The organism is Aeromonas sp. 604443, from assembly GCF_049170315.1.
GTDB classification, from domain to species: domain Bacteria; phylum Pseudomonadota; class Gammaproteobacteria; order Enterobacterales; family Aeromonadaceae; genus Aeromonas; species Aeromonas veronii_A.
Map to the genome: position 1 here is coordinate 56969 of NZ_JAAKMI010000012.1, position 87235 is coordinate 144203.

Below are 87235 nucleotides of genomic sequence, written 5' to 3' on the forward strand. Positions count from 1 at the left end.
TAAGCGTCCGGCAGGGAGACGTACTTGCCGACCATACCGATGGTCACTTCACCAGTCGGGTTGGCCTCTTCGTAAATAACCTGTTCCCACTCGGAGAGATCGGCCTCTTTGCACTCCAGACCGAAACGCTCGGTGAAGTAGGAGTCCAGATTCTGGGACTTGAGCAGTGCCGGGATCTTGTAGATGGAGTCGACGTCTTTCATGGAGATGACGGCGCGCTCGGGCACGTTGCAGAACAGGGCAATCTTGGCGCGCTCGTTGGCCGGAATGGCACGGTCGGAGCGGCAGATCAGCACATCCGGCTGGATACCGATGGAGAGCAGCTCTTTGACGGAGTGCTGGGTCGGCTTGGTCTTCACTTCACCGGCAGCGGCCAGGTAAGGAACCAGCGTCAGGTGCATGAACATGGCGTTGTTGCGGCCCACTTCGGCAGCCAGCTGACGAATGGCTTCGAGGAACGGCAGGGACTCGATGTCACCTACGGTACCGCCCACTTCGACGATGGCAACCTGATGGCCTTCGGCACCGGCAATCACCCGCTCTTTGATGGCGTTGGTGATGTGCGGGATAACCTGAATGGTGGCGCCCAGATAGTCACCACGACGCTCTTTACGCAGGACGTCGGCGTAGATACGGCCGGTGGTAAAGTTGTTGCGACGGGTCATCTTGGTGCGGATGAAACGCTCGTAGTGGCCCAAATCCAGATCGGTTTCGGCCCCGTCCTCGGTTACGAACACTTCACCATGCTGGGTCGGGCTCATGGTGCCCGGATCCACGTTGATGTACGGGTCCAGTTTCATGATGGTCACATCCAGACCACGGGCTTCCAGAATGGCTGCCAGAGAAGCTGCGGCAATGCCTTTGCCGAGGGATGAAACAACGCCACCAGTAACAAAAATATATTTGGTCGTCATGCTGAACCTGAAAGAAGTTTAGGGAATTTTAAGGGGTGCTTCGGGGATGAAGCAGGACGGGGAAACAGTATACCAAAAACCCCTCTCCCAAACAATGAGCAAAAATCTATCAGGCTCACCGCCCCCCCATCTTGCGCCAAATCAACTTTGCTCGGTTTCCTTCGCCTTATCCCAAGCGGCATCGAGCTTTTCGAGGGTGCAATCGGTCATTTTCAAGCCTTCTGCGGCGATTATCTGCTCAACCTGACGAAAACGACGTTCGAACTTGGCGTTGGCGCCTCGCAGTACCTGCTCCGGATCCTTGCCCAGATGACGCACCAGATTGACGGTGGCAAACAGCAGGTCACCGAGCTCATCGCTCACCCTCGCCTCGTCCACATCGGCCATCAATGCCTCTTCCATCACCTCGTCGATCTCTTCGTGGATCTTGTCCACCACAGGCCCCAACGTCTTCCAGTCAAAACCGACGGTGGCGCAGCGTTTCTGAATTTTGGCGGCGCGAGTCAGGGCAGGCAGCGCCTGCGGGATATCGTCCAGCACGCTCTCTTTGTCGAGGGCCGCCCGCTCTTTGGCTTTTTCTGCTTCCCAGTTCGCTTTTACCGCCTGCTCGTTGGAGAGATCTGCATCGGAAAAAACGTGGGGGTGACGGCGAATGAGCTTTTCACTCACCGTGTCGACGATATCGGCGAAGTCGAACAAGCCCCGCTCTTTACCCAGCTGGGCGTAAAACACCACCTGAAACAGCAGGTCACCCAGCTCCCCTTTCAGCCCCTGCCAATCCTCGGTCTCGATGGCATCGGCCACCTCGTAGGCCTCTTCCAGGGTGTGCGGCACTATGCTCTGGAAGTCCTGTTTCAGATCCCAGGGGCAGCCGTTTTGCGGGTCACGCAGAAGAGCCATGATGTCGAGCAGTTGGGGCAGATCGTAACGTTGAGACATGAGATATTCGCTTTCAATTCGTTCAAAAAGGGTCGTAAATGCAGACCGGCCACTGGGGCCGGTCGGTTCGCTATCAAAGCCGCTTGGCGCTGATCACGTCGTTAAGCTGACTGAGCTTGGCCAGCGCCCGGTTGAAGGCATTGATGTTGTAAATCTCCAGCTCCATGTCGATCTCGGCGGTCTGCTCGCGCACGTTAGAGCGGGAGCGCACCCCCATCACATTGATCTTCTCGTTGGCCAGCACGGTAGTGATATCGCGCAGCAGGCCGGAGCGATCGTTGGAGATGATCCGGATGGTGAGGCCATAGCCGCCGGAGTAGTTCTCCCCCCACACCGCATCGATCAGCCGCTCAGGGTTGCGACGTGACAGCTCCTTGAGCTGCTCGCAATCTTCCCGGTGAATGGATACGCCGCGCCCCATGGTAATAAAGCCCTGAATGGAGTCCCCCGGAATGGGCTGGCAGCAGCGGGCAATATGGGTCATCAGGTTGCCGACCCCTTCCACCACTATGTGATCCTTGGGCTTGTGGCGCATCGGCGCATTGGCCTTCTGCTCCAGCTTCTCCAGCAGGCGGCGATCTTCCTCTTCCGCCGTCGGCTTGTTGTAACAGGTGTCGAGATAGTTGAGCACCTGGTTGATGCGGATATCGCCGCTGCCGATACCGGCCAGCAGATCGTCGGTGCTCTCCAGATTGAAGCGGCGCAGCATGTTGCCCTTGTCGATCTTGGACATGCTGAGGTTGTGGCGATCCAGCTCCTTCTCAAACAGCTCGCGACCGGCCACGATATTCTTGTCCCGATCCAGTTTTCTGAACCAGGTCGCCACCTTGGCCCGCGCCCGGCTGGAGCGCAGGAAGCCGGCGTTGGGGTTCATCCAGTCGCGGCTCGGGTTGGGCTCTTTCTGGGTGATCACCTCCACCTGATCGCCGGTCTGCAGCGCGTAGGTGAACGGCACGATGCGGCCATCAATCTTGGCGCCGATGCAGCGGTGGCCGATCATGCTGTGGACGTGATAGGCAAAATCGAGCGGGGTGGCGCCTGCCGGCAGGTCGATGACATCCCCTTTCGGGGTGAAGACGTAGACCCGGTCCTCGAACACCTGACTGCGCAGATCTTCCAGCAGGGAGCCGCTCTCGGAGAGATCTTCCTGCCAGGCGAGCAGCTTGCGCAGCCACTCGATCTTGTCTTCGAAGGTGTTGGCCTTGCCGCCAGCTTGCGCCCCTTCCTTGTAGCGCCAGTGCGCCGCGACGCCGAGCTCGGCGTCCTGATGCATCTGGTCGGTACGGATCTGGATCTCGACCGTCTTGCCCTCCGGCCCCACCACTACGGTGTGGATCGACTGATAGCCGTTGGGTTTGGGGTTGGCGACATAGTCGTCAAACTCGCGGGGAATATGGTGGAACTGGGTGTGCACGATACCGAGCGCCGCATAGCAATCCTGCAGCCGCTTGGTCACTACCCGCACCGCGCGCACGTCGAACAACTCGTTGAATTCGAGGTGCTTCTTCTGCATCTTGCGCCAGATGCTGTAGATATGTTTCGGCCGACCGTACACCTCGGCGTCAACTCCCGCCTCTTTCAACCCATTACGCAGGGATTGCACAAACTCGCGGATATAGCGCTCGCGGTCGAGCCGCTTCTCGTCGAGCTGCTTGGCGATCTGCTTGTAGGTATCCGGGTGCAGGTAACGGAAGGCGAGATCTTCCAGCTCCCACTTGAGCTGGCCGATACCCAGACGGTTGGCCAGCGGCGCATAGATGTTGGTGATCTCCTGGGCCATCAGCACCCGGGTCTCTTCATCTGCCGTCTTCGCTTCCCGCAGGCAGGCGATCCGCTCCGCCAGCTTGATCACCACGGCGCGCACATCCTCGACCATGGCGAGCAACATGCGACGCACGTTGTCGACCTGCTCCGGTGAGGTTTCGCTGCGATGGAGGGTCTGCAGGGAGCGGATGGCCTCCATCTCCAGCACCCCTTCCACCAACTTGGCGATCTTGGAGCCGAAGTCCTCGTCCATCCGCTCCTGGCTGATGAGACCGGCTTCGACGAAGGGGTAGATGATGGCCGCTTTGAGAGTGCCGATATCCATGCTGAGCATCTGCAGGATGCCCACCATTTCGATGCCGCGTACCAGCAGCTTGCTGGTCAGCGCCTCGTCACCGAGCGTCAGACAATACTGATAGACGGTTCGCAGCTGATCCTTTTCACTGTCACTCAAGGAGAGAGAGCTGACCCACTCTTCCAGGGTGAAGTTGTCTTTCAAATGAATATCGCGAACCGCAACCATGGTATCAATCCTTTAAATTATCGGGCCGAAAGCTGTCACTTTCTCCCCTCATGAGATTGCCTCAAATGGGGATCTACAGCGCACTTTTCAAGGCATATTGTCCAGAAAGACAATAGAGCGCGCCAACAGGCCCTGCCGAACGATGAGGGTCTAGATTACCCCAATCACATCAGCTCAAACAGACGCAGACATGCCAGATTACACATCCGCATCGCCGTACCGATGAGCAGGATTACTTCATATACACACCTGCTCAAACAGCCGCAGACACGCCAGATTGCATATCTGCATCGCCGTACCGATGAGCAGGATTACTTCATATACACACCAGCTCAAAGAGTAACGAACATGCCGGATGACCTATCCGGCATCGCCCAGCTGATGAGTCATTTACTCCCGTTCAAACAGCGCCATGGACTCCAGATGACCGGTGTGAGGGAACATGTCGAGCATGCCGAGGCGCACCAGACGGTAACCCCCTTTCACCAGCACCTGACTGTCCCGCGCCAGGGTGACCGGGTTACAGGAGACGTAGACCACCCGCTTGGGTGAAAGTTTCACGACGTGTCCCATCACTTCCAGCGCGCCGGGACGAGCCGGATCCAGCAGCACCAGATCAAACCCTTCCCGCGCCCAGGACATGCCGACGATGTCATCGCTCAGGTCGGCCTTGTAGAAACGGGCATTGGTGATGCCGTTGCGACGAGCGTTCTCTTCGGCCCGCTGCACCATGGCCAGTTCACCTTCCACACCCACCACTTCGCGAGCCTGACGGGCCAGCGGCAGGGTGAAGTTGCCGATACCGCAGAAGAGATCGAGCACCTTGTCATCCTTGCTCGCCCCGAGCCATGTCAGCGCCTGCTCAACCATGCTCTGGTTTATGGGGCCGTTGACCTGAATGAAGTCACCGGGAGCAAATGCAAGAGACAGGCCATCCAGCGAGTAGGATGGGGAAAATTGTTGCTGCAGCGCTTCGATGCGATCATCCGCCGCCTGCAGATAGAGGTCGCTCCCCTGCGCTTTGGCAAACTCCACCAGCAGGGCGCGGTCCGCCTCATTGGGACGGCCAGTATGGCGCAGCAGCATCATGATCCCCTGCTCGGCCTGGATTAGCTCCGCATGGCCCAGCTCGCGCTGGCTCTTGAGGCGATTGAGGCATTCACGCAGCGGGGCAATCAGCGCAGAGAGCGGCTCGGCCAGTACAGGGCAACTGTCGATCTCCACCAGATCGTTGCTGTTGCGGCGGCGGAAACCAACCCGGGTGCAGCGACCGTTCTTGTCAAATTTGATGGCCAGACGACAAACCCGGCGGTAGGCGCGATCTTCACCGGTCAGTACCGGCTCCAGCGCCGGTGCCTTGATGTTGCCCAACCGCTCGAACAGGCTGACCAGTCCGGCCGCCTTGGCGGCTTGCTGATCGGCAACCGACATGTGCTGGGCACTGCAACCGCCGCACTCGCGATAGTGGCTGCAGAAGGGGGCGATACGGTTGGCTGCCGGGGTCACCACCTGCTGCAAGGCGGCGTGACCATACTGCTTTTTCTCTTCGGTGATGCGTGCCTTGACGGTCTCGCCAGGCAGTGCCCCTTCGACAAAGATCGCCTTGCCCTGATGGCGACCGATACCGACGCAATGGTGATCGAGGGTGTCTATCGTAAATTCAATGCGTTGGAGCTGGGTGGACTTCTTTTGGGGCTTGAAAAACTGGGCCATAAAACTTGGTGCCTATAGGTGGCTATGTCATGATTGTGGAATCTGCTGCCGGGTATTGTCCCACAAGAATAATAGTATGACCAAATACGGCCACAGAGCCCGTGTATTGCCATCAACCCTATCGCCAACCCTGTTCACTGGTGGCCTGTTCGTATGACCAAATATGGCCTGAGAGCACGCGTTCTCGCCTTCACCATCCTGCCGACCCTGATCATCGGTGGCCTGATGGCCGGTTACTTCACCTTCCACCGCTACCAGCAGCTGGAAAACAACCTCATTGATCAGGGGATCAACATCATCGAACCACTGGCAATCGCCAGTGAATACGGGATGACCCAGCACAGCCGAGAATCCCTCAAGCGGCTGATTGGTCTGACCCATCGCAAGAACTCTCCCTTTATCAAGTCCATCGCTGTTTTCACCCAGGACAACCAGCTGTTCGTTACCTCGAACTATCACCGGGATTTCACCCGACTCAGACTGCCCGATGGCGAGCCCATTCCGGATCTGACCAGCGTGACGTTTCAGGGGGACGACATCATTTTGCGCACCCCGATCCAGGCTGAAACCAGTCTGGATGGCTTCCCGCTGCCCAGCGATGTAGAGCCGCCGATGATCGGCTACATCTCGATGCAGATGGCGACCGATAGGGCCATGTTGCTGCAATACCGCGACACCTTCTTTGCGGTGATCATGGTGCTCATCGGGGTGGCCTTCAGCACCCTGTTTGGCTTCCGTCTGGTCAAGAGCGTGACCCAGCCCATCACCAACATGGTGCAGGCGGTGCACAAGATCAGGGAGGGGCGCCTCGATACCCGGGTCAGCGGCCAGCTCACCGGCGAGCTGGATATGCTGAAAAACGGCATCAACGCCATGGCCAAGGCGCTCTCCGAATATCACGAAGAGATGCAGCAGAATATCGATCAGGCCACCTCTGACCTGCGCGAAACCCTGGAGCAGATCGAGATCCAGAACGTCGAGCTCGACATGGCCAAGAAGCGGGCGCAGGAGGCGGCGCGGGTAAAGTCGGAGTTTCTGGCCAACATGTCCCACGAATTGCGTACCCCGCTCAACGGGGTCATCGGTTTTACCCGCCAGCTGCTGAAAACCAGCCTGACCCCGAGCCAGACCGACTACATGCAGACCATCGAGAAGTCGGCGCGCAACCTGCTTGGCATCATCAACGACATCCTCGACTTCTCTAAGCTGGAAGCGGGCAAGCTGCAGCTGGAGCATATCCCGTTCAGCCTGCGCGACACCCTCAACGAGACCATGCACCTGCTCGGCCCCAGCGCCCACGACAAGCAGCTGGAGCTCTCCCTGCGGGTGGATGCCGATGTGCCGGACTACCTCACCGGCGACCCCATGCGTCTGCAACAAGTGCTGACCAACCTCACCGGCAACGCCATCAAGTTCACCGAACAGGGCAACGTGGATGTCCATATCGAGCAGACCGGCAGTGGCAACCACAAGGTGAGGCTCAACGTCCAGATCCGTGATACCGGCATCGGCATCTCCCAAGAGCAGCAACATCAGCTTTTCCAGGCCTTCAATCAGGCCGACTCCTCCATCTCTCGCCGTTATGGCGGCACGGGCCTGGGCCTCGTCATCACCCAGAAGCTGGTGCAGCAGATGGGCGGCCAGATCCGCTTCGAATCGGAACTCGGCAAAGGCTCCATCTTCTCGTTCAGTCTGGATGTGGAGGTCTCCCCCCTGCCCCAGACCGATCAACTGCCGCTGGATCGGATCCGTGGCAAACGGCTCTGGCTGCTGGAACCGGATCCCTTCGCGCAAGCCTCTCTGCTCGCCCTGCTGGCGGAGTGGCGCCTCGACGTGCACCCACTGACCAGCGATGATCCCTGGCCCGAGATGAGCGAGCAGGAGATGGTGATCATCGGCAGCAGCACCCTGCATACGCCGCAGCAGGTGATCGGCCGTCTCGACAGACTGAACGGCCAGCAGCAGAACACCATAGTGCTGCTCAGCAGCCACGAGCCGGCGCTCTATGAAGCGATGCTGGCCCATGGCGCCCAGCACTGTCTCTCCAAACCGGTCAACCACCGCAAGCTGCTGCACGCCCTGCTCTCGCCGGAATCGAGCCGCCAGAAGCTGCCCGCCCAGCCTGCACCGCGCCAGTTGCAGCCAATCAAGGTGCTGGCGGTGGATGACAACGCCGCCAACCTCAAACTGATCGCCGCCATGCTCAAGGAGATGGTGAGTCAGGTGGTGGTGTGCAAAAACGGCAAGGAGGCGGTCAAGCAGGCACAAAGCCAACCGTTCGACATCATCTTCATGGATATCCAGATGCCGATCATGGATGGCATCAGTGCCACCCAGGCGATCCGCAACCAGTCCCTCAACACCACCACCCCGATCGTGGCGGTGACCGCACACGCCATCCCCGGCGAACGGGAGCGGCTGATCCGGCAGGGGATGGACGACTACCTGGCCAAGCCCATCGACGAGAGCATGCTGGCCCAGCTCATCACCGACTTTGCCCATCGCCGCCACCAGAATAATGGTGCCCAACAGATCGACTGGGCACTGGCGGTGCGGCAAGCGGCAGGGAAAGAGCATCTCGCCAAAGAGATGCTGACCATGCTGCTGGCCAGTTTCGACGAGGTCGAGCCAGTGCTGGATAGCGCGCTGGCTGGCGAAATTGAAGATAGCGAAGTGTTGGCCCAGCTCCATCGCCTCAACGGTGGCTGTGCCTATTCCGGTGTGCCGGGGCTGCAACGGCTGCTCTCCCAGCTGGAGCAACAGCTGCGTGACGGCGTGCCGGTCAGCGAGCTGGAACCCGAGCTGCTGGAGCTGCAAGATGCGCTGGAACTGGTGCGCCAGGAGGCGCCCCGCTATCTCGGCAAGGCTTGATGAGCTTGACCTGAACTGTATCGGCCCCCGCTTTTTCTGACGCGAGGGCTGCCAGATGGTAAAGTTGCGCCGTTTACACAGGAGTCAGCATGACCAACAACGATATTCTGCGCCGTCTGCGCTACGCCCTCACCATCAGCAACGACCAGATGGTCGAGATGTTTGCCAAGGGCAACCTGACGGTCACTCACGCCCAACTGCACAGCTGGTTGATGAAAGAGGCGGCGGAAGGTGAAGAGCAAGAGGCAGGCTATGTTGCCTGTCCCGACTCGGCCCTGAGCCAGTTCCTCGACGGTTTCATCATCGCGCGCCGCGGCGGGCGGGAAGATGCACCGGCCCAGGTGATCCCGAACCGGATCAACAACAATATGATCCTGCGCAAGCTGCGCATCGGTCTCAACTTCAAGGAAGAGGATATGCTCGGCACCCTCAAGCTCGCCGACTTCAACCTCTCCAAGTCCGAGCTCAGTGCCCTGTTCCGCTCCAAGGATCACAAGCACTATCAGGATTGCGGGGATCAGATCCTGCGCAACTTCCTGATCGGTCTCACGGCCAAATACCGCGGCTAACCAGCCGCGCGACTGACCAGGCAGAGCCTTCGACATGTGCCAGCGACTCACTCCTCCCACGCTCAGCAGCCTGGCTGTGGCAGGGGGATGGCGCTGGTGCTCTCTTCTTCCCCTCTTTTTTCTGCCACTGGTTCTGCTGCTGGGTGGTTGTACTCCGTCCGAATACCAGCTCTCTACCCGCTATCAGAGCGCCAACCAGAATGAGCGGATCGCCTTTCTGATCCTCCATTACACCGATGAAGATGATGCCAACTCCCTGCGCCTGCTGACCGAGCCGGAGCACAAGGTGAGCGCCCACTACCTGATCCCCCGCGACAGCCACGAGACCCCGCTACCGGTCTATCAGCTGGTGCCGGACAGCGCGCGCGCCTGGCATGCGGGACGCAGCCGCTGGCACCAATATGCCGGGCTCAATGCCAGCTCCCTTGGCATCGAGATCGTCAACCTCGGCTATCCAGCGGAAGATGAGCCGCTGGCCCCCGATGCCCGCCGCTGGCAACCCTATACCCCGCAGCAGATAGCTGCCGTCGGCGCACTCAGCCGGGAGCTGGTCGCCCGCTACCAGATTCCACCGACCCAGGTGCTGGGCCACAGCGATGTCGCCCCCGAGCGCAAGCAGGATCCCGGCCCCCACTTCCCCTGGCGCCAGCTCTATCTGACGTACGGAGTCGGCGCCTGGCCAGATGAAGGTCGGGTGGCCGAGTTACTGGCCAGCCCCTTGCCCGATTGGGATGCGGCCATGTGGCAGCAGCAGCTGGCCCGCTATGGCTATGGCCTGCCCCGGAGCGGCCAGTGGGATGAGCAGAGCCACGCCGTCATGGGCGCCTTTCAGCTCCACTTTCGCGCCAGCAAGGTCGATAGCAAACCGGACCGCGAGTGCCAGGCCATCCTGATGGCGCTGCTCGAAAAATACTTCCCCTAATCCTCATCTATTGTCACCGTTGCTGCGTACTGTTTGATAGCCGTTAGCTATCAAACAGTTAGGCACAAGCAATTGTCCCTGCATTTTGCAAGGCGTTATTCTGACTGCGTTCCGAAAGAGAATTTCAAACCGATTTCCAAATCTGGAGGTGAATGATGAAAAGCCCGATTGGTCTTGATACTGCTCAATCACAAGCCCTGGCAGCCGAGTTGAACAAATTGCTGGCCAGCTACCAGATCCTCTACATGAACGTGCGCGGCTTCCACTGGAATATCCGTGGCAACCAGTTCTTCGAACTGCACCTGAAATTTGAAGAGATTTACAACGACCTGCTGTTGAAAGTCGATGCACTGGCCGAGCGGATCCTGACCCTGGATGGCGTGCCAATGCACAGCTTCAGCGACTATCTGAAAGTCTCTGCCATCCCGGAGCAAAAAGGGCTGCACGATGGCCGCGCCTGTGTCGAATCCCTGCTGGAGAGCTTCCGCGAACTGCTGGTCGCCCAGCGCCGTATTCTGGGTCAGGCCGCCGAAGCTGGTGATGAGGGCACTGCCTCCATCCTCTCCGACTATGTGCAGCAGCAGGAAAAACTGGTCTGGATGCTGCGCGCTTATCTGGCCTGATAGTGAACCAAGCCGACTACAGCGTACGTATGCTGGGTTGAGTAAGTTCCGGGCCGAAAGCTCCTGACCAGACCACGGCCCAATCCGTCTGATTGTTATGTTCTGTTGCAAACCTGAGTTGTCTCTCCTTTTATCCACCCGCTTGCCGCCCTGTTTGGGCGGCTTTTTTTGTTTTTGATCTGCATCAAAGGAATCTTAATTGGCAAATTGAATACCTATTAAGTTTTTCGCGAGAGGAATAGAATCGCCACAAAACAGACAACTGAAATGTCCAATTAGGAGAGGCATGATGTTTTGTGTGCAATGTGAACAGACAATTCGTACCCCGGCTGGCAACGGCTGTGCCTACGCACAAGGTATGTGCGGCAAGACGGCGGAAACCTCGGATCTGCAGGATGTACTGATCTACACCCTGCAGGGGCTCAGCGCCTGGGCGCTGGCCGCCCGCGAGCAGGGCATCATCGACCGCGAGATCGATGCCTTCGTGCCCAAGGCCTTCTTCGCCACCCTCACCAACGTCAACTTCGACTCGAATCGCATCGTGGCCTATGTCAATCAGGCGCTCGCCTATCGCCAGCAGCTGGCCGATCGTATGACCGCCATGGCGGTGCAGGTCAAAGACTTGCCACAGTCCGCTTACTTCGAACCCGGTGCCGAGCTGCTGGAGCAACTTGCCCATGCCGCACCAGCCGCCCCCAATCGGGGCAAGAACGAGGTAAACGAAGACATCATGGGGCTGCGTCTGCTCTGCCTCTACGGCCTCAAGGGCGCCGCCGCCTACATGGAGCACGCCCGGGTGCTGGATCAGCAGAGTGACGAGGTGGCCGCCGAATTCCACCGCATCATGAGCTGGCTAAGCACAGACCCGAGCGAAATGGGTCGGCTGTTCAGCTGTGCCATGGAGATCGGTCAGCTCAACTTCAAAATCATGGAGATGCTGGATCTCGGTGAAACCAGCGCCTTCGGCCATCCGGAGCCGACCCGGGTCAGGGTCACCCCGATCCCCGGCAAGTGCATTCTGGTCTCCGGCCACGACATGATGGATCTCAAGCTCATTCTGGAGCAGACCAAAGGGACCGGCATTCATGTCTACACCCACGGCGAGATGCTGCCCGCACTGGCCTATCCCTTCTTCAAGCAGTACCCCCATCTGGTGGGCAACTACGGCTCCGCCTGGCAGAACCAGCAGAAAGAGTTTGCCAACTTCCCGGGCGCGGTGGTAATGACCTCCAACTGCATCATCGACCCGAACGTGGGCAACTACTCGGACCGCATCTTCACCCGCTCCATCGTCGGCTGGCCGGGCGTAACCCATCTTGAGGGGGATGATTTCTCCGCCGTGATCGCCAAGGCCCAAGCGCTTGAAGGCTTCAAACACACCGAACTCGAACACTTCATCACCATCGGCTTTGCCCGCAACGCCCTGATGCAGGCAGCACCCGCGGTGATCGAGAAGGTCAAGGCCGGGGAGATCAGCCACTTCTTCCTGGTGGGTGGCTGTGACGGCGACAAGGCCGAGCGCGCCTACTTCACCGAGTTTGCCAAGGCGGCACCGCGCGACAGCCTGCTGCTCACCCTGGGTTGCGGCAAATACAAGTTCAACAAGCTCGACTTTGGCGACATCGGCGGCATTCCGCGTCTGCTGGACGTGGGTCAGTGCAACGATGCCTACTCCGCCATTCAGTTGGCGCTGGCACTCTCCGAGGCGTTCGAGTGCGGGGTCAACGATCTGCCGCTGACGCTGGTGCTCTCCTGGTTCGAGCAAAAAGCCATCGTCATTCTGCTCACCCTGCTCTCCCTCGGGGTGAAGGACATCCGCACCGGGCCAACCGCCCCCGCCTTCCTCACCCCGGCGCTGCTCAAGGTACTGGAGGAGCAATTTGGCCTGAAAGGGACCACCACCGCCGAGGCTGACCTGGCCGAGATCCTGGCGGCCTGATCGGTACCTCATGTTGTAAGCGTTTGGCGAGCCGCCCGGCTCGCCTTTTTTCTGGATCCGGCTTTTTCACCAGACGTTTTTCAAACCGTTTCAAACCTTATCAAACCCAAGGAGCCTTGTGATGACCTCTCTCACGCTCACCTGCATTGGCCGCCAACAGAACACCCACGACGTCGTGAGCTGGCAGCTGGCGCCCCTTTCCGGCAGCCTCCCTCCCGTACTGGCTGGCCAGTGCATCACCCTGCATACCGAGATTGACGGCCAGCCGGAGTGCCGCGCCTATACCCTCTCCTCCAGCCCGCAGGATGCATGCTGGCAGGTCACCATCAAGGATGTGGGACGGGTCTCCCACCATCTGCATCAGACCTTGCAGGTGGGAGACAAGATCCGGGTGGATGGTCCCTTTGGCGACTTCAACCTGACCGCCCTGCCTTGTGAACGGCCACTGCTCTTGAGCGCCGGTTCCGGCATCACCCCCATGTGGTCCATGTTGCGGGACGAGCTGGCCAAACGGCCGGATGCCGATATCCGCTTTATTCATAGCGCCCGCTCGCCAGCAGATGTGATCTTCGCAGATAACTTGGCTGCACTGGCTGAGGCCCATGCCGGTGTACGGCATACCCTGATTCTGGAAGATGCCCCAGCAGATCACCCCTGGATTGGCCGACTCACCCCCGCCATGCTGGCCGAACTGGCTCCAGATCTGCGCGAACGCCATGTCTATCTCTGCGGCCCGGCCCCCTATATGGCGGCGGTCAGCGCCATGCTGGCAGAGCTGGGATTGCCGCCGGAGCAACTGCATCAGGAGTCCTTCGGTCTTCCTCCAGCAGAGCCCATCAAGACCACCAGCGACCACTTCTGGCTAACCCTGAAAAAGAGCGGCAAGAAAGTGAAAATCCTGCCGGGTCAGACCCTGCTGGCGGCGCTGGAAGCGGCGGGCGAAACCATAATGGCGGCTTGTCGCGCCGGGGTATGTGGCAGCTGTCGTTGCACCACCACAGGTGACATCGAGCGCCAGAGCGTGATGACCTTAAGTGCTCAGGATCTGGAGAGCGGCGTTGCTCTAGCCTGCTCCTGCACCGCGAAAGGGGATATCAGTCTCGATTATTGAGGCGTGGTGCAGGCTTTTGTGAGGTGCGGTGAAGGCGTCATCGGTATCCCAACCTTTTCCCAAGTAGACAGGGGCGCTAGACTCGGCCCCAGTTTCACCAGAACACGGGATAAAAAATGACAATACTGGTCACAGGGGGCGCTGGCTATATCGGCTCCCACACCCTGGTTGAGCTGCTCGGCGCGGGGCAGCAGGTCGTGGTACTCGACAACCTCTCCAACTCCTCACCGGAGTCACTCAAGCGGGTCGAGCAGATCACCGGTAAACCGGTCACCTTCGTCGAAGGGGATGTGCTGGACAGAGCCTGCCTGCAGCAGCTGTTCGCCAACCACCAGATCGAATCGGTCATCCACTTCGCCGGCCTCAAGGCGGTCGGGGAGTCGAGCCAGATCCCGCTCACCTACTACCAGAACAACATCAGCGGCACTCTGGTGCTGTGCGAAGAGATGGCCAGGGCCGGCGTGTTCCGGCTGGTATTCAGCTCCTCGGCCACCGTCTATGGCGATCCCGCCTCGGTACCGCTGCGGGAAGATTTCCCCACCAGCGCCACCAACCCCTATGGTCGCTCCAAGCTGATGGTGGAGGAGATCCTGCGCGATCTCGCCAAATCCGATCCCCGCTGGGCTATCGTACTGCTGCGTTACTTCAACCCGGTCGGCGCCCACGAGAGCGGCCTGATTGGTGAAGATCCCAACGGTATCCCCAACAACCTGCTGCCCTATATCAGCCAGGTGGGTGTCGGCAAGCTCAAGGAGCTGGGGGTATTTGGCAACGACTACCCGACCCCGGATGGCACCGGCGTGCGCGACTACATCCATGTGGTGGATCTCGCCATCGGTCACCTCAAAGCGCTGGCACGCATCAAGAGCGACACCGGCGTCTTCACCTACAACCTGGGTACAGGTCAAGGCTACTCGGTACTGGAGATGGTCAAGGCGTTTGAAGCGGCCAGCGGCCGACCCATTCCCTACCAGATCAAACCCCGTCGCCCGGGCGACATCGCCGAGTGCTGGGCAGAGCCGACGCTGGCCCGTGCCGAGCTGGGCTGGCAGGCAGAGCGCGGTCTGGAGCAGATGATGGTCGATACCTGGCGCTGGCAAAGCAACAACCCGAACGGCTATCAAGGCTGATCTCTCGCGGGTTGATAACAAAACGCCCCGACATTTTCATGTCGGGGCGTTTTATTTTGCGACGTTCAATCAGTGGGTCTGACTGCGCAACAGCGGCACACGGGCCAATCGGGGGGCGAGGCGCTCTATCAGCCGATCCGCCAGCGGGGTCAGCAGCAACCAGGGCAGACAGAGGGTCGCCAGCCCCAACGCGCCGACATAGACATCGGTAAACCAGTGGGCGCCAGCCAGAATGCGCGGAGTGGAAAAGATCGGCACCATCAGCAATGCGGTGACTCCCGCCCAGCGCGGCAGATAACGCAAGGCGTAGCCGGCGAAGATCATCAGAAACAGGGCGTGATCCCCGGGGAAGCTGTCACCGGAAGAGTCCTTGGTCGGAATAGCGCTGATCTGGGTCACCCGCAGCGCATCGGCCACCATCAGGGTCGGGCTGGGTCGCTCCACCGGCAATCGGTGGCCAAGCTGGTTGATCACCAGTGCACTCAGCAGCATCACTATCCCCATCGCCACCAGTTGGCGACGACCCGCCAGATCCCGTGCAAAGAAACATCGGGCCAGGATCAGCCCCATACAGGCCAACACCGCCAAATCGAACAGCCGGTTATTGGTGATGGCCACCAGATCGGCCCACAGAACCGACTGGCCGAGCCAGCCGTTAACGGTATGAAAAATCGCGAGGTCCCACTGATCCCAGGGACCATGAGCGGGCAGCGCAGCCCAACTGATGGCCACCAGACCACCGACCAGATAGCAAAGCAGGAACTTGCCCATGGGGACTCTCCGTTTGAAAAGGGCGATATCGTAAAACTGTAGGGTGCGTCACAAAACCGAAGAATTGTAAGAAAGTGCGACACAAAATCAAGCCTCAAATAAAACCCAACAACCCACTCCAGCCTCGCACACCGCGACAGCGACAATATTTCTGCCTCCAGTGCGTCATCTGTGGGCCTCTCACCATGAGTGCGGCTTGTGCCACCACCGCAACACCCCCTAGAATGCCCACTTCCCTTTACTGCGAAAGGAAGCGGTATGCATATTCACATTCTCGGGATCTGCGGCACCTTTATGGGTGGTCTGGCGGTGTTGGCAAAACAGCTTGGTTATCGGGTGACCGGTTCGGATGCCAATGTCTATCCCCCCATGAGTACCCAGCTCGAGCAACAGGGCATCGAACTGACCGAAGGCTATGACCCCTCCCAACTCGATCCGGCGCCGGATCTGGTGGTGATTGGCAACGCCATGAGCCGTGGCAACCCCTGTGTTGAATATGTGCTGGATCGCAATCTGCCCTACATCTCCGGCCCCCAGTGGCTGCTGGAGCATGTGCTGCAAGATCGCTGGGTACTGGCCGTTGCCGGCACCCACGGCAAGACCACCACCGCCAGCATGCTGGCCTGGGTGCTGGAGTATGCCAAGCTGGAGCCCGGTTTCCTCATCGGCGGCGTGCCGGGCAACTTCCCGGTCTCGGCCCGTCTCGGCTCCGCCCCCTTCTTCGTCATCGAAGCGGACGAGTATGACTGCGCCTTCTTCGACAAGCGCTCCAAGTTCGTCCACTACCACCCGCGTACCCTGGTGATGAACAACCTGGAGTTCGACCACGCGGACATCTTCCCGGATCTCGCCGCCATCCAGCGCCAGTTCCACCACCTGATGCGTACCGTGCCGAGCAACGGCCGGGTGCTGTTCCCGCAAACGGATGACAACCTCACCACCGTACGCAAAATGGGCTGCTGGAGCGAAGTGGAGCTGGTGGGTCAGGACGACGCCAAGTGGAAAGCGGTCAAGCTGGCCGATGACGGCTCCGCTTTCGAGGTGTGGCTGGATGGCGAAAAGCAGGGCGAGGTGCACTGGGAGTGCATCGGCGAACACAACGTCAACAATGGCCTGATGGCCATCGCGGCCGCCCGTCATGCTGGCGTGATGGTAGAACATGGTATTGCGGCGCTCTGCCAGTTCAAATCCCCCAAACGGCGGATGGAGCTCAAGGGCGAGGTAGCTGGCATCAGCGTTTATGACGACTTCGCCCACCACCCCACCGCCATCGAAACCACCCTTGGCGGTCTGCGCGCCAAGGTAGGCAAAGCCCGTATCCTGGCAGTGCTGGAGCCGCGCTCCAACACCATGAAGCTGGGGGTACACAAGGAGGAGCTGGCCGGCTGCTTCGATGGTGCTGACGAGGTATTCTTCTTCCAGCCTCCCAACATCGGCTGGGATCTCGGCGAAGTGACTGCCCATATGACCCGACCGGCCAAGGTGTTCAACGATCTGGAGACCCTGATCAACCGGCTGGTGGCCGAGAGCCGCGATGGCGACCATATTCTGATCATGAGCAACGGCGGCTTCGGTGGCATTCATGACAAGCTGATCGCCCGCCTCAAGGATTACCACGGCGAACTATGAACAAAGCGATCACCCTGGCGCTGACCGGCGCCTCCGGCGCCCCCTACGCCCTGCGCCTGCTCCAGTGTCTGGTGCAGGCAGACTATCGGGTCTATCTGCTCGCCTCCTCGGCGGCACGAGTGGTACTCAAGACCGAGCAGCAACAGGATTGGCCCGGCTCGCCGAAAGAGCTCTCTGCCTATCTTTGTCGCCAATATGGCGCCAAGGAGGGGCAGATTGTCGCCTGCGGCAAGGAGGAGTGGTTCTCGCCGGTGGCCTCCGGCTCGGCAGCCCCCAAACAGATGGTGGTCTGCCCCTGCTCCATGGGCACCGTCTCGGCCATTGCCAACGGCACCTCCGACAACCTGCTGGAGCGGGCAGCGGATGTGGTGATCAAGGAGCGCGGCCAGCTGATCCTGGTGCCCCGCGAAACCCCCTTCTCGGCGATCCATCTGGAGAACATGCTGAAACTGGCACGGCTCGGGGTGACCATCATGCCTGCCGCGCCCGGTTTCTATCATGAGCCGAAAAGCATCGCCGATCTGGTGGACTTTATGGTCGCCCGCATCCTCGATCATCTCGGTGTCGAGCATGAGCTGACCCACCGCTGGGGCTATGGCCACCATTGAGGTGACCGCCACATTCGGCCATAAAAAAACGGCGCCACTCAATGAGTGACGCCGTTTTTTCGTTAAGCCGTGTTAGCGAGCCTGAATTGGCGCCGTCACGTACTTGAACAGGAAATCAGTCACCTCTTGGCGCGCCGGGCGCTGAGGTTGATTGATCATCTGCATCATCACATAGCCAAAACCGGTCAGAGAGCGGGCCAGATCCTGTGCTGACAGCACGCTGGTGATCTCCCCTGCATCCATGGAGGTTTGCAGCTCGCTGGCGATCAGCTCAAGGCAGTGATCGAGCAGCCGGGTATAGCGGGGCCATACCTCTTCCCGAACCGATGAGCTCCACTCCAGCCAGATACCGGCATAATCCGGTTGATCGTAGGCGGCATCGACAGAGAGGCGTACATGACGCTGGATCTTGTCGAAAATGGAGCCCTGGTCACCGTATGCCTGCGACAGCATCTGGTTCACAAAGCGTTCGATCTCGGCCAGCACCTCATCTACCAACTCCTCGCGGGTGTTGAAATAGTTGAAGACGGTAGCCACAGAGACCTTGGCCTGTTCGGCTATCTCGGCGTGACCTGCACGGCCAATGCCGCGACGGGAGAACACCTCGATGGCACATTCCATCAATTGGGAGCGACGAGCTTCCGGCGACAGCCGGGTACGACGTCTTATTTCTGCGCGTGGTTCCATAGTTTTTATCATCTAATAGTTATTGATTATGGTGTTTATAGTATTTTAACTAATCATGCCTGAGTGCCTGCTAACTCTATCAATTAAAATAAGCCGATAAAAGCACCACGTATCTCTAGCACCCTTCAACATGAGTGGTAGAATCATCGGTTTTGATATTCATGAACGGCCAAATCCCCTTTGGCCTTATGGGAGTAAGTGATGAAACACACCGTCGAGGTGATGATCTCCGAGGCTGAAGTAGCCGCCCGGATCGCCAAATTGGGTGAAGAGATCACCGCCCGCTATAAGGGTTCTGACGAAGTCGTGATGATTGCGCTGCTGCGCGGTTCCTGCATCTTCCTGGCCGATCTCTGCCGCCAGTGCCAGCTGCCCATCACCCTGGACTTCATGACCGCCTCCAGCTACGGCTCCGGCATGCACAGCACCCGTGACGTCCGCATCCTCAAAGACCTGGACGATGATATCAAGGGCAAGGATGTGGTGATCGTGGAAGACATCATCGACACCGGTTACACCCTCAACAAGGTGCGCGAGATCCTCTCCCTGCGCGAGCCGAAATCCCTGGCCATCTGCACCCTGCTGGACAAACCCTCCCGCCGCGAAGTGCAGGTGCCGGTCGACTGGATTGGCTTCGCCATTCCGGACGAATTCGTGGTCGGCTGTGGCATCGACTACGCCCAGAAGTACCGCAACCTGCCGTTTATCGGCAAAGTGGTACCCCAGGAGTAAGCCAGGTTCAGGAATATCACGGGTGAAGCGGCCTTGCGCCCTTTACTCTGTGCAGGCGGCCTTGGCCGCCTTTTCTGTATCGAGCCGGATTCAACCATCACAGAGGTTGCAATGAACGCACTGGAAATCAGCGGCCTGAAAAAGACCTATCAGGGGGGCGTTGAAGCCCTTAAAGGCATCGATCTTACCGTCAGGCAGGGGGATTTCTTCGCCCTGCTCGGCCCGAACGGTGCGGGCAAGTCCACCACCATCGGCGTCATCAGCTCGCTGGTGAACAAGAGCGCCGGCAAGGTGAAGGTGTTTGGCTACGACATCGACAGCGATCTCGAACAGGCCAAGGCCCAACTCGGACTGGTGCCGCAGGAGTTCAACTTCAGCCAGTTCGAGAAGGTGATCCAGATTGTCACCCATCAGGCCGGTTTCTACGGCGTGCCCAAGGCGGAAGCCAAGATCCGCGCCGAGAAGTACCTGCGCCAGCTCGATCTGTGGGAGAAGCGCGACATGCCTGCCCGCACCCTCTCCGGCGGCATGAAGCGTCGCCTGATGATCGCCCGCGCCCTGATGCACGAGCCCAAGCTGCTGATCCTCGATGAGCCGACCGCTGGGGTCGATATCGAGATCCGCCGCTCCATGTGGACCTTCCTCAAGGATCTCAACGAGCAGGGCGTCACCATTATTCTCACCACCCACTATCTGGAAGAGGCCGAGATGCTCTGCCGCAACATTGGCATCATCGACAAGGGTCGTCTGATCGAGAACACCAGCATGAAAAACCTGCTGGGCAAGCTGGGTCGTGAGACCTTCCTGCTCGACCTTGCGCCAGGTTCTGCCGTACCTGAGGTGCCAGAGTTCAACGGCCGCATGCAGGATGAACGTACCCTTGAAGTGGATCTCGACAAGAGCCAGTCACTCAACAGCCTGTTCGAACAGCTGTCGAACCAGCAGGTGCAGGTCGTGAGCATGCGCAACAAGGCCAACCGACTGGAAGAGCTGTTCGTCAATCTGGTCGAAGAGGGGAGAAAAGCATGAATCTGGCCATCTATTACATCGCCTTCAAGAGCATTCTGGCCAAGGAGGTGAGCCGCTTTACCCGGATCTGGATCCAGACCCTGGTGCCACCGGCCATCACCATGAGCCTCTACTTCGTCATCTTCGGCAACCTGATCGGTTCGCGCATCGGTGACATGGGCGGTTTCACCTACATGGAGTTCATCGTGCCCGGCCTCATCATGATGTCGGTGATCACAAACTCCTACTCCAACGTCGCCTCCTCCTTCTTCAGCGCCAAGTTCCAGCGCAATATCGAGGAGATGCTGGTCGCACCGGTGCCCAACTACGTCATCATCGCCGGTTACGTGGGCGGGGGCGTGGCACGCGGCCTCTGCGTCGGCCTTATCGTCACCCTGGTGTCGCTGTTCTTCGTGCCGCTGCAGATCCACCACCTGTTCAGCGTCTGCTTCACCGTGCTGCTGACCGCCATCCTCTTCTCGCTGGGTGGCCTTATCAACGCGGTGTTTGCCAAGACCTTCGACGACATCAGCATCATCCCCACCTTCGTGCTGACGCCGCTCACCTATCTGGGCGGAGTGTTCTACTCCATCAGCCTGCTGCCCCCCTTCTGGCAGGGTGTCTCCCAGGTGAACCCCATCATCTACATGGTGAACGCGTTCCGTTACGGCTTCCTCGGTATCTCCGACGTGCCGCTCGGCACCGCCTACCTCATCATCATCGGCTTTATCGTGGCCCTCTACGGTATCGCCTGGTGGCTCATCTCCCGCGGCACCGGCCTGCGCCACTAATGACCAGAACGGGCACCTCGCGGTGCCCGTTTTTTATTCCCCCTGTAGCCCCTTCAACCTGCCAGCCCCCTTCTCAATAACCTGCCTGTCATTAAGGATTTACCTGACACCTTGTGATCCACCGCAATTTTCGAATCCCCCCCAAAGGTATAATTCTCGCGGTTGGATGTGCCGTCACGGATGGCTCGTCCGTCTCTTCATTTCTCTCATCAGGGCAAGATCGCCTATGTCACTTATCACCGAGTTGCCAGCCATATTCGATAGCTTTTCAGATGCCCGTCGTCAGGGCTTTCTGGCTGTAATGGCACTCAAGGAGCGACAGATCCCCCTGGTCGGCACCTACTGTACCTTTATGCCGCAGGAGGTGGCGATAGCCGCCGGCGCCGTGGTGGTATCGCTCTGCTCCACCAGCGACGAGACCATCGAGGAGGCCGAGAAAGATCTGCCCCGCAACCTCTGCCCGCTGATCAAGAGCAGCTACGGTTTTGGCAAGACCGACAAGTGCCCCTACTTCTACTTCTCCGATCTGGTGGTGGGGGAAACCACCTGCGACGGCAAGAAGAAGATGTACGAGTACATGGCAGAGTTCAAACCGGTGCATGTGATGCAGTTGCCCAACCGCGCCGATGACGAGGCCTCCCGCACCCTGTGGCGCAGCGAAATCGTCCGCTTCAAAGAGTTGCTGGAGCAGCAGTTCGGCAAGCCCATCAGCGAGCAGGCATTGCGAGACGCCATCGTGCTGAAAAACCGCGAGCGCCGCGCGCTGGCCGATTTCTACCGGCTGGGCCAGCTCAATCCGCCGGCACTCAGCGGTACCGACCTGCTCAAGGTGGTCTATGGTGCCACCTTCCGCTTCGACAAGGAGCAGCTCATCAGCGAGCTGCAGGAGATGACCCGCCGCATCAAGGTAGAGTATGCCGAGGGCAAGCGGCTCGATGCCCGCCCGCGCATCCTCATCACCGGCTGCCCCATCGGCGGCGCGGCCGACAAGGTGGTCCGCCTCATCGAGGAGCACGGCGGCTGGGTGGTGGGTTACGAGAACTGCACCGGCGCCAAGGCAACCGAGCAGTGCGTCAGCGAAGAGGGCGACCCGTTCGATGCGCTGACCGACAAGTATCTGGCCATCGGCTGCTCCTGCATCTCCCCCAACCACCAGCGCATGAATCTGCTGAGCCAGATGGTGGAGGAGTATCAGGCGGACGGAGTGATCGATGTGATCCTGCAGGCTTGCCACACCTATGCGGTGGAGTCGCTCGCCATCAAGCGCCATGTGCGCGAACGCCACGGTATCCCCTACATGGCAGTCGAGACCGACTACTCCAGCGCCGACAAGGGACAACTGGCCACCCGGCTGGCCGCCTTTATCGAGATGCTGTGAGGAGACGCCGTGTCACTCTCCATCGGGATTGACTCGGGCTCCACCGCGACCAAGGGGATCCTGTTCGACAGCCGGGATGGTGGGCGTATCGTCCGCCGTTTTCTGGTGCCGACCCCCTTTCGTCCGCTGGCTGCCATCGAGCAAGGCTGGGAGGAGCTCTCGGCCGATTTGCCAGAGCGCCCCCACCTGACCCTGACCGGCTATGGCCGCGATCTGGCGTCGTTCGCCGATCGCCGGGTTACCGAGATCTCCTGCCATGGGCTGGGGGCTCGCCTGCTCTGCCCGTCGGTACACACCGTCATCGACATCGGCGGGCAGGACAGCAAGGTGATCCAGCTCGATAGCGACGGCAACCTCACCGATTTTCTGATGAACGACAAGTGCGCCGCCGGCACCGGTCGCTTTCTCGAGGTGATCACCCGCACTCTGGGAGCTCGGGTCGAGCAGCTTGACGAACTGCTGCAAGGGGCCGAGCCCCACGACATCAGCAGCATGTGTACCGTGTTTGCCGAATCGGAGGCGATCAGCCTGCGCTCGGCGGGCATTCCCGCCGAGTCGATCCTGGCCGGTATCGTCCGCTCCATGGCCCGGCGCAGTGCCAACTTTATCGGCCGCCTCGGCGCCCGACCGAGCGTACTCTTTACCGGCGGTGTCAGCCACTGCGCCACCTTCCGCCACTATCTGGCCGAAGGGTTGGGCTGCGAAGTGGCCACCCACCCGGATGCCCAGTTTGCCGGTGCGCTGGGTGCCGCCCTGTTCGGCGCGCGCGCCAGCACGGGAGGCAAATCATGAATCAGGAGTTTCTCTACCTGTTCCACTCTACCCTCGGCACGGTCAGACTGCGCAAGCGGCTGGAGCAGCACGACCAGTCGTTTCGGGTCTGCGACGTGCCGCGCCTGCTCAGCGCCGGCTGTGGCCTCGCCATTCGCCTCCACTGCCCGCCAGATGAGTGGCAACAGTGGTGTCAGAACGGTGAAACCGCTGCCGTCTTTCGCTGCGAAGCGGACGGCGACTATCAGGAGCTGGCCCGCTATCCGGCCGATAGCCCGGACATGGCGAAGCAAACGCCTGTGGCTGGCAGTCGGAGTCATGGATGATAAAGAGCTCTCCCATGGCCGTTTATCTGCGCATGCTGGCCAATCTGGCGTTGGGGGGATTCTTCCTCGCCTCCGCCGGGTTCAAGCTGGTCTCCCCCGCCCTGTTTTTCGAACAGATCGCGGCCTTCGGGCTGATCTGGCCGTCACTGATCCCGCCAGTGGCCTGGGGGCTGATTGCCCTTGAGCTCTGCGCAGGGCTGGCGGTCATCGCCAACCGGCGCTGGGGACTCTGGCTGGTGATCGGGCTGCTCGCCCTGTTTATTCCGGTGTTGGGCTATGGCGTTGCCATCGGGCTCGACATCTCTTGCGGCTGTCTGGGCAGGGCTGATCTCAGCTCGTTGCCGGAGGCCATTGTGCGGGATCTGCTGCTACTGACGCTTGCGGGCGCCCTGCTGCGAACTTCCCGCCCCGTTTTTCCCGTTCCCGTTTTTCCTGTACTAAAGGAGTAGTGACATGATGACATTGCGATCCCGCACTCTGCTGGCCTCGCTGATCGCCGCCAGCTTTGCCCTCGCGGGCTGTGGCGACAACCAGTTCGAGCAGGAGGTGAAGCTTGAGCAATCGGCTGTGCAGCTGGCACAGGAGGCGCAGCAGGGGGGCTATCAGCTGCTGACCGTGGCCGAGCTGAAAACCCGGATGGACAAGGGCGAGGAGCTGGTGATCATCGACACCATGCCCTATGAGGACTCCTACAAGAAAGAGCACATCCCGGGCGCCAAGAACTTTGCCTTCGTGAAAGAGGCGAAAGCGGGCGACAACTGGAGCGAGATTGTCGAGGGAAGCGGTACACCGGAGCAGTTCCAGGCGCTGCTGGGTGAAGACAAAGCTCGCCCCGTGGTGATCTACTGCGGCTTCGTCAAGTGCGGCCGCAGCCACAACGCTGCCGCCTGGGCAGTCAATCAGGGCTATCAACAGGTCTATCGGGTGCCGGGCGGCATCTTCGCCTGGAAAGGCGCCGGTTACCCCGTCTCTGCCGAGTAACCGCGTTTGCTCACAAGGCAACACAGCCGATATGAAAGAAGCCCGCAACTGCGGGCTTCTTTCATATTGGGCAACACTCGGGGTTAGCTGGCGGCCTGCTCTTGCGGCTGCTCCGCTTGGGCCAGCTGTTGCTTGCCCAGCAACCGCTTGGTGATCATGGCCGCCATGATGGAGCCGTTGACGTTGAGAGCAGTACGGCCCATGTCCACCAGCGGCTCGATGGCGATCATCACCCCCACCAGCGCGATGGGGAAGTTGAGGGTGGAGAGCACGATCAGCGCGGCGAAGGTGCCGCCACCGCCGACACCAGCCACCCCGATGGAGCCCAGCGCAATCACCGGCAGCAGAGTCAGCAGGAACAGGGGATCAAACGGGTTGATACCGAGCATGGGGGCAATCATCGCCACCATCATGGCCGGATAGATGCCAGCACAACCGTTCTGCCCCAAATTGGCACCGAACGAGGCGGCAAAGTTGGCGATGCTGGCGGGCACCCCAAGACGCTGCTGGGTCTCGATGCTGAGGGGAATGGAGGCGGCGCTGCTGCGGGAGACAAAAGCGAAGGTAAGCACGCCCCACACTTCCCGCAGGTAGTGTAGCGGGTTCTGGCCGATCAGCAGCAGGATCACCATGTGCACCGCAAACATCGCCAGAATGGCGACGTAGCAGACCAGAATAAAGCCGAGCAGGCTGAGGATCTCGCTCAGCGGATAGTGGGCCACCACCCGGGCGATCAGCGCCATCACGCCATAGGGGGTGAGCGCAATCACCACCCGCACCATCTTCATCACCCACAGTTGCAGAGTGTCGATGGCGAGGGCGGCGCGAGCGCCAGCCTCTGGATGCTCCGCCTTCAACTGCAGCAGGGCAACCCCGGCCAGCACGGTGAAGATCACCACCCCGATCACCGAGAGACCGCGGCTGCCCGCCATATCGGCGGCAAAGTTGGTGGGCACCAGCGAGAGCAGCAAGGCCGGCAGGGTCTGGGCACTGTCGATGGTGCTCATGCTCTGTTGCAGCGCAGCCGTGTCGCTGCCGTGGCTCAGCAGCCCCTCGGCAGTGAGACCACTCAGATGGGTCACCGTCATCCCCACCACACCGGCGATCATCACCAGGGTCAGCATGGAGCCGATCAACACGGCGCTGATCTTGCCGAGGGACTGGGCCTGCTCCAGCTTGTTGATGGCAGAAAGGATCGAGGTGAACACCAGCGGCATCATCACCACCTTGAGCAGGCTGACATAGCCGCCGCCGATGATATTGACCCACTCCAGGGTCTGCTGGACGCCGGCATCATCGGCACCCCACCCCAGTTGCAGCGCCAGCCCGAACAGGGCGCCAAACAGCAGACCCGCAAGCACCTTGCGCGAGAGCGGCAACCCGGAGGGTAACCGGGTGAGAGCAAAACAGAGCAGACAGAAAACAAGCGATGCAATCAGGACAAACATCATGAATACCTGTAGCGGCCATCAGGCCGAGAGTGGATTGAAACAAAGGAGGATGCGGGCAGGGCCGCAGAACAAAACGCCGGAATGCAGGAGAGTGCAGGCGTGAAAAAGCAGCGGACGCCCGGGAAGGCGTCCGCTGGCAATCGGGAGAATTACTTCTTTACGGTGACGACGCGGTTGTCGATAAGACGGGCCTTGCCAAGATAAGCAGCCATCAGGATCACCAGCTGCGCGCTCTCGTCAGTGGCAGATTCGAGGGTGGCGGCATCGACGATGTCGATGGCATCGGTACGAAAACCGGCGTTGTCGAGGCGCTGGCTGGCCTGCGCCACCAAGGAGGGCAGGTGGTGGTCACCCGCTTCAATCTGCTCGGCGATCCAGTTCATGGTGCGCGCCAGCTCGGGAGCAATGGCACGCTCGGCGGCCGTCAGATAGCCGTTGCGCGAAGAGAGCGCCAGCCCGTCTTCAGCCCGCACGGTCGGCACGCCGACGATCTCGATGGGCATCGCCATGTCGGCCACCATCTTGCGAATGAGCGCCAACTGCTGGTAATCCTTCTGGCCAAAGCAGGCCACATCCGGCTGTACCAGATTGAACAGCTTGGTGACGACAGTGCTGACCCCGCGGAAGTGACCCGGGCGCAGCGCCCCCTCCAGCAGATTGGAGAGACCCGGCACCTCGACGAAGGTCTGGCTGGCCAACCCCTGCGGATACATGATCTCCGGGGTCGGGGTGAACACCATATCGACACCGGCCGCTTCCAGCGCAGCGCAATCCTGCTCCAGAGTGCGCGGATAGTTGGCGAGATCCTCGGCCTTGTCGAACTGCATCGGGTTGACGAAGATGCTGACCACCACCTTCTCGGCGTGGCTGTGTGCCTCCTTCACCAGTGTCAGGTGGCCCTGATGCAGATTGCCCATGGTGGGCACGAATGCGATGGCACGCCCTTCACGGCGCCATTGGCTTATCTGCTCACGCAGAACGACGGGATTGTTTACGACCAACATCAGCAGTTCACCTTCCGATAAATCAAAAAGAGAGACGGGTTGCATCCACAAATAGCGCTCGGGCGGGATGGGGCACGAACATGACTATCAGCAGTTCACCTTTAGATGAATCAATAAGATACGGATTAACTGTGCGAGGCTGAGAAGCAGAGACGGGGGCCGCAGCCCCCATCATGCAACCGCCAGGATCAGTTGAAGCAGTGCTCCGGGCCGGGGAAGCTCCCCTCGCTCACCTGCTGAACATAGAGGCGGATGGCGGCACGCACATCGCCGGTCTCGGCCAGGAAGTTCTTGGTGAACTTGGGCACATAGCCGGAGGTGACGCCAAAGGCATCATGCATCACCAAAATCTGACCGTCGGTCGCGGGGCCGGCACCAATGCCGATCACCGGGATGCGAAGCGCCTTGGTGATGCGCTCGGCCAGCGCAGTGGGCACACACTCGAGCACCAGCAGCTGGATACCGGCCGCTTGCAGTTCGAGGGCCTGACGGTAGATCTCCTGCGCCTGAAACTCATCGCGCCCCTGCACCTTGAAGCCGCCAAAGACATGAACGGATTGCGGAGTGAGACCGAGGTGACCACACACCGGCACCCCGTTGCGGGTGAGGTGGCGGATGGAGTCACACAGCCAGTCGCCCCCTTCCATCTTGACCATGCGGGCACCGGCCGCCATCAGGCGGGCGGCGTTCTGGTAAGTCTGCTCGGGGGTGGCGTAGCTCATGAACGGCATGTCGGCGACCACCAGTGCCTTGCTGGCACCGCGCGCCACACAGCGGGTGTGATAAACCATCTCATCCATGTTGACCGCCAGGGTATCCTGACCCCCTTGCAGCACCATGCCCAGTGAATCGCCGATGAGCAGCACGTGGGCCCCCTCGTCGTCGAACAGCTTGGCAAAGGTGGCATCATAGGCGGTGATGGCGGTGAACTTTTGACCGTCCTGCTTCATCTTCAGCAGGCTGGCGGTGGTGATCTTGCTCATAGAGGCTCCTGTACGTCTGCACGCGGGGCAATGATGGCCAAATCATTGTGCGGGCAGCGGGCAACCAGTCGGGCGAGCGGGGTGCCGCAGGGCAGCACCAGAGCAGGCGCAATTTCGGCAAGGGGCAGCAGCACGAACTCCCGCTCCTTCATGCCGTAGTGGGGTACGATCAGGCGCTCATGGTTGATCACCTGATCCCCATAGAGCAGCAGATCGAGATCCAGAGTTCTCGGCCCCCAACGCTCATCTTTGCGCACACGTCCCTGTTCCAGCTCGATTTTTTGTAATTGATCCAGCAGCGCAAGGGGCGCGAGCCGGGTATTGAGCCGGGCCACGGCATTGACGTAGTCCGGTTGGTCAGCAGGCCCCATGGGGCGGCTGCTGTAAAACGACGAGGCCTCCACCAGCACAGATTCCGGCAACCTTGCCAAGGCGGCAACGGCGCGACGAGCCTGACCCAGCGGATCAGACAGGTTGGAACCAATGGCGATGAAGACCTCGGTCATCACGTCTGTTGTCACTCGGCTACTTTCGGTTTGCGGCGACGGGGGCGACGACGGTTACGGCTGTTGCTGCTGCGCTTCTCGCCATCGTGGCTGCGAGCCTCGCCGCGCTCACCGCTGGCCGGGCGACGGGTCGCTTCACGCTGCAGTTGCGGGCGCACATCCGGATTGGAGGCAACATAGCGCTCCCACCAGCTGGCCAGCTCGCCGAGACCACGCTCGACCCGGTTGCGCAGCAACAGGAAGTCGAACGCCGCGCGGAACTTGGGATGCTCCATGGCGCGCTCGGGGTGCTTGCCCTGACGACGGGTCAACCGCTGTTGCAGTGCCCAGATATCGCGGACATCTGTGGTGAAACGGCGGGGAACGGCGATGATCCGCACCTGATTGTCCAGCACCTCGTTGATCGCCAGCATGAAGGCGTCATACCAGGGCAGGCCGCTCTCGTTCTCCAGCACCCGACCACGGGCCTCGACGCAGCCCCACAGCAGGGTGGCGTAGAGGAAGGCGGGAGTGACGCGTTTATCTTCACGAACGCGAGTGTCGGTATCGATCAGTGCCTGCTCGATAAACTGCTCACAGGGCGAGTTGCCGTGCGGGGTAAACAGCGCCGCCACTTGCGGGAAGAGCTGTTGGAACAGGCCATACTCGCGCAGCAGTTTGTAGGTCGCCAGAGCGTCGCCAGCCAGGAACAGCTTGAGGGTCTCCTCAAACAGGCGGGCAGCCGGTATGTCTTGCAGCAGTGGCGCCAGCTCCTTGATAGGGGCGGCGGTACGCGGACTGATGGTCATATCCAGCTTGGCGGCGAAGCGCACGGCGCGCAGCATCCGCACCGGATCTTCACGATAACGGGTCTCGGGATCGCCGATCAGCTCAAGCTTGCGCTCGGCCAGATCTTCCAGACCCCCTTCGAAATCGTGCAGAGTGAAATCTTTGGCGCTGTAGTAGAGGGCGTTGACGGTAAAGTCGCGGCGCTCGGCATCCTCTTCGATGGTGCCGTAGACGTTGTCGCGCAGCAGCATGCCTTCATCAGACTGGGCCGACACATGTTTGCTGGTATTGACCTGATGGTGGTGACCCCGGAAGGTGGCCACTTCGATCACGTCACGACCAAACACAATGTGGGCCAGGCGGAAACGACGGCCAATCAGGCGGCAGTTGCTGAACAGCGCCTTGATCTGCTCCGGCGTCGCATCGGTTGCGATGTCGAAATCCTTGGGCGTCTTCCCGAGCAGCAGATCCCGGACTCCGCCGCCGACCAGGTAGGCTTCGTAGCCGCCCTTGTTCAGGCGATAGAGCACCTTGAGTGCATTCTCGCTGATCTCTTTGCGCGAAATCGGGTGCTGGTCACGACTCAGGGTTCGACGTTGTCCGGCAACACGGGCCGGAATGGGGGACTCCGCCGACTGCTCGCCGTCTTCCTTGCCGAGCACCTTGCGGCAAAAGTTTGCGATCTGGGAAAAAATGGTACACCTCTTCATGACTTCTAAATTGACGGGAGGCCAAAAAATAGCGGCCTATCATAGCTCACGCCTGCACAAATGAAAAACCATGTGGCTACTTCAGCTCATTTGAATCAAACCGAGCCAAAAAATAGCGGTCTACTTGCGCATAGCTCACGCCTAACCAAATGAAAAACCGTGCTGACAATTGATCCCGCATGAAACCGTCTGTCAGCGAAAATAGCGGTCAATCTGCACATAGCTCGCGTACTGTTACACGAAAACCGGCTCTCTTTACTCAATGTCCAGCGGGATCTTCTGGCTGGCTGGCACCCGATCGAGCCGCCAGTTGGCGATGCCCCACCCGATGATCTCGTCGATCCTGCTTGCCATCAGCTCGGGGGGAGGACACTGGCCGAGGAAGTGCAGCGCCTGCCACAAGGCTGGTCGCACCTCATCAAGCGCGAGGGCCGGCGCATGGTTCTGCTTGGAGAGCTTGTTGCCATCTGCCAACACCGCCAGCGGCAAATGCACCCAGTCGGGCACCGGCGCCCCCAGGGTCTGGTAGAGGGCAATCTGGCGCACCGTGGGCTCCAGCAGATCGGCGCCGCGCACTATCTCGGTGATGCCGCTGTCCATATCATCCACCACCACTGCCAGGTTGTAGGCGTAGAGCCCGTCGCGGCGGCGGATAATGAAATCCTCCTCGGCGAGCGCCGCCGGGACCGCGATATGGCCCTGCAAACGATCGTCGAAGTGGTAGACCGGATGGTGCTGGCGCAGCCGGGCGGCGCAACCTTCGGCCGCCAGCCCCAGCGTGCGGCAGTGGCCGCTGTAGAGACCGCCCGCGGCCATAATTTCGCGCCGGGTGCAACGGCACCAGTAGAGGTCCCCCGCCCGATAGAGCTGGTCGATGATCTCGTCATAACGGCCGTGGCGCGCACTCTGGAACATCACCTCCCCATCCCACTCGAGACCATATGCCTCAAGGGTTTTGAGAATAAGGTCGGCCGCCCCCGCCATCTCCCGAGGCGGATCGATATCCTCGATGCGCACCAGCCAGCGCCCCTGCTGCGCTCTGGCCTGCAAAAAGCTGCCGAGGGCGGCGATCAGCGAACCGAAATGAAGCGGGCCTGAGGGTGAGGGAGCAAAGCGGCCGACATAGGGGCGCACAAGGGGTGAGGACGGGGGATTCACTGGCATGACTGTTCGGGTAAGCGATTCATTGAGGCTGCATTCTGGAGCGCGACCGCCAAAAGCTCAATAAAAAAGGGAGCCCGCAAGCTCCCTTTTTCATATACCAGAGGGTCGGGATCAACCGGCCATCTGTTTTTCCTTGATCTCGGCCAGCGTCTTGCAATCGACACAGAGGTCGGCAGTCGGACGGGCTTCCAGACGACGGATACCGATCTCGATACCGCAGTGTTCGCAGTAACCGAAATCATCGTCTTCAAGCAGCTGCAAGGTCTTCTCGATCTTCTTGATCAGCTTGCGTTCACGGTCGCGGGTACGCAGTTCAAGAGCGAACTCTTCTTCTTGCGCGGCACGATCCACGGGATCCGGGAAGTTGGCAGCCTCGTCTTTCATATGGTCGACGGTACGATCAACTTCCTGCATCAGTTGGTTGCGCCAGGCACCCAGGATCTTGCGAAAATGCGCCTTTTGTTGGTCATTCATGTACTCCTCACCCGGCTTTTCCTGGTAAGGCGCGACACCCGCAATGGCCAGGGGGCCCAGAGATTTCCTGTTTTCGCCTGTTGGCATGCCCTGTCTCCTAATTCAGCACGCTACCCGTGCCATCCATAAATTGAGGGCGACATCTATAGCAGAAGGGTAACGGGTAAGCAAACGAGCCGTACCAATAATGTTACCCACTCCAATATTTATGCCCTCCCCTCGGGTAACAGGTGACCAGATTCAAACGGGATAAACCCTTGAGCCACCATGCCTTGCACCCCAACATGGGGCCGATAGCATAAAATTTCAACCCCCGCCGCAATTGCCTGCTCAATTAGCAGACTATAGTGCGGATCTATATGGGTTGCAGGGCGCATCCGGCTTATTCCTGAGTGCAACACCATAAAGAGCAGCACAGCCCTGTGGCCCGCCGCTTTCATCGCCATCAACTCGCGCAAATGCTTGGCACCACGGGCGGTGACCGCATCCGGGAAGTAGCCCATGCCAGCCTCCTCCCGCTCGTCGAGCAGGGTGACCGATTTTACCTCGATGTAACAATTGCCCTTTTCGTCATCTTCCAGCAACAGATCGATGCGACTGTTCTCTTCGCCATACTTCACCTCGGTGCGCAACCGGCTGTACCCCGCCAGCGGAGCGATAGCCTCCTGCTCGATCAACTCCCGGGCGATCTGATTGGCGCGCGCCGTGTTGACGCAGATAAAGTGGCCCGCCGGGCTCTCGGCGATCTCCCAGCTGTTGGGCAGCTTGCGCTTGGGGTTATCGGAGGTGGAGTACCAGACCCGGGTGCCCGGATCGGCACAACCGGTCATGGCACCGGTATTGGCGCAGTGGATAGTGATGACCTCGCCGTTATCGAGTTGCACATCGGTCAGAAAGCGCTTGTAGCGGGCCACCAGCTGGCCCGATTGCAGGGGGGGATCAAAGATCACGGGTTAGCCCTCCGCGCGTCTTCTTTTACCCGGGCGCGCAGCGGCCAGCAGGCAAGCGGCTCGTAGCGCACCCCGTCCGGAGTCGAGATGGATTGATAGAGGCAGAACTCATCGGCCTGCAGCAGAAAATTTGGGGCAGGCAGGATGGCCGGAGCCTCACCCGCCTTGCGCGACAGGGTGACATGGGGGCGATAACCCTGCTCGCCATTGCCAAGGCGCAGCTTCTCGCCGTGGCGGCGCAGCGCCTTAGCCAGCACGGTCAGCTCGTTGGGCCACTCCTTCGGGCCAATCCAGGCAGCCTTTGCCCGGCTGAACCAGCCGATCTCATCCAGCCTGATGGAGAGCGGCGGACAGTGCTGACGCTCTACGGCGGCGATCAGGCGGCGGGTGGTCAACTCGTCCGCCTCACCCAGAAAAGCCAGGGTCAGGTGGAGGTTGGCTTGTGGCACCGGCTGACCGGGCCAGGGCAGCTTATCGCGCCAGGCGATGAGCTCGGGGGCGAGCTCCTTGACGGGCAGGGCAAAAAAAAGTTTGGCCATGTGGTGATAATGCCTTTTTCACGCTCATTGGATGGGCCCATTCTATGGCAGCCATCCGGCCATGTCTCGCCACCCTCCCGCCCGAGTGACCATCTCCGCACATCCACTCACGGTGGTGCGGGTGGCTGTGGCAGAATAGGCGCCGTTTTACCGGTTGCCACAAAAGGTGCTAATCGCTTTGTCCCAGCTCCCCATCGTTTCGGTATTACCCGAACTCTTTGCCGCCCTCGACAGCCACACCAGCGTGATCCTGCAGGCGCCTCCCGGCGCAGGCAAATCGACCCTGCTGCCGCTGGAGCTGGTGCGTCAGAACCGGCTGCCCGGCCGCATCATCATGCTGGAACCAAGGCGCCTGGCTGCGCGCAATATCGCCACTTTTCTGGCGCGCCAGCTGGGGGAGAAGGTGGGCGAGCGCATCGGCCTGCGAGTGCGTGGCGAGAGCCGCACCAGCTCAGCGACCCGGCTCGAGATCGTCACCGAAGGGGTGCTGACCCGGATGTTGCAGCAAGACCCTGAGCTTACTGGCGTTTCGCTGGTCATCTTCGATGAGTTCCATGAACGCAGCCTGCACGCCGATACCGCATTGGCCTTCGCCATCGAGAGCCAGCAGGGATTACGCGATGACCTCAAGCTACTGGTGATGTCCGCAACCCTGGATGGCATGGCACTCGAGACCTTGTTGCCGGATGCCCCTGTGGTTCGCTCGGAAGGGCGCGGTTTCCCCATCGACTACCACTACCGCCCCGCCAATCGCCAGCAGTGGCTGGAGCCGCAAGTCGGCGCCGTGGTGCTCGAAGCGCTGGCCGAGCAAGATGGCAGCCTGCTGGTCTTTCTGCCGGGACAGGGTGAGATCGAGCGACTGGCGCAATGGTTGGCAGACAAACTGCCGGACGACGTGACCCTCGCCCCACTCTACGGCCGCCTCGACATGGCGGCGCAGCAGGCAGCCATCGAACCAGCGCCTGCGGGCCGCCGTAAGCTGGTGCTCACCACCAATGTGGCGGAGACCTCCCTCACCATTGAGGGGATTTCGGTGGTGATCGACAGCGGGTTGGAACGACGGGCCTCCTTTGATCTGAAAAGCGGTGTCACCCGACTGGAAACCCGCCAGATAGCCAAATCCTCCGCCACCCAGCGGGCAGGCCGCGCCGGTCGCCTCGGCCCCGGTATCTGCTACCGGCTCTGGAGCAGCGAGGTGCAGGAGCGGCTCGCCGAGCAGAGCCCGCCAGACATCCTCACTCAGGAGCTGACCGGCCTGCTGCTGGACGCCGCCCAGTGGGGGGCAAAGGTGGAAGATCTGCCGCTTCTCGATATGCCTCCCGCCGCTGCGGTGGCCAGCGCCCAGCGGCTGCTGGTGGCTCTTGGCGCCATGAAGCCGGAGGGTGAGCAACAACTCACTCCCGCTGGTCGTGCCATGGCGGCCTTCGGTACCCACCCTCGTCTCGCCCGCATGCTGCTGCGCGCCCGCGAGCTGGAAGCTGAAGGTCTGACAGGGATTGTCGCCGATGCCGCTTATCTGGTGGCGTTGCAGGAAGAAGATCTGCGAGGATCGGAGCGCCTCTCTGTGCTGTTTCACCGCCGTCAAAGTGCCCTGCGCCAGAGCGCGGCCCGCTGGTTTGAACGGCTTGGTGTGCGCCCTGCCAGTGCGCAGGGTCAGTGGCTGGGGCTACTCTGCGCCCTCGCCTGGCCGGATCGCATCGGCAAGCTGCGCAGCGGCAGTCGCTATCAACTCAGTGGTGGGGTGAGCTGCGATCTGGTAGAAGGTCATCCCTGTCAGGGACAAGGGGCCCTTATCGCCATCGAGATGGGGCAAAACGATCGCGGCAGCCGCATCTTTATCGCCGAACCGGTCGATCTGGACGAGCTGGTACGCCTGCTGCCGGAACTGGTAAGCGAGCGCCAGTGGTTCGACTGGGATGAACGGGAAGAGCGGGTGCGCGCCGAACGCCAGCAGGTGCTCGGCGAGCTGGTGCTAAGCCAGCGACCACTGACCGAACTCTCTGACGAGCAGAAAGGGCGCTGCCTGCTGCAAGGCATTCGCCGCAAGGGGCTGCATGTGCTGCCGTGGGACGAGAGCAGCGAAGGGCTGCTGGCCCGTCTGCGCTGCGCCCGCGACTGGCTGCCCGATGAGGGGTGGCCCGCGATGGATGAGGAAAATTTGCTGGCCACGCTGGAACAGTGGCTGCTGCCAGCGGTGAGCGGCATGACCCGGTTGGAGCAGTTGAAAAAGCTCAACCTCGGCGACATCCTGCGCCAATCCCTGCCCTGGCCGTTGCCCAAACGGCTGGACGAGGCGCTGCCGAGTTACTTTGCAGCGCCCACCGGCAGCCGGGTGCGGATCCGCTATCAGCCAGGGCAAGCACCGGTGATCCCGGTGCGCATTCAGGAGATGTTCGGGCAAGGCTCAACCCCCTGCGTGGCCGATGGCCGGGTACCGCTGGTAGTTGAGCTGCTCTCCCCCGCCCAGCGACCGCTGCAGATCACTGCCGATCTGGCCGCTTTCTGGGCAGGATCCTACGAACAGGTGAAGAAAGAGATGAAGGGACGCTATCCCCGCCACTACTGGCCGGATAATCCGCTGGAGGCGATGCCGACCAAAGTCACCAAAAAGAAGATGGGCATCTAGGTTCGACGGGTTAATCCCGCTCGGACGTTCGCGAATGCGACATAACAAGTAGAAAGGAAAGCAAAGAGGATTTATGGCAACCCAACGACGCAAGCGTGCCCCCAAGAAGGCAGCGCCCAAACGCACCATCTGGCGCAAGCTGTTCTGGCTTGGCTTCAAGCTCTCCCTGGTGGTGGCGGCCTTTATGGTGGTGTTTGGCATCTACCTCGATACCAAGGTGCGCGAGCGCTTCGATGGCGAGAAGTGGCAGCTGCCGGTGATGGTCTACAGCCGTCCACTGGAGCTCTACCCCAGCCAGCGCCTGTCGCGGGACCAGATGCTGCGCGAGCTCAACATGCTGAGCTACAAGCAGGTGCGCCAGCCTCACACGCCGGGTGAATACACCATCAACGGCAACCGCATCGAGCTTATTCGCCGCCCGTTCGAGTTCTATGACGGCGCCGACGGAGCCCGCGGCCTGCGCCTCACCTTCAACGGCCCGCGCCTTGAGGGGATCCAGTCGCTGGAGAACCAGCGCCAGCTCGGTTACGCCCAGATGGACCCGGTGCTGCTCGATCGCCTCAATACCGAAGATCGGGAAGATCGCCTGCTGGTGCGTATCGCCGAAGTGCCCGACAGCCTGCTGGTGACCCTGCTCACCACCGAAGATCGCGACTTCTACCAGCATGGCGGCGTCTCGCCGGTGGCCATCATGCGGGCCATGTTCGCCAACCTGATCGCGGGTCGTACCGTGCAGGGGGGCAGTACCCTGACCCAGCAGCTGGCCAAAAACTTCTTCCTGACCCGTGAACGCAGCCTGTGGCGAAAACTGCAGGAAGCCTATATGGCGGTGCTGATCGACTATCGCTACAGCAAGGACGAGATCCTGGAGTCCTACCTCAACGAGGTCTATCTTGGGCAGAACTTCTCGCAAGGGGTCTATGGTTTCGGCCTCGCCTCCTACTTCTACTTCGGCATTCCGGTCAACGAGCTGGATATCGATCAGGTCGCCCTGCTGGTCGGTCTGGTGAAAGGCCCCTCCTATTACGACCCATGGCGCTTCCCGGAGCGGGCCAAGACCCGCCGTGATCTGGTGCTGAAGCTGCTGATGGATCACGGCAGCCTGACCCAGGCAGAGTATGAACTGGCCAGCCGCCAACCCCTCGGCATCATCACCCGTGGCCAGATGAGTTATGGCCGCACCCCGGCCTTTATGGGACTGCTCAAGCGGGAAATCCAGAGCCGCTTCGGCGCCGATCTGCTCAAGCAGTCCGGCCTCAAGATCTTCACCAGCCTCGACCCCATCGCCCAGCACGCGGCCGAGCGAGCGGTCGAATCGGGCCTCGCCGATATCGAAAAACTGCGCGGCAAGAAGAAGCTGGAGGCGGCCATGGTGGTCTCCGACTGGCACAAGGGCGAAGTGGTCGCGCTGGTGGGTGGCCGCGATCCCCGCTACGCCGGGTTCAACCGGGCACTGGATGCCCGCCGCCAGATCGGCTCGCTGGTGAAACCGGCGGTCTACCTCACCGGTCTCTCAAACGGTCTGACCCTGGCGACCCCGCTCAAAGATCAGCCGATCCGCATTCGCGGTCAGGATGGTCAGGTCTGGACGCCACAGAACTACGATCGCAAGTTCCGCCAGAGCGTGCCGCTGATGGATGCGCTGGCCAGCTCCCTCAACGTACCGACCGTCAATCTGGGTCTGCAAGTCGGGCTGGAGAAGGTAGTCGACACCCTGCACAAGCTGGGAGTCCAGCAGGAGATCCAGCCCTATCCGTCGCTGGTGCTGGGGGCAGTGGCCCTCTCGCCGCTGGAGGTGAACCAGATGTATCTGCCCATCGCCAATCAGGGACTGACCCAGCCGCTGTCGGCCATTCGCGCCGTAGTCAACGGGGATGGCAGCCTGCTCTATCAGCATGATCAGACCGCCAAGCGGGTCACCGACCAGCAAGCAAGCTGGCTGACCCTGTTCGCCATGACCAAGACGGTGAGTCAGGGCACGGCCCGCGCCCTCAGTGCCAAGTTCCCCGGCGCCACCATGGCAGCCAAGACCGGCACCACCAACGAGCTGCGCGACTCCTGGTTTACCGGGATGGACAACAACGAGCTGGTCAGTATCTGGGTCGGGCGCGACGACAACACCCCGGCGGGCTTGACCGGCGCAAGCGGGGCACTGCAGCTCTTTAGCGGCTACATGAGCCAGCGAGGCGTCAACAGCCTGAGCCTGCAGATCCCGGAGGGGATCACCTGGGCCAACTTCTCCCGTGCCAGCGGCAACCGCGTCACCAGCGACTGCCCGGGCAGCCTGCAGGTACCGGCCAAGACCTCGACTATGGGCTCCCCGACCAGCTGTGCCGGCAGTACGACGCCACGCAGTGCCCTGGATGAGTGGTTCGGTGGATTCTTCAACTGACATCGCGAGAGGGGCTGCACGGGCGGCCCCTCTCCCCAGCCTGCTTACAAGGAGTCATCATGAGCCAGCCGTTGTTTGAGGCTATTCACCACATTGCCATTATCGCCAGCGATTACCAGCGATCGCGCCACTTCTATCACGAGGTGCTGGGGCTGCCCATCATCGCCGAGACCCTGCGCGAGGCGCGCCAGTCGTGGAAACTGGATCTGGCCCTGCCGGACGGCGGCCAGCTGGAGCTGTTCAGCTTCCCCTCGCCTCCCGAGCGCCCCTCCCGCCCCGAGGCGTGCGGCCTGCGCCATCTCGCCTTTCGGGTCAGCGATCTTGACCGGGTCATCGCCCATCTGCATGCCCATCGAGTCGATGTTGAGCCAGTGCGGGTGGACGAGCTGACCGGCAAGCGCTTTACCTTCTTCGCCGACCCCGACGGCCTGCCGCTGGAGCTCTACGAAGCGCCGCGCTGAGCCTGAGTCGGTCAAACTGTCGGCCAAACAAAAAGCCGCTCGGTTGCAACCGGGCGGCTTTTGTTATTGCTTCAGGTTATCAGGCGGTAGTCAGCATAACGACAGCCAGCGCCATCACCATCATGCCAGCCCAGCCGATGGGCTTGAGCCGCTCACCGAAGAAGAGCAAACCGCCCAGCGCCGTACCGACGATGCCGATAGCCCCCCAGGTGGCGTAGGCAACAGCCAGGTCAATCTGGCCACCACTTACCGCTTCCGAGAGCAGGGTAAAGGCGCCGAGTACCAGCATGATCCCCAGGAAGCCCCACCCCTTGTAACGAAAACCCTTGGAGCGGTTGATGGCCATGTTGGCGCCGATATCGATCAGTGCGGCACCCAATACAATCACAAACGGACTCATGCTGTGGCCTCCGCTTCTACTGACTTGTCTGCAGGCTCATCATGGGTCTCCCCCATGGTCACCATAACAATCCCCACTATCGCGAGAGCCAGGCCAATCAGCTCCTGAACGGTCACATCGTAACCGAGGAACATGACCGACACTATGGTGATCAGGGTGATCCCGAGCCCTTCCCAGAGCGCAAACGCAATACCAATGGAGATTGTTTTGGCGGCTTTCGCCAGCAACCAGTACGAGAAACCGATCAACAGCCACATCGGGATGTAATTCATCCAGCCAGCCCCCTGCTCGGGGATCATGGTCATGCTGGAGGTGCCGGCGACCTCGGTCACGATGGCGCCGGTCAAAAACAGCCGGGCCAGAAACATACGACTTAATAACATATAGGATGCCTTTGTTGCTTCGACGGGAGAGATGGTAAACGGGGAGAAGCAACTCGCGACAATCGCTCAGCGTCGATTATTCCGACGCCACAGGTTTGCCTTGCCTTGGTTCGGCACGCTAAGGTGATGGTGAAAAACTCCGCCATGGTCTGTAAAACATGAAGCTATATCAGATAGAACTCTTTGTAGAGTCAGCCAATAGCGGCTCTATAGCCAACACCGCCCGTCGTCTCGGCAAAAGCCGCAGCGCTGTCAGCACCTCCATCGCAGCACTGGAAGTTGAGCTTGGCGTCGAACTTTTCGAACGAGGAGCCAATCAGAGTCGCCTGACCGAGATCGGCGAGCTGGTACTTGATGATTGCACTCGCCTGCTACAGGCGGCCAACAGCTTGCAGCAGAAGTGCAAACATTACGCCTCGGGTGCCGAAGTGGCGCTGCGGGTTGCCCGCGATGACGCCATCCCCGAGCAAGTGTGGCGCGAGATGCTGGCCAGCCTGCACAACCAGTTTCCCGGCACCAGTATCTCGCTGGTGCTTGCCTCTCCGCCTGAACTGCCAGCGCTGGTTGAAGAGGGGTTCGTCGATGCCGCATTTGGCCTTATTACCGAGGATCAGGAGCGCAGCGGCCTCAACATCGATCTGCTCAACCCGATCCGCACCCTGATGGTGGTGGCGCCCAGCCATCCGCTGGCCGGACTGAAGCGGGTCAAACAGCAGGATCTGACCGATCACACCCAGGTAACTCTCTCGTATGTAGATGAATTTTCTGTAAAAAGCCTGCTACCTGTGGGAGGCCAGCATATAGGTCTCTCCAGCTTCGAGTTGATGCGTAACGCGGTCCTCGATGGGCTGGGCTGGGCGGTGCTCCCCTCGCCACTTATCCAGAGCCAGCTGCGACAAGGCACCCTGCTGACCCTGAAGCACAAGTTCAGCCTGCAGTGGCGAGACTATGGCGTCTATCTGGCAGAAAATGCCTATCACGGCAAAGTATTGGCCTGGTTGAAAAAATCGATCCAGAGTTATCTTGAGCCTTTCGAGTAAAGATGAAAGAGGCGGTGCCAGCTCACGATATCTGCTTATCCTGATGATCCTGACAGAGGTGATCGTGCATACTCTTCACATACTCATTGAGCGCCGGAGGCGTAACCGATATGAGCAGTGCCCAAGACAAGGACGATATCTGGCTGGATGACGACATCATCGAACTCGATGATGAAGAGGTCGTGGTCCCCAAGGCACTCAATCCCTGGCAAGTGCTGATCGTGGATGATGAGCCGGATATTCATCACGCCACCCGGCTTGCCCTCTCCAATATTCAGTACAAATCTCGCCCGCTGGAGCTGCTCAACGCCTACAGCGGTGCTGAAGCCGCCACCATGCTGGAGGCCAATCCCAGGATTGCCCTGATCCTGCTCGATGTGGTGATGGAGACCGAAGATGCCGGTTTGCGGCTGGTGCACCGGATCCGCAACGAGATGCGCAACTCGCTGGTGCGGATCGTGCTGCGTACCGGCCAGCCCGGTCAGGCACCGGAACAAAGGGTGATCCTCGATTACGATATTAACGACTACAAAACCAAGACCGAGTTGACGGTACAAAAACTCTTCACCACCGTCATCGCCTCCCTTCGCTCCTACGAAACCCTCAGCGCCATCGACAAGAGCCGACAGGGACTCGGCAAAATTCTGGAGGGCGCGGGCGATCTCTACCATCTCCATTCACTCAAGGAGTTTGCTTCCGGCGTGCTCAAACAGATCAGCGCCATTCTCGATGTGGGCACCGAAGGGGCCATCTGTGCCGAACGCCGCCCAGGAGAACATGGGCTTGAGATCCTGGCGGCAACCGGAGACTACGAGGCGCTGCTGGAGGAGAAGAGCCTTGATGAATTTTCTGCCCTGAAAGAGTCGGTCATGAAGGCGTTAAACGAGCGCTGCAACCGCTTTGAACACCCTCAGGATTCCCTCTATATCGCCGCCCAGAATGGCCGCGAGTTCGTGTTGAGCTTCACCCCGACCCAGCCTCTGGATCCTCTCGAGTGCGACCTGCTGGATGTCTTCTGTCAGCGCATCTCGGCGGCCTACGACAATCTCTATCTCTACAATCAGCTGCTGCGCGCCCAGGAGGCCACCGTGGTGGCGCTGGCGGCGCTGGCAGAGTTTCGCGACTCCGATACCGGCGAGCATGTCTTGCGGGTGCAGAAACTCTCGGATGCCATCGTGGCCGAATTGAAGCAGATGGCAGCCTATCCCGAGCAGCTGACCCCGGAGTTTGTCGAGATGATCGGCATGGCCTCCATCCTGCACGATGTGGGCAAGGTGGGCACCCCGGATCATATCCTGCACAAGCCCGGACGTTTCGACCCGGAAGAACGGGCCATCATGGAGCAGCACGCCGGTATCGGCGCCAATATCCTGCACAAGGCGGGCGAAATGGTGGAGGGAACCAGCTACCTCTCGCTGGGGGCAGAGATCGCCCGGGGCCACCATGAGCACTTCGATGGTAAAGGCTACCCGCAGCAGCTGGCAGGCCAGCAGATCCCCCTGTCGGCGAGGATTGTGGCGGTGGTCGATGTATTCGATGCCCTGCTCAGCAAGCGCCCCTACAAAGAACCCTGGACGCTGGCGCAAACCATGGAGTATATCCAGTCCCGCTCCGGCACCCAGTTTGACCCTCATGTAGTGACAGCCCTGTCGCGACTGGTCAACGAATCGAGACTCCCCTACTCGCTCTGACCCTCGTTGCTCGCAACTCCACATGCCCTGCCGGTGACCAAGGTCAGCGGCAGGGCATCAAAACAGCCGTTTTGTTGCATCCCGCACACATCAACGCGCCGCAAACAGGAAACATCCCCCTTCTTTGTTAGCGATAGCCGCTGAAATATGGTCATTTAACATCACATCGCTATAATATCGGCCTGCAAACCTGATACTAACAACGAAGGAATTATCATGAGCCTGAACCTGGTACCGGCTGGCAAGAGCCTGCCCGACGATATCTATGTCATCATCGAAATCCCGCAGAATGCCGACCCGATCAAATACGAAGTCGACAAGGACAGCGGTGCTATTTTCGTTGATCGCTTCATGTCTACCCCGATGTTCTATCCGTGCAACTACGGCTACGTGAACGCGACCCTCTCTCTGGATGGTGACCCCGTCGACGTACTGGTTCCGACCCCCTACCCGCTGCTGGCCGGCTCCGTCATTCGCTGCCGCCCGGTTGGCGTGCTGAAGATGACCGACGAATCTGGCGAAGATGCCAAGATCGTTGCCGTGCCGCACTCCAAGCTGACCAAGCAGTACGACCACATCCAGGATGTGAACGATCTGCCGGAACTGCTGAAAGCCCAGATCCAGCACTTCTTCGAGCGCTACAAAGAGCTGGAAGCGGGCAAATGGGTCAAGGTGGAAGGTTGGGGCGACAAGGCCGCTGCCGAAGCCGAGATCAAAACCTCTGCCGAGCGTTACGCTGCCAAGTAAGCATCACTCGGTTTGTAAAAAAGGCGCCTTATGGCGCCTTTTTTGTCGGTGTTTGCGGCAGCTGACCGGCCGCATCTTCGGCAGGATTGCCCTGAATGTATATTTCACGGCCATCTTTCTGGTAGGGACGATAGTAATCACCGCCACAGCGATAGCCGCCGCCCGGCTGGCTCATCAGCTCGCAGTTGACCGGCAACACCTCCAGCCACTTGATGGCCTGCTGGTAGCGCAGCCACTCCTGCCATTCGTGTTCGCGCGCCAGCTGGTCACGCAGGGCAAAGGTATCCGCAACGGACATCCCCTTGTTGACGATCACCTGACCCGCCATGGCTGGCAGGCTGAGCAGCCCAAACAGCACTATGATCCAAGGCTTCATAACCCCTCCAGAGTGACTTAATTTCACAATTAAATTAAAAGTCACATCAATCTGTTATCCAGATCACAAAACGAAACATCACCAAAGTGGTGCCGGCTCACCTAGTTGTTAATTATCGTCCACGGCAGGAAGCACCACCATGAAGCTGACCCCCGCGCTGTTGCTCAGCCTCACTCTCTACACCACCCTTGGCGCCACAAGCAACGCCAGCGAGATCAACATGAGCTGGCAGTGGCAATCCACCGATGGCCAGCGCAAGCACTTCCAGCTGACCACCGACGATCAGGTGATGGCCGCCAGTCGCCACGAGATGAGCCTGCTGAAGGCCTCTCTCACCAATCCGCTGGAGACCCTTTACGCCTATATCAGCCCACGGCTCTACAACAGCATCAACCTGATCAATCAGAGCAGCCCCGAGACAGCTACCAAGTTTCGCAATCTGGAGCAGGCCTTCACCCTGCGGGACGACAGCATGGAGTCGCTGCTATTCTGGCAAGCCTACCAACAGTATCAGGAGGATGCCTTCTACCAGATGAGGGTGATACCCTGCGTCCATCCTGCCAATCGCAAACTGCCTTGCGTACGCCCCGATTACTCCCAGCTCTTCTACCACTTCAAAGGGCACCTCAAGCCACTGGCGCAGCAGTTTGCCGCCAAGGATCTCGCCACCAGCGTCAGCCTGATGCAAGAGTGGCTAAACGCCATCCCCACCCAGCCGGAGCAGCTGGATCACTTCGCGCCGCCGCTGCAGGCACTGCAAGATAACAAGGCCGACAGCGATGAGAAGGCTCTGCTGATGGCCAGCCTGCTGGCAGAGCTGGCCCCGCAATATGTGCTCAGCATCATCTATCCGGATATCAGCATCGGCAGCGTCTCCCCTGCCTGGCTGGCCATTACGGCAGACAGTGGCGTACCCGGTGATGTGGTGGTGATCAACAATCAGCGCCATGTGCTGCTGACCGGCTCGTCCCTGCTGGCCCAGCAGATGACCATGGCCAAGATCCCCCTCATCAGCGAGTCGCTCTACTGACGCAGACAGCTCAGACCAGCTGCCAATTCATTGATTTTTATCGATGTCATGCCATCCTAGCCGCCCTTGCCAGCCAACCACCTGACTGGCGGGGCGCCGACGCTTCTGAATTGCGATCTTATTTAACACTTCTTAAACAGATCCGATCAGTTTAGGATGAAGCTCGCCCATTCCCTCAATCCGAAACTCGTTATAACATAACAAATGGAGTGTCATCAGGATGAAACATCTCGTACTTACTTTGGCGCTGCTGCCATCCCTGGTCTTTGCTCACAACTTCAAGGATGGCAACCCGGTGCCGCTGGTCAATGTCAGTGACAAGGGCGAGCTGGTACTGAATGGCAAGGATATCGGCTACCAGCCGTGGCAGAGCACCTCGCTCACCGGCAAGGTGTTCCTGATCCAGCATATTGCCGGCCGCTCCAGTGCCAAGGAGCTGAACGCCCCGATGATCGAGGCGATCAAGGCCGCCAAGTTGCCGCAAGACAAGTACCAGACCGTTACCGTCATCAACAGCAATGACGCCATCTGGGGCACCTCCGGCTTCGTGAAGAGCAGTGCCGAGGACAGCAAGAAAGAGTTCCCCTGGTCCGCCATGGTGCTGGATGCCAAGGGCATGGCGCGCAACGCCTGGGATCTGACGCCGGAAAGCTCGGCGATCATTCTGCTGGATAAAGAGGGCAAGGTGCTGTTTGCCAAAGATGGCCAGCTCGATGCCAACAACATTGCTACCGTGATGGGGCTCATCAAGTCCCATCTCTAAGTCAGAGAGAAAGGGCGCTGATGGCGCCCTTTCCATAAGGGTCTATGGGTCGTATCAAGCTGAAAATCTGGATCTTGCTGCTGGGCTGGTTATGGCTGCAGCCTGCCCTTGCCCGGCACCAGTTTGAATCCGCCCTGCCCGGCCACGACGACCATCACTGTCTGGTTTGCGCCCTCCATCTGGATGGCAAGCAGGTCATCACCGCCACCCCCTATTGTTTCCCCGGTTCAAGCTCTGTTCTGCCCGTCGTTGCAACCATGCAACGCTCGGCGGATACCGCCACGTTTCACAGCTATGCCATCCGTGCGCCGCCCGCCTCTGTTTTTATCTATCCCTTTGTTTAATTTCGCTATTTGTTTTGAAAAAAGGATTAAAGATGAAAGCAGTTACTCTGTTGCTGGCCGCTGCGGCCTTTGGCGCACACGCAAATCACGACGAACACGAGAGCCACAGCCATGGCGCCCACGAGCATGGGCACGGCCACCTCAATCTGGTGGTCGATGGCGACCAGCTGATGATCGAGCTGCAGGCCCCTGCTGCCGATCTGGTGGGCTTCGAGCACGCCGCCAAGAGCGATGAAGAGAAGGCGCAGTATGCCAAAGCGGTCGCCCGCCTCCAGCAGCCTGACGCCCTGTTTCGCTTCGACCCGGCAGCTGGCTGCAAACTGACCCTGCAAGAGCTGCAAGCTGCCAAAGAAGAGCATGATCACGACCATGACCATGACCATGACCATGACCATGACCATGACCATGACAAGGCTGCCAGCGACAAACATGAAGACCACCATGATCATGACGAAGCGGGTCACGCCGATATGGGCGCCATGTACACCTACACCTGCGCTACACCAGCCAAACTGACCGGTCTTGAGGCGACCCTGTTCAGCGTCTATCCGAGCCTTGAAAAGCTGAGCGTGCAGGGGATCCTGCCCACCGGCCAGACCGCAGCCGAACTGACCCCGTCCGCCAACAAGCTGAGCTGGTAACGCCATGAAAAAAGCCGTGGTTGAGATCCGCGATCTGGCCTTTGCCTGGCCAGGTGGCGACGCTGTACTCGATCTGCCCGCCCTCACCATCCGCGAGGGTGAGCGGGTCTTTATCAAGGGCCCGTCGGGCTCTGGCAAGTCGACCCTGCTCGGGTTGCTGGCCGGGATCCAGACCGCCAACCACGGCACCCTGGAGGTGCTGGGCCAACCATTGGCCCGGCTCTCTGGCCGTGCCCGTGACCACTTCCGGGCGGCCAATCTGGGTTATATCTTCCAGCAGTTCAATCTGCTGCCCTTTCTCTCGGTGCAGGACAACGTGACCGCAGCCCTCACCTTTTCGCCCGCCAAACGGTCTCGCCTGCAAGGGAGTCCGGAGCAGGAGGCGCGCCGCCTGCTGGCGGAGCTGCAACTGCCGGATGACGCACTGCATCGCCCCGTCCATGCCCTCAGCATCGGCCAGCAGCAGCGGGTTGCTGCCGCACGGGCGCTGATCGGCTCGCCGCCACTGGTGATCGCCGACGAGCCCACCTCGGCCCTCGACACCGACAACCGGGCGGCCTTTATCAAGCTGTTGTTCGAGGAGTGCGACAAGCAGGGCTCGACCCTGATCTTCGTCAGTCACGACCCTTATCTCGAACCCCTGTTCCCGCGGGTCGAAAACCTGCAACAGCTCAACCGGAAGGCATCATGCTAAAGCTAGCCCTACAAAGTCTCTGGGCCCGCCGACTCACCGCCGGGCTCACCCTGCTGGCCGTCGCCATCAGCGTCACCCTGCTACTCGGGGTGGAGCGGGTGCGCACCCAGGCCCGTGAAAGCTTCTCCAACACCGTCTCGGGCACCGATCTCATCGTTGGCGCCCGCTCCGGTCAGGTGAACCTGCTGCTCTACTCGGTGTTTCGCATTGGCAACCCCACCAACAACGTGGGGTGGGACTCCTATCAGGCCATCAAACAGAAACCGGGCGTCGCCTGGACCATCCCGCTTTCCCTTGGTGACTCCCACAAGGGATTTCGGGTGCTCGGCACCAATGGCGACTACTTCACCCACCTGAAGTACGGTCAGCAACAGTCGCTGCAACTGCGGGAAGGTCGGCCGTTCGACACGCCGTTTGAAGCGGTGCTCGGCGCTCAGGTGGCCGAGAAGCTCGGCTATCACCTCGACCAATCCATCGTCATCGCCCACGGCGCTGGCAACACCTCGTTCAGCCAGCACGACAATCTGCCGTTCAAGGTGGTGGGTATTCTGGCGCCGACCGGTACGCCCATCGATCGCACCATCCATGTACCGCTGGCGGGGATCGAGGCGATCCATCTCGGTTGGGACACCGGCCGCCACAGCAAGAACGTGACACCGGAGCAGGCGCTGGCGCAGGATCTCACCCCGAAAACCATCACCGCCTTTATGGTGGGGCTGAGCAACCGCATTCTGGCGTTCCAGCTGCAGCGCAGCGTCAACACCTATCCCAAAGAGCCGCTGATGGCGATCCTGCCGGGGGCCGCCCTGCAGGAGCTGTGGAGCCTGATGAGCGTGGCGGAAACCGCGCTGTCGGTCATCGCCGGTTTCGTGGTGGTAGCGGGCCTTATCGGCATGCTGACTACCCTGCTGGCGGGGCTTAACGAGCGACGCCGGGAGCTCGCCATATTGCGATCCCTCGGCGCGGGCCCTGCCCACCTGTTCCTGCTGCTGGCGCTGGAGGCGATGGCGCTGACCACGGTCGGCATCGCCCTCGGGGTCGCCGTGCTCTATCTGGGGCAGGGGCTTGCCTCGCCCTGGCTGCTCAGCCACTATGGCCTGCAACTGAGTCTGGGGCTTCCGAGCGCCTACGAGTGGCAGTTGCTGGGGATAGTCTGGCTGGCAGGCATGGTGATTGGCCTGCTCCCTGCTGCACGCGCTTACCGCTACAGCTTGAGCGATGGCATGAGCATTCGCGTCTAGCGAGACGCCCAAAATCGAAACAGAAGGACAGATGATGAAGTGGAAAATTGTGGCGCTGCTCGCCAGCCTGCTGGTGCTGCCCGCCCTGGCCGCCGATTACAAGACCATCGACTGGGATGTGCTCATCCCGGAAGGGGAAAAACTGCTGCCACCGCCCCAGGTCAATCACGAAGATCCCATGTCGGTGCCGCAACCGGTGGGCGGGGTAAACAAGAAGCTGGACAACCAGGATGTGCGCATTCCGGGCTTCGTGGTGCCGCTGGAAGGGGATGCCAAGAAGATCACCGCCTTCCTGCTGGTGCCCTACTTCGGCGCCTGCATCCATGTGCCGCCGCCCCCCACCAATCAGGTGATCTATGTGAGCTACCCCAAGGGTGCGCCGGTGGATGATCTGTGGGATGCCATCTGGGTCAAGGGCAAGATGCGCACGGTCAGCTCCAGCCACGAGATGGCCACCGCCTCCTATTCGATGGAAGCGGTCGAGGTGAGCGTTTACGAGGAGTAATCCTCCCGTTGCAAAAAAAGCGGCCTCCACGGAGGCCGCTTTGTTATCTTGGCATCCCGGTTGGAGTAACATTCAGCTCCAGAACCTGTGCGAATGGAGTCAGCATGGCAGACCTCCCCCCCCCGAAGAAAGAGAGTTCGATCCTGAGCAGCCAGGAGCAGACCCTGCGCCTGGCCCGCAGCCGCGGCATCGACGGCATGCTCACCCGCAATACCGACAGCACCTTCGAGCAGCGCGCCACCTTTCGCCATCTGGCGGATCAGGCCGCCCGCCAGCGCAATCTGGAAGCCATCATGGTGATGGCCTCCCGCCACTGCGAAGAGACCGCGGCCGGTGGCGAGATGGACAGTGATTGGCTGACCCGCTTCCTGCAACTGGCGGAAGATATCAGCATGGTGCCGATGCAGCAGCTGTGGGGGCGGATCTTCGCGCTGGAAGTCGCCACCCCGGGCCGCTTCTCCATTCGGGCGCTCGCCACCCTCAAAGAGATGACCCAGCGCGAGGCCCAGCTGTTCCAACGTATCTGCTCACTGACTTGCCACTACACCGGCAGCGACGAGCAGCGACTGCTGCTGGGGCTGCACAAGGGGGCCAGCCTGCTGAGTCGTGCCAAGGCAACGCGCCTTGGCCTTGGCAAATACCGACTGCCCTACAACGCCCTGCTGCAACTGTTTGAGCTCGGGCTGCTGCATCGCGCGGAGCTGGAGTCCGGCCCGCTGCCCGCCGATGGGGTCGAGCTGGAGTTCGGCAACCAGCGCTGGCGGCTGCAGTGCAAGCAGAACAACATCACCCTGCTCTACTACCGCCTCACCCCGGTGGGCAACGAGCTCGCCCAGCTGCTGCAAGAGTCGCCGCTGGAGGAGTACCTGCAGGATCTGAAAACCGTGCTGGTGCAGGGTATCCAGATTGAAGTGATGCAGCTCGTCAGCGCCCCCTCCGCACCCGCTCCCGACCCTCTCCCCTGATCTCTGGCGGGGCAGCGGATGCCCCGTCGGTTCATGCTTCCTTCGCATCCAGCTGCTGGCTCCAAGCTTATGGGCTTGCCCAGAATAGGTTGCAAATTGCAGATGCCGCAGAGGCACACCCCGTCAGATCCATTGCATATTGCAAACAACCACGCGTTTTTCCTCTCCAAACCTCGCTAATAACACATCAATCATTAGTTTTTGCCAGCTGGCCCGCCCTTTGCACATGTCTTGACGCAGATCAAAATTTAACCACCACAGCTCGGGAGCAAGGCCATGAGAATCAATCAACCGGTTACCCAAAGAGAACGTCTCTATCCAGACCACCAGAGCCTGATCTCCACCACGGATCTGGAGAGCCGCATCACCTACGCCAACGATGAGTTCTGCGATATTGCAGGCTTCTCGCTCGACGAGCTGAAGGGGGAACACCACAATCTGGTGCGCCATCCTGACATGCCGAAACAGGCCTTTGCCGATCTGTGGGGTCACATCAGGGATGGCAAGAGCTGGATGGGGCCGGTGAAAAATCGCTGCAAGAATGGCGATCACTACTGGGTCAGCGCCTTTGTCACCCCCATCAAGGATGCCAGCGGCCGGGTGGTGGAGTATCAGTCTGTGCGCACCGCCCCGAGCGAGGAGATCAAACAGCGGGCCGAGAAGGTCTATGCCGACCTTCGCAACAACAAGCTGCCGCTGGCGCTCAAGTTGCCCACCTTCTCCCATACCCTGGCCATCAACCTCTGTCTGCTGCTGAGCCTGCTCGCCATGTTTGCCCTGGGCTACAACCACGACATGAACTGGCAACTGGCGCTGGCCGCCCTGCCGCTGGCGATAGCGGCCATCACCCTGAATGCCCTCTCCCGCCGCCTCGGCAAGCTCAACAAGATGGCCCGCAGCCGCTTTGACAACCCGCTGATGCAGCTGCTCTACACCAACAAGGTGGACAATATCGCCGCCATCGAACTCTCGATGGTGATGAATCAGGCCGAGTTCAACGCCGTGCTGGCCCGCACCCAACAGACTTGCAGCAAGATCCTGCAGGCCGCCGAGGGAGATCTGCGCAACGCCGAATCCATCACCGACAACCTGCAACAGCAGCAGGCCGAAACCAATCAGGTAGCGACCGCCGTGACCGAGATGTCGGAATCCATTCGCGAGGTGTCACAAAGTTCGACTGACTCCTCCAGCCTGCTGGATGAAACGGCCGTGCTGTTCAAGAGCGGCAACAGTAGCGTGGCCGAAACCGTGGCTGCCGTGGCGGGCATGAACAGCGAACTGATCACCTCCAAGAGCGTGATCAGTGCGCTGGTCGGCCACTGCCGCGATATCGACGGCATCCTCGATGTGATCAACAACATCGCCAACCAGACCAACCTGCTGGCCCTCAACGCCGCCATTGAAGCGGCCCGGGCTGGCGAAGCGGGTCGCGGCTTCTCGGTAGTGGCCGACGAGATCCGCACCCTCGCCATCAAGACCCAATCCTCGACCAGCGAGATCCAGAAGATGATCACCGAGCTGCAAAACAGCTCTGGCGAGGCTGAGCAGGCGATGGAGAAGGGCTGCCAACTTGCCGACAGTTGCCAGCAGAAGGCCACCGCGACCGGCACCATACTCCAGCAAATCAACAACATGTTGCAGCAGGTCGCCTCCGGCAGCAGCCAGATTGCCCAGGCGGTGCAGGAGCAGTCCCACGTCACCGCCGAGATCAACCGCAACGTGCTCAGCATCAAGACCCTGGCCGATGACTCCAGCGTCGGCAGCCAGCACGCGGTGCACGGCATCACCCAGCTGGTCAACCAGTTGAGCGATCTCGACCGGCTGGTACGCCAGTTCCAGAAGGGGGCTCCGGCAAGCCAAAGCCGCTACGAAGTGGCCACCACCCGCGCCGTGCCGGTACGCCAAGCCAGATAACCACTACCCAAACAATCACCGCAGAAAAACCCTATGGGCCTTTGGGCCCATAGGGTTTTTTAATGCCCACCAGCAAGATGGCGACATCCTCGCTTCACTGTCCGATTTCCCTCTGCGCTGATGGGCTGTTGCTGTTGCACGGCTATATCGCAGCCCGTTACTGATTAATTTGTTGATCTTGCTCAGGAAACGGCCCGCTTGCGCTTTTCACCCCAGCCCCGTTCGGTAACATAGCCGCTTGGCAACCTCGCGCAGGAGTCAGCCATGAGCCAAATCAGTGCCAAAACGCAGGTAACAAGCAGCAGACTGGAGGCTGACATTCAGGGGCGGTAGCGTGGTTTTTGCTGGTTGGTGCAGAGCGTAGCGAAGCCCAACAGATGAACATGATCACCTCAACCAGAGCGGAATAAACATGGGTTGGGTCGATCGGTAAAACAAATTTGCAGATACGTTTCGCAGTAAACGTTGGGCTTCACTTCGTTTAGCACCAACCTACGATTTTTAGCCCAACATACGAGATCAATACAGAGGTGAAATTTGAGTTTCGAGGATTTTGTAGATGTACTTAGCTCAGTGGCATCGCTTGTAGCGATTGTATCAGTCCTTATCGCTTGGTATCGAAGTAGACTTCAGCCATTGAAAATAAAAAGAGTATTGGTGCATAAAAAGAAAGACTCTACGACATTTTTCCTCTACTTTATTAACCGCCAAGCGTATCCAGTCAAAGTTAAGAACCTTAAATGCTTCACGAAAGTGACGTTTCAAGTATCACAGAAGAATAACTATTGCCCCGAAATAGTACAGATGTTGGATTACAATGATTTTTTATTCCAAACTCAAGATGAACATGAAATAGATGCTTATGCAGACAGCTCGATAAAGATAGATTATGATAAGCCAATTAGCGTCGATTCAGATAAGTTTGTGATTTCAACTCAAACATCTCACGGTTATCACTTATTGAAAGTACGTAACATTGACATTGTTCATATAGGTACTGGCTCGGTTAGCTATCGAGTACCTTTTGAAGAAACGTTCGACAGCAAGATTAAAGCAAGGATATACCATGTATTTGCTATAGCACGATTTTATATCCGCAATATTTTCACAAAAGAGCGCTAAAAAATGTTCAAGAGTTATTTTAGTGTTCAACTTATAAAATTCTAGTTATTACCTAACACAGGCCTCAAACCGATGTCCTGTTTGCGATACTTTAGCCAGTATGTTCGAGTAGTGCAGTGTATTCGGACTATCGCGAATAAACCCGCCACCACATAAGCAAAGATCGGAAGCCCCCCTTTCGGCGTTAATATCGGCTTCGGTGAGGTGGGTCAAGGGTCAAGGGTCAACATAAAGGTGGGTGTCCCAGAATTTACTGTCCCAGATTTCACTTCAACATTTTTCGTTGTCACTCCCTTAACCAAACGTTATATGTCAGAGCAAACTGAAGGAATAAAATGGCACGCCTAGCACCAAAAACTGATGTGTTGAGAGCACTCTTCGCTAGATCTGGAAATCAATGTGCCTTTCCAGGTTGCACTCAGCCATTGATCAATGACAAGAATAAATTCATTGCACAAGTTTGTCATATTGAAGCTGCCTCGGAGGGTGGGGAACGATTTAATCCAGATGGAAATGACGAGCATAGAAGAAGCTACGAAAACCTACTGATTTTATGCTATCCACATCATATTGAAACTGATGATATTGAAGAGTATCCAGTAGACAGGCTCTTACAGATAAAAAGAGAGCATGAGCAGTTATTTCTTAAGTCTGACTTCAACATTGATGAGTCGGAACTTACAAAGCTCTCTTATGAAATGGGAAAATATTGGTCTGACATAGAACGCCTTAATAAATTTGATCACATATTTTCAGATAGCGGATTAGCGATGGATGTAAATGGCAGGAATAGTTTCTTTGATGTGATCGCTAGTGCTTATGATGCTGTTAATGGTATTGAGCTCCTTCTAGAGTCATTTCATAAGAGTGATGAAGAACTAAAATCAGACTTTGCAGCACTCTTAATTAAAAAGGGTATACCTCCTGAGTTGTTCAGTGATATTCCATATTATGAAAATCCTTTTGAAAACAGGAATTGGGAATCACATAATCTCGGAACACCAAACTGGCTTCAGCGGCTCAGAATTGATCTTGTTCATATTGAGGTTAAATTTTTAGAAGAGTATTTAAAAACTCATAGCGATGATCTCCATGCTAAAGCCAGATTCGAAAAGGCGAAAAAGGCGCTAAAAGAATATGCTGAGACTGCAATGCATGTTGACTAAAGGTATAACAAGGGGCCAATGCCCCCTTGTTTATCAAAAATGCGTCCAAACAATAGACCTTAATCGATCAACCCCCGCAGCCTTAAAGCAGTAATCAATTCCTCCACCAGCTCTTCCACCGCTTTACCGGCATTAAGCAGATGGATTTCTGGATTTTCCGGTGCCTCGTAGGCGGAGTCGATACCGGTAAAATTCGTAATTTCCCCTGCCCGCGCCTTTTTATAGAGCCCCTTGGGATCGCGCTCTTCACAGATGGCGAGCGGCGCATCGACAAAGACTTCGACAAACTCCCCTTCGCCCAAGAGGCTGCGCACCAGCGCCCGCTCGGCACGGAACGGCGAGATAAAGGCGGTGAGCACGATAAGGCCCGCATCCACCATCAGTTTTGCCACCTCGCCGACCCGGCGGATATTCTCCTGCCGCGCAGCATCATCGAAACCGAGATCGCCACAGAGACCGTGGCGCACATTGTCGCCATCGAGCAGATAGGTGTGTTTGCCTTGTGCCGCCAGCGCCTGCTCCAGCGCCCCCGCCAGGGTCGATTTACCCGCCCCGGAGAGCCCGGTAAACCAGATCACCAACGGCTTTTGCCCCTTCAATTCGGCCCGGCTCTGTTTGTCCACGGTATGCTTGTGCCACACGATATTGCTCATCCAACACTCCTTGCTTGGCGCTCACGCCTCAAAACTTAAACTGTCCGGCACCACGGGGAGCCGCCTCGGGCTATCAGCCGACAACGTGCTGATGCCATGGCATTACTCATCCAACACGCCTTGATTGGCGCTTACGCCTCAAAACTTAAACTGTCCGGCCCCACGGGGAGCCGCCTCGGACTATCAGCCGACAACGTACTGGTGCCATGGCATTGCTCACCCAACACCCTTGAAAGGCGCTCACGTCTTAAAACGGAAACAGCAGGGGCACCATCACAATCACCCCGAGGCTATAGGCCAGCGAGACCGGCAGGGCCAGCTTGAGGTAGTCCGGCATCTTGTAGTTGCCCGCGGCATAGACCATCAGGTTGGTCTGGTAGCCGTAGGGGAGGATAAAACTGGAGCTGGCCCCGAACAGCACCGCCAGAATAAACGGCATGGTCGAGACATCCATGCTGAGCGCCAGCTGGTAACCCATGGGGAAAGCCAGCGCGGCCGCCGCGTTGTTGCTCATCAGCTCGGTCAGCACCAGCGTAAACACATAGATACCGATAAAGGCGATGATGGGGCTGGCACCATTGAACTCCCCCATCAGCCAGTCGGCGATAAGCTTGGCCAGCCCGCTCTTTTCCAGCTGATCGGCGATGGCGAGCGCCCCGCCCACCACCAACCAGATATCCAGCGGAAAGCGGCGGCGGATCTCGTCCAGGGTCAGAATGCGGGTGAGCAGCAGCGCCACCAGCATCAGCAGCAAGCCCTTGAACAGCGGCACCAGATCGAATACCGAGAGCGCCAACACCCCGAGAAAGCCCAGCACCACGGCAGCGCTGCGCTTGCCATCGAGGCGGGTGGAGGCCTCCAGCCCGCTCACCACCACAAACTCCCGCCCCAACGATTTGTTGCGGGCAAACTGGGGGCCGGGGGCCAGCAGCAAGGTGTCACCGGCATGCAGCTCAATCTGGCCGAGGCCACCGGTGAGCTGGGTTTCGCCGCGGCGCACCGCCAGCACCACCGCATCGAAGTGGGTGCGAAATTCGGCATCCTTGATGGTCTGACCCACCAGCCGCGAGCTGTGGCTGACGATCACCTCCACCAGATGCTGGCCGTTGAGGCGGTGCTGGCCGTAGAGATCCAGCCCCTTCATCTCCTGCAACACGCCGACGCTCTCCACATCGCCGCAAAAGAGCAGCACATCCCCTTCGTGCAGCTCGTGTTCCGGCTGCACCGGGCAGATCACCTGCTCGCCGCGAATGATTTCCGCCAGATAGAGGCTTTTCAGGCTGCGCAGGCCGTTCTCCTTGACGCTGCGCCCCGCCAGCGGCGAACCGGCGCCCACCTTGGCTTCGAGAAAGTAGCCGGATTCGCGGCTCATCTCGGTATCCTGCTCCGGCAGGTGACGGGCAAACAGCAGCACGGCCACCAGACCGGTCAGCAGGGTACCCGCCCCCACCATAAAGAAGTCGAACATGCCGAGCGGCGGTACCCCCATCTTGATGAGGAAGCTGTTGACGATCAGGTTGGTGGAGGTGCCGATCAGGGTCAGCACCCCGCCAAAAGTGGCCGCGAAGCACATGGGCAGCAGCAGCCGCGATGGCGCATGGTTGGGGTTGCGTTTGACCGCTCCCAGCATGGAGGCCACCACGGCGGTGTTGTTGACGAAGGCAGACAGGAAGGCGGTGGAGAACCACACCTTCACCAGCACCTTGTTGAATGAACCCGTGCCCACCAGATTGGCGAACCAGCTCATGATGCGGGTCTTCTCCACCGCCAACGACACCAGCAGCAACAGCACCAGCGTCAGCAGGGCACTGTTGGTGTAACCCGCCACCACGGCATTGATATCCGCCAGCCCGCTCAGGTAGGTAATGAGCACGGCGCCCGAGAAGAGCAGCGCCGGGCGGAGTTTGCCCTGGATCAGCAGGGCCACGAGAGCAGCCAGCAGACCCAGCACCAGGAATTGTTGCCAGGTCATGGGCTTACTCCTTGCTTGTGTCGTTACCGATGGCAAGGGCTTGCCAGTGCGGGAAGTGCTTGCGCACCAGGGCGTTTAGCTCGATTTCGAACTCGCTGTAGTGCCCTTTTACCGCTTTGGCCGCCAAGCCTTCCACTATCATGCCGGCGCCGACGGTGACGTTGGTCAGCCGGTCGATCAGGATAAAGCTGCCGGTATCGCGGATCTCCTGATACGGGTCGAACGCCACCGGGTCGGTGAGGCTCAGCTCGCACAGGCCAATCTCGTTGAGCTTGAGCTCGCTCGCAGGCAACTCGTCGAGCTTGTTGATCTCGATGCGGTGGCGGATAGCCTCCACCTGACCGCGACTCTTCTTGGTGGCCAGCTTGACGTCGTAGACCCGGCCCGGTTGCAGGGACTCCTCCCCCATCCAGACGATATGGGCCAGCACATTCTGGGTCACTTGCGGCCGCTTGGCGGCATCCACCAGCAGGTCGCCGCGGCTGATATCGATCTCGTCGGCGAAGGTGACCGTGATGGCCTGACCCGGCAGGGCGTACTCCAGATCGCCGTCGAAGGTGACGATGCGGGTCACTGTGCTCTCCTTGCCCGATGGCAGCACCGCCAGCTTGTCGCCCACCCGCAGAATGCCGGAGGCCAACGTGCCTGCGAAGCCGCGAAAATCGAGGTTGGGGCGGTTCACATACTGCACCGGCAGGCGCACCGGATGACGCTCCAGCTCGCGCTCAACCTCGGCAGACTCCAGCAGGGAGAGCAGGGTTTCGCCTTCGTACCAAGCCAGCTTGTCGCTCGGGTTGACCACGTTGTCACCGTCCAGCGCCGAGACCGGCACGATATGGATGGTGTCGACACTGAGCTTCTTGGCGAACTCGCGGTAGTCGGCACTGATGCGCTCGAACACCTCCTGACTGAACTCCACCAGATCCATCTTGTTGACCGCCACCACGAACTGCTTGATGCCGAGCAGGCTCGCGATAAAGCTGTGGCGGCGGGTCTGATCCAGCACGCCTTTGCGGGCATCGATCAGAATGATGGCCAGATCGCAGGTGGAAGCGCCGGTGGCCATGTTGCGGGTGTACTGCTCATGGCCCGGGGTATCCGAGATGATGAATTTGCGCTTGGCGGTGGAGAAATAGCGGTAGGCCACGTCAATGGTGATGCCCTGCTCGCGCTCCGCTTGCAGGCCGTCAACCAGCAGTGCCAGGTCCAGCTTCTCGCCGGTGGTGCCGAGCTTCTGGCTGTCGGACTCCAGCGCTTTGAGCTGATCTTCATAAATCTGCTGGGAGTCGTGCAGCAGGCGACCGATAAGGGTGCTCTTGCCGTCATCCACGCTGCCGCAGGTGAGAAAACGCAGCAGGCTCTTGTGCTGCTGGGCGTGCAGATAGGCTTCGATGCCCTGTTCGGTGATGGCGGTCTGAATATGGCTGTTCATGCTGACGACTCCTTAGAAATATCCCTGACGCTTCTTCTGCTCCATGGAGCCGGCCTGATCGTGGTCAATCAGCCGCCCTTGCCGCTCGCTCGAGGTGGTGAGCAGCATCTCTTCAATAATTTCCGGCAAGGTGGTGGCATCGGATTCGATGGCACCGGTCAACGGGTAGCAGCCGAGGGTACGGAAACGCACCAGCTCCTGCTTCACTTCGTCTTCCGGGCCGATGGGCATACGATCGTCATCCACCATGATCTTGATGCCGTTGCGCTCCACCACCGGACGGTAAGCGGCGAAGTAGAGCGGCACTATGTCGATCTTTTCCAGATAGATGTATTGCCAGATATCCAGCTCGGTCCAGTTGGAGAGCGGGAACACCCGGATGCTCTCCCCCTTGTTGACCTGGCTGTTGTAGACCCGCCACAGCTCCGGACGCTGGTTCTTAGGATCCCAGCGGTGAGACTTGTCACGGAAGGAGTAGACACGCTCCTTGGCGCGGGACTTCTCCTCGTCGCGACGGGCGCCACCGAAAGCAGCGTCGAAGCCGTATTTGTTGAGCGCCTGCTTGAGCCCCTCGGTCTTCATGATGTCGGTGTGCTTGCCGCTGCCGTGCACGAAGGGGTTGATGCCCATGGCGAGCCCTTCCGGGTTCTTGTGGACGATCAGATCCAGCCCGTACTTCTTGGCGGTCTCGTCGCGGAATTTGATCATCTCCTTGAACTTCCAGTCGGTGTCGACGTGGAGCAAGGGGAACGGGATCTTGCCCGGATAGAAGGCCTTGCGGGCCAGATGCAGCATGACGGAGGAGTCCTTGCCGATGGAGTACATCATCACCGGGTTTTCAAATTCGGCAGCCACCTCGCGGATGATATGGATGCTCTCGGCTTCCAGCTGCTGCAAGTGCGTCAATCTTTCACGGTCCATGTTGGTCCTCGGGTCATTGCTTATGCGCCTGCTCAAGGCGCTGGGTGGTTCAGTGCGCGGCCGCACCGGCAGCCGCATCAAATATCTCTTTCCGGGTCAGGCCAGCTGCACCAGCTTGAGGTCACAGCCATCGAGATCCGGGTCAGCGCGCAGCTGCTCGCCGCCCTGCTCTCCAAACCAGGCGAGCCGATCGCGCAGGGCGACCACTTCGCCGATGACGATAAGCGACGGGCTCACCGCCTGTTTGGCCAGCTCGGCCAAGTCGGCCAGCGTGCCGGTCAGCACCCGCTGACGGGATGTGGTGCCGCGCTCGATGATGGCGATGGGGGTGGCTTGGCTTCGGCCGTGATCCACCAGCTGCTGCTGGATATGCTCGGAGCGCATCAGCCCCATGTAGATGACCAGGGTCTGACTGGTGGCGGCGAGCTGCTGCCAGTCGGGCTCCTTGCCCTCTTTTTGGCAGTGGCCAGTGATAAAGACGGCGCTCTGGGCATAATCACGGTGAGTCAGCGGAATACCGGCATAGGCGGTAGCACCGGCAGCAGCCGTGATGCCGGGCACCACCGTGAAGGGGATGCCTTCATCGGCCAGCACTTCCAGCTCCTCGCCGCCCCGGCCAAACATAAAGGGATCGCCCCCTTTCAGCCGCACCACCCGGTTGCCCGCCTTGGCGTATTCCACCAGCAGGCGATTGGTCTCCTCCTGCGGCACGCTGTGGGCACCCGCCTTCTTGCCGACCGACACCAGAGTGGCGTCGCGGCGCACCAGATCGAGGATCTCGGCGGAGACCAGCTGGTCGTAAAGCACCACTTCAGCCTGTTGAATCTGTTGCAGCGCCTTGAGGGTCAAGAGGCCCGGATCGCCGGGGCCCGCGCCGACCAGCACCACCTCGCCCACTTCGCTTTTCGCCTGGTCGAGGCCATCACTCAGCCACTGCTCGGCACCTTGCCAATCCTCTTTTTCAATCAGGCTGGCGAGGGTGTTGGAGGCAAAGGCCCGCTCCCAGAAGCGGCGGCGATCGGAAATAGAGGAGAGCACCCGCTTGGCCTTGTCACGGACCCGACCGGAGAGCTCGGTCAGCCCGCCGAGATGGCGCGGTAGCAGGCTCTCCAGCCGCTCGCGCAAGAGGCGCACTAGCACCGGCGCCTTGCCGCCGCTGGAGACCGCCACCATCAGCGGCGAGCGATCGATGATCGAGGGGAAGATAAAGCTGGAGCGTTTGGGGTCATCCACCACATTGACGAACAGACCCAGCTGATTGGCACTTTGATAAACCAGTGCGTTGACTTCGAGGTTGTCGGTCGCCGCCACCACCAAAATCTGACCAGCCAGATGGGCCGGGGTGAAGCGCTCCGCCAGATGGGTGAAACGACCGGTGAATTCCGCAAATTCCGGTTCAAGCTCCGGGGAGACCAGGGTCAGCCGGGCACCGGCTGCCAGCAGCAGGCGCGCCTTGCGCAGGGCAACCTCGCCCCCGCCCACCAGCAGTACCGGGCGGCCTTCCAACTTGGCAAACATAGGTAAATAATCCATTTCGGCCCATCCCTCGGAACACGACTAATATGGGGCGACTATAGGCAGGGCAGCTTATCCCTCAAAATAATAAAAAATGCTTTTTAATGCGTTTTGGTAATTAGCAAACCCAATTCATGACAAAGGCGTACAAAGTCACTTGTGGTACCTGACGCCAGACCATAGGCTAGGGACTGTGTTTCATAAGGAGCTAAATGATGAATGAATCATTGATTGTGCTAGGGATTTTCGTGTTCCTGGTGCTCGCCACCCTGAGCGCGGGCATCAAGATCGTGCCCCAGGGCTACAACTGGACGGTGGAGCGCTTCGGCCGCTACACCCGCACTCTGACCCCGGGCCTCAACCTGTTGATCCCCTACGTGGATCGGGTCGGCCACAAGATCATCATGATGGAGCAGGTGCTGGACATCCCGGCACAAGAGGTGATCTCCCGCGACAACGCCAACGTCACCATCGACGCCATCAGCTTCGTGCAGGTGGTGGATGCCCGCAAAGCGGGTTATGAGGTCAACGATCTCACCAGCGCCATCCGCAATCTCACCATGACCAATATGCGGACCGTGCTCGGCGCCATGGAGCTGGACGAGATGCTCTCCCAGCGCGACACCATCAACGAGAAGCTGCTGCGCACCATGGATGCCGCCACCGCCCCCTGGGGCATCAAGGTGACCCGCATCGAGATTAAAGATGTGCGCCCGCCGCTGGCACTGGTCGAGGCGATGAACGCCCAGATGAAGGCTGAGCGTCAGAAACGGGCTGAGGTGCTGGAGGCCGAAGGGGTGCGCCAGTCCAAGATCCTGAAAGCGGAAGGGGAGAAACAGTCCCAGATCCTCAAGGCCGAGGGTGAGCGTCAGGCCGCCTTCCTCGCCGCCGAAGCGCGGGAGCGGGCTGCCGAAGCGGAAGCCAAGGCAACCCACATGGTTTCCCAGGCGATTGCGGAAGGAGACCTGCAGGCCATCAACTACTTCGTGGCCCAGAAATATACCGAGGCACTTGCCCGCATCGGCGAAGGCCCCAACAGCAAGATCATCATGATGCCGCTGGAAGCGGGCAGCCTGATTGGATCTGTGGCTGGCATGGCCGAGCTGTTCAGCAAAGATGGCAAGGGCAGCAAGTCATGACAGCCCTGTTAGAGGGGCTGACCCACTGGCACTGGCTGGGGCTCGGCTTCATTCTGCTGGCCATCGAGGTGCTCGGCTCGGTGGGCTTTTTGCTCTGGACCGGCATCGCCGCGCTGGAAGTGGGGCTACTGCTGCTGATCTGGCCCTTTGGCTGGCAGGCGCAGCTGCTGCTGTTTGCGGTACAATCCCTGCTCACCACCTGGGCCTGGTGGCGCTGGCAGCACCAGCGCGACAACTCGGGTCAGGATGCCGCCAGCACCATCAACGAGCGGATGCAGAGTTATATGGGCCGCGAGCTGACCCTTCTGGATGATGTGACCCAAGGCACCAGCCGGGTGCATCTGGACGACACGGTCTGGACGGTGCGCTGTGACGAGTCGCTGCCTGCGGGCAGCAAGGTCAGGGTGGTCGGGGCCGACTCCCACATCCTGCTGGTTGAACCCCGCAACTGACGCAACTCTGCCATCGAGTCATAAAAAAGCCCGCGATCGCTCGCGGGCTTTTGTCTCTCTGGCTGCCACTCAGGTACGCAGCCGATCGAGCTGACTGGCGAGCGCCGTGGCCGCTTGCTCCAGCGCTTCGCTCAGTTGATGGCTGGAGGTGGCCTCTTGCCCGATCACGTTGGCGGTATCACCAATCCGCATCAAATTCTTGTTGATATCGTCACTGACGGCGCTCTGCTGCTCGGCGGCGGTAGCCACCTGACTGATGTGGTCATGGATCTGCTGGATCTGGGCCACCACCCGATTGAGTGCCTCGAACGCCTGCTCGGTTCCCTGCACCGTGGTAGTGGAGCGCTCGATGCCGGTATTCATCAGACGTTGACTGCTGCTCACCTCTGTTTGCAGGCTACCAATCAGCTGGCCAATCTCGTCGGTCGATTCACGGGTCTTGTTGGCCAGCGCCCGTACCTCATCCGCCACCACCGCAAAGCCACGGCCCATATCACCCGCTCGTGCCGCTTCGATGGCGGCGTTGAGGGCCAGCAGATTGGTCTGCTCGGCAATGGCGCGGATCACATCGAGGATCCTGCTGATATTGGTGCTGCGCTGGGCCACCAGCGCCACCGCCTTGTCCGCCTCATGCATATCGCCGACCAGAGTATGGATCTCGTTGCGGGCGTTGCTGAGGGTCTGCTGTGCGGTATTGATGTGGTGGGTCGCCGCTTCCGACTCCTGCGCCGCCTGCTCGGCATAACCCGCCACGCTGACTGCCGTGGTGCTCATCTGATGCATGGCGCTCACCACGCTCTCCAGCTCCAGATTCTGCTCGTCCAGACTGTTGCGCATGGTGTCGGCGGTATGTTTCATCTCCCGCGCCTGCTGGTAGACCTGCTGGCCAATCCCCTTGCTCATTTGCACCATGCCCCGCAGCTTGCCGAGGAAGGCATTGAGCTGAGAACCCAGATCGATCAGCTCCTGATGGGTGTCGATCTCCATCTGCTGGGTCAGGTCCCCCTCGTTGCTGGAGAGATGGCCCACATGGCGGCTGATAAGAGAAAGTGGCGCTGTGATGGTCTGGATAAACCAGACCAGCAGCCCCAGCACCAACAGGGTAATCCCGCCCATGGCGATGATCTGCTGCCGCTGGGCATCCACCAGCAGGGTGCCCAGTTCATTGCTGATGGCGTGCGCCTTGCTCAGCGCCAGCGCCTTGGGCACCTTGATCAGCAACCACCACTGGGTATTGGCTGCCTCAACCCGGATGGGCTGATGAAGAATAAAGTCACTGTCGCTGCTGACCGGCTGACCGTCAGGCAGGATCAGGCCCACCTCCTTGAGTGGACGGCCCAGCTTGTCGGCATAGCGGTTGCTGCCCACAATCAGCCCCATCTTGCTGACCAGAGTCACATCCGCCTTGTTGTCATAGAGGCTCTTGCCAAGGTTTTCAGCCAGTTGCTGGAAGATGGGCAGGTTCATATCCACCCCGGCCAGCCCGACAAACTTACCGTCACGCAGCACGGGCACCGTGAGACTGGTCATCAGCATCTTGTTTCCCGGACTGATTTCGTAAAGGTAAGGCTCCATCAGGCAGGGCTGACGGGTATCGCGACCACAGAGATACCACTCGCTGTTGCGAATGCCGAACTCGTTGAGGGAGGTATCAAACTTGGCCTCGCTGGCGGCGGCGTCCACCGCTTGCTGGGCGACGGCCCCTCCCTGATCCTTGGTGAAATAGACCTCCAGACTCCCCTTGCCCGCCACCGAGTGGCTGGCTCCGGCCACCCAGTTGGCATCCTCGCCATCGTAGCCGTTCGGTTCAAACTGGGCATAGATGGAGCTGATCCCGCTCGCCTGCTGCAGGCTGCTGCCGAGCAACGACTCCACTTGAGGCCGCGACAAGCGCTGTTCCGGTTTGGCCATGGCTGCTTCAATCTGGGCGGTCACGGTCAGGGGGATTTGGTAGGAGTTCTGCATCAGCGAAGCAATCTGGATGGCATAGCGCTCTGCCTGATACTGCAGACTGCGGGAGACCTCCTCTTCCAGTGCATCGCTGGTCTGGGTCATCACCATATTGCGAAGGGAACTGAAAGAAGCCGATTGCAACAGGGTCATGGCCAGCCCGGTCAACAGAAACAGCCCCATGGTCAGAGACAACAACTTGAACTTGAGGGAACGTTGCTTCATACGACAACTCCTTATGGCAATATGACAACGAATAAGTTGAGTATATTCGTCCACTTGCAGCACACCGGATTTGTGATGGGTTTGTCACCGGCTTCTGGTTATAATTTTGGCCTTCCCGAGCGTTGATGGAACAGTCGCAATGAGCAATGCACTGAGCAGTGTCCCGCCGGTAGTCGCGATGGACTACCCCTTTCCGGCCAAACCTCTTCCCCTGAGTGCCGAGCAGAGAACGACCTTGACCACAGAAATCAAGGCGCTACTCAAGGAGCGCAAAGCGGTACTGGTCGCCCACTACTACACGGATCCCGAGATCCAGGCGCTAGCCGAAGCCACCGGCGGTTTCGTCGGTGACTCGCTGGAGATGGCCCGCTTTGGCCGCGATCACGAGGCGCAGACCCTGATCGTCGCCGGGGTGCGCTTCATGGGGGAGACCTCCAAGATCCTGAGCCCCCACAAACGGGTGCTGATGCCGACTCTGGAGGCCGAATGCTCCCTCGATCTGGGCTGCCCCATCGAGCAGTTTTCCGCCTTCTGCGATGCCAACCCGGATCATACCGTGGTGGTCTACGCCAATACCTCGGCTGCGGTCAAAGCACGGGCTGACTGGGTCGTTACCTCCAGCATCGCGCTGGAGATCGTCGAACACCTCGACAGTCTGGGTCACAAGATCATCTGGGGCCCGGATCGCCATCTGGGTGCCTATATTGAGAAGAAGACCGGGGCGCAGATGCTGCGCTGGCAGGGCCACTGCATCGTCCACGATGAGTTCAAGGCCCGCGCCCTACGCGAGCTGAAAGAGCAGAATCCTGACGCCGCCGTGCTGGTTCATCCGGAATCCCCCGCCTCGGTGATTGAGCTGGCCGATGCGGTGGGCTCCACAAGCCAGCTGATCAAGGCGGCCAAAGAGCTGCCCCAGCAGAAGCTGATCGTGGCGACCGATCGGGGCATCTTCTACAAGATGCAGCAAGCTTGTCCGGAGAAAGAGATGGTGGAAGCACCGACCGGTGGCGATGGCGCTACCTGCCGCAGTTGCGCCCACTGCCCCTGGATGGCGATGAACGGTCTGGTGGCGATCAAGGAGGCCCTCACCGACGGTGCCGAGCGCCACGAGATCCATGTCGACGAAGATCTGCGGGTCAAAGCCTTGATCCCCCTCGACCGGATGCTCAATTTCGCCGCCGAACTCAAGCTCAAGACTCAGGGCAACGCCTGATTGCCGCCGTCACGAGATGCAAAGAGGGCTCCCGCGGGAGCCCTCTTTATTTATCTGAACCTAATCCAACTCAGATGATTACGGTGGAGAGGCTGTGCTCTTCATCCGGCGCAACGGTCACACCCGCCTCACCGGCGATGGCCGCTTCGACGCAGAGCATGGTGCGATAGCCATCGTCGCTCATGTCGGCCATGGCGGTAGCCCCTTCCAGCCAGGGGGTCCAGACCACTGTGCTGTCATGGTTACCACTTACCACCCGAATCTCGCGCTCACCATCCTGCACCTTCACCAGCGCCTCTGGCTGCCAGTAGACCCGATCCAGCGGCCTGCTCAGGGTCAATGCACCCTGCTGCTTGGCATCCTGCCCGGTCAGCTTGTCGGCATAGGCCTCGCCCAGGCCGGTGACACTCACAGCCTCCGGTGCGCTGATCTGCAAATAGGTGTGCAGCGCACCGCTATAAGTCAGCGGCTGGCTACCGGTGTTGCGAGTGGTCAGCACCAGCGAAAGCTCTTTGCCCACCAGCACGTCCAGTTCCAGCTCGAAGGAGTGATCCCACAGGGCACGAGTCGCATCGCTGTCGCGCAGGGAGAGATGAACAAGCGTGCCGTCAGCATGATCGGAGACCCCGTCCAGCATCCAGAGGGTGGTACGGGCAAAACCGTGGGAGGGCTTGCCGCTACCAACGCGGGCGGGCGCCGGGCCAAACCAGGGCCAGCAGATCGGGATACCACCGCGAACAGGCTTGCTGCCATCCAGCACCGCCTTGTCACTCAGCCAGATGGAGGCCGGCTCGCCATGACGCTGATAGCTCAGCACATGGGCGCCAAACAGGCTGATTTCTGCCTTGGCATAGTCGTTGTTGATGGTGAGAACCGGCAGACCGGCCGCATTGTTGGCAAGCTTGCAATTGGCTGTCAGGGGACGAATGGATTGCATGTGGACTCCTGTCATCAGGGGAAACCGAAAAACAAAAAGGCGGCCAATGGCCGCCTTTTTCAAGCTACGCGATTGCGCATCCCAAATTACTTGGAGATGTGAGCGATCAGATCCAGAACTTTGCTGGAGTAGCCCATTTCGTTGTCGTACCAGGATACAACTTTAACGAATTTGTCGTTCAGCTGGATACCAGCCTTGGCGTCGAATACGGAGGTCTGACGCTCACCCAGGAAGTCGGTAGATACAACTTCGTCTTCGGTGTAGCCCAGAACGCCTTTCATAGCGCCTTCGGAAGCAGCTTTCATCGCTTCGCAGATTTCTGCGTAGGTGGCAGCTTTCTTCAGGTTAACGGTCAGGTCAACAACAGACACGTCCGGAGTCGGGACACGGAAAGCCATACCGGTCAGCAGGCCTTTCAGTTCCGGGATAACTACGCCAACAGCTTTGGCTGCACCGGTAGAGGACGGGATGATGTTCTGAGCCGCACCGCGGCCACCGCGCCAGTCTTTGGCAGACGGACCATCAACGGTCTTCTGGGTAGCAGTGGTAGCGTGAACGGTGGTCATCAGGCCAGACTCGATACCGAAGGTATCGTTCAGAACCTTGGCGATCGGTGCCAAGCAGTTGGTGGTGCAGGAAGCGTTGGAAACGATGTCCTGGCCAGCGTAGGTAGAGTCGTTAACACCCATTACGAACATCGGGGTAGCGTCTTTGGACGGGCCAGTCAGAACAACTTTCTTGGCACCAGCAGCGATGTGCTTACGAGCAGTCTCGTCGGTCAGGAACAGACCGGTAGCTTCAGCAACAACGTCAACACCGATTTCGCCCCACTTCAGGTTGGCCGGGTCACGCTCAGCGGTAACACGTACGGTTTTGCCGTTTACAACCAGGTTGCCGTCTTTAACTTCAACGGTACCGTTGAAACGACCGTGAGTTGAATCGTACTTCAGCATGTAAGCCATGTAGTCAACATCGATCAGGTCGTTGATACCAACAACTTCGATGTCTGCACGCTCGCAAGCCAGACGGAATACGAAACGACCGATACGGCCAAAACCGTTAATACCTACTTTGATAGTCATATTTAGTTACCTAACTGTTCAGTAGTCAAAGAAAATTCCGCTTGTAAATTTACTAGAACTCTCCGGTGAGTCAACCAACATTCTGTCTGAAATTGCGCTATATCATGAAAAACTGTGAAATTAATTTTCTGTTTATGTAACTGATTACCACGTTTTGACGAAAAAAGTGCCAGATCGTGGCATCGCGCAGATATCAACAATAGTGCCTACTCGGTCACACAACCATTCACTGAGATATGTAAAAATGTGCGCGGTTTAGCATGGCCCATAGAGCCACTGTTCAAGTACCACCCCATAAAAATCAAACAAAATAGTATAGATAGAATCCACAGCGGGAATTCTCAAACTATGACCACCCTGATTGAACAGCTGGCTGCCGCAAAAGGTATCGCCAGCGAGTATGTCGATGCCTGGGGCCACCCGGCCCAGGTATCAGAAGAGAGCAAGGCCGCCATGCTGGGCGCCATGGGCTACAGCGTCGATGACGAGGCCGCACTGGTGCAGCAGCTGGAAGAGGAGCATCGCCAGCACTGGCTGCGGGCGCTGGATCCTGTGATGGTGGTTCGCACCGGCGACGCCGTTACCCTTGAGGTTCGCCTCCCCATCGAATTCGTCAACGATGCCCTCACCTGGCAGCTCCAGCAGGAGCAGGGTGCTGTGTTGTCCGGTCAATTCACCCCCATCGAGGGTGAGCTGGTCGGCGTGGCCGAATTTGAAGAGATGGAGTGCCAGGCCTATCGTGTCACGCTAGATATGGCCCCGGAGTTGGGTTATCACCAGCTGGTGCTGCTGGAAGAGGGTAATGACGAGCCGCTGGCCACCATGCGCCTCATCGTTGCCCCCAAGGCTTGCTACAAGCAGGCGCCGATTGCCAATGGCCGCAAGGTATGGGGCCCCAGCGTGCAGCTCTACTGCCTGCGCAGCCGCCACAACTGGGGTATCGGTGATTTCAGCGATCTGGGCCAGCTGGTTGAGAAAGCGGCCGCCTGGGGGGCCCACTTCGTCGGCCTCAACCCTATCCACGCCCTCTATCCGGCCAATCCGGAGAGCGCCAGTCCCTACAGCCCCTCTTCCCGTCGCTGGCTCAACGTGGCCTATATCAATGTGGAAGCGGTGCCCGAATTCCAGCAGAGCGCTCGCCTGAAGGCGGAAGTGGCGAGCCCTGCCTTCCAGCAACATCTGGCCGATCTGCGCGCCAAAGAGAACGTCGATTACACCGGCGTGATCCAGACCAAACTCGGCATGCTGCGTCAGGTGTTCGATGAAGCCACCCTGAGCGCCGAGCGTCAGGCCGCCTTTGATGCCTTCGTGGCCGCCGGTGGCGGCAGCCTGCAACAGCAGGCAGCATTTGATGCCCTGCAGGCCCACTTCTATGCCAAAGGCGAAAATGCCTGGGGCTGGCCGGTATGGCCGCAGGAACTGCGCGATTACCACAATCCTGCCGTTGCCGCCTGGATGGCCGAGCACCCGCAAGATGTCAACTTCTACCTCTATCTGCAGTTCCTGGCTGACGAACAGCTGGCGCAAGCCGATGCCCGCGCCAAGGCTGCCGGCATGGTGATGGGGATCTACCGGGATCTGGCGGTGGGCGTCTCCGAAGGCTCCACCGAGATCTGGGCCAACCAGGATCTCTACTGCCCGAAAGCCTCTGTCGGTGCGCCGCCCGATATCCTCGGCCCGCTCGGTCAGAACTGGGGCCTGCCCCCGATGAACCCGAACAAGCTGTTTGAAGCGGCCTACCAGCCGATGGTGGACTTGTTCCGTGCCAACATGCGCTCCTGCGGCGCACTGCGCATCGACCACGTGATGGCACTGCTGCGCCTGTGGTGGGTACCGCCCGGAGCGTCCGCCGCCAAGGGCGCCTACATCTACTATCCGGTCAACGATCTGCTGGGCATTCTGGCCCTCGAATCCCACCGCAATCAGTGCCTGCTGATCGGCGAGGATCTGGGCACCGTGCCGGAGGGGATCGACGTGACTCTGAAAGAGAACGGCGTCCACTCCTACAAGGTGTTCTTCTTCGAGCGCTCCAAGGAAGATGGCGGCTTTATCTCCCCGGCGCACTACACCGAGCAGGCGATGTCAGCCCTGACCACCCACGACATGCCGACCCTCAAGGGCTTCTGGCACTGCGATGATCTGGCGCTCGGCCGTCAACTGGGTCTGTATCCGGATGAAGATGTGCTGAAGACTCTGTATGCTGATCGCCACCAGGCCAAACAGCGGATCCTCGACAGCCTGCATGCCCACAAGGTCATCTCTGACAACATCAGTCATGACGTGAACTGGGTCGGCATGAACACCGAACTCAACCACGGTCTGCAGATCCATATGTCCCGCGGCAGCTGTGCCCTGTTCAGTACCCAGCTGGAAGACTGGCTGGAGATGGACAAGCCGGTCAACGTACCGGGCACCAGTTACGAATACCCCAACTGGCGCCGCAAGCTTTCCGCTGATCTGGAAGATATTTTTGCCAATGAGGCACTCAAGGCACTGGCTGGCAAGATGAGCCAAGCCCGTGATGAGGCCAGTCGTTGAGACGCTGTCTCCCACAGCGCTCTCACCTAAATCCACTCCGGCTTCGGCCGGAGTGGATGCTCTGTCATGAAAGGAAATCTCGATGCTCGTTGAACGTTTGGTTGCTGCCCGCTGTTCCGATCCCTTCTCTCACTTAGGCCTGCAGGCCAATCCGGATGGGCCCGGCCTCAAACTGACCGCCTGGTTGCCTGATGCCCTCGAAGTTCGCGTCAAGGATCTCAAGTCGGGCAAAGTCGTTGCCACCCTGGCGCCCACCGATGAATCGGGTCTTTTTGAAACTGTTTTCACCCGCCGCAAAAACTCCTTCCCCTATCAGCTGCTCGCCAGCTACCAAGATGCCACCACCGAGGTCATCGACCCCTATCAGTTTCAGGATGCCGCCTGGGCAGGCCTGGCCGAACTGACCGCCCAGCCGGAAAACCTCTATCACACCCTTGGCGCCCAGCTGCGCACCGTGGAGCATCTTGGCCAGCAGGTGGAAGGGGTGCGTTTTGCGGTCTATGCGCCGAGCGCCACCGCCGTGAGCCTCATCGGCGATTTCAACTTCTGGGATGGCCGCCGCCACCCGATGCAGCGCAGCCTCTGCGGTCACTGGGTGCTGTTTGTGCCGGGCCTCAAGGCCGGGGATCGCTACAAGTTTGAGCTCAAAGACCCCATGGGCAACCGGCTGCCCCACAAGAGCGATCCGGTCGGCTTTTACTGCGAGCAGTATCCGTCGTTCGCCTCCGTGGTCTATGACCACGCCCAGTACCAGTGGCAGGATGCCGAGTGGATTGCCAGCCAGCACAACGACAAACGCGAGCAGCCGCTCTCCATCTATGAGCTGCACGTCGGCTCCTGGAAACGCCACCCCAACGGCGACAGCCTGAGCTGGCGTGAACTGGCAGTGGAGCTGGTCGCCTACGTCAAGGAGATGGAGTACACCCACATCGAGCTGCTGCCTGTCTCCGAGCACCCCTTCAGCGGCTCCTGGGGCTACCAGCCGGTGGGCATGTTCTCCCCCACCAGCCGCTACGGCACCGCTGATGATTTCAAATACTTCGTCGATCAGTGCCACCAGGCCGGGATCGGCATCATTCTGGACTGGGTGCCCGCCCACTTCCCGTCCGATGCCCACGGACTGGCCCGTTTCGACGGCACCCCGCTCTACGAATATGAAGATCCGCGCCGTGGCTGGCACCCGGACTGGAACTCCTACATCTACGACTTCGGCCGCGACACAGTGCGCCAGTTCCTGGTGGCGAGCGCCCTGTTCTGGCTCGACAAGTTCCACATCGACGGCCTGCGGGTGGATGCGGTCGCCTCCATGCTCTATCTGGATTACTCCCGCAACGCCGGTGAATGGGTACCGAACGTCGATGGCGGCAACCACAACTACGAGGCGATCAGCCTGCTCAAGTGGACCAACGAGGAGGTCTACGGCAAGTATCCCCACGCCATGACCATCGCCGAAGAGTCCACCGCCTTTGCCGGTGTCTCCCGCCCCACCTTCCTCGGCGGCCTCGGCTTTGGCTTCAAGTGGAATATGGGCTGGATGCACGACACCCTCACCTACATGCAGAAAGAGCCGATCCACCGCCGCTACCACCACAACGACATGACCTTCTCCATGGTTTACCACTATGACGAGAACTTCATCCTGTCGCTCTCCCACGACGAGGTGGTGCACGGCAAGCACTCCATGCTCTACAAGATGCCGGGCGACGAGTGGCAGCAAGCAGCCAACCTGCGGGCCTACATGGGTTTCATGTACGCCCACCCGGGCAAGAAGCTCAACTTCATGGGCACCGAAATCGCTCAGAGCAACGAGTGGAACCACGACGCCCAACTGCCGTGGCATCTGCTGCAATATCCCAAGCATGCCGGTCAACAGCGACTGATCCACGATCTCAACCACCTCTACCGTCATGAGCCTGCCTTGTATCAGGCCGATTATGAGCAGACCGGCTTCCGCTGGCTGGATCATAACGATGCCGACAACAGCATCTTTGCCTGGCTGCGGGCGGACAAAGAGGGCAAGCAGGCTATTGTGGTGGCTTGCAACTTCACCCCGGTGCCTCGTCTCGAATATCGGATCGGCGTCCCAGCTGAGGGCCACTATCGGGTGATGCTCAACACCGACAGCGAGTATTACTGGGGCAGTAACTATGATGTAGGTCTGGTGTTCGCTGCCGAGCCGACCCCCTGGCAGGGGATGGCACACAGCATAGTGCTGGATCTGCCGCCGCTGGCGACCTTGTTTATCAAACAGGAGTCTTGATGCTTGTAATGGAAAAAGGGGTGGGCCACCCGCTGGGGGCCCGCCTTGACGAGAACGGTTGCCACTTCTGCGTCTGGGCCCCCCAGTCGGACAAGGTGGAGATCTGCCTGTACGACGAGCAGGAGCATGAGCTGATGCGGCTGGAGTTGCCCGGCCGCCGTGGCCAGTATCGCTTTGGCTACGTGCGCGGCGTAAAGGCCGGTCAGCGCTACGGCTATCGGGTCTATGGCACCCCGCAGGAGGGGATGCTGTTCGATCCGCAAAAACTGCTGATTGACCCCTACGCCAAGGCGCTCAGTCGTCCCACCTACTGGGATGAAGCCCTCTATCAGGGTGATAGTGCCGGGATGATTGCCAAGTCGGTGGTAGTGGATGACAGTTTTGACTGGCAAGGGGTTGGCAAACCCGGGATCAGTCCGGCCCGCACCATTATCTACGAGACCCACGTCAAGGGCTTTACCAAGCAGCACCCGGGGATCCCCAAAGCGCTGCAGGGCACCTATCTTGGCATCTGTCACCCGCTGGTTATCGAGCACATGAAGAGCCTCGGTATCACCTCGGTGCAACTGATGCCGGTGGCCGCCTTCATGTCGGAACCGCGACTGGAGCAGTTGGGACTGACCAACTACTGGGGCTACAACCCCATTGCCTTCTTCGCCCCGGAGCCACGCTACAGCACCAGGGCCGACGAGGCGGTGACCGAGTTCAAGACCATGGTGCGCGAGCTGCACCGGGCCGGGCTCGAGGTGATCCTGGATGTGGTCTACAACCACACTGCCGCCTCTGGCTTCGATGGCCCTACCCTCTCGTTCAAGGGCTTTGACAACGCCGGTTACTACGCCTTCGAAGCGGGCCCCCACGGCCCGGACTACACCCGTCACGCCAACGTGACCGGTTGTGGCAACAGCGTCAATCTGGATCACCCCAACACCCTGCGACTGGTGCTCGATGCTTTGCGCTACTGGGTCACCGAGATGCAGGTGGATGGCTTCCGTTTCGATCTGGCGGTGACGCTGGCGCGGGAAGCGGGAGAGTTCGAGCCCATGGGCGCCTTCTTCAAAGCCGTGATGGCCGACCCTGTGCTGTCACAGGTCAAGCTCATCGCCGAACCCTGGGATATCGGCCCCTTCGGCTACCGGCTGGGTCAATTCCCGAGCCAGTGGCAGGAGATCAACGACCGCTACCGCGACACGGTGCGCGCCTTCTGGCGCGGTGATGCGGGCAAGATGGGGGACTTCGCCACCCGGCTGGTGGGTTCGCGGGATATCTTCCCGAAAAACTGGCGCTCCCCCCACACCAGCGTCAACTACCTCTGCTATCACGACGGTTTCACCCTGGAGGATCTGGTCTCCTACAACCAGCGCCACAATCAGGCCAACGGTGAAGACAATCGGGACGGCCACGGCAACAACCTCTCCTATAACCATGGGGTAGAGGGGCCGACCCTGGATCCGCGGGTCAACAGCCTGCGCCAGCAGCAGAAGCGCAATCTGATTGCCACTCTGCTGCTCTCCCAAGGTACTCCCCACTTCCTCGCCGGGGACGAGATGGGACGCAGCCAGCTTGGCAACAACAACGCCTACTGTCAGGACAACCAGATCAGCTGGGTCAACTGGCAGTGGCGACCGGAGGATGAGCGGCTGTTCGCCTTCACCCAGCAGATGATGGCGCTGCGGGCGGAGTCCTGCGTCTTCTCCAACCTGCAACTGAGCGACGACAGCTGGAATGGCACCCCGTCCAGCTGCCATCAGGTCAACTGGTATCACCCGGACGGCCACCAGCTCACCGATCAGGATTGGCACGCCCCCATGGGGCAGGCGTTCGCCATGGATATCGGCATGATCAACTGTGTCGGCGAGCGCTGGTACGTGCTGTTCAACGCCAGCGATTACGACATCCAGTTCCGCCTGCCGCCGCCGGGGGAAGGGCTGGAGTGGATCCAGACTATCGACACCGCCACCAACGATGGCCTCCCCTTCCTGCCGGATGACATCAAACGGCAGGTGGCGGTCGGCCGGGCCCACTCCCTCAAACTGCTGGAGCGGGTGGCGCTGGCCAGCACGGCGGAGGATGCCCAGCCACCGCAGCAGGAAATTCTCCCTGCATCCGGTGAGGAGATGGTTGCCACCTCGATCACAGATACAGGCAAAGCATAAGAGGCATGCTGGAGTCAGCTTTACGGAGCCGCTATGCTGGGCTCCGGTATGGATGGCAAGGAGTCGGTATGAGCAGTAACAATCCGGAACAGTGGCGCAGCAAACTGACCGCCGAGCAGTTTCACGTCTGCTGGGAGAAGGGCACCGAGCGCCCCTACAGCGGCGCCCTGCTCCACAATCGCAAGAGCGGCGACTACCTCTGTGTCTGCTGCAAGAGCGTGCTGTTTCACTCAGGAGCGAAGTTTGACTCCGGCTGCGGCTGGCCCTCGTTCGACAAGGCCATCGAGGGGACGGTGGAGTACACCGAGGACAACAGCCACGGCATGAAGCGGGTGGAGATCACCTGCCGCCAGTGCGGCTCTCACCTCGGTCACGTCTTCCCCGATGGACCGACCGAGACCGGCCAGCGCTACTGCGTCAACAGCCTGAGTCTGGATTTCGAACCCGAGGTCTGAACGGTTTACCCATTGCAATAAAAACGGCACCTCCGTTATGGAGGCGCCGTTTTTTTATCGGGATTTCACCGGCTTCACGCCAGCAGGATAGCAGCCATCACCAACAGGGCCGCGATGGCCGGCACCGGCAACTTCAACACCCGCAGCAGATAAAAGCCGATGGCCGCCAGCGCAAGATCGGTCGGCGCCAGCACCGCACTCTGCCACACCGGCTGATAGAGGGCCGCCAACAACAAGCCCACCACGGCGGCGTTGATTCCGGTGACGGCCCCCGCCAGACGGGGCCGGGCCAGCCACTGTTGCCAGCAGGGGCCCACCGCCCAGAGCAGCAGAAAACCGGGCACAAACAGCGCCATGGTCGCCAACAGGGCCCCGATCAGCGGCATTTCGGGTTGCAGCTGGGCGCCAAGATAGGTGGCAAGGGTAAACATGGGGCCCGGCACCAACTGGGCCAGGCTGTAACCGGTCAGAAACTGCTGCTCGTTGAGAGTGTGTCCCACGCTCTCTTGCAGTAGCGGCAACACCACATGGCCACCGCCAAACACCAGACTACCGGCGCGATAGAAGTCGGCAACCAGCTGGCCAAGCGGGCTACCGAGCAGCGGCAGACCGATAAAAAGGATGCCAAACATCAGCAGGGTAGGCCAATGAGGCTGACTGCTGGCGGCAGAAGGTAGCTCGGCGGAGGCTGGCACACTACCCGCCCCGCTCTGGCTGCGGGCGCAGATCAACGCCGCTCCCGCCAGCATCAACAGTTGAGTCAGCAGACCGGGCTGCCACCAGAGTGCGGCAGCGGTCACCACCATAATCCCTTGGGTCATTCCAGTGGCACAGAACTGACGACTCATGGTGAACACCGCATCGGCCACCACGATAAGCGCCAGCAGCTTGAGGCCGTGCAAAGCCGCATCGAGCCACAGATTGCTGCCCAGCTGGCCGATGCCGATCGCGGCCGCCAGTAGCAGCAGAAATGAGGGCAGCGTGAAGCCAAGAAAAGCTGAGAGCGCCCCGCCCAGACCGGCGCGATGACGACCGATGGCGAAACCAAGCTGGCTGGAGGCGGGCCCCGGCAGCAGTTGGCACAGCGCCAGCAAGCGGGCAAATTCGGCCTGTGTCAGCCAGCCAAGCCGCTGGACGAAGGTGCGCTGGAAATAGCCGATATGAGCGGCCGGACCACCAAAGCTGATGCAGCCCAGCCATAAAAACTGAATAAATACCTGTCCCACGCTCTTCTCCCTCATCCCTCTTCTCCCGATGGAGAGGGGATATTATGACAGCGCGATGATCGTTTTATGACAATCAGACTGATTAGGCCGACACCATGGGCATATCACCCGGCAAATAGCAGCGTCCCGCCAGCCAGCAGGCGATGGACTGACGGCTGGCGTCGAAATGGGGCTCGGGCAACGCGCGCGGATCGCACCAGACCCAGCCTTCGCACTTCTCCGGCTCCAGCAGTTGCGGCTCACCATCGGCCTTAGCGTGCAGCGTCACCGAGATATAGTGCAGCCCGCTCTCGCGCCATGTCTCCAGATTGTTGGTCACCGCCACCACCTCGGGCCCGTGGATCTCAAGTCCGGTCTCCTCGGCTACCTCGCGGATCGCCGCCGACTCGAAGCTCTCCCCCAACTCCAGATGACCACCCGGGATCGACCAGTAGGGGGCATGGCTCCCTTTGCGTTTGCCAAGCAGCACCTGGCCTTGGGCGTTGGTCAGGATGACGCCGACCCCGACGCGGGGATAGAGAGTGGACATGAAAACGCTCCTTCAATCAGGCAATAAAACGGCCTCACCTTAGGCCCAAGGAGGGCACAGGGCAAGCCCCGGCTGCACGGCACCTGCGGCCGTCAGTGGTCCCCCCCCTTGCCCCTTAACCGGTTATCACTGATGCTGGGGAGTGAAGCCCGGATGGAGAGGTCATCCCCATCCTCTCAGTCCCCCATTACCCCGAGGAGTCCGCCATGAAAAAATTGCTCCCCCTGTGCGCCCTGCTGCTCACGGCTTGCCAAACCACGCCGCCCCCCAACTCGCTCGCCATCGATGATGCCGACGCCTGGCAGGCCATTTGCAAAGATGGCACCCGGGTTCGCGCCGTGGTGGCAGAGGGGATCTGTGGGGATCATCGTGGGGTAGCCATGTGGACGAATAAGCCAAGAGAGGAACGGATGGCAGAAGAAGCCGCCAAATAGTGTGATCTAGACACCATAAAATGACACTGCCGGCCAATTGGCCGGATTTTTTCGCGATCTCGCCAGCACTTTGCCACCTTGTTCATGGTGCGCTCAGTTTTCTGTTCCCATACTGGCCCTACAGTTCCAAAAGAGGAGAGACAAGATGCAAACATCCATCGTCGGGCTCTCCATTCTGTGGGGGCTAGCCAGTTTTGGTGTTCAGGGGGATTTCATCGAGAGCCGTGATTCCGTTGCGCCATCCTGGCAAGCCGAGTCCAGAGTGGAGATGGAAGGTTATCTGATTGAATCGCTTGGCGAAGATCGCTGGCTGTTCGACAACGGCAGCGAGAGCCTGCTGGTCTCACTGCCCGAGGGGCAATGGGTGCCGACCGGCGAGCGGCTGCGGGTCAGCGGCGAACCGCTGCAGGAGCAGAGCGGCTGGCTGCTGCAGGTGGCAGACATCAGCCAGGTCAGCGTCTGACAGCGGCAGTCGCCCCGTCACCGCGACAGCTAATCCAGACCCGATAACCACTACCGAATAACCAAGAGCGAATAGCAAAAGAGGAGGCCAGTGGCCTCCTCTTTCTGTTTATATAAGCGGCTTGCGCGGGCTCACCCCAGATGGTTGAGCGGTAGTGCCGTCTTGTGCTTGATGCGACGCAGCACGAAGCTGGAGCGCACCCCGGTCACCCCCGGAATATGGGTCAGCTTGTCCAGCAGGAAGTGCTGATAGTGCTCCATGTCGCGCACCACCACCTTGAGCTGGTAGTCGGCATCATTACCGGTGATGAGATCACACTCCAGCACTTCGGGCAGTTCGCTGATGGCGCGATCGAAGTTTTCGAACCGCTCGGGCGTGTGTCTGTCCATGGAAATGTGAATGTAGGCGGTGAGGGTGAGGCCAAGCTGGCGGGCGTTGAGCAGAGTAACGTGGGTGTCGATGAGACCGGCATCCTCCAGCGCCTTGACCCGGCGGGAGCAGGGGGACGGCGAGAGCCCGACCAGCTCGGCCAGTTCCAGATTGCTGATGCGGCCATTCTCCTGCATCAGCTCGAGAATATGTCTGTCTATGCGATCAAGTTTCAGCATCTACCCTTCCTCGTTGCAATGACTAATCCACTTTTCCTAGATTAAGGGTGAACTATTGCAAAAACAACCGAAAAAAGTGGTTACTTTGCAACCACTCACCGGCACGGGAGGGATACTATGGTTACATCTTCCGGTGGCAAAGCAGATACCTGACCGGGTCTCTGCGGTGAAGGACCTTACCGGGTCAAGAGCCCCATCAGCCGTCTTACCTTATCGGGAAACGACGGGCTGGAACGAGAGAACCCCCTCCCCGAAGGCAACAAAGCAGGCATCCCGGCGCCTGCTTTGTTGTTTTTGGGCGTTTGACGAAATCAGAGCGCGGGCGGCGTGATGCGATAGAGGCAGCGATGCGCCCCCTCCAGCAGATATTGCTCCCGCTCCACCCTCGCCGGCGCCAGCAGCTGGCGAAACAGCGCCAGTTCGCTGCGACAGAAACCGCGGCAGGTGCGCGCCGCCGCACAGATGGGACAGTGGCTCTCCCACAGCAGCCAGCTGCCATCCTCTTCGCGGCGGATCTCCGCCATGTAGCCCTCGCGAGTACGCAGCTCCTTGAGCGCCGCCAGCCGGCCAGAGAGACCATGGGACCCCAGCGCCTCCTGATAGCGAGCAAGCATCTGCAGCTCCCGCTGCTGGATCAGCCGCTCCATCCCCTCCTCGCCAAACAGCTCGCGCACGTTGTCGATCAGTTGCACGGTCAGGTCCCTATGGCTATCGGGGAAGCGCTGCCAGGCCTGCTCGGTGAGCTGCCACAGCCGCACGGGACGACCGCGCCCGCGCGCCTCGTCGCTGAATGTAACCCACCCCTCCTGCTCCAGCGTGAGCAGGTGCTGACGGGCGCCCATGGAGGTCATCTGCAACTGCTCCCCCAGCGCGGCGGCGCTCTGCGGGCCATGGCTCTTGAGCAGAAACAGGATCTTGTCGGTGCTTGCGTTCATGGTCTCATTATGGGGATCGCCCTTTATTAAATCAACAATTCACTTTACTTAATCCCATCTATGAATCAGCATAAATAAACAAATAACTTTACTTAATGGGTGCAACATGGAGAAACACGGGCACAAAAATCCCCTCTGGGTGCTGGTCATGACGGTCACGCTGGCAGTTGCAGGCTTCAGTCTCCCCTCCCCGGTATTGGCACCTTTGCTGCTGGATCCGGCCCACGGCATGCTGACGCCGGAAGCCTCCGACTGGAGCCGCAAGGTGTGGCTGGGGGTCATCATGGGGCTCTATCCCCTGTTCCAGCTGGTGGGCAGCCCCTGGCTCGGTCGCCTCTCCGACCGCTATGGCCGCAAGCCACTGCTGTTGCTATCGCTGGCGGGGGTGCTGGCAGGCTATGCCCTGATGGCATTCGGTATCGCCTGGCGCTCACTCCCCCTGTTGCTGCTCAGCCGGATTGTGGAGGGGCTGTGCAACGGCAACATCGCCATCGTGCAGGCGATGGCGGCGGATCTCGCCGGCAAGGAGCACAAGGCGCGCAGCTTCGCCTGGATCAACATCGGCATGAATCTGGGCTGGGTAGTGGGGCCGGTGATCGGGGGCTACGCCGCGGTGATCTCGGGGGATTACAGTCTGGCGGCCTGGCTGGCCGTCGCGATGACCCTGCTCAACCTGCTGCTGGTGCTCTGGCTGATCCCCTATCGTCCGCCGGTGGCGGCCACCCTTCAGGCCGCGACTCTCTCCAGCCGCCAGTTGCTGCTGCAACCGGCCCTGCTGCCCTACTTCGCACTCACCCTGATCAGCTATGGCGCCGTGCAGCTCTATTTCACCTATTTCAACATCTGGCTGGTAGAGCGGCTGGCCTGGGATCCGGCCCAGCTGGCGCAGGCGGCTGTGCTGGTGAGCCTGCCCATGATGGCGGGCTCCTGGCTCGGCTCCCGCATCGCCCGTCACTGGCGCGGCAGCTCCCTCGGCATTGTCGGCCATCTGGTGATGGCGAGCGGCATGCTGCTCTTTATCCTGCCCGTGCACTGGTGGGGACTGGCGCTTACCTTCGTTCCCGCTGGCATCGGCATGAGTCTGGGGGAGCTGGCCACTTCGGTGGCGATCTCCAACCGCAGTCACCCGGAGCAACAGGGGCAGGCGATGGGGCTCTACCGCGCCCTCGCCGTAGGCAGCGAGATCCTGGCGGTGCTGCTCGGCAGTCTGGTGCTGCTGGCCGGTACCGAGTGGCCCTTCTATCTCGCCACCCTCTGCTCCCTTGCCAGTGCCGCCGGTTTCTATCTGCTGCGTCGCCGTGCCGACCGTCGTCAACAGCTGGCCAGCTGCACCTGAGCCACGAAGGGATCACAGTTCGGCGCTTCGGCTGCGGGCAAGACTTGCATCGGGGCGCCGGGTCTGGGACGGTAAAGCTCTTTGCGGATTTGTTCGATGCTGGAGGAGCTATGAGTGAGTACAAGGCCATCGCGCTCGATATGGATGGCACCCTGCTGACCCGGGATCACAAGATCTCGTCGGCCACCCGGGCAGCCCTGGCGCAAGCCCGCGCCCACGGCATCAAGGTGCTGCTGGTCACGGGACGCCACTACATGACGGCACGCCCCTTCCACCACGAGCTGGCCCTCGACACCCCCCTCATCTGCAGCAATGGCGCCTATCTCTATGATCCGGTGCAAAACCGGATCCTCAGCGGCGACCCGCTGGCGGCCGCCCCGCTTACCGAGCTGCTGGCCGCGGTCGAGGCGCAGCAGATGGGCGCTCTGTTCCACCTGAGCGAGGGGATCGGCTACATCGGCTGCGAAGAGCATGTCACCCGCATCCGCCATTGGTCGGCCAATCAGCCAGACCACCTCAAGATCGCCCTCCACCCGGTCGAGGAGCTGGCAGGCTGGCTCGACAACCCGGTCTGGAAACTGGAGCTGTTCAATCAGGATCCGGCACGCCTGCACACCTTTATGGGCGAGGTGGTCGAGCAGATGCCCTTTACCCGCGACTGGGCGGCCCCCTATGCGGTGGAGCTGGTACAGCCCGGTTGCAGCAAGGGCAACCGGCTTGCCCAGTGGGCAGCCAGCGAAGGGATTGCGATGGAGCAGGTGGTGGCGTTTGGGGATAACAACAACGACATCAGCATGTTCGAGCAAGTTGGGCTGGCGGTGGCCATGGGCAATGCGGCCCCGCAGATCCAGAGCCATGCCCATCGGGTCACGGCCGACCACAACGAAGATGGTATCGCACTGGCACTGCAGCGCTGGGTACTGCCCTGATCTGACAAGATGCAACATGGCCAGCACGCGGGCTGGCCATGAAGAGAGGGATTAACCGCCGAAGGAGAACTGGATCACCCGATCCGGATAACGCAGACGGTTGTACTCCCGGCGCAGGGATTCGTAGTGGCGAATGGCTCGATCGCGCTTGGCACGGTAGTAGTCGCGCTGTTCCGTGTTGGTTTCGTTGCGGATGCTGCGTTCAAGCGTATCGATATCCCGCTCGGTACGCTCCAGCTCGTCGCTGATCTCCCGCAGGCGGGCAGCCAGTTTGTACTCTTCGTAGCCACGCTGATACTGCTTGAGGAAGCTGGCGTCATTGGGGCATACCCCCAGATAAGCCTGCCCCTCCTTGCCCTTGCTGTAAGCCAGCTCGGGAATGCAGTAGAGCTCCAGCCCCTTGTCGTAGCCCCGTTTCCACTCGGCCTCATCCACTTTGAGGCCATATTCGCTGCAAGACGAAACGTAATCGCGGGTCGCCTGACGGGTTTTGCCTTCCGATCCATCCTGATAACCCAGGTTGTACCAACTCATGGTACGGCACTCATCTTCTGACAGGGCACTGCATCCCGCCAGCAATACCGGCAGGGTCAGCAACAGGATTTTGGGGGACATGAACAGACTCCGGAAAAGATAGTGAGCGGCATTCTAGAGAGGATAAAAGGCCATAACAAGGGATGCGCCCCCGTGTGATCTGGCGCGGTTTATTTGATGCTTTTGTCACTATTCAACGCAGTGCCAGACGGGCGGCCAACCCGCTTTCCTTGTTATCAGGTGCAAGGTAAACTGCGCCATCTTTTAACTGGCGCGCAACAAAAACAATGAAAGTCCTGACCGTCGATTACCGCTCACCCGATGCGGCCCAACGCTTCACCGAATCCCTGCGAACCACCGGCTTTGGCGTGTTGACCAACCACCCCATTCCGAAAGAGCTGGTGCAGTCCATCTACGACAACTGGTATCGCTTCTTCATGAGCGAGCAGAAGCAGGATTTCCTGTTCAACCGCGAAACCCAAGATGGCTACTTCCCGCCGTCGGTCTCCGAGGTGGCCAAGGGCCATAGTCAGAAAGACATCAAGGAGTACTTCCACATCTACCCCTGGGGCCAGATACCGGAAGAACTGAAGGAGCAGGCGATGGAGTACTATCGCCTCGCCAACGGTCTGGCCGCCGAGCTGCTGGGCTGGGTGGAGCAGTACACCCCGGCCGATATCGCCGCTCACTACAGCGGCCCCCTCTCCTCGATGATCGAAGAGAGCCAGAAGACCCTGCTGCGGGTGCTGCACTACCCGCCGTTCGATGGCACCGAGGAGCCGGGCGCCATCCGTGCCGCCGCCCACGAGGATATCAACCTGCTCACCATTCTGCCCGCCGCCAACGAGCCGGGGCTGCAGGTGAAGGGTTCCGATGGCGAGTGGATGGATGTGCCGTGCGACTTTGGCACCCTCATCATCAACATCGGTGACATGCTGCAGGAGGCCTCTCGCGGCTACTACCCTTCCACCACTCACCGCGTCATCAACCCGACTGGTGGCAATGCCGCCAAGTCACGCATCTCCCTGCCGCTGTTCCTCCATCCGCGCCCGGATGTGGTGCTCTCCGAGCGCCATACCGCCCACAGCTACCTGATGGAGCGGCTGCGGGAGCTCGGGGTGATCTAGTCCACCGACGAGCCATTGTCAGAGACCAAACCGGAGCAATCTCGCTCCGGTTTTTATTTGGTGGCAGGATTGGGCAAAAAACAGAATTAAATTAGCCAATCGTGCCAATAAATCGCATTTATGCCTGATAACCGTCGTAGTGATTGCGCCGTGACCTCCGTAACATGAGCGCCATTCTGCCCCTGCCCAGGGGCGCTCGATTGGAGTTCTTATGAAGCAGTCCCAATGGTCATCCCGACTCGGCTACATCCTCGCCGCAGCGGGTTCCGCGGTCGGTATCGGCGCAATCTGGAAATTCCCCTACGTCACAGCCGTCAACGGCGGCGGCGCCTTCCTGCTGGTCTTTCTGCTGTTCAGCTTCACCCTGGGGGTTGCGGTACTGATGGGGGAGACCCTGCTCGGCAGCATGAGTCGCCGCGGGGTAGTCGGTGCCTTCTCCGATCTGCTCGGCAAACAGTGGCGATGGGTTGGGGTAATGGGGGTGATCTCTACCCTGCTCATCTACTGCTTCTACAGCGTGGTGGGCGGCTGGACGCTCGGTTATACCGGCATGGCCCTCTCCGGTCAGCTCAACCATGGGGATGCGGCTGCTCTCACCGCCCGCTTCAATGACTATGTCAGCGGCGACGTCTGGCCAATCCTCACTCACCTGCTGTTTGCCGCCCTCACCTGGATAGTGGTGCAAGGCGGCATTCAGAAAGGAGTGGAGCGCACCTTGCGCTGGATGATGCCGGCCCTGTTCCTGATGATCCTGATGCTGGTCGCCTTTGGCCTCACCCTGCCCAATGCGATGGCGGGAGTACGTCACTTCCTGATGCCCGACTTCAGCAAGCTGGGGATGTCCGGCGTGCTCGATGCCATGGGGCTGGCCTTCTTCTCCCTCTCCATCGGTCTGGGCATTCACACCACCTACGGCGCCTATCTGCCGACCAGCGAAGGGGTTGGTCGCTCCAGCCTCTGGGTGGTGCTGCTGGCCAGCATGGTGGCGGTACTGGCGGGTTTGATGATTTTCCCGGTGCTGGCCTCGACCGGTATCGACCCGGCCTCCGGCCCCGGCCTCACCTTTATGACCATGCCGGCGGTATTTCAGCTGTTGCCCTTCGGTCAGGTGCTTGAGGTGATCTTCTTCGCCCTGCTGGTCTTTGCGGCACTCTCTTCGGCCATATCCCTGCTGGAGCATTTGCAGTGCTTCCTGTGCGAGACCTGGGGCTGGTCACGCCGCACGGCCTGCAGCGCCATCACTGGATTCGTCATGGTTAGCGGTGTTCCGGTCAGCCTGTCGTTTGGCCCGCTGCAACACGCCACCCTGTTTGGCAAAACCATCTTCGAGCTGCTGGACTTTGTCACCTCCAACCTGATGATGCCGCTGTTCGGCCTGATGCTGACGCTGCTGCTGGGCTGGAAGCTGGGACGCAAGGCGCTGCCGCAGGGGATTGCCAGCCACTGGCATCACTTGCTGATGAACTGCTGGCGCTGGATTGCCCCCTTGCTGATCGGCGGGATCTTGATTCGCGGTCTGGTGTGACGGTTACTCTTCACGGGCGGGCTCATCGGCCCGCCCCTGGGCGGCTCTGACGGCATCCAGGGCATGCTGCCAGCGGGTGATCTCGGCATCATCCGTTCCCTTGGAAAAGACGATATAGAGACCGGCCTGATGGAGCAGTACCCCACTGCTGACAATGCTGCGCCGGGATAACCCCATCTTGTCGAGGGTGGCCTCCATCACCAGCTCCGCCATCGGCAAGGCATCGATCTTGCCCAGCATCAGCCGCTCTATCGCCTCCCCGACCGTCTTGTAGCGCACCAGATTGGTGTAGCCCTCATGGGTCAGCCGCACATCATCGGCATTGCCCAGCACTACCCCCACTCTGGGCAGATCTCGCAGCTGCGCCAGCGAGGTCAGCGGATGGCGACTATCCGGCGCCTGATAGATAAAGACCCGATTGATAAAGAGCGGGCCAACCCATTTGAAATGGGACTCCCGCTCCGGGAGCCGCTGTACCACGAACAGTCCATAACCGGGCTCGACCCGTGCCAGCGCCAGCGCCCGCTTGAGCGGGTAAATCCGCACCGGATAACGGGTGCCAAGCTCCTCCTGCACCTCATCGATCAGGCGAATGGCAAATCCGTCGAGCTTGCCATCGCGGTATTCGGTAAAGGGGGGTAAGTCGTGACTCAGCAGGGTTAATCCGGGCTGCGCCGACACACTCAGGCTGATCAGTAACCAGGGCAACACCATCCATCTCATACGGCATCCTGTCTCATCGTTGTTCCCGTCAGCGCCATGTCGCGGTCCCTAGTTCCAGAAGAAGCTACGTCGATTATCGCCCAGTAAATAGCCACAAGGTAGAAAAGATACGGCCCGGCAACGCGCTCGCCAATTGCAGTCAGAGCGGTGACAGCGGCACACATAAAAAATTTTTTATTTTATGTGTCAATTATTCTTTCCATGGTTTAGGCTGTTTCCTCATTCATAAGTCAGGTTGTCACCTCATGTCTGCCATCCTCGTGCTGTTTGGTCGATTTTTTAGCTCGCAAGAGAGGTGACCTGGCACGCACAGTTTTTCTGAATGTTCATTGCAAAGGTCGCCTCAGGCGGCCTTTTTTATGGTCTGTCGTTTATTGCTACTCAGGAGTATTGCTTCGATGTCGTGTTACCCGGAGGTTGTATGAGCCAGGTTCAGTGGTCTTCCCGTCTCGGTCATGTGCTGGCCGCAGCAGGCACAGCGATTGGCCTTGGTGCCATCTGGAAGTTTCCCTATGTGACCGCCACCAATGGCGGTGGCGCTTTTCTGCTGGTGTTTCTGTTGTTCAGCTTCACCTTGGGGGTAGCGGTACAGGTCGGCGAAACCCTGCTCGGAAGCCATAGCCAGCGCGGGGTGCTCGGCGCTTTTCGCAAACTGATGGGGCCGAACTGGCGCTGGATGGGGTATATGGGGATCGCCTGCGGCTTCTTTATCTACAGCTTCTACAGCGTGGTCGGTGGCTGGACCGTGGGTTACGCCGCGCTGGCGATGGCTGGCAAGCTCAACCTGAACGAAGGAAGTGCCCTCACCGCCCTGTTCAACGGCTATGTCAGCAACCCCTGGTGGCCGGTGCTGACCCATCTGATCTTCGCAGGCCTGACCTGGTGGTTCGTGCAGGGGGGTATTCAGAAAGGGGTGGAGCGGGCACTGCGCTGGATGATGCCCGCGCTCTTCATCATGATGCTGCTGCTGGTGGGGGTCGGTCTCTCCATGCCGGGCTCCATGGCGGGTGTGCGCCAGCTGCTGCTGCCGGACTTCTCCATGCTGACCGGCCAAAGCGTGCTGGACGCGCTGGGGCTGGCCTTCTTCTCCCTCTCCATCGGACTCGGGGTACACACTACCTATGGCGCCTACCTGCCCAATAGCGAAGGGGTGCTGCGCTCCGGGGTCTGGGTGGTCACACTGGCAAGCCTTATCTCGGTGCTGGCGGGCTTGATGATCTTCCCAGCGCTGGCCTCCACCGGCATCGATCCCACCGCGGGCCCAGGACTCACCTTTATGACCATGCCAGCCGTGTTCAGCCATCTGCCGTTCGGTCAGGGGCTGGGGGTAGTCTTCTTCCTGTTACTGCTGGTGGCGGCGCTCTCCTCCTCCATCTCCATGCTGGAGCATCTGGTGCGCTTCACCACCGAGGAGTGGGGCTGGTCGCGCCGTGGCGCCTGCCGGGTGTTGACCCTGCTCATCATGGCCTCCGGCATTCCGGTGAGCCTGTCGTTCGGCCCATGGAGCGATCTGACCCTGTTTGGCAAGACCATCTTCGAGTTGCTCGACTATCTCACCTCCAACCTGATGATGCCGCTGTTTGGTCTGGTACTGACCCTGCTGCTGGGCTGGCGCCTGGGTGATGCCATTCTCCCTGTGGGCCTGTCACCCGCCCTGCGTCTGGCGCTGCTCTGGTGCTGGCGCGTGGTGGCGCCGCTGCTGATCAGCGGGATCCTGATCCGCGGGATCATGTAGCACCTTGCGCATCTTTGCGGGCAGGCCTTGGCCTGCCCTTTTTATTGCTGGCGTTTGCTTTATTACAGGCGTTCATATGAGCAGCATCACGATGGACAGGAGTGCAGTCGGGCAATCTCGGAAGAGCAGGATGAAGAAGGGTCGGAGTGGCAGAGTGGCAGAGTGGCAGAGTGGCACAATAAGAGGTGGCGTTCGGCTCGCCACACCGGCAACAGAAGAAGTTGAAGTACTGAATTGCGGGCAAAAAAAATCCCCATCTGAGTGGGGACTTTCTCAGCAACTGAAGCTGAAGCTGATATTTCAGCTTCGCTTGCGAATATGGTGGTCGTTACTGGGATCGAACCAGTGACCCCCTCCTTGTAAGGGAGGTGCTCTCCCAGCTGAGCTAAACGACCTGGGATTCTTGAAATGATGGTGGGTCGTGCTGGATTCGAACCAGCGACCAATTGATTAAAAGTCAACTGCTCTACCGACTGAGCTA

At 59.9% G+C, this 87235-nt stretch carries 80 protein-coding genes and 1 tRNA gene (1 of these 81 only partly in view); 48 read left to right on the top strand and 33 right to left on the bottom strand.

The genetic code is table 11. The features are described from left to right. The 4 genes from pyrG to rlmD form a co-directional block, all read right to left on the bottom strand. A protein-coding gene (gene pyrG, locus G5380_RS15650) for a glutamine hydrolyzing CTP synthase (protein ID WP_043821667.1) crosses the window boundary here: on the bottom strand, nt 1-914 show its 5' portion. Its footprint begins 724 nt before the window's first position; only the first 914 of its 1638 coding nucleotides appear in the window; the start codon lies at nt 912-914; its stop codon lies beyond the left edge, outside the window. Between the two features lie 141 nt (nt 915-1055). Next, nucleotides 1056-1853, bottom strand: a complete 798-nt coding sequence (gene mazG / locus G5380_RS15655) for a nucleoside triphosphate pyrophosphohydrolase (RefSeq protein ID WP_421352889.1) — start codon at nt 1851-1853, stop codon at nt 1056-1058. A 73-nt stretch (nt 1854-1926) separates the two neighbouring features. Next, nucleotides 1927-4140, bottom strand: a complete 2214-nt coding sequence (gene relA / locus G5380_RS15660; RefSeq protein WP_005335588.1) for a GTP diphosphokinase — start codon at nt 4138-4140, stop codon at nt 1927-1929. A gap of 390 nt (nt 4141-4530) precedes the next feature. After that, on the bottom strand, nt 4531-5853 hold the full coding sequence (rlmD, locus tag G5380_RS15665) for a 23S rRNA (uracil(1939)-C(5))-methyltransferase RlmD (RefSeq protein ID WP_421352890.1): 1323 nt from the start codon (nt 5851-5853) through the stop codon (nt 4531-4533). Between the two features lie 153 nt (nt 5854-6006). On the opposite strand from rlmD, the gene barA reads away from it, so the two are divergent. The 7 genes from barA (at nt 6007) to galE (ending at nt 15018) form a co-directional block, all read left to right on the top strand. Continuing rightward, complete coding sequence (gene barA, locus G5380_RS15670) at nt 6007-8724, top strand: two-component sensor histidine kinase BarA (protein WP_421352891.1); 2718 nt, start codon at nt 6007-6009, stop codon at nt 8722-8724. An 89-nt stretch (nt 8725-8813) separates the two neighbouring features. Then, the gene (locus G5380_RS15675; protein WP_421212630.1) at nt 8814-9293 is read left to right on the top strand and encodes a DUF1456 family protein; all 480 of its coding nucleotides are present in this window, start codon (nt 8814-8816) and stop codon (nt 9291-9293) included. 34 nt (nt 9294-9327) lie between these two features. After that, entirely contained in the window at nt 9328-10215 is an 888-nt protein-coding gene (locus G5380_RS15680; protein ID WP_421254532.1) for an N-acetylmuramoyl-L-alanine amidase, read from the top strand. 155 nt (nt 10216-10370) lie between these two features. Then, nucleotides 10371-10838: a Dps family protein gene (locus tag G5380_RS15685; protein WP_021229540.1), complete on the top strand. Its 468-nt coding sequence runs from the start codon at nt 10371-10373 to the stop codon at nt 10836-10838. 289 nt (nt 10839-11127) lie between these two features. Further along, nucleotides 11128-12777, top strand: a complete 1650-nt coding sequence (hcp, locus tag G5380_RS15690; RefSeq protein ID WP_421236269.1) for a hydroxylamine reductase — start codon at nt 11128-11130, stop codon at nt 12775-12777. 121 nt (nt 12778-12898) lie between these two features. After that, nucleotides 12899-13888, top strand: a complete 990-nt coding sequence (locus G5380_RS15695) for an FAD-binding oxidoreductase (protein ID WP_421254531.1) — start codon at nt 12899-12901, stop codon at nt 13886-13888. Between the two features lie 116 nt (nt 13889-14004). Beyond that, entirely contained in the window at nt 14005-15018 is a 1014-nt protein-coding gene (gene galE, locus G5380_RS15700) for a UDP-glucose 4-epimerase GalE (RefSeq protein WP_040097369.1), read from the top strand. A 69-nt stretch (nt 15019-15087) separates the two neighbouring features. Here galE and G5380_RS15705 read toward each other — a convergent pair whose 3' ends face one another. Further along, complete coding sequence (locus G5380_RS15705; RefSeq protein ID WP_421313113.1) at nt 15088-15789, bottom strand: phosphatase PAP2 family protein; 702 nt, start codon at nt 15787-15789, stop codon at nt 15088-15090. A gap of 258 nt (nt 15790-16047) precedes the next feature. Between G5380_RS15705 and mpl the strand changes: the two genes are divergently transcribed. After that, nucleotides 16048-17418: a UDP-N-acetylmuramate:L-alanyl-gamma-D-glutamyl-meso-diaminopimelate ligase gene (gene mpl / locus G5380_RS15710; protein ID WP_421352892.1), complete on the top strand. Its 1371-nt coding sequence runs from the start codon at nt 16048-16050 to the stop codon at nt 17416-17418. Further along, nucleotides 17415-18026, top strand: coding sequence for a flavin prenyltransferase UbiX (locus tag G5380_RS15715; protein ID WP_069529846.1), 612 nt, complete (start codon nt 17415-17417; stop codon nt 18024-18026). The genes mpl and G5380_RS15715 overlap by 4 nt, the downstream gene beginning before the upstream one ends. A gap of 72 nt (nt 18027-18098) precedes the next feature. Here the strand turns inward: G5380_RS15715 and G5380_RS15720 are convergent, their stop codons facing one another. Further along, entirely contained in the window at nt 18099-18713 is a 615-nt protein-coding gene (locus G5380_RS15720; protein WP_019445349.1) for a TetR/AcrR family transcriptional regulator, read from the bottom strand. A 201-nt stretch (nt 18714-18914) separates the two neighbouring features. Between G5380_RS15720 and hpt the strand changes: the two genes are divergently transcribed. From hpt to G5380_RS15760, 8 genes are all read left to right on the top strand, one after another. Then, on the top strand, nt 18915-19445 hold the full coding sequence (hpt, locus tag G5380_RS15725; protein WP_421352893.1) for a hypoxanthine phosphoribosyltransferase: 531 nt from the start codon (nt 18915-18917) through the stop codon (nt 19443-19445). 111 nt (nt 19446-19556) lie between these two features. Further along, on the top strand, nt 19557-20474 hold the full coding sequence (locus tag G5380_RS15730) for an ABC transporter ATP-binding protein (RefSeq protein WP_100652864.1): 918 nt from the start codon (nt 19557-19559) through the stop codon (nt 20472-20474). Then, a complete protein-coding gene (locus tag G5380_RS15735; RefSeq protein ID WP_019445351.1) occupies nt 20471-21244 on the top strand; it encodes an ABC transporter permease in 774 nt (257 codons plus the stop codon). The genes G5380_RS15730 and G5380_RS15735 overlap by 4 nt, the downstream gene beginning before the upstream one ends. Before the next feature lie 226 nt (nt 21245-21470). Next, the gene (locus tag G5380_RS15740; protein WP_182963267.1) at nt 21471-22622 is read left to right on the top strand and encodes a double-cubane-cluster-containing anaerobic reductase; all 1152 of its coding nucleotides are present in this window, start codon (nt 21471-21473) and stop codon (nt 22620-22622) included. A gap of 9 nt (nt 22623-22631) precedes the next feature. Then, nucleotides 22632-23414 (top strand): acyl-CoA dehydratase activase, encoded by a 783-nt coding sequence (locus G5380_RS15745; RefSeq protein WP_159164277.1) that lies wholly within the window; start codon nt 22632-22634, stop codon nt 23412-23414. After that, nucleotides 23411-23719, top strand: a complete 309-nt coding sequence (locus G5380_RS15750; RefSeq protein ID WP_421209635.1) for a DUF3343 domain-containing protein — start codon at nt 23411-23413, stop codon at nt 23717-23719. Before G5380_RS15745 ends, G5380_RS15750 begins: the two co-directional genes overlap by 4 nt. A gap of 14 nt (nt 23720-23733) precedes the next feature. Next, nucleotides 23734-24168, top strand: coding sequence for a MauE/DoxX family redox-associated membrane protein (locus tag G5380_RS15755; RefSeq protein ID WP_421209633.1), 435 nt, complete (start codon nt 23734-23736; stop codon nt 24166-24168). A gap of 4 nt (nt 24169-24172) precedes the next feature. Continuing rightward, entirely contained in the window at nt 24173-24700 is a 528-nt protein-coding gene (locus G5380_RS15760) for a rhodanese-like domain-containing protein (protein ID WP_421209631.1), read from the top strand. 83 nt (nt 24701-24783) lie between these two features. Here the strand turns inward: G5380_RS15760 and G5380_RS15765 are convergent, their stop codons facing one another. From G5380_RS15765 to thpR, 9 genes are all read right to left on the bottom strand, one after another. Then, nucleotides 24784-26148, bottom strand: a complete 1365-nt coding sequence (locus G5380_RS15765; RefSeq protein WP_421352894.1) for a cation:dicarboxylate symporter family transporter — start codon at nt 26146-26148, stop codon at nt 24784-24786. A 152-nt stretch (nt 26149-26300) separates the two neighbouring features. Then, nucleotides 26301-27155, bottom strand: coding sequence for a pantoate--beta-alanine ligase (gene panC / locus G5380_RS15770; protein WP_019445357.1), 855 nt, complete (start codon nt 27153-27155; stop codon nt 26301-26303). A gap of 188 nt (nt 27156-27343) precedes the next feature. Next, a complete protein-coding gene (gene panB / locus G5380_RS15775) occupies nt 27344-28138 on the bottom strand; it encodes a 3-methyl-2-oxobutanoate hydroxymethyltransferase (protein WP_042063124.1) in 795 nt (264 codons plus the stop codon). Further along, the gene (gene folK, locus G5380_RS15780) at nt 28135-28644 is read right to left on the bottom strand and encodes a 2-amino-4-hydroxy-6-hydroxymethyldihydropteridine diphosphokinase (RefSeq protein WP_005354659.1); all 510 of its coding nucleotides are present in this window, start codon (nt 28642-28644) and stop codon (nt 28135-28137) included. Before folK ends, panB begins: the two co-directional genes overlap by 4 nt. Before the next feature lie 11 nt (nt 28645-28655). Then, entirely contained in the window at nt 28656-30122 is a 1467-nt protein-coding gene (pcnB, locus tag G5380_RS15785) for a polynucleotide adenylyltransferase PcnB (RefSeq protein ID WP_337073491.1), read from the bottom strand. A 255-nt stretch (nt 30123-30377) separates the two neighbouring features. Beyond that, nucleotides 30378-31286, bottom strand: coding sequence for a tRNA glutamyl-Q(34) synthetase GluQRS (gene gluQRS / locus G5380_RS15790; RefSeq protein ID WP_337073490.1), 909 nt, complete (start codon nt 31284-31286; stop codon nt 30378-30380). 111 nt (nt 31287-31397) lie between these two features. Next, complete coding sequence (gene dksA / locus G5380_RS15795) at nt 31398-31847, bottom strand: RNA polymerase-binding protein DksA (RefSeq protein ID WP_005335644.1); 450 nt, start codon at nt 31845-31847, stop codon at nt 31398-31400. A 119-nt stretch (nt 31848-31966) separates the two neighbouring features. After that, nucleotides 31967-32710 (bottom strand): DNA/RNA nuclease SfsA, encoded by a 744-nt coding sequence (sfsA, locus tag G5380_RS15800; RefSeq protein WP_337073489.1) that lies wholly within the window; start codon nt 32708-32710, stop codon nt 31967-31969. Beyond that, the gene (gene thpR, locus G5380_RS15805) at nt 32707-33249 is read right to left on the bottom strand and encodes an RNA 2',3'-cyclic phosphodiesterase (protein ID WP_337073488.1); all 543 of its coding nucleotides are present in this window, start codon (nt 33247-33249) and stop codon (nt 32707-32709) included. Before thpR ends, sfsA begins: the two co-directional genes overlap by 4 nt. A 178-nt stretch (nt 33250-33427) precedes the next feature. Between thpR and hrpB the strand changes: the two genes are divergently transcribed. From hrpB to G5380_RS15820, 3 genes are all read left to right on the top strand, one after another. Then, the gene (hrpB, locus tag G5380_RS15810; RefSeq protein ID WP_337073487.1) at nt 33428-35875 is read left to right on the top strand and encodes an ATP-dependent helicase HrpB; all 2448 of its coding nucleotides are present in this window, start codon (nt 33428-33430) and stop codon (nt 35873-35875) included. Nucleotides 35876-35948: 73 nt separating this feature from the next. After that, nucleotides 35949-38267: a penicillin-binding protein 1B gene (gene mrcB / locus G5380_RS15815; protein ID WP_421352895.1), complete on the top strand. Its 2319-nt coding sequence runs from the start codon at nt 35949-35951 to the stop codon at nt 38265-38267. Between the two features lie 59 nt (nt 38268-38326). Beyond that, a complete protein-coding gene (locus G5380_RS15820) occupies nt 38327-38728 on the top strand; it encodes a VOC family protein (protein ID WP_421206899.1) in 402 nt (133 codons plus the stop codon). Between the two features lie 79 nt (nt 38729-38807). Here the strand turns inward: G5380_RS15820 and G5380_RS15825 are convergent, their stop codons facing one another. Beyond that, the gene (locus G5380_RS15825; RefSeq protein WP_005335659.1) at nt 38808-39128 is read right to left on the bottom strand and encodes an SMR family transporter; all 321 of its coding nucleotides are present in this window, start codon (nt 39126-39128) and stop codon (nt 38808-38810) included. Then, nucleotides 39125-39511 (bottom strand): DMT family transporter, encoded by a 387-nt coding sequence (locus G5380_RS15830; protein WP_179902532.1) that lies wholly within the window; start codon nt 39509-39511, stop codon nt 39125-39127. Before G5380_RS15830 ends, G5380_RS15825 begins: the two co-directional genes overlap by 4 nt. Before the next feature lie 158 nt (nt 39512-39669). On the opposite strand from G5380_RS15830, the gene G5380_RS15835 reads away from it, so the two are divergent. The 3 genes from G5380_RS15835 to ppa all read left to right on the top strand — a co-directional run bounded on the left by G5380_RS15835 (nt 39670) and on the right by ppa (nt 42989). Further along, nucleotides 39670-40551, top strand: a complete 882-nt coding sequence (locus tag G5380_RS15835; protein WP_216979467.1) for a LysR family transcriptional regulator — start codon at nt 39670-39672, stop codon at nt 40549-40551. Nucleotides 40552-40661: 110 nt separating this feature from the next. Next, complete coding sequence (locus tag G5380_RS15840) at nt 40662-42242, top strand: DUF3369 domain-containing protein (RefSeq protein WP_421209619.1); 1581 nt, start codon at nt 40662-40664, stop codon at nt 42240-42242. Between the two features lie 216 nt (nt 42243-42458). Continuing rightward, nucleotides 42459-42989: an inorganic diphosphatase gene (gene ppa, locus G5380_RS15845; protein WP_005335667.1), complete on the top strand. Its 531-nt coding sequence runs from the start codon at nt 42459-42461 to the stop codon at nt 42987-42989. Nucleotides 42990-43017: 28 nt separating this feature from the next. Here the strand turns inward: ppa and G5380_RS15850 are convergent, their stop codons facing one another. Next, a complete protein-coding gene (locus tag G5380_RS15850; protein ID WP_216975921.1) occupies nt 43018-43365 on the bottom strand; it encodes a hypothetical protein in 348 nt (115 codons plus the stop codon). Between the two features lie 139 nt (nt 43366-43504). Here G5380_RS15850 and G5380_RS15855 point away from each other — a divergent pair, with 139 nt between their 5' ends. The 11 genes from G5380_RS15855 (at nt 43505) to G5380_RS15905 (ending at nt 53750) form a co-directional block, all read left to right on the top strand. Then, on the top strand, nt 43505-44395 hold the full coding sequence (locus G5380_RS15855) for a hypothetical protein (RefSeq protein ID WP_167557564.1): 891 nt from the start codon (nt 43505-43507) through the stop codon (nt 44393-44395). Between the two features lie 220 nt (nt 44396-44615). Beyond that, entirely contained in the window at nt 44616-45158 is a 543-nt protein-coding gene (locus G5380_RS15860; protein ID WP_005343253.1) for a YtfJ family protein, read from the top strand. 44 nt (nt 45159-45202) lie between these two features. Beyond that, the gene (locus G5380_RS15865) at nt 45203-45502 is read left to right on the top strand and encodes a DUF2607 family protein (RefSeq protein WP_139443323.1); all 300 of its coding nucleotides are present in this window, start codon (nt 45203-45205) and stop codon (nt 45500-45502) included. Between the two features lie 32 nt (nt 45503-45534). Next, nucleotides 45535-46143, top strand: coding sequence for a DUF2796 domain-containing protein (locus G5380_RS15870; protein WP_421352896.1), 609 nt, complete (start codon nt 45535-45537; stop codon nt 46141-46143). A 4-nt stretch (nt 46144-46147) separates the two neighbouring features. Next, a complete protein-coding gene (locus tag G5380_RS15875; RefSeq protein WP_421352897.1) occupies nt 46148-46837 on the top strand; it encodes an ABC transporter ATP-binding protein in 690 nt (229 codons plus the stop codon). Continuing rightward, nucleotides 46831-48078 (top strand): ABC transporter permease, encoded by a 1248-nt coding sequence (locus tag G5380_RS15880; protein WP_421352898.1) that lies wholly within the window; start codon nt 46831-46833, stop codon nt 48076-48078. Before G5380_RS15875 ends, G5380_RS15880 begins: the two co-directional genes overlap by 7 nt. A 31-nt stretch (nt 48079-48109) precedes the next feature. Beyond that, nucleotides 48110-48583: a DUF3299 domain-containing protein gene (locus tag G5380_RS15885; protein ID WP_026034852.1), complete on the top strand. Its 474-nt coding sequence runs from the start codon at nt 48110-48112 to the stop codon at nt 48581-48583. Between the two features lie 104 nt (nt 48584-48687). Beyond that, nucleotides 48688-49548: a TIGR03899 family protein gene (locus G5380_RS15890; RefSeq protein WP_421352899.1), complete on the top strand. Its 861-nt coding sequence runs from the start codon at nt 48688-48690 to the stop codon at nt 49546-49548. A gap of 276 nt (nt 49549-49824) precedes the next feature. Then, nucleotides 49825-51462, top strand: a complete 1638-nt coding sequence (locus G5380_RS15895; protein WP_421352900.1) for a PAS domain-containing methyl-accepting chemotaxis protein — start codon at nt 49825-49827, stop codon at nt 51460-51462. Between the two features lie 537 nt (nt 51463-51999). Continuing rightward, nucleotides 52000-52584 carry a hypothetical protein gene (locus G5380_RS15900; RefSeq protein WP_421352901.1) on the top strand — a complete coding sequence of 195 codons (585 nt, stop codon included), beginning with the start codon at nt 52000-52002 and terminating at the stop codon, nt 52582-52584. Nucleotides 52585-52919: 335 nt separating this feature from the next. Beyond that, on the top strand, nt 52920-53750 hold the full coding sequence (locus tag G5380_RS15905; RefSeq protein WP_421352902.1) for a hypothetical protein: 831 nt from the start codon (nt 52920-52922) through the stop codon (nt 53748-53750). 59 nt (nt 53751-53809) lie between these two features. On the opposite strand, the gene cysC is transcribed toward G5380_RS15905, so the two are convergent. The 5 genes from cysC to cysG all read right to left on the bottom strand — a co-directional run bounded on the left by cysC (nt 53810) and on the right by cysG (nt 60261). Then, the gene (gene cysC / locus G5380_RS15910) at nt 53810-54403 is read right to left on the bottom strand and encodes an adenylyl-sulfate kinase (protein ID WP_421352903.1); all 594 of its coding nucleotides are present in this window, start codon (nt 54401-54403) and stop codon (nt 53810-53812) included. A gap of 247 nt (nt 54404-54650) precedes the next feature. After that, nucleotides 54651-56375: an SLC13 family permease gene (locus G5380_RS15915; protein WP_167565434.1), complete on the bottom strand. Its 1725-nt coding sequence runs from the start codon at nt 56373-56375 to the stop codon at nt 54651-54653. A gap of 4 nt (nt 56376-56379) precedes the next feature. Then, nucleotides 56380-57807: a sulfate adenylyltransferase subunit CysN gene (gene cysN, locus G5380_RS15920; RefSeq protein WP_421352904.1), complete on the bottom strand. Its 1428-nt coding sequence runs from the start codon at nt 57805-57807 to the stop codon at nt 56380-56382. 12 nt (nt 57808-57819) lie between these two features. Continuing rightward, the gene (gene cysD / locus G5380_RS15925; RefSeq protein WP_323137704.1) at nt 57820-58752 is read right to left on the bottom strand and encodes a sulfate adenylyltransferase subunit CysD; all 933 of its coding nucleotides are present in this window, start codon (nt 58750-58752) and stop codon (nt 57820-57822) included. Nucleotides 58753-58824: 72 nt separating this feature from the next. Further along, complete coding sequence (gene cysG, locus G5380_RS15930) at nt 58825-60261, bottom strand: siroheme synthase CysG (protein ID WP_421352905.1); 1437 nt, start codon at nt 60259-60261, stop codon at nt 58825-58827. A 197-nt stretch (nt 60262-60458) separates the two neighbouring features. On the opposite strand from cysG, the gene G5380_RS15935 reads away from it, so the two are divergent. After that, the gene (locus G5380_RS15935; RefSeq protein ID WP_139440736.1) at nt 60459-61382 is read left to right on the top strand and encodes an SPFH domain-containing protein; all 924 of its coding nucleotides are present in this window, start codon (nt 60459-60461) and stop codon (nt 61380-61382) included. Further along, nucleotides 61379-61834, top strand: coding sequence for an NfeD family protein (locus G5380_RS15940; protein ID WP_005335704.1), 456 nt, complete (start codon nt 61379-61381; stop codon nt 61832-61834). Before G5380_RS15935 ends, G5380_RS15940 begins: the two co-directional genes overlap by 4 nt. A 69-nt stretch (nt 61835-61903) precedes the next feature. On the opposite strand, the gene G5380_RS15945 is transcribed toward G5380_RS15940, so the two are convergent. Then, nucleotides 61904-64009, bottom strand: coding sequence for a methyl-accepting chemotaxis protein (locus G5380_RS15945; protein WP_421352906.1), 2106 nt, complete (start codon nt 64007-64009; stop codon nt 61904-61906). Nucleotides 64010-64148: 139 nt separating this feature from the next. Here G5380_RS15945 and nadA point away from each other — a divergent pair, with 139 nt between their 5' ends. Beyond that, on the top strand, nt 64149-65222 hold the full coding sequence (gene nadA / locus G5380_RS15950; RefSeq protein WP_005335706.1) for a quinolinate synthase NadA: 1074 nt from the start codon (nt 64149-64151) through the stop codon (nt 65220-65222). A 70-nt stretch (nt 65223-65292) separates the two neighbouring features. On the opposite strand, the gene G5380_RS15955 is transcribed toward nadA, so the two are convergent. Continuing rightward, nucleotides 65293-66159 carry a D-hexose-6-phosphate mutarotase gene (locus G5380_RS15955; RefSeq protein ID WP_421352907.1) on the bottom strand — a complete coding sequence of 289 codons (867 nt, stop codon included), beginning with the start codon at nt 66157-66159 and terminating at the stop codon, nt 65293-65295. Between the two features lie 86 nt (nt 66160-66245). Next, nucleotides 66246-67241 carry a type I glyceraldehyde-3-phosphate dehydrogenase gene (gene gap / locus G5380_RS15960; RefSeq protein ID WP_005335708.1) on the bottom strand — a complete coding sequence of 332 codons (996 nt, stop codon included), beginning with the start codon at nt 67239-67241 and terminating at the stop codon, nt 66246-66248. A 348-nt stretch (nt 67242-67589) separates the two neighbouring features. Between gap and malQ the strand changes: the two genes are divergently transcribed. The 4 genes from malQ to msrB all read left to right on the top strand — a co-directional run bounded on the left by malQ (nt 67590) and on the right by msrB (nt 74650). Continuing rightward, entirely contained in the window at nt 67590-69779 is a 2190-nt protein-coding gene (gene malQ, locus G5380_RS15965) for a 4-alpha-glucanotransferase (protein ID WP_421352908.1), read from the top strand. 82 nt (nt 69780-69861) lie between these two features. Further along, nucleotides 69862-72039 carry a 1,4-alpha-glucan branching protein GlgB gene (gene glgB, locus G5380_RS15970; RefSeq protein ID WP_421255549.1) on the top strand — a complete coding sequence of 726 codons (2178 nt, stop codon included), beginning with the start codon at nt 69862-69864 and terminating at the stop codon, nt 72037-72039. Beyond that, complete coding sequence (glgX, locus tag G5380_RS15975; protein ID WP_216952050.1) at nt 72039-74195, top strand: glycogen debranching protein GlgX; 2157 nt, start codon at nt 72039-72041, stop codon at nt 74193-74195. The genes glgB and glgX overlap by 1 nt, the downstream gene beginning before the upstream one ends. Nucleotides 74196-74263: 68 nt before the next feature. Continuing rightward, complete coding sequence (gene msrB, locus G5380_RS15980; RefSeq protein ID WP_042079988.1) at nt 74264-74650, top strand: peptide-methionine (R)-S-oxide reductase MsrB; 387 nt, start codon at nt 74264-74266, stop codon at nt 74648-74650. Between the two features lie 74 nt (nt 74651-74724). Here msrB and chrA read toward each other — a convergent pair whose 3' ends face one another. Together chrA and G5380_RS15990 are read right to left on the bottom strand one after the other, a co-directional pair. Continuing rightward, nucleotides 74725-75876, bottom strand: coding sequence for a chromate efflux transporter (chrA, locus tag G5380_RS15985; protein ID WP_410489647.1), 1152 nt, complete (start codon nt 75874-75876; stop codon nt 74725-74727). 82 nt (nt 75877-75958) lie between these two features. Continuing rightward, nucleotides 75959-76405: a nucleotide triphosphate diphosphatase NUDT15 gene (locus G5380_RS15990; protein ID WP_064339420.1), complete on the bottom strand. Its 447-nt coding sequence runs from the start codon at nt 76403-76405 to the stop codon at nt 75959-75961. A 206-nt stretch (nt 76406-76611) separates the two neighbouring features. Between G5380_RS15990 and G5380_RS15995 the strand changes: the two genes are divergently transcribed. Then, complete coding sequence (locus G5380_RS15995; protein WP_216952052.1) at nt 76612-76839, top strand: hypothetical protein; 228 nt, start codon at nt 76612-76614, stop codon at nt 76837-76839. A 145-nt stretch (nt 76840-76984) separates the two neighbouring features. Beyond that, nucleotides 76985-77302 (top strand): hypothetical protein, encoded by a 318-nt coding sequence (locus tag G5380_RS16000; protein ID WP_202005344.1) that lies wholly within the window; start codon nt 76985-76987, stop codon nt 77300-77302. 131 nt (nt 77303-77433) lie between these two features. Here G5380_RS16000 and G5380_RS16005 read toward each other — a convergent pair whose 3' ends face one another. Beyond that, nucleotides 77434-77910, bottom strand: coding sequence for an Lrp/AsnC family transcriptional regulator (locus G5380_RS16005; RefSeq protein ID WP_005304871.1), 477 nt, complete (start codon nt 77908-77910; stop codon nt 77434-77436). 311 nt (nt 77911-78221) lie between these two features. Then, complete coding sequence (locus G5380_RS16010) at nt 78222-78845, bottom strand: helix-turn-helix transcriptional regulator (RefSeq protein ID WP_421352909.1); 624 nt, start codon at nt 78843-78845, stop codon at nt 78222-78224. A gap of 106 nt (nt 78846-78951) precedes the next feature. Between G5380_RS16010 and G5380_RS16015 the strand changes: the two genes are divergently transcribed. After that, nucleotides 78952-80181 (top strand): MFS transporter, encoded by a 1230-nt coding sequence (locus G5380_RS16015; RefSeq protein WP_416033596.1) that lies wholly within the window; start codon nt 78952-78954, stop codon nt 80179-80181. Between the two features lie 110 nt (nt 80182-80291). Beyond that, a complete protein-coding gene (locus G5380_RS16020) occupies nt 80292-81110 on the top strand; it encodes a Cof-type HAD-IIB family hydrolase (RefSeq protein ID WP_111900214.1) in 819 nt (272 codons plus the stop codon). 51 nt (nt 81111-81161) lie between these two features. Here the strand turns inward: G5380_RS16020 and G5380_RS16025 are convergent, their stop codons facing one another. After that, on the bottom strand, nt 81162-81725 hold the full coding sequence (locus G5380_RS16025) for a DUF2799 domain-containing protein (RefSeq protein ID WP_005362971.1): 564 nt from the start codon (nt 81723-81725) through the stop codon (nt 81162-81164). Nucleotides 81726-81931: 206 nt separating this feature from the next. On the opposite strand from G5380_RS16025, the gene G5380_RS16030 reads away from it, so the two are divergent. Together G5380_RS16030 and G5380_RS16035 are read left to right on the top strand one after the other, a co-directional pair. Next, a complete protein-coding gene (locus G5380_RS16030; RefSeq protein ID WP_216952056.1) occupies nt 81932-82771 on the top strand; it encodes an isopenicillin N synthase family dioxygenase in 840 nt (279 codons plus the stop codon). Nucleotides 82772-82982: 211 nt separating this feature from the next. Continuing rightward, a complete protein-coding gene (locus G5380_RS16035; protein ID WP_201938701.1) occupies nt 82983-84296 on the top strand; it encodes a sodium-dependent transporter in 1314 nt (437 codons plus the stop codon). Between the two features lie 3 nt (nt 84297-84299). On the opposite strand, the gene G5380_RS16040 is transcribed toward G5380_RS16035, so the two are convergent. Further along, nucleotides 84300-85019: a substrate-binding periplasmic protein gene (locus G5380_RS16040; protein ID WP_139478275.1), complete on the bottom strand. Its 720-nt coding sequence runs from the start codon at nt 85017-85019 to the stop codon at nt 84300-84302. A gap of 421 nt (nt 85020-85440) precedes the next feature. Here G5380_RS16040 and G5380_RS16045 point away from each other — a divergent pair, with 421 nt between their 5' ends. After that, a complete protein-coding gene (locus G5380_RS16045; protein WP_216952057.1) occupies nt 85441-86754 on the top strand; it encodes a sodium-dependent transporter in 1314 nt (437 codons plus the stop codon). A 319-nt stretch (nt 86755-87073) separates the two neighbouring features. On the opposite strand, the gene G5380_RS16050 is transcribed toward G5380_RS16045, so the two are convergent. After that, a tRNA-Val gene (locus G5380_RS16050) sits at nt 87074-87149 on the bottom strand. Between the last annotated feature and the right edge of the window lie 86 nt (nt 87150-87235).

Bases quoted from the DNA above. Each gene is read 5' to 3' on its own strand.
- pcnB (WP_337073491.1), bottom strand. From the start codon at position 30,122: ATGAAGAGGTGTACCATTTTTTCCCAGATCGCAAACTTTTGCCGCAAG.
- galE (WP_040097369.1), top strand. From the start codon at position 14,005: ATGACAATACTGGTCACAGGGGGCGCTGGCTATATCGGCTCCCACACC.
- mazG (WP_421352889.1), bottom strand. From the start codon at position 1,853: ATGTCTCAACGTTACGATCTGCCCCAACTGCTCGACATCATGGCTCTT.
- mpl (WP_421352892.1), top strand. From the start codon at position 16,048: ATGCATATTCACATTCTCGGGATCTGCGGCACCTTTATGGGTGGTCTG.
- G5380_RS16015 (WP_416033596.1), top strand. From the start codon at position 78,952: ATGGAGAAACACGGGCACAAAAATCCCCTCTGGGTGCTGGTCATGACG.
- cysN (WP_421352904.1), bottom strand. From the start codon at position 57,807: ATGAACAGCCATATTCAGACCGCCATCACCGAACAGGGCATCGAAGCC.
- nadA (WP_005335706.1), top strand. From the start codon at position 64,149: ATGAGCAATGCACTGAGCAGTGTCCCGCCGGTAGTCGCGATGGACTAC.
- relA (WP_005335588.1), bottom strand. From the start codon at position 4,140: ATGGTTGCGGTTCGCGATATTCATTTGAAAGACAACTTCACCCTGGAA.
- thpR (WP_337073488.1), bottom strand. From the start codon at position 33,249: ATGGCCAAACTTTTTTTTGCCCTGCCCGTCAAGGAGCTCGCCCCCGAG.
- cysC (WP_421352903.1), bottom strand. From the start codon at position 54,403: ATGAGCAATATCGTGTGGCACAAGCATACCGTGGACAAACAGAGCCGG.
- G5380_RS15855 (WP_167557564.1), top strand. From the start codon at position 43,505: ATGAAGCTGACCCCCGCGCTGTTGCTCAGCCTCACTCTCTACACCACC.
- G5380_RS15830 (WP_179902532.1), bottom strand. From the start codon at position 39,511: ATGTTATTAAGTCGTATGTTTCTGGCCCGGCTGTTTTTGACCGGCGCC.
- G5380_RS15695 (WP_421254531.1), top strand. From the start codon at position 12,899: ATGACCTCTCTCACGCTCACCTGCATTGGCCGCCAACAGAACACCCAC.
- G5380_RS16030 (WP_216952056.1), top strand. From the start codon at position 81,932: ATGAAAGTCCTGACCGTCGATTACCGCTCACCCGATGCGGCCCAACGC.
- G5380_RS15945 (WP_421352906.1), bottom strand. From the start codon at position 64,009: ATGAAGCAACGTTCCCTCAAGTTCAAGTTGTTGTCTCTGACCATGGGG.
- G5380_RS15865 (WP_139443323.1), top strand. From the start codon at position 45,203: ATGGGTCGTATCAAGCTGAAAATCTGGATCTTGCTGCTGGGCTGGTTA.
- G5380_RS15940 (WP_005335704.1), top strand. From the start codon at position 61,379: ATGACAGCCCTGTTAGAGGGGCTGACCCACTGGCACTGGCTGGGGCTC.
- hcp (WP_421236269.1), top strand. From the start codon at position 11,128: ATGTTTTGTGTGCAATGTGAACAGACAATTCGTACCCCGGCTGGCAAC.
- G5380_RS15915 (WP_167565434.1), bottom strand. From the start codon at position 56,375: ATGACCTGGCAACAATTCCTGGTGCTGGGTCTGCTGGCTGCTCTCGTG.
- G5380_RS15680 (WP_421254532.1), top strand. From the start codon at position 9,328: ATGTGCCAGCGACTCACTCCTCCCACGCTCAGCAGCCTGGCTGTGGCA.
- G5380_RS15675 (WP_421212630.1), top strand. From the start codon at position 8,814: ATGACCAACAACGATATTCTGCGCCGTCTGCGCTACGCCCTCACCATC.
- G5380_RS15740 (WP_182963267.1), top strand. From the start codon at position 21,471: ATGTCACTTATCACCGAGTTGCCAGCCATATTCGATAGCTTTTCAGAT.
- cysG (WP_421352905.1), bottom strand. From the start codon at position 60,261: ATGGATTATTTACCTATGTTTGCCAAGTTGGAAGGCCGCCCGGTACTG.
- G5380_RS16010 (WP_421352909.1), bottom strand. From the start codon at position 78,845: ATGAACGCAAGCACCGACAAGATCCTGTTTCTGCTCAAGAGCCATGGC.
- G5380_RS16005 (WP_005304871.1), bottom strand. From the start codon at position 77,910: ATGCTGAAACTTGATCGCATAGACAGACATATTCTCGAGCTGATGCAG.
- G5380_RS15870 (WP_421352896.1), top strand. From the start codon at position 45,535: ATGAAAGCAGTTACTCTGTTGCTGGCCGCTGCGGCCTTTGGCGCACAC.
- G5380_RS15730 (WP_100652864.1), top strand. From the start codon at position 19,557: ATGAACGCACTGGAAATCAGCGGCCTGAAAAAGACCTATCAGGGGGGC.
- msrB (WP_042079988.1), top strand. From the start codon at position 74,264: ATGAGCAGTAACAATCCGGAACAGTGGCGCAGCAAACTGACCGCCGAG.
- G5380_RS15895 (WP_421352900.1), top strand. From the start codon at position 49,825: ATGAGAATCAATCAACCGGTTACCCAAAGAGAACGTCTCTATCCAGAC.
- G5380_RS16000 (WP_202005344.1), top strand. From the start codon at position 76,985: ATGCAAACATCCATCGTCGGGCTCTCCATTCTGTGGGGGCTAGCCAGT.
- G5380_RS15685 (WP_021229540.1), top strand. From the start codon at position 10,371: ATGAAAAGCCCGATTGGTCTTGATACTGCTCAATCACAAGCCCTGGCA.
- glgX (WP_216952050.1), top strand. From the start codon at position 72,039: ATGCTTGTAATGGAAAAAGGGGTGGGCCACCCGCTGGGGGCCCGCCTT.
- G5380_RS15905 (WP_421352902.1), top strand. From the start codon at position 52,920: ATGGCACGCCTAGCACCAAAAACTGATGTGTTGAGAGCACTCTTCGCT.
- G5380_RS15765 (WP_421352894.1), bottom strand. From the start codon at position 26,148: ATGTTTGTCCTGATTGCATCGCTTGTTTTCTGTCTGCTCTGTTTTGCT.
- G5380_RS15705 (WP_421313113.1), bottom strand. From the start codon at position 15,789: ATGGGCAAGTTCCTGCTTTGCTATCTGGTCGGTGGTCTGGTGGCCATC.
- G5380_RS15820 (WP_421206899.1), top strand. From the start codon at position 38,327: ATGAGCCAGCCGTTGTTTGAGGCTATTCACCACATTGCCATTATCGCC.
- G5380_RS15850 (WP_216975921.1), bottom strand. From the start codon at position 43,365: ATGAAGCCTTGGATCATAGTGCTGTTTGGGCTGCTCAGCCTGCCAGCC.
- folK (WP_005354659.1), bottom strand. From the start codon at position 28,644: ATGACCGAGGTCTTCATCGCCATTGGTTCCAACCTGTCTGATCCGCTG.
- panC (WP_019445357.1), bottom strand. From the start codon at position 27,155: ATGTTGGTCGTAAACAATCCCGTCGTTCTGCGTGAGCAGATAAGCCAA.
- gap (WP_005335708.1), bottom strand. From the start codon at position 67,241: ATGACTATCAAAGTAGGTATTAACGGTTTTGGCCGTATCGGTCGTTTC.
- G5380_RS15990 (WP_064339420.1), bottom strand. From the start codon at position 76,405: ATGTCCACTCTCTATCCCCGCGTCGGGGTCGGCGTCATCCTGACCAAC.
- ppa (WP_005335667.1), top strand. From the start codon at position 42,459: ATGAGCCTGAACCTGGTACCGGCTGGCAAGAGCCTGCCCGACGATATC.
- G5380_RS15935 (WP_139440736.1), top strand. From the start codon at position 60,459: ATGAATGAATCATTGATTGTGCTAGGGATTTTCGTGTTCCTGGTGCTC.
- panB (WP_042063124.1), bottom strand. From the start codon at position 28,138: ATGAGCAAGATCACCACCGCCAGCCTGCTGAAGATGAAGCAGGACGGT.
- gluQRS (WP_337073490.1), bottom strand. From the start codon at position 31,286: ATGCCAGTGAATCCCCCGTCCTCACCCCTTGTGCGCCCCTATGTCGGC.
- G5380_RS16040 (WP_139478275.1), bottom strand. From the start codon at position 85,019: ATGAGATGGATGGTGTTGCCCTGGTTACTGATCAGCCTGAGTGTGTCG.
- G5380_RS15875 (WP_421352897.1), top strand. From the start codon at position 46,148: ATGAAAAAAGCCGTGGTTGAGATCCGCGATCTGGCCTTTGCCTGGCCA.
- G5380_RS15880 (WP_421352898.1), top strand. From the start codon at position 46,831: ATGCTAAAGCTAGCCCTACAAAGTCTCTGGGCCCGCCGACTCACCGCC.
- G5380_RS15840 (WP_421209619.1), top strand. From the start codon at position 40,662: ATGAGCAGTGCCCAAGACAAGGACGATATCTGGCTGGATGACGACATC.
- G5380_RS15750 (WP_421209635.1), top strand. From the start codon at position 23,411: ATGAATCAGGAGTTTCTCTACCTGTTCCACTCTACCCTCGGCACGGTC.
- mrcB (WP_421352895.1), top strand. From the start codon at position 35,949: ATGGCAACCCAACGACGCAAGCGTGCCCCCAAGAAGGCAGCGCCCAAA.
- G5380_RS15825 (WP_005335659.1), bottom strand. From the start codon at position 39,128: ATGAGTCCGTTTGTGATTGTATTGGGTGCCGCACTGATCGATATCGGC.
- G5380_RS15715 (WP_069529846.1), top strand. From the start codon at position 17,415: ATGAACAAAGCGATCACCCTGGCGCTGACCGGCGCCTCCGGCGCCCCC.
- dksA (WP_005335644.1), bottom strand. From the start codon at position 31,847: ATGCCAACAGGCGAAAACAGGAAATCTCTGGGCCCCCTGGCCATTGCG.
- G5380_RS15760 (WP_421209631.1), top strand. From the start codon at position 24,173: ATGATGACATTGCGATCCCGCACTCTGCTGGCCTCGCTGATCGCCGCC.
- malQ (WP_421352908.1), top strand. From the start codon at position 67,590: ATGACCACCCTGATTGAACAGCTGGCTGCCGCAAAAGGTATCGCCAGC.
- G5380_RS16035 (WP_201938701.1), top strand. From the start codon at position 82,983: ATGAAGCAGTCCCAATGGTCATCCCGACTCGGCTACATCCTCGCCGCA.
- G5380_RS16045 (WP_216952057.1), top strand. From the start codon at position 85,441: ATGAGCCAGGTTCAGTGGTCTTCCCGTCTCGGTCATGTGCTGGCCGCA.
- glgB (WP_421255549.1), top strand. From the start codon at position 69,862: ATGCTCGTTGAACGTTTGGTTGCTGCCCGCTGTTCCGATCCCTTCTCT.
- G5380_RS15755 (WP_421209633.1), top strand. From the start codon at position 23,734: ATGGCCGTTTATCTGCGCATGCTGGCCAATCTGGCGTTGGGGGGATTC.
- G5380_RS16020 (WP_111900214.1), top strand. From the start codon at position 80,292: ATGAGTGAGTACAAGGCCATCGCGCTCGATATGGATGGCACCCTGCTG.
- hpt (WP_421352893.1), top strand. From the start codon at position 18,915: ATGAAACACACCGTCGAGGTGATGATCTCCGAGGCTGAAGTAGCCGCC.
- G5380_RS15955 (WP_421352907.1), bottom strand. From the start codon at position 66,159: ATGCAATCCATTCGTCCCCTGACAGCCAATTGCAAGCTTGCCAACAAT.
- G5380_RS15995 (WP_216952052.1), top strand. From the start codon at position 76,612: ATGAAAAAATTGCTCCCCCTGTGCGCCCTGCTGCTCACGGCTTGCCAA.
- G5380_RS15735 (WP_019445351.1), top strand. From the start codon at position 20,471: ATGAATCTGGCCATCTATTACATCGCCTTCAAGAGCATTCTGGCCAAG.
- G5380_RS15860 (WP_005343253.1), top strand. From the start codon at position 44,616: ATGAAACATCTCGTACTTACTTTGGCGCTGCTGCCATCCCTGGTCTTT.
- G5380_RS15720 (WP_019445349.1), bottom strand. From the start codon at position 18,713: ATGGAACCACGCGCAGAAATAAGACGTCGTACCCGGCTGTCGCCGGAA.
- G5380_RS16025 (WP_005362971.1), bottom strand. From the start codon at position 81,725: ATGTCCCCCAAAATCCTGTTGCTGACCCTGCCGGTATTGCTGGCGGGA.
- G5380_RS15885 (WP_026034852.1), top strand. From the start codon at position 48,110: ATGATGAAGTGGAAAATTGTGGCGCTGCTCGCCAGCCTGCTGGTGCTG.
- G5380_RS15835 (WP_216979467.1), top strand. From the start codon at position 39,670: ATGAAGCTATATCAGATAGAACTCTTTGTAGAGTCAGCCAATAGCGGC.
- barA (WP_421352891.1), top strand. From the start codon at position 6,007: ATGACCAAATATGGCCTGAGAGCACGCGTTCTCGCCTTCACCATCCTG.
- G5380_RS15890 (WP_421352899.1), top strand. From the start codon at position 48,688: ATGGCAGACCTCCCCCCCCCGAAGAAAGAGAGTTCGATCCTGAGCAGC.
- rlmD (WP_421352890.1), bottom strand. From the start codon at position 5,853: ATGGCCCAGTTTTTCAAGCCCCAAAAGAAGTCCACCCAGCTCCAACGC.